Genomic DNA, 115343 nt, shown 5'->3' with positions numbered 1-115343 from the left:
TTCTTCTAACGATGCATTTTCTGGAATTATTACTTCGACTGCTTCTTTTATCCCTAAAATTTCATCTTCTTTCTCTAAATCTTTTTCAAGTAAATAGTGAATTATCGCTTTTCGATTTTCTGCTTTATTTATTGAAGTTGCTCCTTTTTCACCCAAAGAAATACTTTTAAAATCGGGTCTGATGTTGATTTTACCATTCACGTGATTAAAAATATAACTCACCCGTTTTTGTGACAAAGTATCGTTGTACCCTGAAGTTCCAACTTCGTCTGTAGAACCTGTGATGGATAAAATTTTTGAGGTTTTATTTTCAGCAATCCACTGTTGCAATTTTGCCAATTCGGTTTTGTTGAGTTCAAATTTATCAGTATCAAAATAGAACGTAACTTGTTCTTGCGAAAAGGCAAAATAGCCGAACCAGAAAAATACTATTGAAAATACAAATTTCATTTTTTTACTTTTTACGAAGTAACAACAAATATACTACATACAAAAGTATGCCAAAATTAATTTTCAATAATTTGAATTTCTACTCTGCGGTTTTCATTGCGTTCTTCTTCTGTTTTTTCTGGAATTTTATGAATTGGTTTTGTACTTCCAAAACTTTTAAAACTCAATCTATTTACTGCAATTCCTTTGTTGATGAGATAATTATAAACCGTTAACGCTCTCACTTTTGCGGTATTTTCAACATCAGTTCCTAATTGACAGCAAATATGTCCTTGAATTTCGATTTTTAGTTTTGGATTGGCGTGCATTATCGCTAATAATTCTTCCATAACGGGTTTAGATTCTGGTCTAAGAATTCCGGAACGATCATAAAAATAAAGGTTTTTTAAAATGAGTTTATCACCCACTTTAGCATTTGAAACCTGATTTAATAAATCATTTGACGCTACTTCCTCTACAACTTTTACAGGAATTTCTTCGTAATAAATTTCAACTTTACGGTTTAAAGCTAAATCGGAATTTTGTTCGAAATTTTCACCTTTACTTTCGATTTCGATTTGCTTTTGATTGGTAACTTTTTCGATAATATTTGAAACGAAATTTGCTCTGTTCAATGCCAAAGTATCATTGTATTCATTAGACGCACGATAATCGCAATACCCTATGAGTTTAGTAAATTTAACCTTTTTATTTCTAAAAAAATCATCAAAACGAGTCAATTCATTTAATTTTAATTGGTCAGCATCCGTATCAAAATATACCGTAAACTTGTTTTGCCCAAAAGAAATGGAACTCATAAATAAAAACAGAAAAAGTATTTTTTTCATTAGGTAGGTTTTAGATAACCGAAAATAGTGATTTTTAGTAGATAGTTATAGTTGTTGTAAACTTTTTTTATATTTTTGAAATACGCTACTTTTTAGCGCATATAAACAAGTTAGTAGCAAGTTTCGAATCCACCCCGATAAACATAAAATTTCAAAATGAAGTATATTTTTATAATTACATTGTCAATTGTTACAGTTTTAAGTTGTTATGCTCAAAATGACATTTCTAAAAAAAACTTAAAAAAATTATTAAAAATAGAACACGGATATGATTCTAAAGTTTGGACTATTTGTAATTCCAACTCAACAGATTCAATTAAGCTTTATAGTAACATGAATTACTTTTATCAATCAAAAAGCTGTTGTGAATTCATTCAATGGAATTTTTATAAAAAAAATAAAATAAGAGAAGAAGAAATTCAAGTTTGCAAAGAGCCAGGAAGTGGAAAAGTAACAACTGAGAAAGATTATTATTCAATAAAAATTGAGAAAGAAGATGATAATTTATACTTAGATAAGTATCATAATAAAAAACTTGTAAGTCGATATAGAGTTATAAGTATTACTGAAAAAAAACTTCCGAAACAGCCAGAAATAAAATATCAAATTATTGAATTAGTAAAAGGCCAATAAACCCGATAGCGCGGATTTCCAATCCGTGCCTACAATCATAAAAAATTAACCTCAAGCTTATACCCTTTTCCACGAATAACTACAATATTAATATTGGGGTCAAGCTCCAGTTTTTTTCTGAGTTTTGATATGAACATGTCTAAACTGCGTCCTACAATAACGCCTTCGTCTTCCCAAATCTCTTTTTGAAGTCGGCTTCTTTCTATTGTTTCATTAGGCGATGTGGCAAAAATGAGCAATAAACGCGTTTCGGTTGCTGTTAAATCAATTGTTTTTTTATTAATTTCTAATTGACGCTTTTGTACATCAAACAAAACTGAACCAAAAGTGAATTGTTTGTTAGACAAATCTTTTGGTAATTCTTTCTTATGTTTCGATTTCCAAAAAACAAATCCAACTAACATTAAAAACAATAAACCTCCTATAAAATATTTATAATTTGCTGTAAATATTCCAATTGGTTTAAATTTAATAGTAATCACATAACAGGCAATGGGTTGCTTTCTTCCAATACATGCTACAATATCATCTTTTTTGTTTTTGGAAATAGCATATCCATAAGCTACACTAGAATTGTCACAATTAATCACATTAACTACATAATCATTTACAAGATAATCTTTAGCTAGCAAACGTTGGGTAATATTCACCAGAGAATCGGTTTGAAAAGTAAATTCTTTCTCAAAACTAATTTGGTATTCATTATCAGCTATCTTCTTTATTGGAAGAACTCTCGATGTGCTATCACCAGATTGTAAAAGTATTTCATGTCCTATTCTACGCAGTAAAACTTCTCTTTTGGAAAGATCAAAATCGCTATTCGTATTTACAAAGAAAACCAATGAAATTAACACTAGTAATAACAATGCAATTACATATTTAGTTTTCCCAGAAAGGAGATTTTGCCTACTATTCATAGTGTCAATTAATTATTTACAAAGTTTACAATTTTATTTACAATCCCAATCGCTCTAACAAAAAATTATGAATGTAAATTCGTGTAATCAATTTAAAAAAATGAAACTTTATGAAAAAAACAATTTATGTTCTAATCTTATCGCTGGTTGTGATAAGTGGACTTGTATTTAGCTTTTCAACTTTTGCAAACAACTCGAAAGCAAAGACTGAAATTAAAAAAGAAAAGAAACTTGTTAAAAAAACTTTATCTAGTGCTGAAAAGAAATCTATGTTGGATCAACGAAAAAAATGGGAAGCTTCACCAGATGGAATAAAATTTAATGATTGGAAAAAATCGCCCGAAGGCAAAAAAGTACAAGCTAGCTATGAGAAAATAAAAAACGAAATAAATGCTTTTGCTGAAATGGAAGCCATTGTAACATCAGTTACTTTTCAATTTCCAACCACAAACCCATCAAGTCCAAAATGGTTAGTTGTTAAGATTAATGGCGAAGATTACATGATGCAATTTATTCCAAATGATTTTGAGAAATTTAAAAACTTGAAAGTTAACGACAAAATAATCGTAAGAAGCCGAAGCGCTGGTTTTTCAAATAATCATCCTTATTTAATTATATCGAGCGACTATATTGAACATAATAGTAAAGTGCTTTTTAAACGCGAATTTAACAAGAATGATGGTTGTTAAAGAGGAATACTCAATAAAAAAATCCCAATCTTTCGATTGGGATTTCTATTTATAATTACTTCGTAAATAACAATTCTCTGTATTTTGTTAATGTCCAAAGCTCGTCGTCTACTAACAATTCTAATTTGTCAGCGTGGTAACGAATTTCTTCGAAGTATGGTTTTACTTTATCACAGTATGCATCGGCCATTTTTTCTGTACTGGTTAAAGCGTTTGCTTTTTTACGTTCTTCGGTCATTTTTTCCACTTTCGTGTTGATGCCTTCGATGTGTTCTGAAATTTCTTTGATTAACGAAATTTGCTCTTTTGCAATTTTCTCAAAATCTTTACCAAAGATTTCTTTTAAACCTTTTACGTTTTCAATCAACACATTTTGATAACGAATAGCCGTTGGAACCACATGATTGCGTGCAATATCACCTAAAACACGACCTTCAATTTGGATTTTTTTCACGTATTCTTCCAATTCAATTTCGTAACGTGATTCAACCTCAACATGATTCATTACGCCCATTTCGCCAAACAACGCAATTGCTTTTTTAGAAACTTTTGCTTTTAACGCTTGTGGTGTAGTTTTGTGATTGCTTAAACCACGTTTTTTAGCTTCTTTTTCCCAAGCTTCGCTATAACCGTCGCCTTCAAATAAAATCGCTTTTGTACCTTTAATATATTCTCTCAATACATTAAAAATGGCTTCGTCTTTCTTTAAATCTTTTTTCTCAATTAAAGCATCTACTTCAATTTTGAAATCTTTTAATTGTTTGGCAACAATCGTATTTAAAGTCGTCATAGAAACCGCACAGTTTGCAGAAGAACCAACTGCTCTGAACTCAAATTTATTTCCTGTGAAAGCAAATGGAGATGTTCTGTTTCTATCTGTATTGTCTAATAAAACGTCTGGTAGTTTTCCTACTACGTTTAATTTTAAATCTGTTTTTTCTTCTGGCGATAATTTACCTTGAGAAACGCCTTCTAATTCAGCTAACACTTTAGTCAATTGTTGTCCGATGAAAACCGAAATAATTGCTGGTGGCGCTTCATTCGCTCCTAAACGGTGATCGTTACTTGCCGAAGCAATTGACGCTCTCAATAGTTCTTCGTTATCATGAACCGCTTTAATTGTATTGATAAAGAAAGTCAAGAACTGTAAGTTGCTCATTGGCGTTTTTCCTGGGCTTAATAAGTTGATTCCAGTATCTGTTGCTAATGACCAGTTATTGTGTTTTCCTGAACCATTTACTCCTTTGAATGGTTTTTCGTGGAATAATACTTTAAAATCGTGACGCTCTCCTACTTTTTGCATCACATCCATTAATAATGAATTGTGATCCACCGCTAAATTCGTTTCTTCGAAGATTGGTGCTAACTCAAACTGATTTGGTGCAACCTCGTTATGACGCGTTTTAACTGGAATTCCTAATAACATACATTCGTTTTCTAAATCACGCATATAGGTTAAAACTCGGGTAGGAATCGAACCAAAATAATGGTCGTCTAGTTGTTGCCCTTTTGCAGCAGTGTGACCTAACAACGTTCTTCCAGTTGCTAATAAGTCTGGTCTTGAGTTGGCTAAAGCGGTGTCAACTAAGAAATATTCTTGCTCCCAACCTAAAGTTGGTGTTACACGTTTTACATTTTTGTCGAAATATTTTGCTACATCAATCGCAGCGGCATCAATTGCATTTAAAGCTCTTAATAAAGGTGTTTTATTATCTAAAGCTTCGCCTGTGTAGGATACAAAAACTGTTGGAATACATAATGTAGTTCCGAAGATAAAAGCTGGCGATGTTGGATCCCAAGCAGTATAACCTCTTGCTTCAAAAGTATTTCTGATTCCTCCATTTGGAAAAGAAGATGCATCTGGTTCTTGTTGTACCAATTGACTTCCTCCAAATTTTTCAACTGGATCACTTCCGTCAGGAAAAGTTTCGAAGAAAGCATCGTGCTTTTCCGCAGTGGTTCCTGTTAATGGTTGGAACCAGTGCGTATAATGAGTTACTCCTTTTGATAATGCCCACTCTTTCATTCCCAATGCAATATAATCGGCAATTTTTCTATCGATTTTTACGCCATCTGCTGCTGCTTTAACCGCTTTGTAAGCTTCAGGTGTTAAAAATTGTCGCATAGCTTTGTCTCCGAAGACATTACTACCAAAAATAACTGATTTTCTGTCCAATTCTTCTACGTGAACTGGTTTTCTGTCTGTTGCTTTTCTTAAAGCTTGAAAGCGAAATGTTGACATAAGTTGTGTGTGTTAAAAGTTATACCCTTGAAAAGTTATGCAAATATATGACTTTTTTAAATATTCACACACATACCCCTATTTTTTTAGGGGTAAAATATTTTTTATTACATTTACGCTATGAAAACAACAAATTTATACATGATAATGTTAGGATGTACTCCAAAAGGACGATTTACTGAACAACATGATATTTTTTTTGGTATTGGAATGAGTTTAAAAGAATTGGTTCCAGACATGAATGCGTTTTGGCCCGAAGCAAAAGGAAGAATCCATATTGATGCGTGGCAAAAAGTGACTTTTGTGGATGGGTTTGCTATTGAAGTGGTTTCAAATAATGAAAAACTGGAACAAGAAGAACAATTATTCTTTCTGAACTTAGGCGGTTACAAAGAAGGAGAATTTGAAGAATACCATTATAAAGTATTAGTGGTTGCCAAAACGAAAGCCGAAGCAATCAAGAAAGCCAAACAAACTACTTTCTATAAACATTGCGGTTTCAAAGGTGCAACATCACACATTGATGATAAATATGGTATTGATGTTGATGATATTCACAACATTGAAGATATCCTTTCGAATAAATTCAAATCGCAATTTCGGTTGAAAATAACAAAAACCAATGCAATTTCAGAAGATGAAAAACACATAGGTTATTTAAAGATAGATAAAATATCCGTATAAAAAAGAGCTATCGGAATGGATAGCTCTTTTAGTTATTATTACATTTCTACCTTAGTTACTTTAGCCGCATCTAATTTGTAATGTTCTTTTACTGCATTATAGTCTTTAAAATCTAATTTACCAGCAGCTGATTTATTTGCAAAATAAGCAGGAATAACTACAACTCTAAATACTTGATCTAATTTATTTGCATTACTCAATCCTGGTAAATCAAATCCAAATAAACTTACTTGAGCATCATATTGTGTAAAATTACTGTCGTAACCAAAATCTAAAGTTCCATCATCAAAATAGTAGGTTTCTGGCAATAATTTCCAAACATCTCCAGCACTTCCACCACCAACTAATCGATATACTAAAACCATATCAGATGAATAAATAATATGAGGGAAATCTAAAATTTGATTGTATCCGTTTCCAGAAGTTAAATCGACATTTGAGTATTCAAAAACTTCACTAATAGTATCGTTATCATTTTCATCTCTTACCTCGTTTACTGTACAACTTTGTAGTGTTATCATCCCGATAAAAACCAACAATAAAGTAATTTTTTTCATAATCTTTAAGTTTTAAATTATTTACTTACTTATGCAATAACCAATTGTTGTGCCAAAAATTATCCAATTATATTTTTGTATCTTTGAAACTTCAAAAAAGCTTGTAAAATGGGAAGAAATAATCCAAAAAATATTAAAGCACACAACGATAAATTGCACAAAGAGCAAGCAAAAGAAAAAGCGAAAAAGAATGCTCGTGCCGAAAAATTAAAAGAAATTCAACGAAAATTCAACGAATCTAAATCGTAATTTATGTCGGGTTGCTACTGTGGAAATTCACTTTCTTTTCAAGATTGTTGTGAACCTTATATTAAAGGAATCAAAAAAGCACCAACTGCCGAAGCGTTAATGCGTTCGAGATATAGCGCTTATGCAACTGCAGCTGCTGATTATTTGATAGCAACTACTCACCTTTCAACTCGAAAATTATATAAAAAAGCCGATATTTTAGCTTGGTCGAAAAATAATAAATGGTTAAAATTAGAAGTTTTAACTTCAACTGAAACGACCGTTACTTTTAAAGCGTATTTTTTAGACGAAAATTTAAAGGCTCAAGTTCATTATGAACATTCTACTTTTAAATTTGAAAATGGAAATTGGTTTTATGTAGATGGTGAATATAACTAAAAAAGCGAAAAATAATTTTCGCTTTTTTTTTATTCTTCTGTAAACGTTTGTGCTTTTGAATACACACGCCATTTTTCGATACATTCCTGTAAATCTTGCGGAATTAGCGTATCAAAACGTAAAAATTCTTTTGTAATGGGATGTTCAAAACCCAATGTTTTCGCATGAAGCGCTTGTCTTGGCAACGTTTTGAAACAATTATCAATAAACTGTTTGTATTTTGTAAAAGTAGTTCCTTTCAAAATGGAATTACCTCCATAACGCTCGTCATTGAAAAGGGTGTGACCAATGTGTTTCATGTGCACACGAATTTGATGTGTTCTTCCTGTTTCTAATTGACAAGAAACTAAGGTTACATACCCAAATCGCTCTAAAACTTTATAATGCGTTACTGCTGGTTTTCCTTTTTCATCACTTTCATGAACTGCCATTCGCATTCGGTTGGTATCGTGTCGTCCAATGTTACCTTCAACAGTTCCTTCGTCTTCTTCGATATTTCCCCAAACTAAAGCAACATATTCTCGTTCCGAAGTTTTCTCAGCAAATTGTTTCGACAAATAAGCCATTGCATGTTCTGTCTTTGCAACTACAAGTAATCCTGTGGTGTCTTTATCAATTCTATGAACCAAACCTGGTCGTTCCGAACTATTTAATGGTAAATTCTCAAAATGATACGCTAATGCGTTTACTAAAGTTCCTGAATAATTTCCATGACCTGGATGCACAACCATTCCTGCTGGTTTATTAATCACCAACAATTGATCGTCTTCATATACAATATCCAATGGAATATTTTCAGGTGTTAGCAATTGCTCGTATGTAGGATGTGCCAATACTAAACGTACAACATCACCCGCTTTTACTTTATAATTGGATTTTACCGCAACATCATTTACTAAAATAGAACCATTTTCAGCTGCTTGTTGTATTTTATTTCGAGTAGTATTTTCAATCATGTTCATCAAAAATTTATCCACACGCAAAGCCGATTGTCCTTTACTTGCTTCAAAACGATGATGTTCGTATAACTCGTCTTCGAGTTCGTTTTCAACCTTATATTCCGTCATTTTCTTCTTTAAATTCTTCTGGTTGCACCTCTTCTACTGGAGGCAATGTATCTGCTGGTTCTTCTGAGCTAAATGTTTCTTCATCAAACACTTCTTTTCCATCACCTAAAACAAAATCTAAAGTAGAATTCTTTTTCACTTTATCTCCTGCTCTTAATCTTCTACCGTCTTGATAGATTTGTAACACCACATCTTTTGCAATATGCGGTTTATAAGTAATCTTTCCTTCTTTTAAGGTTAATGATTTTATTGTTGATGAAATTTGTCGGAATGTTTTGTCTTTGAATTCTGGAATGGTAATATCCGTAAATTCACCTGCATTTAATTTTACATAGATTTTTCGTCCGTCTTTTACCAAACTTCCTGCTTTTGGATCTTGTTCTAAAATGGTAAAAGGAGGAAAATCGGCATTAAATTCTACCGTATCCAATAAAAAAACTTCTAAATCCAGTTCGTTTAGTTTCTCTTCTGCGATTTCCAATTTCATTTTAGATAAATCAGGTACTTTAATTTCCTGACCATGATTGGTTCTAAAATCTAAAAACTGGATTACTAAAAAAGTAAAAACCACCACAATAGCTACTGCTAAAAAAGCTTGAATAAAAAAAGTTCGGCTTGTTAAAAACTTAAATAAACTCATACAAAATGATATTTTGACAAAGATATAAAATTCAAAAAGAAATAACGATGCAATTCATTTTGATTTCTTCACACATTTAAAACGGCATTTTTATAAAAATATTTCTTTGGTAAACGAATAAAAGAACGTAAAATCTCAATAAATAATGTAATTTTGTGTAGAACAATTTGAAATTTACAATGAAAAACGTAGCCATTATCATGGGAGGTTACTCTAGCGAGTACAAAATTTCGTTAACTAGCGGAAATGTAGTGTTTAACAACATTAATCGTTCAAAATTTAATCCGTATCGTATTCATATTTTCAAGGAAAAGTGGGTGTACGTAGATGAAAATGATGCCGAATTCCCAATTGATAAAAACGATTTTTCAGTAACAGTTAATGGAACAAAAATCAATTTTGATGTGGTTTTTAATGCGATTCACGGAACACCAGGCGAAGACGGTTTGATGCAAGCCTATTTTGAACTATTGAATATACCTCAAACTTCGTGTGATTATTATCAAGCAGCGTTAACGTTCAATAAACGCGATATGTTATCGGTTTTAAAACCTTACGGAATCAAAACGGCGGAATCGTACTATTTGAATTTAGGCGACGAAATTAACGTAGACACTATTTTAGCGAAAGTGAGCTTACCTTGTTTTGTAAAACCAAATAAATCAGGTTCAAGTTTCGGAATTTCAAAAGTAAAAACGGCGGCAGAATTTCTTCCAGCTATTGAAAATGCTTACAAAGAAGACGACGAAATCATCATTGAAAGTTTCTTGGACGGAACAGAAGTTTCGGTGGGTGTGATTAATTATAAAGGAACGGTTACCGTTTTACCTATTACCGAAATCGTATCTGAAAACGACTTTTTTGATTACGAGGCGAAATATTTAGGAAAATCAAAAGAGATTACACCAGCCAGAATTTCAGATGAACTGAAAGTAAAAATTGAAATGGTTGCCAAAAGAGCCTACGAAGTATTGAAAATGAAAGGTTTTTCGAGAAGTGAATTCATTATTGTTAACAATGAACCTCACATGTTAGAAATGAATACGATTCCTGGTTTAACTACTGAAAGTATTTTACCTCAACAAGCTCGTGAAGCTGGAATTTCGTTACCCGAATTATTTGAAAACGCTATTGAATTGGCTTTAAAGTAATAAAACATGAAAAAAGCAATATTTCCAGGTTCATTTGATCCAATCACAAACGGTCATTACGATATTATCAAAAGAGGCGTTTCATTATTTGATGAAGTCATTGTAGCCATTGGTGTGAATGCCGAAAAAAAATATATGTTTTCGTTAGAAGAACGCAAACGCTTTATTGAAGAAGCTTTCAAAGACGAACCAAAAGTTAGAGTGATTACTTACTCAGGTTTAACCATTGATTTGTGCAAAAAAGAAAATGCTGAATTCATTTTGAGAGGCTTAAGAAATCCGGCCGATTTTGAATTTGAAAAAGCCATTGCACACACCAATCGTATGATGTCAAAAATTGAAACGGTTTTCTTATTAACAGCAGCTCGAACATCTTTTATATCCTCAAGTATTGTGCGTGATGTGTTGCGGAATGGAGGTGATATTACGCAATTGGTTCCAAAATCGGTTATAGACAAGAAGTAAAATCTTTCGCTTTATTTATTAATGTTTACTTTTGCACTTTAAATTACCAAAGCCAAAATTTATATGCAGAAAGTATTCAATCTATTCAATTTTAAACAAAAGGTAGACTACAAAATTGAAATCTTAGCAGGCTTAACGGTTGCTATGACCATGATTCCTGAATCCTTATCCTTTGCGATTTTAGCTGGCTTTCCTCCTCTTGTTGGATTATATGGTGCTTTTATCATGGGATTAATCACGGCTGTTTTTGGCGGTCGTCCTGGATTAGTTTCTGGAGGCGCTGGTGCAACGGTAATTGTTTTAATCGCCTTGATGCAATCGCACGGATTAGAATACGTGTTTGGTGCTATAGCTTTGGCTGGTGTAATTCAAATTATTGTAGGATTATTCAAGTTAGGCAAATTCATTCGATTGGTACCACATCCTGTAATGTTTGGATTCGTAAATGGATTAGCGGTTATTATTTTCATGTCGCAATTTGAACAATTCAAACAAGTTACCAATGGAACTTCAGAATGGCTTTCGGGTTCGCCTTTGCTTACAATGAGTGCTTTAGTGGCATTAACCATTGCTATTATTCTTATTTTTCCAAAAATTACCAAAACGGTTCCAGCTTCATTAGTTGCTATTATTGTGGTATTTGCAGTTGTGGTAGGCTTTAATATCGATACCAAACAAGTAGTTGATATTGCTTCTGTTAGCGGTTCCTTACCTCCTTTTCATATTCCAGAAATTCCATTTACTTGGGAAACTTTCATGATTATTTTGCCTTATGGAGCTATTATGGCAGCTGTTGGTTTAACCGAAGGCTTGTTAACGCTGAATTTAGTAGATGAAATTACAGCTACCAAAGGAAACAGTAACCGTGAATGTTTAGCACAAGGTGGCGCCAATATTGCCAATGGTTTTTTCTACGGAATGGGTGGTTGTCCAATGATTGCGCAAACGTTAGTGAATTTATCCGCAGGTTCGCGCGCTCGTTTATCTGGAATTGTAGCGGCTTTAACCATTTTACTTATAATTTTAGTCGGAGCACCAATTATCGAATTGGTTCCAATGGCGGCTTTAACGGGCGTGATGATTATGGTTGCGATAGGAACTTTTGAATGGGCAAGTTTTAAAGCGTTTACCAAAATGCCAAAGTCGGATATTTTAGTGATGGTAATTGTTACTTTGATTACGATTTTCTTACATAATTTAGCCTTAGCTGTTTTGGTTGGCGTAATTATTTCGGCTTTGATTTTTGCTTGGGAAAGTGCAAAACGCATTCGTGCTAGAAAATTCATCGATAAAAATGGCGTAAAACATTATGAATTATTTGGCCCTCTTTTCTTTGGTTCAACCACAGCATTTGCTGAAAAATTTGATATAAACAACGATCCAAACGAAATTATAATCGATTTTGCCGAAAGTAGAATTTCAGATATGAGTGCCATTGATGCCGTAAATAAAATCACCGAACGCTATGCAAAAGTGGGTAAAAAAGTACATCTAAAACACTTAAGCCCTGATTGTATTGATTTACTAAAAAATGCCGAAGCAATAATTGATGTCAATATTTTAGAAGACCCAACGTATACAGTTGCAGTTGAGAAAGTGTAACATATTTTATCTTCCCTTGTCATCCTGAACTTGTTTCAGGATCTAAAACATTGAGAAGCTGAAACGAGTTCAGCTTGACAAAAACGCTAATTCTCAAACACAATCAACTTTTCTTTGATAATTAATTTCGAAAAGTGAAATTCGTTTTTTATCCATTCTAAAGTTTTGGGTTGGTAAATGAAAACATGGGTAAAATCATCTTTGTAATACCAATTTTCAAAAGGCTTTTGGTTGCTATAAACCTCAGTTTTGCAATATAATTTACCTTTCGGAAGTAATAAGCTTTTCAGTAGTTCAAATTCTTGATAGGGATGATGAAAATGCTCCATTACTTCGCAACAGGAAACATAATCGTATTTTTGGTTCAAAAGTGATGGTTCATCCGCGAAAAACAAATCGTAATTCTGTACTTGAAAGCCTTTATCTGTCAACATTTTAGCAATCACCGGACCCGTTCCGGAACCAAAATCCAGACCTTTAGCTTCTGGTGAAAAATCGTGTAAAACAGCATTAACAATAGGAAAAACAAACGCTTGATAGCGTTCATCAAAAATATCATTATTGTGTTTTTCATAATGCTCTTTCTCAGCTTCAGCGGTTAAAAAAGTATGTTTGGGTCTAAAGATGCCTTCGCAATTATTGCATTTATAGAACAAATGCCTTGGTTTTTCGCAAAAAAGCGTTGCAGGAGAATTACATAATGGGCAATTTAGATTCATTTTATCCTGAATTTACATCAATACATTGTCATTTCGACGCAAGGAGAAATCTCATAATTCAATCTACGTTATGTGATTCCTCCTTGCATCGGAATGACAAAAAACTAATTCATAACTTTTTTAATTAAAATAAAGCACTATTTTCTATTATTCTCTTTACGTGACGTAAATTTTGGATGGTTTTCTTCCTCCTCCTCCTCTTTCTTAATCACCTTTCTCGCCACTTCAATTTTATATTTCTTCCCTTTCATTTTTTCATCTTTGATGTTTTGCAATAACAATTTTACTTTGGGATATTTCACCGCTACAAAAGAAATAAAATCTTTGACTTCAATTAATCCAATATCATCTTTTTCCAATTTTCCTTTTTGCGAAAAGAAACCTACAATGTCAATTTTATTCAACTTATTTTTCTTTCCTCCGCTGATGTAAAGCGTTTGAAACAAAGGTGCCTTTGGTAATGATTTAGCTGCTGAAACATCTAATCTACGTTTGCCATAATCAAAATAATCGGCTTTCTTTTCGGTTTCGTGAATTAGCACATAAGCGGTTCCAGTTGCCAACATACGTGCGGTTCTTCCGTTTCTATGGGTGAATTCATCTTCTTTTGCGGGTAAATGGTAATGAATTACGTGTTTCATTTCTGGAATATCCAAACCTCTCGCCCCTAAATCGGTCGTAATTAAATACGAAACACTTCCATTTCTAAATTGAATCAAAGCACGTTCACGCTCGTCTTGATCTAATCCGCCGTGATAATACGTGGAAATAATGCCTTTTTGGGTTAACATTTCATGAATGCGTTCCACAGCTTCTCTATGGTTGCAAAATATCAATGCTGCTTCTGAATTTAAAGAACAAATCAACTGAAACAACGAATCAATTTTATCCTTCGATTTCGAAAAAACGATGCGAACATCTAAATTATCGTTCTGTTTTTGGTTCGGAATAAAATCAATTACTTTCGGATCAATTACTTTGGTATATTTTGGAATTTCTACACCTGAAGTCGCAGAAACTAAAATACGTTTATTGGCTCTGGTAATTTTTCCAATGATATAGGACATTTCCTCATGAAAACCCAATTGCAACGATTTATCAAATTCATCTAAAACATAGGTTTTGATGTTATCCGTAGCAAAACTTCCTCGGTCTAAATGATCGGCAATTCTTCCGGGTGTTCCAATTAACAACGCTGGAGGATTACTTAAATTATTGATTTCAATATCAATCGAATGGCCACCATAACACGTATTGACTTTGTAATGCGTACCCATTTTTTTCCAAACTTGTTCTATTTGCAAACCTAATTCGCGCGAAGGCACTAAAATTAAGCACTGCACACCTTTTACATCTTCTTCTAATAATTGAAAAATGGGTAATAAAAACGCTAATGTTTTCCCTGAACCTGTTGGAGAAAGTAATAACACGTTATCTTCATTCAAAATAGCACGCTGTGCTGCTTCTTGCATTTTGTTTAAACTTTGAATACCAAGATTCAATAGTACATTGTTGGAATATGGATTTTGACTCATGCGGCAAAGATAAAGCCAATTATTTAAAAATTACGAATTATAAAATTCTACCTCAAAAAGATTCTTTATTTTTGAAAATCAAATACAATTCTGCTATGCGTTTTTTAAATATAAGTTTGCTTTTTTTCTCTTTTTCAATATTCGCTCAAAACGATTTCACCACACCATTTGAACGTGGCAATGGCAATCAATCTACAACCTATGAAGAATGTATTGCGTTTTATGAAAAATTAGACGAAAGTTTTACGAACATTCAAATGATTCACAAAGGCACATCCGATAGCGGAAAACCTTTGCATTTAGTGCTTTTTTCAAGCGATGGAAAGTTTGATTTTGACGAATATTTTACTAAAAATAAAGCTGTAATTTTAATCAACAATGGAATTCATCCAGGCGAACCTGACGGAATTGATGCAACGATGATGTTGATGCGCGATTTAGCCATGGGAAAAATAAAAACAGCTAAAAACACATTTATTGCAGCTATTCCAGTGTATAATGTAGGCGGAATGTTGAATCGAAATTCGCATTCAAGAGCCAATCAAAACGGTCCAGAGGAATACGGTTTTAGAGGAAATGCTCGAAATTATGATTTGAATCGCGATTTCATTAAATCAGATACTAAAAATTCGAGAAGTTTTCAAAAGTTATTTACCGAGTTAAATCCCGATATTTTCTTAGACAATCACGTTTCTAATGGCGCGGATTATCAATATACGTTTACTTGTATTGCGACCCAACATGAACGTTTGGGAAACAAATTAGGGAATTATTTCATCAATGAATTATATCCTTCGGTGGTGAAAGACATGAACAAAAAGAAAATCGATGTGGTTCCGTATGTAAATGTGCACAGCACCACACCTGATAAAGGTTTTGAGCAATTTACCGATACACCAAGATATGCCACAGGTTACACGACATTGTTCCACACGTTAGGGTTTGTTCCTGAAACGCACATGTTGAAAATTTATAAAGAACGTGTGAAAGTTACCTATGAATTTATGGTTAGCACGATACTTTTTGCAGATACAAATTGGCAAAAAATCAAGCAAATGCGAAAAGACGCATTGAACGAATATCAAGTTGGAATGCAATACCCGTTGGATTGGGCAATTGACTCTACAAAAGTGTCATACATAGATTTTAAAGGCTATCAAGGCGATTATAAACCAAGTGCTATTTCAGGAAAAGACCGATTGTTTTACGATAAAAGCAAACCGTTTACCAAAAAAATTCCGTTTTATGGCAATTATAAGCCTACGAAATTCGTGAGTATCCCCAAAGCGTATATCATTCCACAATCGCAATGGCAAGTGTTGGATATTTTAAAATTGAACAATATCAATGCGCATCGTCTTCAAAACGACACTATTATTGAAGTAGAATCCTATAAAATTGAAAGTTATCAAACCTCAAAATCACCATACGAAGGACATTACGGACATTACAATACGAAAGTGTCCAAATCGACTCAAAAAGTGAAATTTTTTATGGGCGATTATGTGTTTTACACGAATCAACCTGGTGTGAAATATTTAGTAGAAACTTTAGAACCAGAAGCAGTGGACAGTTATTTCAATTGGAACTTCTTTGATCCTATTTTACAACAAAAAGAATATTTTTCGAGTTATGTTTTTGAAGATTTAGCCAAAGAATTCTTAGACAAAAACCCAAAAATCAAAGCCGAATTAGAACAAAAGAAACAAAACGACAAAGCTTTCGCTGAAAACGGTGCAGCACAATTGGATTGGGTGTATCGACAATCACCTTATTATGAAAAGGCACATTTGCAGTATCCGGTTTATAGAGTGAATTAAATACATGAAATCATGAAATCAAAAATTACATTTTTTACATTATTTTTTTCAATCACATTTTTTGCCCAAGAAAAAGAAGAAAAAAGCATAGAATCATATCAATTAGAATATATTAATTCAGGTAATAAGTTTCTTTCAAAATCTAAAGGATTAAATGCCCTTTATTCCTTTTATTTTGCAACAAGCTTTAACTTTGATAATGAACCAATGACTGAATATGAAAAATATGCAAGAACAAAAGTAGATTCTTTGTTACCAATCTATCAAGCAATTGAAAAAGAAAAATGGAAAGGAAAATGGAAACTAAAACAATTAAAATTCAATGACTATAATTATGAATATATAGAAATCACAGATAGTACCGTTATTTTTTACAATAAAGATAGTATTAATACTCCTTGCAGAATTGAAAAAATAAAATTTGCAAACTACGATAAATTAAATATGTTTAATTTTTATAAATGCTTAGAATTCGAGAACAATGAAATATGGGAATTTACTTTTGAAAAAGTAAAAGGAGAAAAAAGACTTATCATTTTCATAGTTAGAAATACGAGTGGAACAGGTTATTTTTTAGTAGATGACAGATCATTAATTAAAGATAGAAAAAAAAGAAAAGAAGCAATAAAACAGGAAATTAAAACATATTATGTTTTAGAAGAATAATAAAAAACTTAATTAATTTTTCAAACAACCTTCTCCGCCTCAAACAACAACTTAATATTCTCGTACGAGTTCTCTAATAAAAACTTAATATCCTTTGGATTCACCCATTCTACACGTTCAATTCCTTCATCGGCTTGGCCTTGTGGTGTGCCTTCAAATTTGGTACGCATTTCAAACCATTGCGTAATTTTTAGTTTGTAGCGACCATTGCGTTTGAAAATATGGTAGGTTCTTTGCAGTTTCTCGGTGATGGCTAATCCGGTTACGCCAGTTTCCTCTTCTACTTCTCGCATAGCGGTTTCTTCAATGGTTTCGTTTTTTTCGGTGCCGCCTTTTGGTAAATCCCATTTGCCATTTCTAAAAATAAAAAGCACATCGCCATTAGCATTAAAAACCAATCCGCCACCTGCTTTTTCAACTGGTAATTTGGCACGAAGTGTTTTCATGATTAACTTTTCATCGGGATGATATAGAAACGCTTTCTGAATTTTATGCTGAAAAATTTTAACAATCAACTTCTTGATGTCAACACTTTCCAATAAAAAAAGTTTGAAATCAGTTTCTTTTTGCACTTCATTTGTCAAAAAAAGTGGCTTATCGTTCACAAAAACTTTATACATTTGCAATATGATTTTTAATAACAACACAGCACAACAAACAGCCGAATTGCTTTTACAAATAAACGCAATTAAATTAAATTCTAAAAATCCTTTTACGTGGGCTTCAGGCTGGAAGTCACCAATTTATTGTGATAACCGCATAATCCTTTCATTTCCAGCGGTTAGAAACTATATTCGCGATGAATTTGCCAAACATATTGAAGAAAAATTTGGCAAACCCGATGTAATTGCAGGCGTTGCAACTGGCGCAATTGGCATTGGTATACTTGTTGCTGAAGCAATGGGACTGCCTTTTGTATACGTTAGACCAGAACCAAAAAAACACGGAAGACAAAATCAAGTGGAAGGTTTCTTGCAAAAAGGACAAAACGTGGTAGTCGTAGAAGATTTAATTTCAACTGGAGGAAGCAGTTTATTAGCAGTTGAAGCTTTACGAAACGAAGGAGCAAACATCAAAGGAATGGCAGCGATTTTTACGTATGGTTTTCCCGTTTCTAAAGAACGATTTGAAGCAGCCAATTTGGATGTTTTCACACTAAGTAATTACGAAAATTTATTACAAAAAGCGGTTGACAAACAATATGTTTCAGAAAATGAATTAGAAACATTAAGTGCTTGGAACGCAAATCCAGCAGAGTGGAACGTGGAAGTTTAGTTGGGAAATGGAAGTTGGGAGTTGGAAGTAAAAACTAACTTTTAAACTTGTTATTGTAACCTTTTAAACTCTTAACCTTATAAACTTTTAAACAAAAAAATATGAACTTAGAAAGTCCAAAAGTAAACGTACCAAAGTCAGCTGAATATTTATTCAATGCTTTGAACGACGTAAAAAATTTCGAGAAATTAATGCCTGAAAATATCGCTAAATTTGAAGTAATTGACGAAAATTGCTTTGAATTCGGATTAAAAGGTATGCCAGAAATTAAATTGGTGAAAAAAGGCGGCACTCCAAATTCACAAATCGTTTTAGGAGCGGCTTCAAGTAAGTTGCCTTTTACCTTAACTGGAAACTTAAACGCAATCGATGCGGATAACACAGAAGTACAATTAGATTTTGAAGGTGATTTCAACCCAATGATGGCAATGATGATCAAAGGACCAATTTCAAAATTCATTGAAACATTGGCTCAAAATATGGGAAAATTGTAATTTCCTGAATAATTTATTGAACACGAATTGCATGAATTAGCAGAAATGTTAATTAGGTAATTCGTGTTTTTTTATATTGATTCTTGTCATCCTGAACTTGTTTCAGGATCTTTTCTTATATTTTTGAGATGCTGAAACGAGTTCAGCATGACAGAAGTTTTATTTATGCAGTTTTTAACGCTTCAACCAACAAATCAATGTCTTCTTTGGTATTAAAATGACTGAATGAGATGCGTAAACTTGGTTTTTTAGCTTCTTCTGGTGATAAAAATTCGGCTAAAACGTGCGATGGTTTAATGCTTCCGCTTTGGCAAGCACTTCCGCGAGAAACGGCAATTCCTTTCATATCTAGGGTAAATAACAACATTGATGTCTTTTCTTCCGATAAAGGCAATTGGACATTCAAAAGGTTATAAAACGTATTTTCTCCGTTAATTTTCACCTCAGGAAATACTTTTTTTAATTCCGAAAAGCAATAATTTTTTAAATCGGAAATGTAATTGGTGTCTTTTTCTAAATGTTCATAAGCTAATTCTAACGCTTTTGCCATTCCTACGACTTGATGTACAGCTTCGGTCCCAGCACGCATGCCCTTTTCTTGCTCTCCTCCAAAAATCATCGGTTGTAGCATGGAATTCTTTTTCAAATACGCAAACCCGATTCCTTTTGGACCATGAAATTTATGCGCAGAAGCCACTAAAAAGTCAATTCCTAACTCTTGTACATCTAAATTTATTTTTCCGACAGATTGCACCGTATCACAATGAAAAAGCGCTTTCGCATACTTGCATAAGTCTGAAACGCGTTTGATGTCTAAAATCGTTCCTATTTCGTTATTTACATGTATAAGCGAAACCATTGTTGGTACATCTGACAATAATTTCGAAGCCAAATCTTGGTAATCGATGTTTCCGTTTGGTAAAATAGCAATGTATTCCACTTGAATTCCGAATTCCTTTGCTAAATGTACGAGGGTGTGCAACGTAGCATGATGTTCGATTTTAGTGGTGATAATGCGTTTTATTCCCAAATCTTTAACAGCACTGGTCAAAATCCAATTGCTAGCTTCGGTGGCACTTGATGTGAAAATAATTTCGGAAGCTTGTGCATTTAATAATTTAGCAATCGATTTTCGTGAAGATTCTAACAAAGTCTTGGCACTTCTCCCAAAACTATGCGTTGAAGATGGATTCCCGAAATCATTTTGAAGTACACTCAACATCGCAGTAATAACTTCTGGATGAATAGGCGTGGTTGCGGCGTTATCTAAATACACTTTTCTCATAAGGCAAAGATACAAATCATTTTATTTTGGAAGTCTTAAATTCAATTCGGTTTTAAATTAACAAACTTTAGCATTAAAATAAATTAAAACCTTTATTTTTGTTACCACAAAACCAATTAATACATGAAAAAAATCATCGTTTTATTAGCTTCGGTATTCATCTTTCAATCTTGTGACGATGGAGACTTAACGTTGGAAACATTTAATTTTAATAACGAAACCGTTCAGGAATGTAATGATTTGCTATATGTTGTAAATGATAAAGAAATTATTATTTTGGATATTCCAGCTTCAAATTTTATAAATGAAGCTACAACAGTTGGAACACCTAGAATGTATACTTTAACCTCAAGTGAACAATTGGTTTACAGATTGTATGATGGAAGTGTGAGTAGCACAACTATTTGCTCAACAATTCCTCCTGCAACACCAAGCACAGTTGAAGAATATAAAGCTCAAGCAGGTGGGCAAATTCAAATTATAACAACTGCCATACCTTCTGTTAACGAAACCACTAAAGCAACAAGTATTACTTATACACATCAAATTAAATTGATTAATGTTCAGTTTTCAAATGGTGATAAAATAATTAATTACGAAGAATTTTTATTTGGCAATTACACTTCACAAGTCAATACATTATCATTTAATTTTTCTGCAAACAATGGGACACAGTGTAATGCCAATAATCTTTATAAAAACAATAACACTCAACTGATAACTTTTGATTTTCCCGATTATTTATTACCTACCACGCCGGGCACATCATCAATTAGCCTAGATAATAACAATACAGTAACCTATAAAATGTTTAGTGGTGCAACATTAACAAATGCCGAAATTTGTTCTCCAACATCACCTAATAGTCCATTCATTATTGAAGAGGAATGGATAGCTACTGAAGGAACAATTGAAATTGTAACAACAGCTGTAACGGGATCAAATAATTTACCCGCATTGCTTTATGAAATTACTTTTACGAATATAATTTACAGAAAAGGAAACTTATCATTTACACATGACAGTTTTGATTTTGGAGAATATCTGACAAATTAATAATTGTTATACAACAAATAAAAAAACGTCATTTAAAGAATTAAATGACGTTTTTTTGTTATTTCACATTTTGCTTAATGTATACTTCAGTTGCTCCCAAACCATACTTTTGATAGTTTGCATCTTGGAACGAAATGTTGTCATAACGACCCAATAAAAAATCTAAATCGGCTTTCAAAACACCTTCACCAACACCATGAATAAACACCACTTTTGGCATTCGATTTTTGATAGCAAAATCGAGTTGTCTTTTTGCTGTTTCTATTTGTAAAGTTAAAATATCGTAATTGCTCATGCCACGTTTTGAAGAAACTAATTTTTCAATATGCAAATCAACTTCTAATACAAAATCCTCCTTGCGAGATTTCTTTTCTTTAACAAAACTGCGCTTTTTTGGAGCTTCTTTATCTTTTAAAACCGAACTTAAACTTTGAGTTGAAAAAAAACCGCTTAAAGTACTGGAATTGTTTATCTTAACTAATTCGTTGACAAAAAATGTCATCGTAAATTTATCGGTAGTTTCAATAGAAATTTCGTTATTTTTAACCGCAACTACGATGCCCGAAATGGCTTCGTCTAAAACTTCAACCTTGTCTCCTATTTCAAATTTCTGTGTCATTTTCTTCTTCGTTTTTAGATGGTATTTTCTTCATTAATCGAAATAATCCGAACATAAAAACTGCCATTGCTCCTATCATAATAAATCGATTTGGAGCTGGTTTTGACTGCTCAATCATAGCTAAAATTCCGACCGAAGCAAACAATAAAATATATAAAAATTGTTTCATGATTTTATCTTTATTTAGAGTTTCCAAAAGTAGTCTTTTTAACTTTAGTATTTGTTTCTTAACTTTTTTTTGTAAACTTGTAAATCAAATTTAACCACAAAAAGTTTATGGAAGAACGTATGTTGCCATGTATGAATAAACAACTTTTTGGAATCGAATGTCCAGGTTGTGGTACACAAAGAGCAATTGCTTTTTTACTGGAAGGTGAATTTTATGAAGCCTTCAAAATCTTCCCTGCAATTTACACATTAGTCTTTTTTTTTGCGATTCTATTGTTACATTTTATAGATCGCAAAAGAAATTATTCAAAATGGATTGCAACATTAGCAGTTATTAATGGTTTAATAATGATTATATCTTATCTAATAAAAATGCTTTAACCAATTAATTAAAACAATTATGAACAAACAAAAACTACCTAGCGAACAAGCTGTAATGATTTTAGGATTAATCTCATACATAGGTTGTTGCTGTACAAATGGATTTTTAGGATTATTTCTTTCTGGAATCGGAATTTATTTAGCTAACAAGTCTGAGAAACTATTGATAACAAATCCTGACGATTTTTTACCTGGAAATATGAAAACATGGAAAATTGTAAACATAGTAAGTTTTGCAATCAGTGCTATCTTTGTACTTATATTTATTTATTTGAAAGCAACAGGAAAAGATGTAGAATTTCAAGAACAATACATGGAAATGTTAGAAGAAATGCAAAAAGGACGATAACAAAAATCGCGATTTAAAAAACTAATGCTCAGTAATTTACTGAGCATTTTTTATTTAATAACAACTCATTAACAAATCATTCACAGCACTTTTTTTGAGTTTGGCACAGCAATTGAAAATACCTATTCAAGCAACAAGTTTTAGAAACGAGTTTTGAAATGAAGTTGCCGAACTTTTAAATTGTTGTATCATGAAAAAAATTACACTTTTAGTAGTAGCCAGTATCCTTCTGGTAGGGAACATGGCTTTAGCGTCAGAAAATCCTGTTTTTTCTGACAACACAGATAGAAGAGGTTATTACATCGATTATCGAGATGCTGAACCTATCATTTTTAAAGAACGCGGTATTGAATTTATGTTGTTTCCAAATGGAGAATTCGACTTCAACACAAGACCAGCGGTTAGACCAAGAGTCAATGGAACAAGTGGCGCTCCAAGAGGCGTTTACTATGGAACTTCAGAAAGAGGTGTTAGAGTAGAACACGACAACTATGGCAGAGTAAGACGCATAGGAAATGTATACATCAACTACGATGCATATGGTAGAGTAAAGCGTATAGGGACAATTTATATGAGTTATAACAGTTTTGCTGTAACTAAAGTGGGCAATATGCGAATTGTTTATGACAGAAGAGGTCGAATTGTAGATGTATATGGTTTTATCAATCATGCTAATAGTGGCTACTTCTACAACCCAAAAGGGGCTTATTACTCAGATGGAAACGGTGGTTATGATCATGACAATGATTATGGAGATAACGACAATGATGATGAGTATTACTATTACAAAAAAGATGGTTCTAAAGCTAAAATGTCTGATGAAGACGTAAAAGAAATCAAAAGAGAAACTTTAGAAACAAAAAAAGATAAATAATTGGTTGGTTAGTTTGTTTTTAAATCCTGTGGATTCTGGGAAGATGAAGCAGGATTTTTTATTTCAAAAATTTCTTAAAAACAGAAGCAATCACAAAATTAATATCCGAAGAAATCTTTAAATAATAACTCAATCCAACATAAAACAGGGTCACTAAAACGGATTTTAGTAGAATATTTACAAAAGGATGAAAATTGAAATCCCAATAATAAAACACCACAAAACTTAAAATTGTGATTATCAAAGCAACAACAGTATTTTTTGTAAACGGAAATAACTTCATTTTAAGCACCACAAATAGAAGCTTTGCTAAACTATATAACGTAATTGAAATTAACGTCGCTATTGCAGCGCCATTCAAGCCATAGAGCGGAATGAATATCATATTTAGAGAAACCGTCAGAAAAACAAGAAACAAGCCTAAAAATAATACCGCTTGATAATATTTTGAGTTAAAAATTATCGCATTATTATTTCCTAAAACCAAATCAAAATATTTTGAAATTCCAATCAAAAAAACCACAGCAATTCCTTCACTATATCCAGCTGGTAAAACACTATATAATTCATTGATATTAACCAGAATACCAACTAAAATTAAACCCCCAATAACTTGTAACGTAATCGAAGATTTTTTGTACAACTCATTCAGCTCGTCGTGTTTGTTATCGCTCATTAATTTAGCCGTAATTGGATAGGTAATTTGATGCATGGCACGACTTGGAACCGCAATCACAGTCGCAATAAAAATAGCAACCGAATAAAAAGCAATATTATCGATATTGATATAAAAGTTTAGCATAAATTTATCCACATCAAGTAGTAAAGTTGCCACACTTCCCGATAAAATAATGAAGAAACAATACGTTAAAACCGCTTTCGCATTGTCAGGAAAAACCAAATGGAATCGTGGCGTTTTGACTTTCATCGCATATAAAAACATAGCTAAGAGCGATAAAAAGTAAATCCCCATCAACGCAAAAACGAATTGTTGAGGCGAAATCACATCAAAATAAACTGCAAATAAGAAAATCGAAATTAGAATTCGAAGTAAAACTTCTTTCACAAAACTGCCATAAACCGATTGCAAATGTACTTTTACCCAGGCATAAAAAATTTCAAAATAGCCCATACAAAGTCCTATTACTGGAATTTGCCATACATAATTGTATACAATTGGATTTTTTTGGGACAATAATTCGGCAATTTCATGATATCCGAAATAACCAATCAAACTTACAGGAAGAATTATCAACAAAGGTAAAACCAAAACAAACGTTAGAAATTGCGATTTTTTCTCTTCCGTTTCATATTCATTGTAGAATTTCACCAACGTATTGTGCACGCCAAACGCCATCAAAGGCATCATAATATTGGCCGCCGATAAAATAAATCCGACCAAACCATAAAAGGTATCACCCAAGAATTGTCCATACATAAACAAGGTATTAATCGCACCAATTCCAAAACCAATATAGGTAATGATGGTGTTTTTAATCGATTGTTTGATGACAATTCCCATGTTTGAAGGATGAAATTAGAATTTAGAATTCAGAAGTTTGGCTAACTTTTCAGTTAACGATTTTCTGCTGTATTGTTGTAAACCAACAGGATATACTTTTAAATTATTTTGTTGAAATTGTTCAAAACAGATTAGAATTTGTGTTTTTAACGCTTCTAATTCGTCATATTTGAAGAAAGTTCCCGTATTGGTTTCTTTTATGATTTGAGCAAAATCAGCATTTTCAGGTCCGATAGCGATAATTGGTCGCTCCGAAACCATATATTCGAATAATTTCCCTGGAATAATGCATTTCGTTTCTTCTGAATCAATTTCGATAAGTAACAAAACTTGCGAACTTCGTTGTTCTATAATCGCTTCATTGTGTGGTAGATAACCTAAATGATTTACATATTTATGCAACTTAAACTCTTGTATTGCCTGAAGTACTTCGGCACTCACCGCTCCTATTAATTTTAATTGGAAATGTTTTTTGAATTCTGGATTTTCTTTGATTAGTTCTTTCAGTGCTTTCCATAAAATTCTTGGATTTCTGGCTGATAAAAACGAACCAATGTGTGCCAAAGTGAATTTTTCATCCAATGTTTTTTTATTCACTTTCTCCGTGTCATAACCATTCGTAATCACTTCAATTGGCTTTGAAGTAATGGATTCAAATTCGGTTTTTGTGGTTGGTGAAGTTACTAAAAGTTGATCACAAGTCGTCATGACTTCTTTCTCCAAATCTTTATGTTTCTTGGCTGACCACGAACTTAATTTTAATTGTTTGTGATATCCAATTGTAGTCCAAGGATCACGAAAATCGGCCAACCAAGTGATATTTAGTTCTTTTTTTAACTGTAAACCAATCAAATGTAAACTGTGCGGTGGACCAGTCGTAATTATCGTATCGATTTGGTGTTCTTGGAGGTATTCTTTCAAAAACTTAACCGAAGGTTTCACCCAAAAAACGCGTGCATCAGGAATAAAAACGTTGCCACGAATCCAAAGCATTGCTTTTTCTACAAACGATTGCTTTTTTTGATTCGGAATAATTCCAGAACTGATTTTTTTGGTTTTATTCTTTGAAAAAATTGAAGCCAATCCGTAAGGTTCAAAAATCGGTTGTCTTATAATTGTTGCTTTATCTGAAACTTCACTTAATAGTTTTTCGTCAATTAAAGGATACGTTGGGTTTTTAGGAATATAAACATGCGGTTCAATATTAAAATCAGGTAAATATTTGACAAATTTCAACCAACGTTGTACACCTGGACCTCCTGCTGGTGGCCAGTAATATGATATGATGAGTATTTTTTTGGTTGGTTGCAATGTCAAGTTCTAAAATGATATTTTGTCAAGCTGAACTCGTTTCAGCTTCTAAATTTGCTTGGAGATGCTGAAATGAATTCAGCATGAAAAGATTCTATACTTTTTTCTTTCTCTCAAAATAAACTCCAGCTCCTATTAATAAAAGCATTCCAATTGAACTGATTAATGCGATTGTACTTCCTGTTTTTACTACTTGAGGCTCAAACTTGAATTCGATAGTATGTTTTCCTGCTGGAACTTTTATACCTCGTAAAACATAATTCGTTCTAAAAATTGGCGTTTCTTTTCCATCAATTGTTGCTTTCCAACCATTTTTGTAATAATTTTCAGAAAATACTGCAAAACCTTCGTTTGAATTCTTTGAAATATATTTTAAATGATTTGGTTGATACGATTTTAATTGAATTGTTGCCGTTGAATCCTTTTTAAAATCCATATTCTTAATTGGTAAATTTTTCAAACCTATTGCTAATTTAAAATTTTCATCAATTACTGCTTCTCTCTTCGTATCTAATTTGTCTAAAGCCTTTATTTCTTCATCAGCTGATTTTACAAGTTTAACCTTTTCAACAAACCACGAATTACCATTGGCAAACGGATTGGTAACAGGAACATCTCCTTCACCTGTTGGCACAATCACGTATTTTACATTTAGCATATCTAAAACCGGATTGCTTTTTGTAAAACTTAACGTTTGAAAATCTATCGAATTCCCTAATGTATTGATGTTTTTTTCTACATTATATTCAAATAATTGATCCACTCTTCTTGGTCGAACTGCGCTATAACCCCCAACTGCTTTATGGAAATAAGAGGTTCTTCCTTGCAATCTTCCTTGAATTTCGTATACTCTGTAATTTGAAGTGTCTTTTAAAATGTGTTTATCCACATCGGTTGCCTCAAAAGGCATATCCACTTCGCGAGCACTTTTAAATTGGTTTGGATTGTTGTTTACATAGCGTTTATCGACCATAAATAAATCGGAAACCATGAAAAATCCAACCAAAATAACCGCTGTAGTTTGTGCTAATTTGTTTTGAATATACAACCACAAAACAATTGCTACTGCCAACATTAATAAACCCGAACGCATTAAATCGCTAGTATAGAAATTCATTCTATCTTCTTTTAAAGCGTTTATAAAACTGATTCCAAATGATTTATCCTGACTCTCGCTAAACATTTGCATCAATTGTTGATCAACTGGTGCTGAAAAACTAAATAATCCTTTTGCCAAAAACAATACAACCACTAATCCCAAACTCGTTGCTGCTGCTTTCCACAAACTCGTCCATTGCATTTCTTTTTCAGTAGTAAAAAACGATTGAAGTCCCATAATTGCTAACACTGGAAAACATAATTCTAAGACTACTTGAATAGATGAAACCGCACGGAATTTATCGTACAAAGGCACAAAATCAATAAAAAATCGAGTTAATACGTCGAAGTTTTTTCCCCAAGAAAGTAGTAAAGAAAGTATGGCTCCTGCTAAGAATAAATATTTTACTTTTCGTTTGTCGTGAAACAATGCTAAAACAGCTAAGAAAAACACAATTGCACCAATATAGGCTGGCGCTTCTACAATTGGTTGTTCGCCCCAATACGTTTTTCCGTAATATTGAATAGTTTGTAACGCTTCCATAGGCGAAGCGCCATAGCTTAACATAAATTCATATAACGCTGATTTTTCATCCAGTTCTTCTCCGTTTCCACCACCAAAAAGTCGTGGCGCGATTAAATTAAAACTTTCAGAAACGCCATAACTATATTCGGTAATGTATTCATACTTCATCGATGAATTCTCAGTATTTTTTGAGCCATCAGAATTAAAAGTTAATTCACTTTTACCACGAATACTATGATTTGCATATTCGGAAGTTGCCATTAAATTTGTGGCATTTGCACCAATGGCTAAAATCCCAGCAATGGCAAAAACGCCAAATATTTTTCCTAAATCTTTGAATTCTTTATTTTTAACTGCAATTACAATATAATAAACGGCAATTATTGCCAACAATAGTAACAAGTAATAGGTCATTTGGAAGTGATTTGCATTGATTTCTAATGCAGCAGCAACCATTGTAAGCAAACCTCCAACGATATATTTTCGTTGGAAAACTAATAAAACTCCCGCAACAACCATTGGCATGTAAGCAATGGCGTGCGCTTTAGCATTGTGTCCAACTCCTAAAATGATGATCAAATAAGTTGACAATCCAAAAGCTAAGGCACCGAAAAAAGCTTTCAATGGATCTACTTTTAACACCATTAATAAGACATAAAAACCAAAGAAATAAAGGAATAAGTAATCCGCTGGACGTGGAAGAAATCGCAAAGCATCGTCAAGCATTCCTATCACATCGTTTGGATATTTTGCGCCCAATTGATACGTTGGCATACCTCCAAAAGCACTATTAGTCCAAAAAGGCTCTTCACCCGTTTCTTTTCTGAAATCATTTTGCTCTTTTGCCATTCCTGTATATTGAACAATATCGGATTGGAAAATTTTATTTCCTTGCAAAACAGGATAAAAATAAATAAGCGAAACCAGAATAAATCCAATTAAAACTAATAAATGAGGATATAATGCTTTAACGTTTTTCATATGTAGTGTTCTAATAAATATAAGGTGCTAAAGTAACTAAAAAAAGGATATTGTTAAAATATCCTTTTGGGTAATGTTTGAAATACTAATTACTTGATTTCTTCATAATCTATGTATTCTCCAACTTTATTTTTCTCTTTAGGCATACTTTGACGCGACTGTGAAGTTCTATCTTGTTGTTGTTCTTGTTGTTGTCTGTATTGTTCTTGCATTTTTTGTTGCATCTTACTTACGGCTTTCTGCATTAAGATAGGTGCAAAAATTCGCATCAAAAACTTGAACAAATAATAACATAAAATTATAATTAATAAGGTTCTTAAAAAACCTGGGAAAGAAGCCAATTCCATTTGAAACAATTTTAAAATTCAAAAATACAGATATTGGTTGGTAAAACTTCAAATTTGTTTCTTAAAATTATGATAAAATAACTATTTTTGGACATAAATCATTTTCTATGAAATCACTAGTGCCCTTTTTTGTATTGATTTTAATCAGTACTTGTCAAATTTCATTTGCACAATTTACAGATGATATTAATTCCAATCGTCCAGGTCGATCAATGATGGCATTTTCTGTTGGGAAATCTGTTTTTCAAACCGAAAGCGGGTTGCATTATGTAAGCGAAGATCATAATACATTAGATTACAAAGCCAATGGATTTATGGCAGAATTTGATATTCGATGGGGATTATTTTTTGAGCAATTAGAACTTATCGCAGAATTTCAGTATCAAAATGACAGTTATACATCAGATTTAATTGATAAAAACAGAAGCGCTTTGAAAAAAACGCTTTTTGGTGCAAAATATTTAGTGTATGATCCTTTTAAAAATTATGAAGAAAAACCAAATATATACAGTTGGAAAGCCAATCATCGATTTAAATGGAGACAATTAATTCCAGCTGTAGCCGTATATGGTGGTGTAAATTTGAATTTTTCTGAAAATCCATTTAATTTTGCCCCAGTAGATATAGAAGAACCAAAAATAAGTCCAAAAGTAATGCTGATTGCTCAAAATCACTTTGGAACTCGTTGGGTTTTAGTAACAAACGTTGCGTATAACAAGATTGGATCTGACTTTTCGAGTATAGATTATATTTTAACTTTAACCCGAGGATTTAATTCAAAATGGTCTGGTTTTGTTGAAAATCAAGGATATATGGGTGATTATTATTCTGATGGGTTATTTAGAATGGGAGCTGCATATTTGTTCAATAAAGATATGCAAATTGATGCTTCTATTGGAAAAAACATTAAGAACACACCTAGTCTATTTACAGGAGGAATTGGGTTTTCATGGCGATTTACCAAAAACTACAAAGAAATCAAAATTGAAAAAGACAATGGTAGTAAAATGGATAAAAAAATGAAGAAAAAAGGTGAAAAAGAAGCTAAAAAACGCAAAGACGCAGTAGAAGAATAAGATGATAACAATTAAAGAAGCGCTTACAAAGAAAGAAATGAAAGATTACGTTATGTTTTCTTTCGAGTTGTACAAAAATAATCCTTATTGGATTCCGCCGATAATTGCAGAGGAGTTAGAAACTTTTGATAAAACTAAAAATCCAGCGCTACAAACAGCAGAAGCACATTTTTATTTGGCCTACAAAAACAATAAAATTGTAGGAAAAGTGGCTGCAATTATTAATTGGGAAGAAGTAAAATTATTGGAAAAAAGAAAAGTTCGTTTTGGATGGTTTGATGTAATTGATGACATTGAAGTAACTAAAGCGTTGTTAAATAAAGTGGAAGAATTAGGTAAAAAACATCATATGGATCATATGGAAGGTCCAATTGGTTTTTCTAATTTAGATAAAGTTGGTGTTTTAAGTGAAGGTTTTGATCAAGTGGGAAACATGATTACTTGGTACAGCTTACCTTATTACATCACACATTTTGAACAACTTGGACTAACCAAGGAAAAAGAATATTTAGAAAGTAATTTTTCATTTAGTAATATTAACCCAGAACCGTTTCAAAAGGCAAGCGCATTAATAAAAAAACGTTATGAATTGCGCAGTTTAAACTTCACGAAAACAAAAGACATTATGCCATATGTGGATAAAATGTTTGATTTGTTCAATGAAACCTATTCAAAATTGCAATCTTTTGTTCCAATAAACGATGTTCAAAAAGAGTATTTTAAAAAGAAATACATTGGTTTTATCAATCCTGAATTCATCAAATTCATATTGGATAAAGATGATAATATGATTGCTTTTGCGATTGTAATGCCTGGTTTTGCTCAAGCTCTCAAAAAAGCGAATGGCAAACTATTCCCTTTTGGATTTTATCATTTATTACAAGCACGTAAACACTCAAAAGAAGTGGTGTTTTATTTAATTGGTGTTACACCAGAATACCAAAGTAAAGGAGTAACAGCAATAGTTTTTGACGAATATTACAAAGTATGTCAAGCAAAAGGAATTGAAACTTGCATTAGGACTCCCGAATTAGAAGAAAATCATGCGATTCATAATTTGTGGAAGAATTTTAATTCAAAAATTACGAAAAGAAGAAGAACGTATCGAAAAGAATTATAAAAAAAGGGATTCAAATTGAATCCCTTTTTTTATTCTTTAAAAATGTTTTATTCTACATTTTGAACACTTGCTTCAGCAATTTTAGCATATGTTCCGCTTACTAATTTTTCACGGATAGCTTCAAAAGCAGTTAAGGTTTCATTAATATCTTCAATTGTGTGTGATGCCGTAGGAATCATTCTTAATAAGATAATACCTTTTGGAATTACTGGATATACTACAATTGAAAGGAAAATTCCATAGTTTTCACGTAAATCGTTCACCATTATCATTGCCTCAGGAATAGAACCTTCTAAATAAACTGGTGTAATACATGTATTTGTATCGCCAATATTAAATCCTTTTTCTTTTAATCCGCTTTGTAATGCGTTTACATTTTCCCATAATTTATCTTTAATTTCAGATGAATTACGCAATAACTCTAAACGTTTTAATGAACCAATAGTTTGAATCATAGGCAATGCTTTGGCAAACATTTGCGAACGTAAGTTGTATTTTAAATAGTCGATAATATCTTTATCTGCAGCAACGAAAGCTCCAATATTTGCCATTGATTTTGCAAAAGTTGAAAAATAAACATCAATTCCGTCTTGACAACCTTGCTCTTCTCCTGCTCCAGCACCAGTTTTTCCTAATGTACCAAAACCATGTGCATCATCAACTAGAAGACGGAAATTGTATTTCTTTTTCATCTCAACAACTTCTTTCAGTTTTCCTTGTTGACCACGCATACCGAAAACTCCTTCGGTAATGAATAATATTCCTCCACCTGTTTCAGTTGCTAATTTTGTAGCACGTTGCAAGTTTTTCTCCATGCTCTCGATGTCGTTGTGCTTATATGTGAAACGTTTTCCACTATGTAAACGTACACCGTCAATAATACAAGCGTGAGCATCTACATCATAAACAATCACGTCATTTCTTGTTACCAAAGCGTCAATAGTTGACATAATTCCTTGATAACCAAAGTTTAACAAATAAGCTGACTCTTTCATTACGAAAGCTGCCAATTCTTGTTCTAATTGTTCGTGATATTTTGTGTGACCACTCATCATACGAGCTCCCATTGGGTAAGCTGCTCCATATTGCATTGCTGCTTCGGTATCTGCTTTACGTACTTCTGGATGATTTGCTAATCCTAAATAATCATTCAAACTCCAGTTTAAAATATTTTTTCCTTGAAATTGCATTCTTGGACCTAATTCTCCTTCTAATTTAGGGAACACAAAATATCCTTCTGCTTGTGAAGCCCATTTTCCTAATGGACCTTTATTGTTTTGAATTCTTTCGAATAAATCTTTTACCATAATATAATAGGTGTTTAAAACTCGACAAAAGTAAAAAGAAAAATACTTTTATTATAATTTATTTTGATTAGAAAAAAAATTACTTAAAAATAGTTCATAATCGAATTATTGGTCTTACATTTGCACCGAACGACACAGAAATGTGGTTACACGTTCACCGTAAAAGTCGATCGCTCCAGATCGGCTTTTATACTTTATAGCCACTTTAAATAGATTAATCTATTCCATACTGCTCATTTAATGAAAGTAAATATTTTTTAGCATTATCATATTTTACTTTTCGTTCTTCATCATTCAAAAAACTATAATTATCAAAACCCTTTTTAAAATTTTCAAATAATTGATTTTGTAGAGTTTTGCCTTTTTCAAATGAGTTTATTTTATAGTAACTTTCTATTATTGAAGCAGCATCAAAACTAAAATATGCCATCTCATTTGGATAAATGGTAAGACATTCGTCTAGGATTGACTCTGCTTTTTTAAAATCATCTTGTGCAATATAATAATTTGCTAATCGATTATAAATCAGTCTAAAATCCATTATTAGTTGACGTTCTTCTATTGGTAAATTCATCTTGTTTTTAAAATTATACATCTTTGACATATTTTCTTCTAACTTAGATGGATTAACAAAACCTATTTGATCATCAGACATTTTTCCTTCATTAGAAACTAATTTATAAACCAACCCTTCAAATTGCAAAAAATTTGACAATCCTATGTAATTATCATAAGTGTTATTTATAGTAAAATATATAGGTCTTTTCCATTTATTTGTTGCGATTATATCTAATAACATTAAATGATTTCTATAGATTGCCTGCCCATCTATACTCCAATTTAATACAGAAGTATTGTTGTTAAATTTGAAATTGTTTGAAGAAATAGTTTTATATAAAACCGAATAACCTTCAATACTATTTGATTCATTTGATACAATTTCATCTAAGTCTTCTATAGAAATAAAATCATCTGTACTAATGTTGAAAAGCAAAAATTCACTTAATTTATCTTTTATAAATTCATCGTGTATTGATAATTTAATTCCCTCAGAATCTAAAACACGATCTTTCATCATAATTATATATCGACTATCTTGCAATAAGCTTGTATTTACAATTAAGACATCTTTACGATAATTATTTTGCACTTGATACATTAACAAAGGAAACGTATCATTGTCACCAACCGTAAATAATATGGCATTTTTTTCACATGAATCCAACATATCTTTGGCATACATTTTATAATTTTCAGTATATAAATCTATGCCTTGAATTTGTTTCATCGCAATTTGTTCATTTTGATAAATACGAAGATTCAGAAAACAACTTGCGATTTCATTATGATATTTTATTCCAATTTCGCCTGGAATAGTTTCAAATTTTGGGTTTCTTTTATACAATTCCTTGTAACTATTTATAGCTTTATTTTGGAATAACAAATAAGTCTGCAATTGCGCATTTGTCATTGCATTTTTGGATATTGGCAAATTCATATTAATTTTAGAATCTGAGAACTCAAAATTATCATTTAAAAAACCACTTGCATGATGTGAGTATGCATATCCAAGAGAATACAACTCTACATCTGTCAATTGTTTTTTATTTTCATAGGAATTTATTATATCTACATCCCATCCTACATATCCATAATATTTCAAATTATTGAATCTTGAAGACGTTGTTCTGGCTATAAAATTTTCAACAACATCTTCATCAACAATTTTGCTTGGATTAGGAGGAAAACTAATAGTATTGTATTGCTTTTTACTACTATCCCACAAAACTTCACTAATTGTATCTTTTGACTGAAAATCAATTGTTGTAAGCTTCCAACCTATTTCTCTTTTTTCTAAAAGAATTATTTTTATTTCATCAATTGCATCTACTTTATAATTCGTATACAAATAACCAACAACTTCATTATAAGTGGGAAATGAATTTTGAGAAAAACTTGAAAGTGTTATACTAAAAAGAAATATTTGTGCTATTAGTTTCATTTTATTTATCTGTATCAAAATCTACAATGTATCAATTAAAGAAGGATGTTCTTTATCAAATGTATAAATAAAAAATTAGTTTTAAAACACAACTTATTAATCATGTAATAGATCTTAAATAAAAATATATTTTCAAACAGCTCAAAAATAAAACGCATCAATACATTTCAATAAAAAAAAAGAGCTAACAAATGTTAACTCTTTTTTTACCTATTACATTGCTGTAATAATAAATTCACTTCTTCTATTCGCTTGATGTTCATCTTCAGAACATTTCGACTCGTTAGCAGGCTCGCAACCACAATCATTTACTAATTGCGATTCACCATAACCTTTACCTGATAATCTATCGGCGGTAATTCCATTTTTAACTAACCAAGCAATGGTTGATTTAGCTCTTCTATCTGATAACGCTTGATTGTATTTTGCGGTTTGACGACAATCGGTGTGTGAACGAACATCTACTTTCATAGTAGGATATTGTTTCATTACTTGAAGAATTTTTTCTAATTGTAATGCTGCATCAGGTCTAATGTTTGATTTATCTAAATCGAAATAAATAATTTTGATATCAAATGCTTTTGCTAAGTCTGAACCAATACCAACTTGTTTTACTCGTTTAGTGATAGGTAATTTTGCAGTAGTTTCTCCAGGGGTACTTCCTGTTACTACTGAAGTTTCAACTGTTTCGTAATCTTTGCTTTCGGCTCTTACAAAATATGTTTTTTCGCATTCTAATTCTTCAAATTTGTATTCTCCTTTTTCATTAGCAATCATATCACTAATTACATTCATGTCTTCATCAAATAAAGTTACTTTAGCATTGGCTAAAACTTCCTTTGTTTCCTCATCTGTAATTACTCCCGAAACGACTTGTTTACAAGTGTATGGTAACGGAATTTGCTCTACGAATTTGTAAATATCATCGTTTCCTTTTCCGCCTTCTCTGTTTGATGAGAAAAACCCGAATTTAGTTTTTGAATCGATCAAATAAGCAAAATCATCTTGCGAACTATTTACTGGTGAACCAACGTTGAATACTTTTGAAATGGTTCCGTCTTCGTAAACTTTTACAGAAAAAACGTCTAAACCACCTAAACCTAATTGTCCGTCAGAAGCAAAGAAAATTTCGTTTTCATCAGTTACAAATGGGAATGTTTCACGTGCTTCGGTATTAATTCCACCACCTAAGCTTTCTGGTGTTCCAAAAGAACCATCAGCATTAATTGCAACTTTAAAAATATCGGATTGACCAACAGTACCGGGCATATTTGATGCAAAATATAATATTTTATCATCTGGACTCAATGCTGGATGTGCACAACTGTAATCATTACTATTAAACGGTAATTCTTCAACATTTGCCCATTTGCCTTCGTCATCTTTTGTTGCTTTGTATAATTTTAACAAAGTCATTTTTGAAGCATCTGTTTTTTGTTTCCCGTTGGTGTAATTATTACGGGTAAAATACATCGTATTGCCATCTTTTGTAAACACTGCAGAAGACTCATTAAACTTAGAATTTACTTTTTTAGATAATGGTGCTGCATCTACTAAATAACCCTCAGAACTAACAGTAGCACTGTATAAATTATAGAAAGAAGCATTAGTCCATTTGTGTTTGGTGTTTGAAACCCCGCCAGTATCTCTTGCTGAAGTGAATACAAAGTTTTCTTTGTAAAAAGAGCCTCCGAAGTCAGAATATTCTGTATTGATTCCTGCATCTTCGATTTTTTGTCTTCCTGAATTTTTCTTGATTTCTGACAAATAATCTTTATTTTCTTCAAAGATTTTTGCACGATTATCTGAAGCTGTTTTTTGAGAAAATTTAGCTAAATATTCATTTGCTTTTGTATAATCTCCAATAGACTTCAATGTTTGAGCATATCTAAAATAGTATTCTGGTTCAACTTCTTGACCTAGCGCGAATAATTCACTATACCATCTATTTGCTTCTAACAAATTTGCGTTAAAATAATATGAGTTTCCTAATTTTTGAAATAAATCAACCGATTTATGTCCTTTCTCAGCAACTTTTTTATAGATTTCAATAGCATCTATATAGGCTAGTTCATCGTATTTTTTATCAGCAGAAGCTAATTTACCTTTTTGAGCAAAACCATTGGATAAACTCAAAACACATAATAATATAATTATTTTTAATTTCATAATGTATTTTTTTAGAAGAATCTTGGAGAAACTACTTTGTCATAATTTTTAAACAATTCATAGCGCAAGAAAAATTCATGTGAGCCCGAATTGTAATTCGCTAATTTTGTAACTTCCATATCATATCCATAACCAATAAACCAAGAATCTGAAACTTGAAATCCGGCTAATAAACTTGCTGCAGCATCCCAACGGTAAGCAGCTCCAAGAGTGAATTTATCGTTGAATAAGAAATTAGCAGATAAATCAACCTGTAAAGGGGCACCCTGAACCATTTTAGTTAGAAATGCTGGTTTTAATTTTACATTTTCAGACAAATCAAAAACATGGCCTCCAATTAAATAAAAATGCATTCTTTCTGAAGCAACTGAATTGGCTGTAAAAGCAGATTCACCTTTGTCAAAATGACTTGTTTCTAAGAAATTAGGAACCGATAAGCCTACATATGTTTTGTTGGAATGAAAGTAAACTCCGGCTCCAACATTTGGTGAAAACTTATTGTCTACATTATATTGTGCTAAAACATCACCTGGATTGTAAATATTCAATTTTGTAAAATCTACATTTAAAAGGTTAGCCGTAGCTTTAATACCAAACGATAATTTAAATGTTTCAGATGTCTTAACTGAATAAGAAACATCAGCAGAAATTGAATTATCATCTGAAGGGCCAATTCTGTCATTTACAATAGAAAAACCAATTCCGAAATTAGAATTATTGATTGGAGTATTTAAAGAGAACGTATTTGTTACAGGCGCTCCATCTAATCCAACCCATTGATTTCTATGCAATCCGAAAATACTTAAAACACCACGAGAACCAGCATAAGCAGGGTTGATATTAATAGTGTTGTACATATAATTTGTGAATTGCGAATCTTGTTGTGCATAAGATGATGCCGCTACAAGTGTTACAATAAATATTAAAAATCTTTTTTTCATTTTTTTTCACTTTTTATAATAGCTCAAGGGGAATTGCTTCCCCTTGAAGCTTTTATTATCTATTAATATATAAATATCCTGAACGTTCTTTGCTGTTTCCGGCACTGTTTCTGTATTTTACTACATAGAAGTAAGTTCCTACTGGTAATTCAGATGATTGGCTAATGGTTACTCTTCCTTCAGAAAGACCAACAAATGCTCTTCCTTCACTTGGATTATAACTTGAAACTTCATAAACTAAGATACCCCATCTGTTATAAATTTGAACAGTATTATCTGGATACAATTCAATGTTTCTGATTACAAACACATCATTATCTCCATCTCCGTTAGGAGTAACCAAATTGAAGATCTCTAAATCATCTGAAGAAGGTTGATGATTATTAAATTCTAAATAATCTGGAATACCATCGCCGTCTGAATCAAATGCATCATCTGGGTTACCATCACCATTTTCATCACCATTTTCAGTTTCTGTATCTAAACCATCACCATCGTCATCAATATCTCTATAATCAACATCTTCTGTACCATCAGTATCTTGAAGATCATCGCTAGGTGTTACAAATATTCCGTTTGGATCATCATAACCTGGTGTAGTATCAACATTGTCATCTAAACCATCATTGTCTGTATCCGTACCAGCCAAATCAACTCCTGTTTCATATTGATCATGAACTCCATCATTGTCTGAGTCTAAATCAAACATATCATTAGTCCCATCACCATCAGTATCAATAGGAGTTAATCCTGTATCATAAGCATCGTCAATTCCATTGTTATTTGTATCAACTCCAGAAGGAACAATATATCCAGCTGTTGTTTGAGCCTCAACGTTATCAGGAATTCCGTCTCCATCAGCATCTTGATCTAAATAGTTTGGTAAACCATCACCATCTGTATCAATATTTCCACCTTCATTGTATGCTATAATACCATCATTATCGTCATCAGCATCTAAATAATCTGGAATACCATCGCCATCTGTATCTTGTGCGTCTGATGGATCGCCATCACCGTTAGGATCTGGGTTTTCATCTGCTGTTGGAATACCATCTCCATCGTCGTCTAGATCTAAGTAGTCTGGTGTACCGTCTCCGTCTGTGTCTTGAGCATCAGATGGGTTTCCGTCTCCATTTGGATCTGGATTCTCAAATTCTGTATCTACTAAGTCTCCATCGTCGTCTACATCTAAGTAATCTGGCGTACCGTCTCCGTCTGTATCTTGAGCATCAGATGGGTTTCCGTCTCCATTTGGATCTGGATTCTCAAATTCTGTATCTACTGAATCACCGTCATCATCTACATCTAAGTAGTCTGGTGTACCGTCGCCGTCTGTATCTTGAGCATCAGATGGGTTTCCGTCTCCGTTTGGATCTGGATTCTCAAATTCTGTATCTACTAAGTCTCCATCGTCGTCTACATCTAAGTAGTCTGGTGTACCGTCGCCATCTGTGTCTTGAGCATCAGATGGGTTTCCGTCTCCGTTTGGATCTGGATTCTCAAATTCTGTGTTTACTAAGTCACCGTCATCATCTACATCTAAGTAGTCTGGTGTACCGTCTCCGTCTGTGTCTTGAGCATCAGATGGGTTTCCGTCTCCATTTGGATCTGGATTCTCAAATTCTGTATCTACTAAGTCTCCATCGTCGTCTTCATCTAAGTAGTCTGGCGTACCGTCGCCATCTGTGTCTTGAGCATCAGATGGGTTTCCGTCTCCGTTTGGATCTGGATTCTCAAATTCTGTATCTACTAAGTCTCCATCGTCGTCTACATCTAAGTAGTCTGGTGTACCGTCGCCATCTGTGTCTTGAGCATCAGATGGGTTTCCGTCTCCGTTTGGATCTGGATTCTCAAATTCTGTATCTACTAAGTCACCGTCATCATCTACATCTAAGTAGTCTGGTGTACCGTCTCCGTCTGTGTCTTGTGTAGTTCCAGTGTTAGGGTTACCATCACCATCTGCATTTGGATTCTCGAATTCTGTGTTTACACCATCGTTATCGTCATCGATGTCTAAGTAATCGTCTATTCCGTCGCCATCTGTGTCTTGTGTAGTTCCTGTGTTAGGGTTTCCATCACCATCTGCATTTGGATTCTCGAATTCTGTGTTTACGCCGTCGTTATCGTCATCGATATCTAAGTAATCGTCTATTCCGTCGCCGTCTGTGTCTTGTGTAGTTCCAGTGTTAGGGTTACCATCACCATCTGCATTTGGATTCTCGAATTCTGTGTTTACACCATCGTTATCGTCATCGATATCTAAGTAATCATCAATTCCGTCGCCATCTGTATCTTGTGTAGTTCCTGTGTTAGGGTTACCATCACCATCTGCATTTGGATTCTCGAATTCTGTGTTTACACCATCGTTATCGTCATCGATGTCTAAGTAATCGTCTATTCCGTCGCCATCTGTGTCTTGTGTAGTTCCTGTGTTAGGGTTACCATCACCATCTGCATTTGGATTCTCGAATTCTGTGTTTACACCATCGTTATCGTCATCGATGTCTAAGTAATCGTCTATTCCGTCGCCATCTGTGTCTTGTGTAGTTCCAGTGTTAGGGTTACCATCACCATCTGCATTTGGATTCTCGAATTCTGTGTTTACGCCGTCGTTATCGTCATCGATGTCTAAGTAATCGTCTATTCCGTCGCCGTCTGTGTCTTGTGTAGTTCCAGTGTTAGGGTTTCCATCACCATCTGCATTTGGATTCTCGAATTCTGTGTTTACACCATCGTTATCGTCATCGATATCTAAGTAATCGTCTATTCCGTCGCCATCTGTATCTTGTGTAGTTCCTGTGTTAGGGTTACCATCACCATCTGCATTTGGATTCTCGAATTCTGTGTTTACGCCGTCGTTATCGTCATCGATATCTAAGTAATCGTCTATTCCGTCGCCATCTGTATCTTGTGTAGTTCCTGTGTTAGGGTTACCATCACCATCTGCATTTGGATTCTCGAATTCTGTGTTTACGCCGTCGTTATCGTCATCGATATCTAAGTAATCGTCTATTCCGTCGACATCTGTATCTTGTGTAGTTCCTGTGTTAGGGTTACCATCACCATCTGCATTTGGATTCTCGAATTCTGTGTTTACGCCGTCGTTATCGTCATCGATATCTTGGAAATCATGAACTCCGTCGGCATCAGAATCTTGAGGAGTATAATCTGGACCTGCTCCATCAACACCACCTTCTACAGCATCTGGCATACCATTAACTCCAACTGGACCATCAACTATACCATCATTATTTACATCAGATTCTCCATGACCAGCTTCAAAAACATCATTTACGCCATCTCCATCTGCATCTAAATCAAAACTATCAATTACTCCATCTCCGTCTGTATCTAGAATAGGATTTCCATTTTGTTCTTCAATATCTGTAATACCATCATTATCATCATCAATATCAACTATATCATCAATTCCATCACCATCATTATCAGGTAGAACTACTACTGTTATGAAAGCATTATCACAATTCGTTGGGTTTAAGTTTTCACAAATTTGGTATTCTACGGTATAAGTGCCCGCTGGTGTACCCGCTGGAACACTTAAATCACCATTCGCAGCAATAGTTACTCCTGTTAATCCACCATCAGCTAATATTGTGATGGTGATTTCCGTATCTATTACTGCTACACCGTTTAACGTGTCATTTGTCGTTACATCGCCTGCAACACCACCAAGAGTTTCATTTATAGAAACTGAACTAAAATCATCGTTATTGGCAACAATTGGAGCTGCATCTACAACTACTGTTGCAAAAGCTGTATCACAATTCGTTGGGTTTAAGTTTTCGCAGATTTGGTATTCTACAGTGTAGCTCCCTGCTGGGGTGCCCGCTGGAACACTTATGTTTCCATTGGTTGCAATTGCTACGCCTGTTAAGCCTCCATCAGCTAATACTGTGATGGTGATTTCGGTATCTATTACTGCTACGCTGTTTAACGTGTCATTTGTTGTTAGATCACCCGCAACTCCTCCAGTATATCCATTTACAGTAGATAAATCGGCTGGGGTAGCATCGTTATTGGCAACAATTGGAGCTGCATCTACAACTACTGTTGCAAAAGCTGTATCACAATTCGTTGGGTTTAAGTTTTCGCAAATTTGGTATTCTACAGTGTAGCTCCCTGCTGGGGTGCCCGCTGGAACACTTATGTTTCCATTGGTGGCAATTGCTACGCCTGTTAAGCCTCCATCAGCTAATACTGTGATGGTGATTTCGGTATCAACTACTGCTACGCCGTTTAACGTGTCATTCGTTGTTAGGTCACCTGCAACTCCTCCAGTATATCCATTTACAGTAGATAAATCGGCTGGGGTAGCATCGTTATTGGCAACAATTGGAGCTGCATCTACAACGACTGTTGCAAAAGCTGTATCACAATTCGTTGGGTTTAAGTTTTCGCAAATTTGGTATTCTACAGTGTAGCTCCCTGCTGGGGTGCCCGCTGGAACACTTATGTTTCCATTGGTTGCAATTGCTACACCTGTTAAGCCTCCATCAGCTAATATTGTGATGGTGATTTCCGTATCTATTACTGCTACGCTGTTTAACGTGTCATTCGTTGTTACATCCCCTGCAACTCCTCCAGTATATCCATTTACAGTAGATAAATCGGCTGGGGTAGCATCGTTATTGGCAACAATTGGAGCTGCATCTACAACTACTGTTGCAAAAGCTGTATCACAATTCGTTGGGTTTAAGTTTTCGCAGATTTGGTATTCTACAGTGTAGCTCCCTGCTGGGGTGCCCGCTGGAACACTTATGTTTCCATTGGTGGCAATTGCTACGCCTGTTAAGCCTCCATCAGCTAGTACTGTGATGGTGATTTCCGTATCTATTACTGCTACGCCGTTTAACGTATCATTTGTTGTTACATCGCCTGCAACTCCTCCAGTATATCCATTTACAGTAGATAAATCGGCTGGGGTAGCATCGTCATTGGCAACAATTGGAGCTGCATCTACAACTACTGTTGCAAAAGCTGTATCACAATTCGTTGGGTTTAAGTTTTCACAAATTTGGTATTCTACGGTATAATTGCCCGCTGGTGTACCCGCTGGAACACTTATGTTTCCATTGGTTGCAATTGCTACGCCTGTTAAGCCTCCATTGTTTACTACTGTGATGGTGATTTCCGTATCTATTACTGCTACGCCGTTTAACGTGTCATTTGTTGTTAGGTCACCTGCAACTCCTCCAGTATATCCATTTACAGTAGATAAATCGGCTGGGGTAGCATCGTTATTGGCAACAATTGGAGCTGCATCTACAACTACTGTTGCAAAAGCTGTATCACAATTCGTTGGGTTTAAGTTTTCGCAGATTTGGTATTCTACAGTGTAGCTCCCTGCTGGGGTGCCTGCTGGAACACTTATGTTTCCATTGGTTGCAATTGCTACACCTGTTAAGCCTCCATTGTTTACTACTGTGATGGTGATTTCCGTATCTATTACTGCTACGCCGTTTAACGTGTCATTTGTTGTTAGATCACCTGCAACTCCTCCAGTATATCCATTTACAGTAGATAAATCGGCTGGGGTAGCATCGTTATTGGCTACAATTGGAGCTGCATCTACAACTACTGTTGCAAAAGCTGTATCACAATTCGTTGGGTTTAAGTTTTCACAAATTTGGTATTCTACAGTATAGCTCCCTGCTGGGGTACCCGCTGGAACACTTATGTTTCCATTGGTTGCAATTGCTACGCCTGTTAAGCCTCCATTGTTTACTACTGTGATGGTGATTTCCGTATCTATTACTGCTACGCCGTTTAACGTGTCATTTGTTGTTAGGTCACCTGCAACTCCTCCAGTATATCCATTTACAGTAGATAAATCGGCTGGGGTAGCATCGTTATTGGCAACAATTGGAGCTGCATCTACAACTACTGTTGCAAAAGCTGTATCACAATTCGTTGGGTTTAAGTTTTCACAAATTTGGTATTCTACAGTGTAGCTCCCTGCTGGGGTGCCTGCTGGAACACTTATGTTTCCATTGGTTGCAATTGCTACGCCTGTTAAGCCTCCATTGTTTACTACTGTGATGGTGATTTCCGTATCTATTACTGCTACGCCGTTTAACGTATCATTTGTTGTTAGGTCACCTGCAACTCCTCCAGTATATCCATTTACAGTAGATAAATCGGCTGGGGTAGCATCGTTATTGGCAACAATTGGAGCTGCATCTACAACTACTGTTGCAAAAGCTGTATCACAATTCGTTGGGTTTAAGTTTTCACAAATTTGGTATTCTACAGTGTAGCTCCCTGCTGGGGTGCCTGCTGGAACACTTATGTTTCCATTGGTTGCAATTGCTACGCCTGTTAAGCCTCCATTGTTTACTACTGTGATGGTGATTTCCGTATCTATTACTGCTACGCCGTTTAACGTATCATTTGTTGTTAGATCACCTGCAACTCCTCCAGTATATCCATTTACAGTAGATAAATCGGCTGGGGTAGCATCGTTATTGGCAACAATTGGAGCTGCATCTACAACTACTGTTGCAAAAGCTGTATCACAATTCGTTGGGTTTAAGTTTTCACAAATTTGGTATTCTACAGTGTAGCTCCCTGCTGGGGTGCCTGCTGGAACACTTATGTTTCCATTGGTTGCAATTGCTACGCCTGTTAAGCCTCCATCAGCTAGTACTGTGATGGTGATTTCCGTATCTATTACTGCTACGCCGTTTAACGTGTCATTTGTTGTTAGGTCACCTGCAACTCCTCCAGTATATCCATTTACAGTAGATAAATCGGCTGGGGTAGCATCGTTATTGGCAACAATTGGAGCTGCATCTACAACTACTGTTGCAAAAGCTGTATCACAATTCGTTGGGTTTAAATTTTCGCAAATTTGGTATTCTACAGTATAGCTCCCTGCTGGGGTGCCCGCTGGAACACTTATGTTTCCATTGGTTGCAATTGCTACGCCTGTTAAGCCTCCATCAGCTAGTACTGTGATGGTGATTTCCGTATCTATTACTGCTACGCCGTTTAACGTGTCATTTGTTGTTAGATCACCCGCAACTCCTCCAGTATATCCATTTACAGTAGATAAATCGGCTGGGGTAGCATCGTTATTGGCAACAATTGGAGCTGCATCTACAACTACTGTTGCAAAAGCTGTATCACAATTCGTTGGGTTTAAGTTTTCACAAATTTGGTATTCTAGAGTGTAGCTCCCTGCTGGGGTGCCTGCTGGAACACTTATGTTTCCATTGGTTGCAATTGCTACGCCTGTTAAGCCTCCATCAGCTAGTACTGTGATGGTGATTTCCGTATCTATTACTGCTACGCCGTTTAACGTATCATTTGTTGTTAGGTCACCTGCAACTCCTCCAGTATATCCATTTACAGTAGATAAATCGGCTGGGGTAGCATCGTTATTGGCAACAATTGGAGCTGCATCTACAACTACTGTTGCAAAAGCTGTATCACAATTCGTTGGGTTTAAGTTTTCGCAGATTTGGTATTCTACAGTGTAGCTCCCTGCTGGGGTGCCTGCTGGAACACTTATGTTTCCATTGGTTGCAATTGCTACGCCTGTTAAGCCTCCATCAGCTAATACTGTGATGGTGATTTCCGTATCTATTACTGCTACGCCGTTTAACGTGTCATTCGTTGTTACATCCCCTGCAACTCCTCCAGTATATCCATTTACAGTAGATAAATCGGCTGGGGTAGCATCGTTATTAGCAACAATTGGAGCTGCATCTACAACTACTGTTGCAAAAGCTGTATCACAATTCGTTGGGTTTAAATTTTCGCAGATTTGGTATTCTACAGTGTAGCTCCCTGCTGGGGTGCCTGCTGGAACACTTATGTTTCCATTGGTTGCAATTGCTACGCCTGTTAAGCCTCCATTGTTTACTACTGTGATGGTGATTTCCGTATCTATTACTGCTACGCCGTTTAACGTGTCATTTGTTGTTAGATCACCTGCAACTCCTCCAGTATATCCATTTACAGTAGATAAATCGGCTGGGGTAGCATCGTCATTGGCAACAATTGGAGCTGCATCTACAACTACTGTTGCAAAAGCTGTATCACAATTCGTTGGGTTTAAGTTTTCACAAATTTGGTATTCTACAGTGTAGCTCCCTGCTGGGGTGCCTGCTGGAACACTTATGTTTCCATTGGTTGCAATTGCTACGCCTGTTAAGCCTCCATTGTTTACTACTGTGATGGTGATTTCCGTATCTATTACTGCTACGCCGTTTAACGTGTCATTTGTTGTTAGGTCACCTGCAACTCCTCCAGTATATCCATTTACAGTAGATAAATCGGCTGGGGTAGCATCGTTATTGGCAACAATAACATTAGTAACAGTTAAATTTGCTGATAAAGATTGAACATTTGCACAAATATAATTTGTTTCAGAAATAATAACCCTGTAATCATAACCATTCATAGATGCTAATACGCCTGTTAGATTTAAGGTATTAGTGGTTGCCCCTCCATAAATCCCTCCATTAATTACATTATTCCAAGTTGAACCATTATTAGTGCTTTCTTGCCACTGATAGTTAGTAATACCTGAACCACCTGAATTCACAATACTAAAAGTTGCATTTAAACCATGTATTGTTATTTGATTTGTAGGTTGAGTATTAATTGTACTTACTGAACCTGATGAAACAACATTTGCAAATGAACCTATGTAAGAAGCTGCAACAACAGTTCCGTTTGGATTTACAGCTGGAACACCAATACCATAAACTCCACCATCACCACCGTCAGCAGTTAAAGAAGCATAATATTCATTTGAATCTGAACAACCATCATCATCAGAATCTAAATCTAAGTGATTTGGAATTGAATCTCCATCTAAACTTGATTCATATACATCAGGAACACCATCACTATCTGCATCAGTGTAATTTGTTACAGAACCATCTGCATTAGCTATATAAGTAGGATGTGCACCAGAATTATCAGTTACATCTAAAAAATTTGGTAATCCATCTCCATCATGATCTCCATTAGGATCATTTCCTCCCGCTTCAACCGAATCTAATATTCCATCATTATCATCATCTAAATCTAAATCATCTGTTACGCCATCACCATCTGAGTCGTTTAAACAAACAGCATATAAAGGTGTAGCAATGGTAAAGTTGTTATAATTAATATCAAATTCTTTTATGAAGCCATTATTAGCATAACAGTCAAATTCAATTTGATTCAAATCATTAAACTCATACATAACCCTACTAGTAGTTCCTCCTGTTTCATTAACTGTTCCAGTAGCATTTAAATCTGGTGGGGTATTATCAACTACCAAATTTGTAGGAATTGCCGTTGCAGTAAAACGTATTCCAGAACCACAATTAGTAGCCAAAGACTCATTATTTGCACCATCAATATCATTTATTACGAACCTGTAATCGTTTACAGGTATAGTTGTAACACCATCGGCTAACAAAAATGATATTCTAAATCTAGTCAAATTGTTTGGAATTCCAGCAGTAAAGCCTGAATTATGCTCATAGGTAAAATTATCACCTGTTCTGTAAATCCTTACATTACCACCGCCGCTTATTTGCTGAACTCGAACTCTTGCTAAAGTGGGAAGAGTTGGTGATGTTGCTGAAAACAAACAATTATTTGTATTGTTTCCTGATATTACTCCTGTAATAGCAACATTTTCATAATTTTGAGAAAAAACATTTACAGTTGAAAAAAAAACAAATAACACCAATAAAAATCTTGTGTGCTTTCTACAACTGTTTTTTACACTAAAAAAATCAATAGGGAATGATTCCATTATAGTTTAAATTTTAATTATTTTACAATAAATATTTTATTACCATTTGTTATAAATTAGTAACAGTCGGCAAAACTATTAAGTTTTTTTTAAGATATTTGTTGTGAAGTTCTGTATTTTTTGTAGAATAAAGACTACAAATGGATTACAACGGATAAATATGTATTTTATCGATTTTTATTTATGAAAAAACTTATTTTTTTCTTTTTTTTACAATTTGCATTCTCACAAGAAGACTATGATAGTAAATGGTTTTCTGCAGATACAGAACACTTACCTCAAAATTCTGTAAAAAGTATTACACCAGATAAATATGGTTTTATTTGGATGACAACCGAAAATGGCTTAGTAAGGTTTGATGGGATTAATTTTAAAGTTTTTAACAGTAACAACTTTAATTTTAAGGCAAACAGGATGTACTTTATTAAAGGAAATATAAAAAAAGACTCCTTATTTACAGAAACTGAAAACGGCACCGATATTATTCTTATAAACAAAAGAAAACCTTCAATATCCAAATCAAAATATTCTAATAAATATAACTACCTGAACTATCATCAAAATGATTTTATTGCAGAAGAAAATCTTGAAAATAAGTTAATAGTAAACAATAATGACTTTTATCTTATCAAAAAAGACACTATCACTTTTATATCAGACAAAAAAACAGAAAAAAGAAGTCTATTTTATAATTTTAAAAATAATGAAAGTGCCTATTTATTAAATGATGCGTTGTTTATAATAGATCAAAATGGAAATTACAGTTGTTTTAATTTTAAAAAATTAAGTTTTCAAAAAATTAAGTTACCCACAAACTCTACACTACATTATAATTCTCTTACGCAACAATTATTTGCCATAAACAATACTGAAATAGTACAAATTATTAATCACAATAATAAACTATTAACTATCAGTATTTTGAAATTTAAGGCACAATTAGATTACAAAATAACTGCAATGTATTATGATAGTAAAAATCAATTTTTATACATAGGAACTCCTAATAGAGGGCTAAAAATTATAACTTTACATAAATTCAAAAGCATTTCAAACCCTGATTATATTGAAAAAAATTACTATGCCAATATAAAATTAGACCAAAAACATTTTCTTACTTCAAATGGAGAAATTTTCAGTGCTAATAATTTTATAAAAAACATTCAAGCATTAAAAGCTAAAACGACAAGTATATTATTTCAATTGATAAAAATAATAACATATGGATTAAAAACGGGAGGTCTTTATATGTGTATTTTAAAAATAAAAACTACACAAACTGTAAGGAATTCTATTTTGACAACGAAATAGGATCTGTTTTTTGCGACTCTAATAATAGAATTTGGATTGGTTTTAAAGAAACTTATTCTAAAAATCCAAAAATATTAGTAATTGATGGAAATACCTTAACCAACATTAGTTCAAGGTTTAACTTACCGATTACAAGTGTTGTTTTTTTTACAGAAGATAAAAATAAAAATATTTTAATGGCCTCAAAAAAGGGACTAGCTATTTATAATTCTAAAACAAATAAATTTCAATTTTACCTAAAAGATAATGACTTTAGAAGTATATTTATTTGTTCAGATAACAAAATTTGGTTGTGTTCCTACAGCAATGGAATTTCACTATTTGAAGCTGGAAAATTTACAATACTACCTGTAGATAAACGAAAATACCTAAGAACCGCACACTGTATTATTGAGGATAAAAACAAACATTTTTGGATCAGTTCAAATAAAGGACTTTTCGAAGTTTCAAAAAACAATTTAATTGAACATACGAAAAACCCGTCAGTTCCTGTATATTATCATCATTATACTATGGAAAATGGTTTCAAAACAAATGAATTCAATGGAGGTTGTCAACCATGTGCAACAAAACTAAATGATAAAAGATTTATTTTTCCTAGTATAAATGGTATTATTTCATTCAATCCAAATAAATCGAAAGCTATTATTCCACACATTAACTTTTTTATTGAAGAAGCAAAATTAGAAGATAAATCCATTTTTTTTAAAGACACCATATATTTAGAAAGAGAAAACACATTAACCGAAATATTTATTGACATTCCTTTTTTTGGGAACAATAATAATCTAATATTAGAACAACGAATTTCTAAAACCGGTAAAGAAAATTGGCTACCCATTTCAGAAAAAAGAAATATTATTTTAACTGCGCTTTCTCCAGGAATTCATACATTAGAAATTAGAAAACTGAATGGCTTTGACACTAAATTTTCTACAAAAAAAATCACACTAATTGTTGATTATTATTTCTATGAAACCGTTTGGTTTAAAACTTTAATACTAGTATTACTTCTATCCTCGATATACTTATTCATTTGGATTCGATATAGAATTTTGAGATTACAAAACGAAACTTTAGAAAAAACAATCAACATTAGAACTAAAGAATTAAAAGAAAATATTAAAAACTTAAAAGCTGCAGAATTAAATCTAAAAAATAAAATAAATCAACAGAAAAAGTTAATTGGCACAATAAGCCATGATATCAAATCACCTTTGAAATTTCTTAATATTGGAATCAATAATTTAGAAAAAAAATCGAAAGATTTAGAAAATACCGAAATTCAAAAAATAAGTACAACATTAAATAATTCATCTAAGGCGCTTCTAAATTTTATTGACAACTTAATTGAATATTCAAAAATTGTTTTGGATAACTCTATAAACAAAGATAATTTTATAGATTCTGACAAAATATCTAATGATATAATTAACCTATATAAGAACATTGCTTCCTCTAAAAACACAACAATAAGTTACAAAAATCTAAGCTCAAAAAAAATATTAATCAACGAGAAAACATCCAAAATAATAATTAGTAATCTGTTAGATAACGCCATTAAAAACACAGAGAATGGATCTATTGAAGTAAATATTGATTTAAAATCCAATAAGATTTTTTTGAAAATAATAGATACTGGTAAAGGGTTTTCTGATGAGCAAATAGACTATTATACTTCACTTTTTAATAATTATGAAAACTCTAAATTCAATTTTCAAAATAATGGTTTAGGCTTGTATCTAGTAATTGAATTGGTTAATCTATTAAATGGAGATTTTAAAATCATAAAAAACAAACCAAAAGGAACAATTATAGAAATTGTAGTTGATTCAAAAATAATTAATTATTAAAAATTGCAACTAACTCAATTACATTAGAAATATTGAGTTTTTCAAAAATTCTATTTTTGTAAGTACTCACTGTAGACATTTTTAAACTTAATTCATTAGATATTTCTAAATTACCATAACCCTGTATCATAAGGTTTGCGACTTCGTTTTCTCTTGAAGAAAGTTTGTCTTTTATTTCAATAAAAGACATATCATTTGCTCTTGAAAGTAAATCATTTGAAATACAATTTCCACTATTTAACACTTCAATTACTGCGTCAATAAATTTTTGCTCGTCTTCTAGCTTAGATACAAATCCGTTAACTCCAGCTTTGATGTATTTAATTTTAACTTCGTCTTCTTCGTGCGCAGAAAAAATCAAAATCTTTTGATCCGGATTGATGGTTCTTATTTTTGTAATCATCATCGTTTTCAAACCATCTGGAAGATTTATGTCTAAAATAACCAAATCTATTGCATAATTACTTACAAAGTACAAACATTTTTCAAAACAATCCGTTTCATAAAAAAATGGATTATCTACTTTATCTGATAGCAATATTTCAATTCCTGCTCTAACTATAGAATGATCATCTACTATTAAAATATTTTGTGTCATACAAATAATTTTGTGCTAATCTAACAAATTTGAAAATATATTTGCAATATATTTGAAATAAAAAATTTAATCTAGAATGAAACTCGTATTCGCATCCAACAACAAAAATAAAATTCAGGAAATCCAAGCTTTAGTTCCAAATACTATTCAAATTGTAAGTTTGGATGACATTGGATGTACAGAAGATATTCCAGAAACTGCTAACACAATTGAAGGAAATGCCATTTTAAAAGCTAATTACGTTACCGAGAAGTATGGATACGATTGTTTTGCTGACGATACTGGTTTAGAAGTTAATGCTTTGAATGGTGCTCCAGGAGTTTATTCAGCGCGATATGCAGGCGAACAAAAAGATGCGAATGACAATATGGATAAACTTTTAACACAATTACAAAATAAATCGAATCGAAAAGCCAATTTTAAAACGGTGATGGCATTGAATCTCAATGGCAAACAAAATTTATTTACCGGAATTATCAACGGAAAAATCATCGAAGAAAAAATCGGAACAAACGGTTTTGGTTACGACCCTATTTTTGTCGCTGACGGATATGACAAAACTTTTGCCGAATTAAGCCTGAAAGAAAAGTCAACCATAAGTCACAGAGGAATTGCGGTAAAAGAACTTATTCTTTTTTTACAAAAACTGTCCCAATAGGTAAACTCCAGTTATATTTAAACGCTATTAATCTAATTGTTATGATAAAAATAGCCACAATTAATGATATAACATTATCCTGAACGTTTAATTCTTGCAAAAGAAAAAACAGAATTCCTCCCGCAATACAAAGTGTGGCATAAATTTCTTTTCGAAATAAAACTGGAATTTCATTACATAAAATATCGCGAATCACACCTCCAAAAGTAGCCGTTATGGTTCCTAAAATTATACAAATCACTGGGCTTAAACCATATTCTAACCCTTTTTCCAAACCAATTAACGTAAAAACACCTAGTCCAATTGTATCAAATAAAAACATAGAAATTCGCAAACGCTCTAAATAACGATTGAAAATTATAGAAAGTAAAAAACCAACTGTAATAATATAAACATAATTTATATCTAACATCCACCCCACTGGCGTTCTTCCAATCAAGATGTCACGAACGGTTCCACCTCCCAATGCCGTTACAAAAGCAATACAATACACCCCAAACAAGTCTAATTTCTTGTAAATAGCAGTTAATGCTCCTGAAATAGCAAATACTAATGTTCCTATAATGTCTAGCAGCTCAAACATATTTCTTATTTTGATACAAAAATACCTTACTTTCTAATTTTTTCATTGCAATTTTAACAATAAAACATTTTTTATAAAATAATCAAAAAACCATAAAATCATAACAAATTGAAAATCAACAACTAACAAATTAGTTTATGTGATTTATAAAGCGTACCTTTGCACCCAATTTAAAATATTTTATGAATAAATTTGAACAATTAGGATTGAATGAGTCGCTACTGCTGGCGATCAAAGATCTAGGATTTGAGAATCCGTCAGAAGTACAAGAAAAAGCGATTCCAGTACTATTGGAACAAAACACAGATTTAGTTGCCCTAGCGCAAACAGGTACAGGGAAAACCGCAGCTTTTGGTTTCCCGCTAATTCAAAAAATTGATGCTGAGAATAGAAATACACAAGCATTAATTTTATCGCCAACACGTGAGTTATGCTTACAAATCACCAACGAGATTAAATTATACTCAAAGTACATAAAGGGGTTACATACAGTGGCTGTTTATGGTGGTGCAAGCATTACAGAACAAGCTAGAGAAGTTAAACGTGGTGCACAAATTATTGTGGCTACACCAGGTAGAATGCAAGACATGATTAACAGAGGTCTTGTGAACATTAAAAACATCGATTTTTGTATCTTAGATGAGGCAGATGAGATGTTAAATATGGGATTCTACGAAGACATTTGTTCCATTTTATCGGACACACCAGACGAGAAAAACACATGGTTATTCTCTGCAACTATGCCTGCTGAAGTAGCGCGTATTGCAAAACAATTCATGTCAACTCCAGTAGAAATTACTGTAGGAAGCAAAAACTCTGGTTCGGCAACTGTATCACACGAATACTATTGTGTGAATGCACGTGACCGTTACGAAGCTTTAAAACGTTTAGCAGATGCAAACCCAGATATTTTCTCGGTTGTATTTTGTAGAACGAAAAGAGACACACAAGCTGTTGCTGAAAAACTAATTGAAGATGGTTACAACGCAGCGGCATTACACGGAGATTTATCGCAAGCACAACGTGATGGCGTAATGAAATCGTTTAGAGGGCGTCAAATTCAAATGCTAGTTGCAACAGATGTTGCTGCTCGTGGAATTGATGTTGATAATATTACACACGTTGTAAATTATCAATTACCAGACGAAATTGAAACTTATAATCACCGTTCAGGAAGAACGGGTAGAGCTGGAAAATTAGGAACTTCTATCGTAATCATTACAAAAAGTGAATTGCGTAAAATTTCTTCAATTGAAAGAATCATCCAACAAAAATTCCAAGAAAAAACAATTCCATCTGGAATTGAAATCTGCGAAATTCAGTTATTACACTTAGCCACTAAAATTAAAGATACAGAAGTTGATCACGAAATTGACAACTACTTACCTGCAATCAATGAAGTGTTAGATGGATTATCTAAAGAAGAATTAATCAAAAAAATGGTTTCTGTTGAGTTTAATAGATTTATTAACTATTACAAAACCAAACGTGATTTATCTGGCGAAAGAGGAAATGATAGAGAAAGAAGTGCTGAACCAAGAGAAATTAGAGCGGGTGATCCTGTTCGTTATTTCATCAACATAGGCGCAAGAGATGATTTCGATTGGATGCAATTGAAAGACTTTATCAAAGAAACTTTAGATTTAGGCAGAGATGACGTATTTAAAGTAGATGTAAAAGAAGGTTTCTCTTTCTTTAATACAGACGGTGAACACACTGAAAAAGTAATGGAAGTGTTAAACGGTTATGATATGAATGGCAGAAGAATCAACGTTGAAATTTCTAAAAATGATGGTGGCGGTAGACGTGACCATAATGGAAGAAGTTCTGGCGGAGGTTTTGGTGGTGGAAGACGCGAAGGTGGCTTTAACCGCGAAAGAAGTGGTTCTGCTCCAAGAAGAGAAGGTGGTAGTAGAGAAGGCGGATTCCGTAGCGATAGAAACAGTTCAGCTCCAAAAAGAGAAGGCGGTTTTAGAGGCGAAAGAAGTAGTTCTGCTCCAAGAAGAGAAGGTGGATTTTCAGACAGAGCTCCTAGACGCTCAGAAAGCACCGGAGACACTGCAAGACCAAGAAGACCAAGAAGAACTTAACATTTTTCGTTAATTTTCTTATAAAATTATAGAAAACTACAAAATATCAGCTTTAGATTCGTATTTTTGAATCAATAAATAAAGAATGAGATATTTTGTAGTTTTTCTTTTTTTACTAGTATCAAACTTTGCTAATTCGCAAAATGATACACTTGTAAAATTAATTAAAGGAACCGTGATTCATAACGAAACGCGATTACCTATGGGAAATGTACATGTAATTAATGCAACAAGAGTTTTAGGAACCGTAACCACTCCTAGCGGTTTATTTGAAATTGCAGCACAAGTCAATGACACTCTTTTATTTAGTTTTTTAGGATTTGAAACTGTAAAAGTTAAAGTAACTAATGACTGGATTAAAGAAAATCCAACCAAAATCTACCTAAGTGAAAAATCTTATGTTTTAGATGAAGTAACAGTTTACAAATACAACTTAACGGGATATGTCCAAGTAGACACCGAATTAATTCCAGTAGCTTCAGATAATTACCGCTATAATATTACAGGTTTACAAGCCGGTTATGAAGTAGGAGACAAATCTCCGGGAGCGGTCTCTAAAGTCTTAGGCTCAATATTTAATCCTGCCGATTTTCTCTATAACGTTTTTGGCAAACGTCCAAAAGAAATGAAAAAAATAAAAGAAATGAAAAAAGACGACACCGTTAGAAATCTTTTAGCAACAAAATTTGACAGAGAAACATTAGCTGCTTTATTAGAAATCAATAAAGACGATATTCCGTTAATCTTGGAAAATTGTAATTACTCTGAATACTTCATAAAAACTGCAAACGACTTACAAATCATGGACGCAATAAGTTCCTGCTATGAGGAGTATAAAGTTTTGAAAAAAAGCAAATAAAATAAAGGTTTCTTATCCTTTTTAAACTATTTGATAATCGGATTGATTTTTTAGTCAATTCAAAAAAAAATAGAATGAAAGCAACACAATTATATAAAGATTTTTTCGAAAGTGAAAAATCAGGCGGTTTAGTTCTTATTGCATTTACCTTAATTTCATTAGCAATTGCTAACTCAGCTTTTGGTAGTTCATATTTACATTTCTGGGAAAATTCGTTTGCTGGACATAGCATTGAACATTGGATAAACGATGGATTGATGACTATTTTCTTTTTATTGATTGGTTTAGAACTTGAAAGAGAAATCTACCAAGGCGAATTATCCAATATAAAAGATGCGCTACTTCCAATTTTTGGTGCTATCGGCGGAATGATTATCCCTGCCACAATTTTTTTACTCTTTAACTTTGGAACCGAAACACAATCTGGAGCCGGAATTCCGATGGCAACAGATATTGCTTTTGCATTGGGAATTTTATCATTATTAGGAAATAGAGTACCAACGTCATTAAAAATTTTCTTAACAGCATTAGCCGTAATTGACGATTTAGGCGCTATAATGATTATTGCAATTTTCTATACAAAAGCATTATTTTGGTCAAACCTTATAATTGCATTAGCTATTTTTGCTTTTTTATTAGTTCTTAATCGTTTGAAAATTAGAAACTTAATTCCTTATTTAATTGGAGGTGTTCTTATGTGGTATTTTATGCTTCATTCTGGAGTTCACGCTACGATTACTGGTGTTTTATTGGCTTTTGCAATCCCTTTTGGAAATGGAGGAGAAAAATCTACTTCCTATATACTACAACATTTTTTACACAAACCAGTTGCTTTTATTATTTTACCAATCTTTGCATTAGCAAACACAGCCATTGTAATTGGATCTGATTTTACTACAATTATTACACAAAATTATAGCATAGGAATTGCGCTTGGACTTATTATTGGTAAGCCTTTGGGAATTATTACCATCTTATTTATAGCAATTAAACTTGGCTGGTGTAAACTTCCAAATGAATTAAATTGGAAGTCAATTCTTGGTGTGGGATTTTTAGCAGGAATTGGTTTTACAATGTCGATTTTCATAACGCTTTTGGCTTTTGAGAAGGAAACAATTATTAATAATGCAAAATTCATTATTCTGTTAACCTCATTAATTGCTGGTTTAATTGGATTTATCAGTTTAAAACTTACATTATCAAGAGAAATTATTGATGAAGAAAATTAATAATTTTCAGTATTTTCATAAAATTTATTTTCAATAAATTCGATATCTTTAATAGACTTTCTTGTCCAATCTAAACGTTTCTCAATTACCTCATCATCCGTTAATTTCCAATTTATATCCGATTGACGCAAACGATTCGTTACATCTTGAATGATAATCGCTGCAGAAACCGAAATATTCAAACTTTCTGTATAACCCACCATCGGTATTTTTAAAAAGCCATCGGCTTGTTGCATTACTTCTTCCGATAAACCATCACGTTCAGTTCCAAAAAACAATGCAGAAGGCTTGGAAATATCAAACTCATGCAACAAACAAGAGTCGTTGTGTGGTGTCGTAGCAATAATTTGATAGCCTTTACTTTTTAAATTTGAAATACATTCAGAAATCGTATTAAAACGATGAATATCAACCCATTTTTCGGCTCCCATTGCTATTTCTTTATCGATACTTTTTCCGAATTTTTGTTCAATTACGTTTAACTCCTGAATTCCAAAAACTTCACAACTACGCATTACCGCACTAGTGTTATGCAATTGAAAAACATCTTCAATTGCTACAGTAAAATGTTTGGTTCTGTTTTTTAGTACTCTCAAAAAACCTGCTTTTCTATTTTCTGAGATAAATCCTTCCAAATATGCTAATAAGTCTTTTACATTATTTTCCATGAAACAAAAATAATACTACTTTTTTTATTATTTTAGTAAAAAATTAAATTGCATGACACAAGAAGAATTAATCCCCTTATTATTAAAAAAAGACGATAGGTCTTTTACCCTGCTCTATGACAATTATTCCAAAAGCTTGTATGGCGTAATTTTTACCCTAATTAAAGATCGTGAAGAAGCAGAAGATGTTCTTCAGGAAGTTTTTATTAAAATATGGAAAAACATAGACTCTTACAACGATTCTAAAGGACGTTTGTACACATGGATGTTAAACATAGCACGCAATACTTCAATAGATAAATTGCGTTCTAAAGGTTTTAACAACAATCTAAAAAACTTATCTGCTGATAATTTCGTACATATACTTGACGATAACTCAAAAACCATCAATCAAATAGATGCGATAGGCATAAAGGAGTTTATAAAGAAATTAAAACCAAAGTGTATTCAAATTATCGATTTGTTGTTTTTTAAAGGGTATACACAGCAAGAAACATCAGACGAGTTAGAAATTCCTTTAGGTACAGTAAAAACTCAGAACAGAAATTGTATGAACGAATTAAGACTATTAATCAATGAATAGTAGAGAATATATAGAATCAGGTATATTAGAGTTATACGTATTTGGAAAACTTTCCGATGAAGAAATTGCGGAAGTCAACCAAATGGCAAATCAATATCCTGAAGTAAAAGAAGAAATTACAGCTATCGAAAAAGCCGTAATTAACCTATCGTATGGTATTGCACCACATTTATCAGCCACTAATTTTGAAAAAATCAGAAATCAGCTGTTAGAAAAACAAAAGGTTATTCAAATGAAACCTAAAAATGCTGTAACACAATACATGGGTTGGATTGCCGCTGCTGTATTTGTTTTAGGAATGGGAATTCAGTTTTATAAACTAAATGAATCAAATAGCTCAATTGATGCTTTATCTTTAGAAAAAAGCAATCTTCAAGAATCTGTTGTTGATTTAGAATTAAAAAAGAAAGAATCTGAAGCTGTTTTAGCCGTTTTAAGAGATACAAGTAATGTTGCCGTAGCTTTGGCAGGACAGCAAGTAGCTCCAAACGCATATGCAAAAGCATATTACAACAAAAACACAAAAGAAGTCTATATCGATGCTTCTGGTCTACCAACTCCTCCTGAAGGCATGGTATATCAAGTATGGGCATTAAAGTTAGAACCTGTTTTAACGCCTACAAGTATTGGATTGCTTGATTCGTATGCTACAAGTACTACAAAAGTAATTAAAGTAGAAAATGCAAATGAAGCACAAGCCTTCGGAATTACATTGGAACCAGCTGGCGGAAGTGCCGGCCCTACAATGGAACAGCTGTATACTTTAGGAAAAGTATAATACTCAAATGCGTCTTTTTTAAGACGCATTTGTTTTTTAAAATTGCAAAAGAAAAGAAAAATGAAAAAAATTGTAGTACTAACAGGAGCTGGAATTAGTGCAGAAAGCGGAATCAAAACATTCCGTGATGCTGATGGATTATGGGAAGGCCATGATATTATGGAAGTTGCTTCACCCATTGGTTGGAAAAAAAATGCCGAATTAGTACTGGATTTTTACAACAAAAGAAGAGCCCAACTCTTAACTGTACGTCCAAATAAAGCGCACGAAATATTGGCTGAATTAGAAGAACATTTTGACATTCATATTATTACCCAAAACGTTGACGATTTACACGAAAGAGCCGGAAGTAACAAAGTGATTCATCTGCATGGCGAATTATTAAAAGTAAGAAGTATTACAAATGAAAACTTTATTTTAGATTGGAAACACGATTTAAATTTAGGTGATTTTGATTTGGAAGGCAATCAGCTACGTCCGCATATCGTTTGGTTTGGCGAAGATGTTCCTATGATTGAAAACGCCATCGATATTGTAGAAACAGCTGATGTTTTTATTATTATCGGGACTTCATTACAAGTATATCCTGCAGCTGGATTAATGAATTATGTAGATGAAAAAGTTCTGGTATATTACATCGACCCAAAACCAGCTACCATTTACGATTTGCCAAACGAATTAAAAATTTTACCTTTAACAGCCGTTGAAGGAATGAAAATTGTAAAAGAGGAATTGGTAAATTCTATCCAAAAAACTTCTGACTTCTAACTTCTAACTTCTAACTTCTTATTATATTTGCATTTCTTTAAACAACACACAACAAAATGCAATTAACAGAATTAAACGCTATTTCGCCAATTGATGGTCGTTATAGAAGCAAAACTATTTCTTTATCTCCTTATTTTTCTGAAGAAGCCTTAATCAGATACCGAGTTTTGGTAGAGGTTGAATATTTTATTGCTTTGCGCGAAGCTGATTTACCTCAATTAGCCAAAATTGACAAATCGATTTACGATTCTTTGAGAGCCATTTACAAGAATTTTTCAACCGAAGATGCACTTTGGATTAAAGAAACTGAGAAAACAACGAATCACGATGTAAAAGCGGTGGAATATTTCATCAAATCGAAATTTGATGGTTTAGGATTACAAGAATATAAAGAGTTTATCCATTTCGGGTTGACTTCCCAAGATATTAACAATACAGCAATTCCACTTTCCACCAAAGAAGCCTTTGAAAATGTATATTTACCAGGTTTAGTAAGCGTAATTGCAAAATTAAAAGAATTAGCTATGGAATGGAAGGACATTCCAATGTTAGCTAGAACCCACGGACAACCAGCCTCTCCTACGCGCTTAGGAAAAGAAATTTTAGTTTTTGTAGAACGTTTAGAAGAGCAAATGCGTTTGTTATTCAACGTACCTTTTGCAGCTAAATTTGGTGGTGCAACTGGAAATTATAACGCACACAAAGTCGCCTATCCAAACACCGATTGGAGAAAATTTGGAAGTGATTTCGTAGAAAACAGTTTGGGATTACACCATTCATTTCCAACGACACAAATTGAACATTATGACCATTTTGCAGCATTTTTTGATGCTTTAAAACGTATCAATACCATTTTAATCGACTTGGACAGAGATATTTGGACGTATGTTTCTATGGATTATTTCAAACAAAAAATCAAAGCAGGAGAAATTGGTTCTTCGGCAATGCCACATAAAGTAAATCCAATTGATTTTGAAAATTCGGAAGGAAATTTAGGAATTGCAAATGCAATTTTCGAACATTTATCAGCAAAATTACCACTTTCAAGATTACAACGCGATTTAACAGACAGTACGGTTTTGCGCAATATTGGTGTACCAATGGGACACACTTTAATCGCTTTTGAAGCTACTTTGAAAGGCTTAAATAAATTATTATTGAACGAAGAAAAATTCGCAGAAGATTTAGAGAAAAATTGGGCGGTTGTTGCAGAGGCAATTCAAACAATTTTACGTCGTGAAGGCTATCCAAATCCATATGAAGCTCTAAAAGACTTAACCAGAACAAATACTGTAATTAACAAAGAAGCCATTCATAATTTCATTGGAACTTTAAAAGTTTCTGAAGAAGTGAGAACGGAATTAATGCAAATTACACCAAGTAATTATTTGGGGATTTAATTCCTTTTAAATATGCCAAAACCTATCAGTATAAAATTAATCTCCATTAGTTTACTGATAGGTTTTTTCTTTTATTCTTGTTCATCTTCCAAAATCACCACTACAAATTCAAAAGCAGGTGTCGTCATTACCTTTGACGATTACTTTGTAAACGAATGGAAAGAAGCAGATGCTCAACTCGCAAAATACAATTGGAAAGCCACATTTTGCGTAAGTAATTTTGAAAAAATCTCTATTTCAGATATCGCAAATTTAAAAGAACTTCAAACCAAAGGTCACGAAATTGCTGGTCACGGATTTCGTCATCTCAATGCAAAAGAATTCGCTAAGAAAAACAACAAACAGCAATACTTAATAGTCGAAATTTTTCCATTGATCGAAGCATTTAAAAAAGAAGGCATCGAAATTAAATCGTTTGCTTATCCTTTTGGAGCCAAAACACAAACGTTAGACTACGAATTACAAAAACATTTCGATATCATAAGAGGTACAGCAAAAGGTGGCAAAAAAGTAGCCGATAACGCTAATTTCTACAACGGAACTCGACTTGCAAACGGAATTGGAATTGATAGCAATTACGAGCATTTTAGTTTAAACTACTTAACTAAAGTTTTAAATTACGCTAAAAAGCACAATAAAATAGTTGTTTTCTACGGACACAAACCAGTTGATAAAGCTACAAATGAGTATGAAGTAAATCTGAAAACATTAGAAATGATTTGTCAATTTGTGGTTTCAAACCAAATGAAATTTTACACACTTCAAGAACTAAATTCGTTAAAAAAACAATAAAATTAAGCACACATAGAATTGAAATTTTGAAAACTGAACGCTTTTCACTATTTTAGTAAAAATTCAAATGTATGCCAATATTTCTAACTGCTTCTACAGTTCATTTACCCAATTTAATTAGCGATTTAGGACTAATTTTAGTCACTGCGGCCATTGCAGTACTTATTTTTAGACTATTAAAACAACCATTAGTTTTAGGCTATTTGGTCGCTGGTTTTTTAGCTGGAAGCGAGTTTGATTTTTTTCCAACCGTCAAAGACATGAATAGTGTCACCGTTTGGGCAGAAATTGGTGTAATATTCCTTTTATTTAGTTTAGGTCTTGAGTTTAGTTTCAAAAAACTAATGAAAGTCGGCGGAACGGCTTCCATAACAGCGTTGACCCAAATTATCACTATGGTAGCTTTGGGGTATTTCGTAGGACAATTAATGGATTGGGGCAAAATGAATAGTTTATTTTTAGGCGTAATTTTATCCATTTCTTCCACTACAATTATCCTAAAAACCTTTGACGAATTAGGTGTAAAAACGCAAAAATTCGCAGGAAATGTAATTGGTGCGTTAATTGTACAAGACATTTTAGCCATTTTAATGATGGTTTTATTGTCTACCGTTGCGGTAAGTCAGCAATTTTCTGGAAGTGAATTGTTTCAATCCGTTTTAAAATTAATTTTCTTTTTAACCATATGGTTTGTAGCCGGAATTTTCTTTATTCCAACATTGCTTAAAAAAGCCAAACACCTTTTAACCGATGAAATGTTGCTTATTGTTTCATTGGCATTGTGCTTATTAATGGTGCTTTTTGCAGCAAATGTGGGCTTCTCTCCTGCTCTTGGGGCGTTTATTATGGGTTCAATTATTGCCGAAACTACACAAGCCGAACACATTGAACATTTGGTGAAACCCGTAAAAGATTTATTTGGCGCGGTTTTCTTCGTATCAGTCGGCATGTTGATTGATCCTGAAATGTTGATGAAATACGCGTTTCCAGTTGGAATTCTAACTTTAGTGGTTCTTCTTGGGCAATCGCTTTCTTCAACAATCGGTGCTTTACTTTCGGGACAACCGCTGAAACAATCGATACAAACCGGAATGAGTTTGTCGCAAATTGGAGAGTTTTCCTTTATCATTGCAACTTTAGGCATGACCTTAAATGTAACGAGCGATTTCTTATATCCAATTGTCGTAGCCGTTTCAGCGATTACTACTTTTACAACGCCTTTCATGGTCAAATTTTCAACGCCTTTATCTATTTATTTAGAAAAAAAACTACCCAGACGCTGGGTCAAAAAAATAGAACGTTACAGCGCCAATACAGAGGCTATTAAGTCAGTAAGTTCATGGCAAATCTTATTAAAAGCGTATTTAACTCAGGTAATTATTCATTCTATAATTATTGTGGCAATTATTTTACTTTCGTCAAAATATATCTTGCCTTTGGTTGAAGATTCACGTTTTGGAAATGCCATTGCGGCTTTAATTACGGTGGTTATTTTATCCCCTTTTTTATGGGCATTGTCGTTGCGAAGAGTTGCAGTAGAACAAGTCCAAGAACTAATGCAAGTGAGAAAATACCAAGGGCCAATTATTGTTTTAGTATTCTCTAGAATTGCCTTAACCTTATTCTATTTCGGATTTGTATTGAATGAATTTTTCTCTCCAATAATTGCATTGATAGCCTTGGTAATTGGAATTGCATTATATATTTTATTTCCAAAACGATTGCATGCATTTTATAATAAAATTGAAAGTCATTTTATAACAAATTTTAACGATAGAGAAATTACAAAGCAAAGTAAACGTCAGAATGTACTATCACCTTGGGATGGTCACATGGCAGAATTTACGATTGCACCTGCATCTAATTTAGCTGGTAAATCATTAAAATCATTAAAAATTAGAGAGCAATTTGGTATTAACATTGCCTCTATTAAACGTGGAGATATCACAATTAATATTCCCATTAGAACCGAACGCTTATTTCCGGGTGACGAAATCAATGTAATTGGCACTGATGAACAAGTAAAACTATTCAAAAACTATTTGAACAAAAACGAAATCGACGAACCAGAAAATGTAGCAAAAGAAGATATTATCCTGCAACAATTAGAGCTAAAAAACCGAGTATGCATCGGAAAAAGCATCCGAGATTCGCAAATTAGAGAAAAAACGCACGGCATCATCGTAGGTATCGAACGCAACGGAAAACGTATTCTAAACCCAGAATCGCATTTGATTTTAGAATCCGATGATATTTTGTGGATTGCAGGTGACAGGAAAAAGATTAATGAGTTTTTGAAGGGGTAATTCTTTAGTGTTCAGTTAGCAGTCACAGTGTTCAGTTATCCACAATTTTGTCTTTCCGAAGGAATCTCTTGATGTTTTTTTTGGCATGAAAATTGGCTTTAATTAAGATATCAAAACAAAATCTATGAGTAAATTTTTTCTTTTTGTATCATTTTTGTTTTCTATTTCAATTTTTTCTCAACAAGAAGTTGGAATCGACTTTGAAAAGTTAAATTCAAAAGTTACCGTTTTAATTAATAACCACAGAAAATCGCTAAAACTAAAAGAACTTACTAAAGATACTTTTCTTCAGAAAGCAGCTAAAGACCATAGTATTTACTTACAAAAAGTAGGTCTTTTATCTCATGAACAAAAAGATTTAAAAAAGAAAAATCCTAGTGACCGGGTAAAATTTTATGGTGGAACTAAATTCAGTGGAATTGGAGAAAACATCTTATTTACAGCTATTAAAGAAGAAAAATATACCGATAAAGAGTTGTATAAATTAGCACAATCCATTTTCAATCAATGGAAAAATTCCCCACCACACTACAAAAACATAATTAATAAAGATTTTGATGCAGCTGATTTAGGATTTTTTATTGATGTAAAAAGAAATAGGATTTATGCCACTCATGTATTTGGAATAAAAGGAGTTGAAATACCAAATCAACTGTCTGTAAATGCATTTGGATTAGAAGAAAAGAATAAAAAATGTAAAACAATTGGATTTGGAACAAAATTACATATTGGAAATAGTATTGAAATAGAAGGCGAAAATGTAAATCTTTATTATCATGACAAACAGAAATTTGAATTGATATTTTCTGAACCAAAAGATGGAATTGCAATTGATTTTGTAGAAAAAGAACAAATGAATTGCAACAAACCAAACAATTTTGATGTTTCCCCAATTTACGATGGCGTTATGTCAAAACCTATTTACAGAGAAGAATTATTAAAAAATAATACAGCTCAAAATGAATACAAGCTAATCACTAAAGTTGGAAAAGTTCCAAGTCATCTTATCGGTAAGGACATTGTTGCTAATGTAATTTTGATTTTTGATAATTGTGCTTGCGAATATGTTGTTCCTTTACAAATAAAATCAAAAAACATTGATTTATTTCCTATAGAACCAATCATTGAAGAGACAAATGATACAAATTTGAGTAATAAAGGCATTATATTCACTGATGAAATTTTATTTGAATTTGATAAAAACAAAATCAAATCAAAAAATGAATTCTACTTTAAAACTTTTAATAAAATCCATTCTACGCAAATTTATAGTTATAGTTCTGTAGAAGGAAATGAAATTTCTAATAAAAAATTACATAACGATAGAGCAATTGCAATTGAAAAATTTGCTAGAGATTCATTAAATATAAAAACGAAACCTTCATTAGTTATTGCAGAAGAGAATTGGGGAAAATGCTACATACAATTAGCCATGGAAAACATGGAATATTTAGCAAGTAAACCAAAAAATGAAATTAGAAATTACATCAATTTAAAAAATGAAAAATTTGAATCGTATTTGAATGACCAAAGAGTATCAAAATTAGTTGTGAATTATTATGGAGAAATTAATAAAGATTCGTTGTCAAATGAAGACTATTTAAACTCTTTATATGACTTAAATCTAAGAACTTCAATTTTTGACAAGGATTATAAAAAGGCAAATTTAGCACTTTCTAAACTTTACACTTTGGAATACAGTTCATGTATTTTTGATGAGATGGTTTTTAATGAAATTAAAACAAATCCAAAATTAGTTCAAAATGCAACCGCTGTAATCTGTAAAAATTTTGAAAATAACTACTTTAAAACCACACAATTTCTTAAAATTTGGTTGAATAAATTTGATTCTTTACCAAAAAACGCTCAGTTAAATTTACTAATTCTTTATTGTCGAATCAATAGTGAATTATTTGAAAAATGGGATGTAAACATTTCTAAACTTACAAATGTGAGTAAGCCAATAGCATTAGAAAGTAAGTTCATTACATTTAAAGAAAATAAAAAACTTCAATCAAATTTTGATTACATTTTACTTTATTACAGCAGTCATATTAATGATTATAAAAATATAGATCATTATTTTGATAGAGTTTATACGAGTTTTAAGGCAAATATTAAAACAAAAGAAGACAGAATTAATTTAGCCTTATTTGTAAATCATTGGAGTGCTTTTAGCTATAGTATTTCTTTGCTTAAATCAGAAATGAATAAACCAACATTTTCAAAAGAAGAAGCGTTATTATTAGCGCAAACTGTAACACTACTCTTTGAAGAAAACGATTTAAAAACCAATCAACAAATTTTAAATAAAGTTTATCAACTAAACAAAAAAGAGTGGTGTAAATGGCAAAAAGACAACTTCAATCTTTTGAGAAATGACCAAATTAAATCAGATTTCTGTAAAAAATGCAATAATCTGTAACTAAATAAAGTTATTATGAACTAATCTCCAACTACATGAAAACCCAAATCACTTTACTTCTACTCCTACTTTCCTCTTTAAGCTTCAGTCAAAATCAAAACAAAATTGATGTTGAAAAACTGAAAAAAAAAGTATATCAATTGGTAAACGAAGAACGTTCTAATAACGACAGAAAAGTACTTGGTTTGGATGCTCATTTAAGAGAAGCGGCAGATGATCATGCCAAGTACATTGCAAAAACGCAAACGTTATCTCACGAACAAACCGATGCAAAAAAGAAAAACCCTAAAGATCGTGTCTATTTTTATCGTGGAAATTCATTTGTTTTAGTGGGTGAAAATCTATTATTCACAGGAATTAAAAATCAAACTTATTCCGAGGAAGATTTAGATATTTTAGCCTTAAAAATGTTTAATATGTGGAAAAAATCTCCAAATCATTACAAAAATATTTCTGAGACAAAATATAATTTTACAGCAATCGGTTTCAGTATCGATTGGGAAAATAAGAAAATTTATGCAGTACAATTGTTTGGTGCAAAGTAGTATATGCTGTCACTCTGAACTTGTTTCAGAATCTTTTTCTTCAAAATAGTAGTACAAGAGAAACTGAAACAAGTTCAGTTTAACAAGATAACATTATGAAAACTAAAAACCTGATAGCTTTTCAACTATCAGGTTTCTATTTTTACTGATTACTGAGACTGATTACTGAGAACTCAAAAAACTATCTCGAATAATTCGGAGCTTCTTTTGTAATCGTTACATTGTGTGGGTGACTTTCGCCAATACCACTTGCTGTAATTCTAATGAAACGGCCGTTTTCTTGTAAGGTTGGAATATCTTTTGCACCACAATACCCCATTCCGGCTCTTAAGCCACCGATGAATTGTTGCATACTTTCGTTTAATTCTCCTTTATAAGGTACACGACCTACAATTCCTTCTGGAACTAATTTCTTAACATCGTCTTCTACATCTTGGAAATAACGGTCTTTAGAACCTTCTTGCATCGCTTCAACAGAACCCATTCCACGGTATGATTTGAATTTTCTTCCTTCAAAAATAATCGTTTCGCCTGGCGATTCTTTTGTTCCTGCTAAAAGTGAACCTAACATCACACAATCAGCTCCCGCAGCAATCGCTTTTGGAATATCTCCTGTATAACGAATTCCACCATCTGCAATAACTGGAACTCCTGTTCCTTTTAAAGCCGCAGCAACTTCTAAAACTGCTGAAAATTGTGGAAAGCCAACACCTGCAACAACTCTAGTTGTACAAATAGAACCTGGACCAATTCCTACTTTCACCGCATCAGCTCCGTTTTGAGCCAAATATAATGCTGCTTCTGGAGTAGCTATGTTTCCAACTACAACATCTAAATCTGGAAATTTTGCTTTCACAGCTTTTAACACATCTACCACACCTTTTGTATGTCCGTGAGCGGTATCAATAATTACAGCATCAACACCAGCAGTCACTAAAGCCGTTGCTCTATCTACTGCATCAGCTGTTACACCTAAAGCGGCAGCCACACGTAAACGACCAAACCTATCTTTATTAGCAATTGGTTTTTGTGTTAATTTGGTAATATCTCTAAAGGTAATTAAACCTACTAATTTATTGTTGTTATCAACTACAGGCAATTTTTCAATTTTATTTTCTTGAAGAATTCCTTCAGCCTCTTGCAAAGTAGTGCCTTGAGCTGCCGTCACTAAATTTTCGGAAGTCATCACTTCTAAAATAGAACGAGTATTTATTTTTTCGAAACGTAAATCTCTATTGGTAACTATTCCTTTTAAAATTCCGTTTTCATCTACTACTGGAATTCCGCCAATACTAAATTCTTTCATTGCCATCTTCGCATCACCCACAGTTGCCGTTAATGGTAATGTAACTGGATCGATAATCATACCGCTTTCCGCACGTTTTACTTTCTTTACTTTCGCCGCTTGTTGCTCAATCGTCATGTTTTTGTGCAACACGCCAATTCCACCTTCTTGAGCCATAGCAATTGCCATAGAACTTTCGGTAACCGTATCCATTGCAGCGGAAACGATAGGAACATTCAAAGTAATATTTCTCGAAAACTTCGATTGAATACTAACTTCGCGTGGTAAAATTTCTGAATAATTTGGAATAAGCAAAACATCGTCGTAAGTAAGACCTTCGCCAACGATTTTAGTTGTGTGTGCTTTCATGGTGCAATTTGTAGTTGTTGTTAAATTGCGTGCAAATATAGTAAATCTTAAGCAAATAATCTATTTCTTTTAAGAATAAATTATGTAACTTGCATAAATAATAATCCATCTACAATGAGCGATTCTAAAAAAACAAGTGCTGGTTTAACCGATTTAGAAGTTTTAGAATCCGCAAAAATTCACGGCAAAAACTCCGTTGAACACGCTAAAAAAAACCATTTCTTGATTTCGTTAGTAGACATTATTAAAGAACCCATGTTTATTTTATTGTTTACCGCAACGAGTATTTATTTCATAACTGGTGATTATGGTGATGGCATTTTTATGGCCATTGCGATTGTTTTTGTAATTGCAATTTCTGTTTTTCAAGAATCCAGAAGTCGGAATGCAATTGAAGCTTTAAAAAAATTATCGCAACCCAAATGCAAAGTCATTCGAAACAGTACAATCATCGAAATTCCAACAGAAGAAATCGTAATTGGCGATTGTGTTCAGCTGGAAGAAGGCGCATTTATTCCCGCAGACGGAATTATTCTTTCATCCAACGATTTTTCAGTGAACGAATCCATTTTAACTGGCGAATCTTTATCTATTTTTAAATCAAATGAATCCGAAAACAAACAAGTATTTCAAGGTACGATTGTAGCTTCGGGTTTAGCAATTTGCGAAATAACTGCAATTGGAAATAAAACACAATTAGGAAAAATTGGGGCCAGTTTGAATGCAATCGAAGAAGAAAAAACGCCTTTGCAGATTCAAATCAACAATTTCGTAACCAAAATGTCCATAATTGGTTTGGTGATTTTCGGAATCGTTTGGGGTATTAATTATTACAACTCTAGAGAATTATTAGATAGTTTATTGAAAGCATTAACCTTAGCAATGAGCGTTATTCCTGAGGAAATTCCAGTAGCATTTACCACTTTTATGGCTTTAGGTGCTTGGCGTTTGATGAAAATGGGCATCATTACCAAACAAACCAAAACCGTTGAAACCTTAGGAAGTGCGACCGTAATTTGCACTGATAAAACTGGAACCATTACCGAAAACAAAATGAGTTTGGCCGAGTTGTATCTTTTTGATTCTGATACGATTATTGATACGAAAGAAAAATTAACAACAGAAGCCGAAGAAGTCTTGAATTACGCTATGTGGTCAAGCGAACCCATTCCGTTTGATGCGATGGAAATTGCGATTCACGAAGCGTATTCCAAGTTTGAAAGCGAAGACGAAAGACCTCTTTTTAAAATGGTTCACGAATACCCGTTAAGCGGAAAACCTCCTATGATGACGCATATTTTCGAAAACAAATCGGGTAAAAAAATCATCGCTGCAAAAGGAGCGCCTGAAGCGTTAATCGAAGTAAGCCATTTGAGTGAAGTTGAAAAAAATCAGATTTTGATTGCTATGAAGACAATGACTAGCAAAGGTTTCAGGGTTTTAGGTGTTGGAGTTTCTGACTTTTCAGGAACGGATTATCCTGAAAGCCAACAAGAATTAAAATTCAACTTTAAAGGTTTGGTTGCTTTTTATGATCCACCAAAACACAATATTCAAGCAGTTTTTGAAACGTTTTACAAAGCGGGAATTCAAGTGAAAATCGTAACAGGAGATAATGCTGAAACTACTTCAACCATCGCAAAACAAGTCGGATTTAAAAACGCTGATAAAGTCTTAAACGGCGACGAATTAATGGCAATGGATGAAGCGACTTTGAAAGAAAAAGTAATGGAAACGGCTATTTTTACCAGAATGTTTCCAGAAGCGAAGCTTAAAATCATTCAAGCTTTAAAATCAAATAACCAAATCGTAGCCATGACAGGTGATGGTGTAAATGACGGACCTGCTTTAAAATCGGCACATATAGGCATTGCAATGGGTAAAAAAGGAACTGAAATCGCCAAACAAGCCGCTAATTTAATTCTCGTAGACGACAATTTTGAAAAAATGACGGATGCCATCGCTATGGGAAGAAAAATCTACATCAACCTCAAAAAAGCAATTCAATATATTATTTCGATTCATATTCCGATTATTTTAATTGTATTTATTCCATTGGCTTTAGGTTGGATCTATCCGAATATTTTTACGCCAGTTCATATTATTTTCTTGGAAATTATTATGGGTCCAACATGTTCTATCATTTACGAAAATGAACCTATGGAAGACAATCTGATGCTACAAAAACCAAGACCGCTAACTACTACTTTTTTCAACTTAAAAGAAGTGCTTATTAGCATCATTCAAGGCTTAGTAATTACATTAGGATTGCTATTTATTTATCAATATGCAATTGGAGAACACCTATCCGAAAACGGAACTAGAACTTTGATTTTCTTAACATTAATCACTTCTAATATAGTATTAACGTTGACGAATCGTTCGTTTTATTATTCGATTTTTAAAACGATTCAATACAAAAATAATTTAGTAGGATTGATTATTGGAATTACCATTTTAATGACTGGATTGCTATTGTTCATTCCTGCATTTTCAAAATTCTTCTTGTTTGAAATGGTAAGTGGTTCCCAAATAGGAATATGTGTTTTAGTGGGAAGTATTTCAGTGCTTTGGGTAGAAATTTATAAATTTTTTAAGCGAAGAACATCCAATTAATGAAACTCGCCAAATAATTTAGTTGCTTCGTTATACGCACTTTCAAAACTCATTGGACTAGTATTCGTATTTTCTCTTTTAGTAGTGAAATATGACAATAATTTTTCTGTAGGCATATTTCCAGTTAAATCATCTTTTGCCATTGGACAGCCACCAAAACCTTGAATGGCACCATCATAACGACGACAACCTGCATTGTAAGCCGCATCAATTTTTTCAAACCATTTGTCTGGTGTGGTATGTAAATGTGCTCCAAATTCAATGTTTGGGTATTTCGGAATCAAATTAGAAAACAAATAATCAATAACTTCTGGAGTCGAACTTCCAACGGTATCGGAAAGCGATAGAATTTTCACACCCATATTCGCCAATTTTTCAGTCCATTCGCCAACAATTTCAACATTCCATGCGTCGCCATACGGATTTCCAAAACCCATTGAAATGTAGGTAACCACTTCTTTATTCGATTTATCCGCAATTTCTAAAATCTCATGTAATGTCACCAGACTTTCAGCAATAGTTTTATGCGTATTTCGCATTTGAAAGTTTTCTGAAATCGAAAATGGAAATCCTAAATATTGAATTTCATTATGAATTGAAGCATTCAAAGCACCTTGTGTATTGGCAATAATCGCTAATAATTTGCTATTTGTTGCCGATAAATCCAATTGTGCCAGCACCTCAACGGTATCTTGCATTTGCGGAATAGCTTTTGGCGAAACAAAACTTCCAAAATCAAGAGTATCAAAACCTACACGCAATAACGATTGAATGTATTTTACCTTTTTTTCTGTAGGAATAAAAGGTTTAATGCCTTGCATAGCATCGCGTGGACACTCGATAATTTTGATTGGATTCATAGCTTCAAAGATAATAAAGTATTCTATTTTACGAAATCGTTTTTTTACATTCTTAACAATTGAAGTATTACACTTTTTGGTAATAATACGAAATATTACACTTTTAGGTAATAATTTAAAATATTACACTTTTAGGTAATAATTTTGCTTTTATAAAAATATTTGAGTACATTTGAGTTATGATTGTGATACTTACAGCAGATATAATCAACTCAAGAAAGCTTTCTTCCAAGAAATGGATAGATGATTTAAAAGCTTTATTACTCACTTTTGGGAAATCTCCAAATGATTGGGAAATTTATCGTGGTGATGAATTTCAGATGGAAATTAAAAATCCAGAAGATGCGTTATTCATAGCGTTTCAAATTAAAGCTTTTTTCAAATCCATTAATTTAGATGTACGAATGAGTTTAGGATTTGGAGACAAAACATATAAAACGAGAAAAATAACAGAAAGCAACGGAACAGCCTTTATTCGCTCAGGTGAAACATTTGAAACCTTAAAAAAGCAGAAACTAAATTTAGTATTAAATACAGGCAATACAGCATTTGATGAAGAGTTGAATTTAATGCTTAAATTAAGCTTGTCATTCATGGACAATTGGTTGCAGCAGTCGGCAGAATTTGTTTTAATTGCCATTCAAAACCCTACGCTTTCACAAGAAGAAATAGGTGTAAAACTAGGCATTAATCAAGCAGCAGTGAGCAGACGACAAAAACGTTCTAATTTTGAATTGATGATGCAAGTGGAACACTATTTTAGAAAAAAAGTTAAAACTCTTGAAGTATGATTGTACTCGTAAAATTACTTTTAGCACATTTAATTGGCGATTTTTTGTTGCAACCAACCGATTGGGTTTTAGATAAAGAAGCTAAAAGCATAAAAGTATTTACTTGTATTTTCATGTGCTTCTTCACGGTATTTTAGCTTTTGCTCTCGTATTTGAAAAAAGTTTCCTTTGGTTTGCACTACTTTTAGCAGTTCTTCATGGTGTAATAGATTATATGAAATTGCAATTTCAAACTAAAAAAACCAAACGATTTTGGTTTCTTTTGGATCAATTTTTACACGCAATAACCATTGTGGGAATCGCATTTTTTTACACAAATACTACAATAAATTTTAGCTTTTTTGGAAATAATTTCTGGATAGTCTTAACTGGAATTGTTTTATTAACAAAACCTACTTCAATAATCATTCGAAATATCATTTCCATTTGGACACCAGAAAAAAAAGCAAAAGACAATTCGCTTGAAAATGCTGGAAATTATATTGGAATTTTAGAACGCTTATTCATTTTCTGCTTCATTTTGACCCATCATTTTGAAGCTATTGGATTTTTATTGGCTGCAAAGTCAATTTTTAGATTTGGTGATTTAAAAGCCGCAAAAGACCGAAAACTAACCGAATATGTACTTATTGGAACCCTGTTAAGTTTCGGAATTGCGTTACTAATAGGATTACTCGTTCAATTAGCTATTTTCTAAAATCTTTTCATTAATCGCTTTTACTAAAGCTGGTCCTTCATAAATAAATCCTGTATAAAGTTGCACTAAACTTGCACCAGCATTCAACTTTTCAATCGCATCTTCAGCGGTATGAATTCCTCCTACTCCAATAATTGGGAACGACTTATTACTTTTTTCCGAAAGAAAACGAATTACTTCTGTAGAACGTTTGGTTAATGGTTTTCCAGATAAACCGCCCATTTCTGATTTGTTTTCCGATTGTAAACCTTCGCGAGAAATCGTAGTATTCGTAGCAATTACGCCAGCAATTTTAGTTTCGTTTACAATATCAATGATATCTAAAAGTTGTTCATCTGTTAAATCGGGAGCGATTTTTAGTAAAATTGGCTTTTGTTTTGGTTTTGCATTGTTCTTATCTTGAAGTGTTTGCAATAATTCTGTCAAAGGCTTTTTATCTTGCAATTCACGAAGATTTGGTGTGTTTGGCGAACTCACATTGACCACAAAATAATCTACATACGGAAACAAAGCTTCAAAACAGATTTCGTAATCTTTCACTGCTTCTTCGTTTGGCGTAACTTTATTTTTTCCGATGTTTCCACCAATTAAAACGCCTTTATTATTTTTCAAACGTTCTACCGCATCTTTAACACCGCCATTATTGAAGCCCATTCGGTTGATAATCGCATTATCTTCTTTTAAGCGGAACAAACGTTTCTTTGGATTTCCTTCTTGTCCAACAGGCGTTAAAGTACCAATTTCAATAAATCCGAAACCGAAATTTGACAACTCTTGATATAACTTTGCATCTTTATCAAACCCAGCTGCTAAACCAACCGGATTTTTGAATTTAATTCCGAAAACTTCTCGCTCTAAACGGGCATCTTTTACTTCGTAAAGCGATTGAAATAAGCTTGAAAAACCTGGAATTTTATTCAGAAAACGAATGAATGAAAAGGTAAAATAATGCACTTTTTCTGGATCGAAACAGAAAAGTAACGGACGAATAAATAGTTTGTACATAATGTGTTGTGTTGTGATGCAAAAGTAAGAAAATGGAATCCCAAAAAAAAGTATTGTGCTATTTTGTAACAATAAAAGATTTGGTGCGTATAATTAGTGAAGTTAAAAGTAAAAAGTAGAAAGATTAAAAACTCTAAATTCTAAATTAATAATGGCTCAAACTCCTTCTAACATGTTACCACTGGGCACAATTGCTCCTGATTTTAATTTGAAAGATACTAATTCAAATGAATTTAAAACTTTTGAAGCGTGCAAAGGTGAAAAAGGAACGGTTGTCCTATTCATTTGCAATCATTGTCCGTTTGTACTTCATGTAATGGAAGAAGTGCTAAAAGTGGTGAACGATTATCGTGTGCAAGGCATTGGTTTTGTAGCAATTTCAAGCAACGATGTAATAAAATATCCTCAAGATGCACCAGAATTAATGACAGAATTTGCCTTTGAAAACGGATTTGAATTCCCATATTTATATGACGAAACACAAGAAGTAGCCAAAGCCTACGATGCCGCTTGTACTCCCGATTTTTATCTTTTCGACAATCAAAATAAATTGGTTTATAGAGGCCAATTAGATGATAGCCGACCAGCAAATGGTATTCCATTAAGTGGTTCCGATTTAAGAAGCGCTATTGATGGTGTGGTTACAAATCGACTAATTAATCCTGAGCAGAAACCGAGTATTGGGTGTAATATTAAGTGGAAATAATTTATTAATCCAAAAGCTTTGATTACCTTTGTCAAACTATAATTTTTAGTCTTGAAAAATACATTTTTACATACATTTTCAATAGATAATACATTCTACAATAAGGTATTATTCTTTTCACACAGCAAGGCCTTCATCAATTAGGCCTCCGTCTTTCTATGCATATTCTTCAGGCGGAGGATTTTCTTTTACAAAACTACATTCAATAACATTTCAGAAATAACTTCTGGAATCATTTTTTTATCTAAAACCTAAAAAACATGTCACAAAAAAAACTTTTTGGGAAGCTAAACGCGCGCCATATTATTTGGTTAATCACACTTTCTTTTTTTATAGGAACCCTTTTCTTGGTCTTTTATTATAAAGTACATTCCGTCTTTTTAAGTGCGCCATTTATCGCATTGTTTCTCGTATTAATTGATAGTACACAAACAAAACATTCTGTTCGAAAAAATTACCCATTAGTAGGTAGATTACGTTATTTATTTGAATCGGTTCGACCTGAATTTCGTCAATACTTTTTTGAAGGTGAATTAGATGGAAAACCATTTAATAGAAGACAACGCTCTATTGTGTATCAAAGAGCGAAAAACGAAAAGCAAACCATTTCCTTTGGAATGCAAGACGACCCAAACCGCATTGGATATGAATGGGCGGCACATTCAGTATATCCGAAAAAAGCGGATGAGAAAAAATTTAGAACACTAATTGGTGGCTCAAAATGTTTACAACCCTACAATGCTAGTATTTATAATATCAGCGCTATGAGTTATGGTGCCTTGAGTAAAACTGCTATTACTTCTTTAAATGAAGGAGCTAAACTTGGAAATTTTGCACATAATACAGGTGAAGGCGGAATTAGTGATTACCACTTAATGGGAGGCGATTTGATTTGGCAAATTGGAACAGGATATTTTGGATGTAGAGATGAAAAGGGAAATTTTTCGAGTGAATTATTTGCTCAAAAAGCCAATTATGAAGAAGTAAAGATGATTGAATTAAAATTATCTCAAGGTGCAAAACCGGGTCATGGCGGATTACTTCCAGCAGAAAAAAACACGCCTGAAATAGCAAAAATCAGAAATATCAAACCTTTTACAACCGTTCATTCTCCATCTGGACATACTGCTTTTTCAAATGCTACCGAATTATTGTATTTTATTGGACGATTACGTGAACTTTCCAACTTTAAACCTGTTGGTTTTAAAATTTGTATTGGTCGAAAAGATGAATTTATTGCTATTGTAAAAGCGATGTTACATACTAAAATTTATCCCGATTTCATCACTATAGATGGTGCTGAAGGCGGAACAGGTGCTGCACCTCTTGAATTTATCGATTATATGGGAATGGCGCTATCAGATGCGATTGTATTTGTAAACCAAACCTTAAAAGAATATGGTCTGCGTGACGAAATTAAAATTTTAGCTTCTGGAAAAATCATTTCGGCTTTTGATATTGCAAAAACACTGGCTTTAGGAGCTGATGCTTGTTACAGTGCGCGTGGAATGATGTTTGCTCTTGGATGCATTCAAGCCTTACAATGCGATAGCGGAAAATGTCCCGTAGGAATTGCGACGCAGGATAAATCGTTATACAAAGGATTAAATGTAACCGATAAAAGAGTCAGAGTAGCTAATTTTCATAAAAACACCTTAAAAGCCTTTGGTGAATTTATTGGAGCATGCGGATTTGAAGATCCAAAAGAAATAACACCTGACTTCTTATATAAAAGAGTTGAACACAATTCAAATCAAAATTTTACGGAGATATATTATCCCGAGAAGGAAAACAATAATATGCAATACATAAATTTAAACTGAACAATATGAAACCAATACCAACATTCACATTGAGTGATTATAAACTGTTGAAAAAAATCACAAAAGCGAATCTTTCAGCTACAAGTGCCAGAGAAATAAAATTACTAAATGAAGAATTAGACCGTGGAACTGTAATTGAAGATTCAGTAATTGAAAATAGTTTTATTCGAATTAATTCTGAAGTAATAATTGAAGATATGGGCACAAAAAAACAAATGAAATTTCAAATTGTTTTACCGTCTCAGGTCAATATAAAAGAAAGTAAATATTCAGTTCTTGTTCCTTTAAGCGTTGCTATCATTGGTTTTAAAGCCAACGATCAAGTAGATTGGGAATTACCCGCTGGAAACAAAACATTAAAAGTTATTGCTGTAAACAACTGCAACTAATCCATAAACACCTTCTATTGAGGTGTTTTTTTTTATTTTCGTTCAACAATCACTTCAATCGGATTATTACTTCTTGGACCGAAGCTTCTGGCTTGGCGTTCGTTTTCACTCGAACACAAAATGTACATATTAAAAGCTTGTAATTGCACCAATTGTTCTTTGTATTTTCCTTTTGTATCTTCAATTTTAATGTAAAATTCTTCCGCGGGAAAGGTATTTGTTACTGAAAGTAAATAAGTATCACCAGCATACGGGAAAAACCATTTCTCAGCTTCGTTTGGCTTGCTGATAAGATGATTTTTAGTAAAAACCAAAGGTTTATTGCCGTATTTCCAACTGTATTTATTGTTTTCGTTGATGATTTCTGCTCCTTTTTCGTTGACTAACGTAATTTTTAAATCGGCAATGTTATCTGATTTTCCTTCTTCATGTGCTTTTACGACTAAATAAGAGGTAAAATCAAAGCCACAATGCGGCACTTGACCAAAGGAGAGCAAAGAGAATAGTAAAAAGAAAAAAGATAATTTAGATTTCATAGCTATTAATTGGTTGTAAAAATACAAAAACAATACCAAAAAAATATCCGCCAAATGACGGATACTTTTACTATTTTGTTAGATAAGCATAAATTTTTTCTCTTTCTTCATCTGAAATTTCAGCTTTTTTCTGCATACTTAACATAATTGGCTTCCATTGCTCTGCATTAAAATCTTTAGGACTATATAAATCGTGACACTTAGAACAATTGTTTAAAAATAATGTTTTTCCCTCAACTAATTCAGGACTCATAGGTATTTCTGGTGGTGGAAGTTTATCTTCAGATGGAAGTTGAATTTTTGGCGAACAAGCTAAAGTTAAAATAAAAACGGAAGCAATCGCAATTAATTTAGTTTTCATGTTAGTTAGTTTAATCTTGTAAATATAAAAAAATCCTGCAATGTGCAGGATTTTAAACTTTATTTCTACTTTTCAAATTCTTTCAAAGTACTAATAATTATAGAAACACAATCTCTCAATTGCTCTTCTGTCATTACTAGAGGTGGTGCAAAACGAATGATGTTTCCGTGTGTTGGTTTTGCTAATAATCCGTTTGCTGCTAAACGAACACAAATATTCCAAGCCGTATCGCTTTCTTCAGTATCGTTAATTACAACGGCATTCAATAATCCTTTTCCTCTAACTAATGTTGCGATGTTAGAAGTTTCAATAAATTTACCTAATTCATCTCGGAAAATTTTCCCTAATTTTCTTGCGTTTTGAGATAAACTTTCCTCAGAAACTACTTCCAAAGCAGCCATGGCAACAGCAGCAGCAACTGGATTTCCTCCAAAAGTTGAACCATGTTGTCCTGGCTTTATCACATTCATAATACTATTATTTGCTAAAACCGCCGAAACTGGATAAGCACCTCCAGATAACGCTTTTCCTAAAATTAAAATATCAGGTTGCGTATAAGTTGCTTGTTTTTCACATTTTGATTCGCATGTACAATTACCACAAACCGCTAATAATGAACCTGTTCTTGCAATTCCTGTTTGCACTTCATCAGCAATAAACAAAACATTATTAGCTGCACAAATTGCTTTTGCTTTTTTAAGATAATCTGTTGTAGGTTTATAAACGCCCGCTTCACCTTGAATTGGTTCTACCAGGAATCCTGCAATATTTTTTGATGAGTTAACGGCTCTTTCTAACGCTTCAATGTCATCATAAGGTATACTTATAAATCCTGCGGTATAAGGACCAAAATTTTTACGCGCATTTTCATCATTTGAGAATGAGATAATCGTTGTAGTTCTTCCGTGGAAATTGCCATCACAAACGATAATTTGTGCTTCATTTTCATGTATCCCTTTTTTCTCGTATGCCCATTTTCTACACAATTTTAATGCTGTTTCTACTGCTTCAGCACCTGTGTTCATTGGTAATACTTTATCAAATCCAAAATAGTCGGTTACAAACTGTTCATAAACGCCTAATTTATCATTATAAAATGCTCTTGATGTTAAAGTTAGTGTTTGAGCTTGTGCTACCATTGCTCCTACAATTTTAGGATGGCAATGCCCTTGATTTACTGCAGAATATGCCGAAAGAAAATCATAATATTTTTTCCCTTCTACATCCCAAACATAAACTCCTTCTCCTCTACTCAAAACTACTGGTAGTGGATGATAATTGTGTGCACCGTATTTGTCTTCTAATGCAATTGCTTCAGCCGAATTCATTTTTTCTAAAACTGACATAAATGTTTTTTTTATTGATTGTTACATCGCAATTCCTACTTGTTGGTGAGAAATCAACCTTAACATTACAAAAATATAAATAAAGTCCATCAATTGTACTAATAATTTAAAAAAAAATATTTATAATTTATTATAAATTAAGAAATGTGATTTCATACCTTTGCAAAAAATTTAAAAAATGAAAAAATACTCTCTAACTATTTTATTTACTTTTATTTACTATTTTTCATTGGCTCAAGTGGGAATAGGAACAACTTCACCGAGTGCACAACTTGATGTTACTTCTACCACTCAAGGTATTTTAATTCCAAGAGTTGATTTAACTTCACTAACCATCCAAGCGCCAGTAATAAACCCAAAAGGAGGTGCATTAGCCGTAAGTACAATGGTATTTCATAATGGTACAAATGGAATAACTGCCGGTTATTATTATTGGGATGGTGCAAAATGGCAAGGAATTGGAAAAGCAGATGAAAATAGAGGGCTTCAATTTTACGCTTTTTCAGGAAATGGAGCTTCTCCTAATATTGACAAATCAAACTTTAATTTAACCATTGTTAATTCAGGACTTTGGACAGGCTTACTTAATGATGCTTGTAGAAGTTCTATTCGTACAGGAGACAATTACACCATTCTATTTACGGGTACGCTTGTAGTTGAAACTGCAGGAAATTTTCAACTTCAATCAACCTCAGATGATGGTTCAAGAGTGGTAATCGATGGGATACCTGTTTTGAATAGATGGATTGATCAAGGGCCTGCTTCTTTTAATGGCAGTACAATTTATTTAGCAAAAGGAAGACACAAAATAGAATTTTGGTATTATGAAAATAGTGGTTCAGAAACAATGCAATTCAATTGGTTGCAAAATGCAAATGGAACTACTGGTATCGTTAATGCAAGCTCTTTCGTAATTGAATAATTACTTCAATTCTTGAAACATATTTAATAAAGTGGTTACTGTATTCCAATTTCTTACAGTAGCCACTACATTTAATTTTTTCTCAATATATTTTTGATCCAATCTAGTTTTTCCAGCGCCAACAGCATATTTGATGTAAATTCTGCTTTTATCTATTGCAGCTTCATCTGGTTTAAACTGACTTATTTTTAAATCATTAATAGCGCTTCCTTGCATTTCTTTAGAAAGAAAAGCTACATACAATTTCTTAGTATCACAGTCTTTTTCTTTTAAAAACTGATTATTTTTTAAACAGGCTTCTAAATCCTCTTTAGCTATTACTACAACAGGAACTTCGTGTCCAAACTCTTTGAAAATTTCTTGCTTGATTTTAAACCCTACACTTGCACTATTTTCTTCGTCAGCATCAATAAAAACATTCCCCGATTGAATGTAAGTTTGCACATTCTGAAATCCAGCATTTTCTAAAACGGTTTTCAAAGCGTCCATTTTTATCATGTTGTGACCAGAAACATTAATTCCGCGTAATAAGGCTAAGTGGGTTTTCATTTTTTTTAAATTTGCTATAAAAGTAAAATATATTATCAAATCCACCCAACAATTCTTATTTTTGCTCCATGGGAAAAAAGAAAACAGACAAAATCGTATTCGAAAACGTAAAAATCCTTGATGCAGGTGCAAAAGGTGTATCGGTAGCAAAAGCTCCTGATGGCAAAGTAATATTTCTTCCAAATGTAGTGCCCGGAGATGTGGTAGACGTACAAACAATGAAGAAAAGAAAAGCCTACTACGAAGGTAAAGCTATAAAAATCCACGAATTTTCAGAACATAGAATTGACCCTGTTTGTGACCATTTTGGTGCTTGTGGCGGTTGTAAATGGCAAAACATGAAATACAGCCAACAATTGTTCTATAAAAATCAGGAAGTATATAACAATTTAAAGCGTATTGGCAAAATTGAATTGCCTGATTTTGAACCAATTTTAGGTTCGGAAAAACAATTTTTCTACAGAAATAAGATGGAATTTGGTTTCTCGAATGCCCGTTGGATGACTGATGCTGAAATTCAATCCGGAACAGAATTTGAGAACAAAAATGCATTAGGATTTCATATTCCAAGAATGTGGGATAAGATTTTAGATATCGAAAAATGTCATCTACAAGAAGACCCATCTAACGAAATCCGTAACGAAATCAAACGATTTGCAAACGAAAACAACCTAACATTCTTCAATGCAAGAGTTGTTGAAGGTTTGTTGCGAACGTTGATGATTCGTACAGCTTCAACGGGAGAACTTATGGTGTTAATTCAGTTTTTTGAAAATGATAAAAACGGAATCGAATTAATGATGAATTTCTTGGCAGAACGTTTTCCTCAAATTACGTCGTTACAATATGTTATCAACCAAAAACTGAATGATACATTGTATGACCAAGAGATTATTTTATTTAAAGGGCGTGATTATATCTTGGAAGAAATGGAAGGTTTGCATTTTAGTATTAATGCAAAATCATTCTATCAAACCAATTCGGATCAAGCGTATGAATTATACAAAATCACTAGAGAATTTGCAGGTTTAACTGGAAATGAAACTGTTTACGATTTATATACTGGTACAGGAACTATTGCGCAATTTGTATCCAAAAAAGCAAAGAAAGTAATTGGTGTTGAAGCTGTTCCAGAAGCGATTATTGATGCAAAAGCAAATGCAACACGCAATAACATTACCAATTGTGAGTTTTATGTGGGTGATATGAAGAATGTTTTCAACGATGAATTCATCAATCAACACGGACAACCAGATGTTATTATTACCGATCCACCGAGAGATGGAATGCATAAAGATGTAGTAGAAATGTTATTGAAAACGGGTGTACCAAAAATTGTATACGTAAGTTGTAATTCGGCTACACAAGCACGAGATTTAGCCTTAATGGACGAAAAATACAGAGTAGTTCGAGTGCGCCCTGTAGATATGTTTCCACAAACGCATCATGTCGAAAACGTTGTGCTTTTGGAATTAAAATAAAAAATTATGAATTATAAATTATTCCTATTTATTCTTTTAACTTTATCGTTTTCAAGTTGCGAAAAAGATGACATTTGCGTTGATGGAAATTCAGATACACCATTCATGGTGATTGAGTTCTATGATGCGGATAATCCTAACGTTTTGAAAAATGTAACCAATTTAGGCGTTGGAGAACCTACTTTTGATGCTCGTTTTTCGTTTACAGCAGTGAGTAAAATTGAAGTGCCTTTACGAACAAACGCTACAACAACCACTTTAAATTTTATTGAGAATGGTGGTGATTTAATCGACTTTACAGATGATAATCCTGATGCTATTACATTTAATTATGCCACTAGCGAAATCTATATTTCAAGAGCTTGTGGATACAAAGCCATATTTCAATTAAATGCAACAGATCCAGTTGTTTTTATTCCTGACACGGATAGTTGGATTCAAAATATTGTAGTTACTCAACCTAATATCGAAAACGAAAATGAAGTACATGTTAAGATTTATTTTTAGTATCGCTTTACTGTGTTTTTCGATAACTGGAAACGCACAAAAAAAAGACACCACAAAAGTGGTTTATCCAGAACGGTATGGTTTACGTGTTGGAGTTGATTTGCACCGATTAACAAAATCGCTTTATGATGACAATTACAAAGGATTAGAAGTTGTTGCAGACTATCGACTGACTCGAAAATTTTACCTTGCAGGAGAATTGGGTAATGAAGAAAAAACGGTTGACGACGATCGATTAAACTTTACGACAAAAGGAACCTATTTTAAAGTTGGTTTCGACTACAATTCTTTTGAAAACTGGTTGGACATGGAAAACATGATTTATGTAGGAATGCGTTATGGAGTAAGTAGTTTTAGTCAAACTTTAAATTCGTACAAAATTTATGATCCTACTAATTATTATGGTGAATCTATAATAACTTCTGGTGAAAAATTCAGTGGATTAAATGCCAGTTGGGTTGAAGTTATCGGTGGTGTAAAAGCTGAATTATTTGATAATTTATATTTAGGTTTTTCGTTGCGACTGAACTATTTGGTTTCGAATAAAAAACCTGAAAACTTTGATAATTTATATATTCCAGGCTTTAACCGCACCTACGACGGAAAATTTGGTGCTGGTTTGAATTATACGATAAGTTATTTTATTCCAATTTATAAAAAGAATAAAGAAGTTAAAAAATAAATAAAAAGGTTCGCATTAGCGAACCTTTTTATTTATCTCCTACTTTTGAAAAAATCTTCTAAATTTTCACAACCCGATAATTCTTTTGCATATTGAGGGTAAACTTTATCAACTCGTTTTGAAGAAGAATAGGTTTGGTGTTCAGCATAATCCATCATTCTTAGACAAAGCGCTTTAAACTTGTTTGTTTTAGCATTTTGATAAGCTAAATCATAATATTGTAGTGCCTTTTTATTGGCACGATATTCATATTCATCAATGTAAGATTCGTTCATGTATTCATTTGTTCCATAACCCCAATATGTATAACTTTGAAATCGTCTGAGCATCCATGAATGACCGTATTGCGACATATTATGATAGCAATTCGCAATTATAAAATAATAGTAATCTTTATTTTTGGTTTGTGGATTATTGGCGATTTTTAAATATTTTATTAAATGTTCGGTAATCGTTAACTTGTTTACATTAAACTTTTCTCTTGGTTTAATAAATTCTCCTGTATTTTTAAAGGTAAAAAATGGATTTTGGTCAAAAGCATAATATTCGTTATAATTACCGCGCTCCCATGGATTGTAATTATCTTCCCAATATTTTTTATCCATCGATTTAAAAATTGCTAAAGCATTTCCTAATTTATCTTCTCGTATGTACTTTGTTCCTAACAAATCTAATATTTGCAACTGATCTCTAAGTAAGACACTATAAATTTCTCGTTCAAAATCACTCTTCATTGGTTTTTTAAGACGATTTGCGATTTTTTGTAAATCATTTGCCGAATACACAAAATCTAAATAATCAAAATACGTGTAAAACTCATTCAAATTTCCTGAAGTAACCGAACGATTACCTTGCCATTCAACTTCATTTGAAATTTGGTCTAAAGAAGCCATCAAAGCCATTCCGTCTTGAATATTTCCTTTAAACTCTAATTCTCTTCCCAAAGCAAATAAAAATCTACTATCACTTTTGTTTTTTAGAATAATTGAGTGAATTTCGGGTTGGATAATTGCTTTTCCAAACTCTTGATTTGCCGTAATTACCAATGCTTTTATCAACTGAACTTGCCCGAAAACAGCTTCTTCTTTAGAAAATTGCTTTTCAAATTGACGAATAGATTGTAAACAAGAAGCAAAATCACGAGACATAAATTCAACCTGAATTTTAGCCGCTTTCCATAACATTGGATTTTCTGTTTTATTCAAATCAATTGATTGTAGAAACTGCAACACTTCTTTGGCATACAAACGATCATTTTCGGAACGCATTCGTAAAGTTTGTGTTGTCGTATTTTCTTTCCAAAAATTAGTTGACGGATTATAATTGGTATAATATGGCGTATAAATCCAATCTTCTAACTTATTAATTTCTCGCAATAACAGAAAACTTAAGATTTTTGAATTGGGTTGATTTTTGTGAATTTTTTTTAAATAATCTAAATTTCTATCCAATCGTTGTACCGATGCATACGCATACAAATTAGCAATTTCTGTTTTAGTTTTAGCAAAGGACAAAGCTTCTTCAAGCTTAAAATTATCATGATGAAAATAATAACTCGCATAAAATTTTTCAGGACAATTAGCCATCAAATTAGCAGCATCCATCATAAACGATTTGTCGTCTTTTGCAAAAGAATAAAAAAACAAACTCCAATAGTATAAATAATCTTTTTGGCTATCAGTGTAATTTGTAGTGAATATCTTTTTAATCAATTCAACATCATTTGCATAAAATGCCAAACGTATGGTCAAAAAGGCATATTTTCTTTTAAAATACTCATTTTTTTGCTCGTTTGTTATACGTACTAACTTGTTTAAAAAAGTCTTTCTATTTGTATTAATACTTAACTGATTTCTTTCCCAAGGATCTTCAACATTTAAACTATTTACAACCTCACATTCTTTCGCCATTTTTAAATAAGCAATAGCATCTGTTTTTTTATTCGCATACAAATAACGAATAAATTCATTTGTACTGTTAGAATGAATATCAGTTACTTTTAATTTGTAATTGAACTCTTGAATCGCATAAATTGGTACTTTCTTATTCGTATAGTTGTGCCAATCTAAAATATTTGCTTCTATACTTTCGGTGCTATATTCGAAATTAAAACCCCACAAACTTGCATTGTAATTAAACGGACTATAACTTGTATAGTTAAATAAATGTGGTTGCAACAAACAATATCGAACATCTTCACCATAAGGCGAATAACCACAAGCGCTAACCTTACTAAAACTACTTAGTAAAAGAACTATAAAAACCAGAAATTTCGGCATGGCTGTAGCGATTAAAAGTTTTGTTATCTAAACTAAAAAATACAATTGTAGTTGTGTCATCTAAAGCAACATTTTGCTTGATAACAGCAATGGTTTCCTCTATTGTTTGTTTGGTAATTTCTTCACACTTAATTTGGTCACCTACTCTTAAATAGATTCTTTCATCAGAATAGATTACCGTATCTTTTGTTACTTCAAACCACAAAGGCTTCGTTTGTTTGGCAAAACCTAAAACTTCTTTGGAATTTAAATCAACCAAACCACTAAACTGATTGTTTTGATAAATATGCGACCAATTAAAAATAGGCAATGCAATATCTAAATGCACTGGATAATCTCGGTGTTTGTCTAAATATTTTTCTAATTCGGAAACCTCTAAAATCGAATTCTTATCTTTTTCAGACAATGGTTTTATCAAATTATAACACATTAAAGTTGCTTTATCTACAGGCGGAACACCCATAATATCAGGATATTTATACGGATACAAACGTAAGGTGCAACTGATTTCTTTTTGAGACAATTGTTTTATTTTTTTTAGTAAATAAAAATACTTGTCTTTAGTGCTTTTTGTCCAATCGCAATCAATTTGAATTTCTTTAAAATTTCCATTATCAATATTGCTAAAACGTTCTTTACTATATTTATCTATTAAAAAAACAATATTATCTGCTAATTTATCTAAAGTTGCATTGGTGTTGTATTGAAAAATTTCGTTCTTAATAAAAATTGTTGGAACGACTAAAATACTATCTTCGGCATGAAAATCATACGGGCCAAAATTGGTTTTATCAAAAGGAAAATTCCCCATAGCTTCACTGTAATCTACTTCAAAATATTTCACATAGAGCTTCCTTACTTTAACGTTTTTCAAACTAGATTTAATGTCTTCATTAAAATAACCATTACTGCTCCATGTATAAAAAGCACGATCCACGTTTTTGACTTTGTTGTCTCGTGTACAAGAAATTAGGAAAAGCGATGACACGATTCCTAAAAGAAGTAGTTTCATAAAATAAAAAGGATTAAGTGAATTTGTATGTGTAAATGTAATCAAAAAGCATGCCTGGTTTTATGAAAATTTTAATAAGACTAAATTATTTATTGAAAACAAAATAAACCCTTTTTTCTTTAAAAAAAATTAAAATTCAGCACCATTGTTTTATATAACTATTTCAAAAAATAATATAAGACATCGTGCGTTTTATAAGTATAAATTTGCTAAAAAGTAACCTATGAAAAACGCCTTAAAAATAGTGATTTTGGTAATTAGTCTTCTTTCAATTTCTTGTAAAGAAGAAAAGAAAGAGCGGACAACCATTACCAAACCCGAAATAAAAAGAAACGCACCTAAAGAAATAGCCTACACGTTTCAGAAAAGCGAAGAATGGTTAAAAAGTGAAGGCACAAATACAAAAGCACTCGACTTGGTTTTAGCGATAAATCGTGTGGATGCCGTGAATTTAAAAAAATTAGATTCGATTTTAGTGCCAACGGATTTTTCGGGTGATTTAGAGTATTATATGCCTTTTCCGCTAGAAGTTGCCGTTTTAAACGATGTGAATAAGATAATTTTATTTTCTTATGCTACACAAGCATTTGCGACATACGAATATGGTATTTTAACACACTCTGGTCCATCAAGTATGGGAAGAGCAAAAGACAAAACACCCACAGGCTTGTTTTTTACCAATTGGAAAGCCGAAGAAACCATAAGTACGTTTAACGATGAATGGAAACTAAAATGGAATTTTAACATTGAAAACAAACTGGGAATTGGCTTTCACGAATATGAATTACCGGGCTATCCAGCTTCACATTCTTGTTTGCGATTGTTAGAAAAAGATGCTAAAATGTTATACGAATTTGCCGATCAATGGGAATTAGAAAATGCCGAAAAAGTAAGACTAAAAGGAACTCCAGTAATTGTTTTTGGAAGTTATGATTTTAAAAACCCGAAAATTTGGAATACGTTACCACAAGATGCTAAAGCTTTATCCATCTCTGAAGTTGAATTAGAAACTACACTTTCTCCTTTTTTGCCCTCCATTTTAAAAGAACAAACAAAAAGAGAGAAGAAGTAATTTTTGAATACATAAAGTTTAATTAGGTTCACGAAAGTGAGCCTTTTTTATTGAAAAGCAATATTGATTTTATAAAGGTTTTTACTACTTTTGAAAAGAAAAATAATATTTTACTACAAATTAAATTTATGAAATTAAAGATTCTTTTATTAATCTTTTTATCAATATCAATCACCTCCTGCTTATTAAAACCAATACAGTCTGAATTTAGTTTACAAAGAACATTTTCTGACCCTGTTATTATTGGAGAATTTGATAATGGAAAAATTTTAGTTTATAATGGTGCTGGATTTAATAATAAGATAGACAATTCATCAAATTTAAATGTGTGGATAAACAATAAACCTTTAGGACAACTTATGTCAAATGAATTTGCAGTAATTTATTTATTACCTGGAAAATATGAATTCAAGTTAATTCACAAAGACCTGAAAAACTTCACATCTACTCATACAGTTGAAATAGATAAAGATACCAAAGTAATTTGCGTAAAACCTACAATAACCTCAAACAAATTAGAAATAACAAATGTTATACCTAATAACTTTCACTTGTTTAGAAATATAATTAGACAAAAATAATTACATTGACATTCACAAAAGTGAGCTTTTTTGTTGAAAGCAATATTAATTTTGTAAAGGTTTTTACTATTTTAAAAGAAAAATAATATTTAACTGCAACTAAAAGAGATTAGTTTAACACATACCTCACACTCTACAATACAAACAATAAAACCAACAATAATGAGATATTTAAGAATTACAGGAGTTAGAATTCTGTTGAGCTTTTTTTTAGGCAATATGGCAATTGCCTTGTTGTTTGAAAACCCGCGTTATAACTTTCCCAAAATTCTATTACATTTATTGTTTATGGGATTAGCCTACTATGGATTAACACTTTATGTGAATAACAAGAAAAAAAAATCATAAAAAAATCCCGAGTTAACCCGGGATTTTTTTGTTTATGGTAATAAAATATTATTTCAAACCAGCTAAACTTTGCTCAATCATGGCGATTTTTGCTAAAGCGTCGGCTTCTTTTTTACGTTCGTTTGCAATTACTTGCTCAGGTGCGCCAGCCACGAATTTTTCATTCGAAAGTTTGCCTTGCACCGAGCGTAAAAACCCTTTCGTATAATTTAACTCTTCGGTTAATTTAGCTACTTCGGCTTCTACATCAATATTTCCTGTAATTGGAATAAAATATTCGTTTGATTTTACACGATATGATAATGCGCCGTCCACTTTATCAGCAACATAAACCAAATCCACAACATTACCTAATTTCAGGATTACTGAATCGAAATGGGTTGATGCTTTTTCGTTATTCATCACACGCAACTCAATAACATCTCTAAACGGAATGTTTTTATCTTTACGAATGGTTCGAATTCCTGAAATTACTTCGGTAGCAAAATCAAAATCAGCAATTAATTTTTCATCAAATGCTTTTGCTGTTGGCCACTCACCTACTATCAACGCTTGCTCTGGAGTTCTTTCAGCAATATGGTGCCAAATTTCCTCCGTTAAAAACGGCATAAACGGGTGTAACAATTTCAAGTTATTTTCTAACATTTCAATTGCTTTGTCAAACGTAGCGCGGTCAATTGGTTGTTGGTAGCCTGGTTTAATCATTTCTAAGAACCACGAACAAAAATCGTCCCAAACCAATTTATAAATCGCCATTAACGCATCTGATAATCTGTATTTATCAAAATTATCTTCAATTTCGGCTAACGTTTGTTGCAATTTCGCTTCATACCATTCAATGGCTACTTTTGAGGATTCAGGTTGTGCAATATCAGCCACTTCCCAACCTTTGATTAGTTTGAAAGCATTCCAAATTTTGTTAGAGAAACCTTTTCCTTGATTGCATAATTCTTCGTCGAATAAAATGTCATTTCCAGCCGAAGCACTCAATAATAATCCCACACGAACACCATCAGCTCCAAATTTTTCAATTAGTCCAAGTGGCTCAGGCGAATTTCCTAATGATTTTGACATCTTACGACCTTGTTTATCGCGCACTAATCCGGTTAAATATACATTTGAAAATGGTTTTTCGCCTGCATATTCATACCCTGCAATAATCATACGCGCCACCCAGAAAAATAGAATATCTGGACCCGTAACTAAATCATTTGTTGGATAATAGTATTTAAAATCTTCGCTTTCTGGATTTAAAACACCACCAAAAACAGCCATTGGCCATAACCATGAAGAAAACCAAGTATCTAATGCGTCAGCGTCCTGACGTAAGTCAGCAGTGGTCAGTGTTGAGTTGGCAGTTTTTTCTTTCGCAAGCTCAAGCGCTTTTTCTATGTTTTCAGCTACTACGAAATCTTCTTTTCCATCACCAAAATAGTACGCTGGAATTTGTTGTCCCCACCACAATTGACGTGAAATATTCCAATCGCGAATATTGTTTAACCAATGTGCGTATGTATTGTTAAAACGGCTTGGATATAATTTAATTTCGTCTGATTCTAAAACCGCTTTGATAGCAGGTTTTACTAATTCTTCCATGCTTAAGAACCATTGATCTGATAATCTTGGTTCGATTACTGCTTTGGTTCTTTCAGAAGTTCCCACTTTATTTAAATGGGTTTCTGTTTTTGCTAAAGCGCCGATAGTTTCAAGCTCTTTCGCAATTTCTTCACGAACTACAAATCTGTCTTTTCCTTGATAATGCAATCCAAAAGAATTCAAAGAAGCGTCTTCGTTGAAAATATCGATGATTTCTAAATTGTGCTTATCGCCTAAAGTTTTATCGTTTGTATCGTGAGCAGGCGTTACTTTTAAACAACCTGTACCAAATTCTACATCAACATATTCGTCTTCAATAATTGGAATAACTCTACCACAAATTGGAATGATTGCTTTTTTGCCTTTTAAATGCGTAAAACGTTCGTCATTTGGATTGATGCAAATAGCAGTGTCACCAAAAATAGTTTCTGGACGCGTAGTTGCCACAGTTAAGAAATCTGCTGAACCTTCAATTTTATAATTGATGAAATATAATTTTCCTTGACGTTCTTCAAAGATTACTTCTTCGTCAGATAACGTAGTTTTTGCTTCTGGATCCCAGTTTACCATTCGGTAACCACGATAAATCAAACCTTTGTTGTATAAATCTACAAACGAATGAATTACTGAAGCCGACATATCATCATCCATCGTGAATTTTGTACGACTCCAATCGCAAGAACAACCTAATTGTTTTAATTGCTCTAAGATGGTTCCACCGTATTTATCAGTCCATTCCCAAGCATGTTTTAGGAATTCTTCACGCGTTAAATCGTTTTTATTGATGCCTTCTTCTTTTAATTTAGCCACTACTTTAGCTTCGGTAGCAATTGAGGCATGGTCAGTTCCTGGCACCCAGCAAGCGTTGAAACCTTTTAAACGCGCACGACGAATTAATACATCTTGAATCGTATTATTCAACATGTGCCCCATGTGTAAAACTCCAGTAACGTTTGGAGGCGGAATTACAATGGTATACGGCGTTCTGTGGTCGGGCTTGGATGTAAAATAATCATTTTTCATCCAATAGTCGTACCACTTTTGTTCTACTTCTTTAGCGTTGAATTGTGCAGGAATCATTATATTTTTTTCTTGTTTAATTGTTGAATCGTTGAACAGTTTGACTGTTCGTTTTAACATTCCCAAACTTACTTTGGTATGTTTTTTGTAATACTAATTGCAAAAGTAACTATATCACGAAAATAAAAAAAATGTTAGGAGTAGTTTGTTGGTTGCTTTTATTTAATTAATTTTACAACAACCTATTAATTTATAAGATGATGAAAAAATTACTTGTTTATTTAACTGTTTTAGTTGGAATGGTATCATTTGCTCAAACTGGCCCAAAGATTGAGTTTAAAGAAGAAACCATTAACTATGGAGAAGTGGAAAAAGGAAAAGATAATGGAATTCGAATATTTGAATTTACCAATACTGGAGATGAACCACTTTTAATTAAAAATGCAAAATCGAGTTGTGGTTGTACCGTTCCTGAATGGCCAAAAGAAGCAATTGCTCCTGGAGGAAAAGGACAAATAAAAGTCCAATACAATATGAATCCAGGTCCGATTAGTAAAACAATCACCATAGAAACAAATGCTGTAAATAAAACGAATGGTATGATTCCGTTGCGCATCAAAGGTACTGTTGTGGTCAAAGAAGAGATGAGTCCTCTAGTAAAGAAAAAAACATTCCCAAATTCATAAACAAAAAGTCCCAATGCATGTTGGGACTTTTTTTATAGTACTTTTTCAAGGTTGAATTCATAATCAATTTTTGCTCCGTTACGTTCAACCGTTAATTTTATTTGTTTACCATTTTCAGATTGAAAAAGATTTGTAATATTTTGTATCGTCAAATACTGCGAGGCTCTATTATTAATTTTTACAATTTTGTCACCTTTTTGAATGCCAGCTTTTGCTGCGGGAGAGTTTTCTCTCACCATATAAATTTCAAAAATGGGCTTAAGTTCATATTTATAGTTAAATCTTAAATTTGAATTTTCAAAAATAAATTCATTTGCATTTATTGAAGCGTTTGGTGGATTATCTCTAATTTCTTCTTTTACCCATTGAGAACCTGCATGTTGCACTTCAATACCTGACATATTATATTCAAAAGGCAAATCGAAGAGCGTATTTTTCTTAAAATAAAAAGTTTGATTTTCATAATCTAAGAACCAGTTAAACCTTTTTGTAATTTCACCTCCCAAAGATCCATTCCTTGTTTTGTGCATTTTCATGTCTTCAAAAAAACTAATCTCAGGATAAGAAACCAAAACATTTTGCAAGACTAAATTTTCTAAAAACACCTCATCAACACGCGATCTTTTTCCTGATATATCGCCTGTTAAACCTCTTCCTAAAAAATCAATAAAATAGTTTGAGTTACATTGTATCGTATCATTTTCAAAAAGCCATAAACCATCTCCAAGCCCAGTATCAAAAAGTAAATTAAGTGAGTGGTTATAATTGTTGATTTTTGTTTTCAACAAAATATAAGGACGGTTTTTGTTAATTTCAACTTTTGCGCTATTGTACTTCCGTTTAATTTTTTTTAATGTACTATCAGTCGTTCTATGAATAATTATTTTTTTTGTTTGGTAGTTAATTTCTACTAAATTGTCTCTAAAAAAAGAACTTCCTAATATACCGTTAATGGTAATACCTAATTTATTTACAATACTAATATCTTGATTTGTAGCAAAAACAACTTCAAAATCATTTGTTTTGTATTCTTTAATAGTTAGCGTGTTTTTTTTTGAAAGATAGCCTTCAATTGACTCACTATTTCCAGCACCGGCAATCCTAATTTTATTTACATTATTCATAACCAACGAATCATTATCGGAAACGCTAAAAATAATGTTATTGGATGCACCAGTATCTAAAATCATTTTTAAAGGTGTTCCATTAAAGTTTACATCAATTATTATTAAATTGTGTGTTAACTCAAATGGTATTTTGATTTTATTTTTACTTTTTATCCAATTATTTTGTGAATGGACAAGCCCACAAGAAAATATTATAATTATAAAAAAGAAGTGTTTTATCATAAGAAAATATATTCTTAAAAGTAAGATATTTTTTAATTCGAAATTCGTTTTTAACATTTTTTAATTGTTGAAATTGATATTATCACAAAAAAAAATCGCAATTTTGCAATTCTTTAAAAAAAACATTATGCCAAAAGTTTCCGTGAAAGGGCAACAAATGCCAGAATCTCCAATTAGAAAATTGGTTCCATATGCAGAAATTGCTAAGAAAAAAGGACATAAAGTATATCATTTAAATATTGGACAACCTGATATCAAAACTCCTGAAGTTGCCTTACAAGCTGTAAAAAATGCAAATATTACTGTTTTAGAGTACAGTCATTCTGCAGGTTTTGAGAGCTATAGAAATAAACTTTCTCAATATTACAAAAATCAAGGTTTACCAATAGAAACCCAAGATATTATCATAACAACAGGTGGTTCAGAAGCTTTACTTTTTGCAATGGGAAGCACAATGGATACCGATGATGAAATTATTATTCCTGAACCATTTTATGCCAATTATAACGGATTTTCAACGGCTTCTGGTGTAAAGGTGGTTCCTGTTATATCAGGAATTGAAACAGGATTTGCATTGCCTCCTATTGAAGCTTTTGAAAAATTAATTACTCCAAAAACAAAAGCTATTTTGATATGTAATCCTGGTAATCCAACAGGTTATTTGTATTCAAAAGACGAAATTTTAAAATTAGCAGAAATCGTAAAAAAACACGATTTGTTCTTAATAGCTGACGAAGTTTATAGAGAATTTATATATGATGGTGATGAACATTTTTCTGTGATGAATGTTCTTGGATTAGAAGAGCATGCAATCATGATTGATTCTGTTTCTAAGCGCTATAGTATGTGTGGAGCACGAATTGGATGCATTGTATCAAAAAACAAAGAAGTAATGGCAACAGCTATGAAATTTGCACAAGCCCGTTTGAGTCCACCAACTTATGCACAAATTGCCAGTGAAGCTGCTTTAGAAACCCCTCAAAGTTATTTTGATGATGTAATTTCTGAATATAAAGAACGTAGAGATACATTAATTACTGAATTACAAAAATTGAAGGTATTACTGTAGCTACTCCAAAAGGTGCTTTTTATTGCATTGCAAAATTACCTATTGATAATGCCGATACATTTGCACAATGGCTTTTAGAATCTTATGATTTTAATGGAGAAACTGTAATGGTAGCTCCAGCTGCAGGTTTTTATTCAACGCCAAATGTTGGCTTAGATGAAGTTCGTATTGCCTATGTTTTAAAGAAAGACGATTTGATTAAATCTGTTCAAATTTTAAAAGAAGCAATTGCAGTTTACAATGCAAAATAAAATAATATAGCTTATAAAAAATTAAAAATCCCTAAATTACTTTAGGGATTTTTTTTGTGAGAAATTTAAATTTGATAGCTATTCATTTAGAAAAATATCAAAATCTTCATCTTGACGAATCCCATTTGAAGCTATAGTAGTAAAAAATGCATATTCTCTAAAAATCATAGACTGAAACAAAATATAAAAAATTGTATTGAAAATCCAAATATCAATATATGGATCTTCGATGAGCACCAATTCAAGATTTCCGTACAAGAAAATTGAAATGCTGCATAACAAATACAAAACTAATCCAATTGAAAAATTATAATAAAAATGCACTTTATCTAACTCTTTATAAATAAAATACAACGCATAAAATACCAAAATTAATGAGGTAGCAATTATTTCATAGTGATTAAATTTCCAAAACAAACTTGTATCGTTAGCATACATGTAGGCCAAAATAAAAATCTGAGAAATATAAACAACAACAATTGCCTTCTTAAAAAATTTACTTTCAAAAAGAGTATAATATAAATAACTTAAAAAAGTAAATTGAAAAATAAAATAAAAATGAGATATAAAAAAGTTTGAATTTGGCTTTAAAATTCCAATAACATGACAAGCCGTTTCAATCAAACAAAGTGATGCTAAATAAATCAAGAAAACTTTTGAAACATACTTGCGGATTTCTTTCTTTCGTAAAAACAAAAAAGTATTAAAAAATAAAAATAATAACCCCAAGAGGCTTATTCCGAAAAAAAGTAAATGTTTGCTCTCCATACCATTATGTTTTTAACTTTTTCTTTCTTGCTGCTGGAAATAAAACGTTATTTAAAATCAAACGATACCCTGGCGAATTTGGATGCAAATCTAAAACAGTTGGAGCATCACCTACTCTATGTTGATAATCTTCTGGATCGTGACCTCCATAAAAAGTAAACATTCCTTTTCCTTTAGTTCCATGAATGTAGCGGGCTTCTCCATTGATTTTACATTCGCCCATCACTAAAATATTTGACTTTACTTTTTCTGCTGCAAAAGCAGTTGTTTGCCCCATAAACCCTTTTACTAATTGTGTGTGATTTTGACATAACATTGTAGGAATTGGATCCCATTTTGCAGAATATTCCATTAATGTAAAATAATCTTTATCCATTGAAAACAAACCTTTTCCGTGTTCTTCTGTGGTATCAATATCAGAAAATTCATATACCATAGGTTGACGTTCCAATTTATAATCTTTGAACGCAAAAGTGCTAGAATAATCTATTTGCGCTTGATAATTTGCATCAGAATCATCACCATCAAACATTGGCTCACAAATATCTACACCTTCTGCAGAAAGTGCAATATCAAAGCTATCTGTTGCAGAGCACATGGCAAACATGAATCCTCCACCAATAACAAAATCTCTTATTTTTTTGGCTACGGCTAATTTCTCTTCAGAAACTTTATTGTAACCTAATTTCTTTGCTAATGCTTCAGCATCTGCCTTTTGTTGGATGTACCAAGGTGTATTTCTGTAATTTCCAAAGAACTTCCCATATTGACCGGTAAAATCTTCGTGATGTAAGTGCAACCAATCATATAATAATAGTTGATCAGATAATACTTCCTCATCATAAATTTCGGTATATGGAATTTCGGCATAGGTTAAAACCATCGTTACAGCATCATCCCAAGGTTGTTTTCCTTTTGGTGTATACACTGCAATTTTAGGCGCTTTTTCTAAAACTACCGTTTCCATATTTTGTGATGGGGCGCTTATTTCTTCTAAAATTGAATTTGTTGAAGCATCCGAAAGCAATTCAAAAGTTACGCCACGAACTTGACATTCTTTTCTAATTTCGGGTGCGTCGGGAAGCAAAAAGGAACCACCTCTATAATTTAGCAACCAACTTACTTTATAACTTTTGTCTAAAGCCCAATATGTAATTCCATATGCTTTCAAATGATTTTGCTGTCCTTCAGCTTCCATTGGAATTAACACAAAAGCAGCCTTACTTGAGAAAGATATCAGTAAAATAAGGGCTAAACAACAATATTTAAGTTTTGCTTTCATTGAATTGGATTAAAATTTGGTCTAATTTAAAACATTTCTTCTGAAATCTATTTTTTGAAATGTTAAAATGGTACCCCCGTAAAAATACCTGGTTGACCCCGTAAAAATACCTGATTTTAAAATCAGGTATTTTTACGCTTACACAGCATTATTTTTTGAGGTAGTTTTGTCATGTATCAATAAATCTAAAAAAAATGAATACAACTAAAAGCAATTCTTCGTTATTAAATTCAAGAGAAATGAAATTACTAAAAAAAATTGGCTACGTAGTTCTTGTGGTAACTATACTTGTGTATTTTGTTTTAGTATTTCAATTTTGTAGAAGCTACTAAATCAAGAAGTTTTTATGAATTATTATATTCGTCGAGTTTTACAATTTTATTTTGAATAGCGAATATTACTAATCCTGCAACATTTTTTGATTGCGTTTTTAATAGTAGATTATTTCTGTGCCCATCAACAGTTCTGGTACTAAGACACATCATGTCTGCAATCTCTGTGGAGCTGTATTGCTTACAAATTAGTTCTAGGATTTCTTTTTCTCGAAGCGTTAGAAAATCTTCATCTAATACTGTTCTAGAGCTTCCACTTGACAAAACATCTTGATGAATAACTTCCATCACACTATCACTATAGTAAAATCCTTTCTTTGCCACTTCATTAATAGTTTTTAACATATCGTATGGAGTTGAACTTTTAACTAAATAAGAAGCTGCGCCAACATTAATCATATTGGCTATAAAAGACTTTGTATTGTAGCTTGTTAAAGCTATAATTCTGATTTGAGGAAAATTTTTATGGATAATTTTTGTTGCTTCAACCCCATTAGTTAATGGCATTTTTAAATCCATCATAATAATATCGGGTAAATTTTCATGAGTAGATTCGTTGAGTTTATCAATTAATTCTTTTCCATTTGAAGCTTCAAAAAGAATTTCGATGTTTTCTTCTCTATTCAATAAAAAAAAGATTCCTTTTCGGAATAACTCTTCATCGTCCGCTAGAAAGATTTTTATTTTTTCGCTCATTTATTTAAAATTAAATATAATTTTAACACCTCCATTAGGCTTTGAATCAATAGAATATTTTCCTCCAATAAAGCTAATTCTACTTTCTATATTTCTCATTCCCAAACCTTTTTGATTATCGGTGTTATTTAAATCAAAACCTAATCCGTTGTCTGTATAAATACAAACTTTTTGGTCTTCTAATTTAATAAATTGGATTGAAATATCAGTTGCATTTCCGTGTTTAATCGAATTATTTAGTAACTCTTGTAAAATTCTAAAAACATGTAAATGTTTATCAATATTTGAACTATCAAAATTAATAGTATTTTCAAAAACAACTTTAACTTTTTTTGTACTATTATATTCCTCTACAAGTTCTTCGATACCAGCATTTAAACCAAATTTTTCCAAAACAGGAGGCAATAAATTATGCGCAATTCTTCTAGAACTTTCTAAAGCATTTTGTGTAAAGGTGATAATATTATTGGTGATTTCTTCAATTTCATCATTCGTCAAATTTGGTGTTTTGAGCAAATGGCTATTTATTGAAACTACATTCAGCTTAGAGCTAATATCATCGTGCAAGTCTTGAGCAATGCGTTGTCGTTCTTCTTCTTGGGTTACAATTACAGACTTTAGTAATTGCTTTTGGTGTTCAATTTCTAACTTTTTTTTATCAACTTCTATTTGCACAATTTTTTTTCTAGAGAAGTAAAAAAACAAAACCAAAATCAAAAACATAGAAATAAAAGCCAATAGTATAAAAAAGACGGCTTTGATTAATTCTGTATTTTCTAAGCTAATTGAGTTCATATTTCTTAAAATAAATGACTTTCCATTGTATAAAGAAAAAGCTAAATTTTATAAATTGTAGAACAATGTTAATATCTATTATAAAATCATTAAACGATCGGATTTGAAACGTATTATTCAATTCATATAATAAAAAAATGAATGTACTACAAAACAAGTATAATAAAATACCAATATTGGCATACTGAAAGGCTTTTGTCTCATTTAAATTATTATATAAATGCATAACACCATAGATTATGATAGGAATTGTTGTAAGATAGGTTTCTAATAAACTATATTCAAAAAACATCCTTGGAATAAATAAATATCTTGACAAAAGAAATATAGGCAATACTATTAAGAGCGAATATAAAAGATATAATTGTTGCTTCGTTTTTAAAAGCGTTGCATAAAAATAACTTAACATTACGAATTGAAATAATTCATAAAAATGAGAAGTAAAAATATTATATATACCAAACCATTTCCATAATTTTGAGGAAATAAAATCTATTAAAAGTACCCCAAACAAATAAATAGTAAAAATTTTATAGGCTTTTCCATTTCTGAAAAAACCTATAAAATACAACAAGCATAATAATGCTGATGTTAAATATAAATATTTAGAATCAAGCAAAATTATGGATTATATAATGGACTACTAGTATCACAACAAGAAGGACAAGGTTGTGTAAAATCATAAATTAAATGTTCTTCATCAATTAAATCTTTCCCTGATGAATCAACACCTACTAACATTAATTTTTGAGTACCCGTTTCATCCACACCCATATATGCTCTAACATCAACAACACCTTCTGCTGCTAATAGTTCTGTTAGGGCTTCACCTGGAATTAAATGACCTTTTGCTAAATCTTTTGGGGGGTTGTTTCTCCAAGACAATGCCCATGTTTGAGCTTCTTCAAGTGAAATTGTAAAATCTGGCATAATTTGTTATTTTTTTAAATTGTTTAATTAAAAGTAAGAAAAATATTGTTTAAACAAAAAAAAACAGACCAAATGGTCTGTTTTGTCGTTGAACGTTAAAATGGAACATCGGAATCGTCGTCTTCCATAGAATTCATATTACTTCCAAAGGCTTCATTAGGCGTTGGTAGGTTTGGCGTAATGAATGGATTACTATCATCTAAATTCATTTTTGAAGGTAATGAATCAAAAGGCGAACTAAAATCATCTAAGTTTTCAAATTTTCCTAAATTACCAACGAATTTTAAACGAATTTCATCTAAACCTCCATTTCTGTGTTTTGCCACTATAAATTCGGCCTGACCTTGTGTTGGTGTACGTTCTTCATCATCCCATTCATCAATTTTATAATATTCTGGTCGGTATATAAACGATACGATATCGGCATCTTGCTCAATCGCCCCCGATTCACGAAGATCGGAAAGCAAAGGTCTTTTGCTTGAACCACGTGTTTCTACAGCACGTGATAACTGAGAAAGTGCAATTACCGGAACATTTAATTCTTTTGCTAATGCTTTTAAGTTACGGGAAATGGTTGAAATTTCTTGCTCACGGTTTCCACCACCTTTTCCATTTCCACCAGCTGTCATTAATTGTAAATAATCAACAACAATCATTTTAATACCATATTGTGATGAAAGTCTACGGGCTTTTGCACGTAAATCAAAAATGGATAATGATGGTGTGTCATCAATATATAAAGGTGCTTTTTCCAGATTTTTTACTTTTATCGAAAGTTGCTCCCACTCGTGTTTTTCTAATTTTCCTGTACGAAGTTTTTCAGAGGACAAACCCGTTTCAGATGAAATCAAACGTGTAATTAGCTGAACTGAGGACATCTCTAAAGAGAACAAAGCTACGGGATGACCATAATCTACAGCCATATTTCGCGCCATAGAAAGCACAAAAGCAGTTTTACCCATACCTGGACGAGCTGCAATAATAATTAAATCTGAAGGCTGCCAACCTGAAGTCAATTTGTCTAAGTTATGGAAGCCAGTTGCAATTCCACTCAGACCTTCTTTTCCTGCAATTTCTTCAATACGCTTTTTAGCCTGAATAACTAAACTTTGTGCGGTTTCAGAACTACGTTTGATGTTTCCTTGTGTTACTTCGTATAATTTTGATTCGGCTTTGTCTAATAAATCAAATACATCCGTGGATTCATCATAGGATTCTTCGATAATTTCACTTGAAATCTTAATTAAACTTCGTTGAATAAATTTTTGAAGAATGATACGTGAGTGAAACTCAATATGAGCCGAAGATGATATCTTTTGGGTTAACTGAATCAAGTAAAAATCACCACCTGAAAGTTCTAATTTTCCACTTTTCTTTAATTGAGCAGAAACGGTTAATAAGTCAATGGGTTGTGTTTCGTTAAACAATTGTACAATTGCCTCAAAAATATGCTTGTGTGCCTCTTTATAAAAGGCATCTGGCTGCAAAATATCAATCACCTCATCTACCCCTTTTTTATCAATCATCATGGCGCCAAGTACAGCTTCTTCAAGGTCTAACGCTTGAGGAGGTAGTTTTCCTTTTTCCAAATTGATAATGGTAGTTTTATCTACTTTTATCGGGTTCATATTTCTGATATTTTCCATAGTGCTAAGGTAACCTTTTTTTATAAAATTCTAATTTGAGTTCTCAATACTCGACTGTTAATAACTATATTTTATTGTTAATAAGCCAAAAAAAATCCGAAACTTTGAGGCTTCGGATTTTTTACTATTTTGAAAACAAACGCTATTCTTTAAATTCGCCCATTTTACTATATTTATCCATTCGCTGTAATACTAAATCTTTTGTTGATAAATCTTTTAATTCATTATAAGCTTTAGTAATATATTGTTCTACTGTTTTAAAAGTAGTTTCTTTATCATAATGTGCTCCCCCAAGAGGTTCTGGAATAATATCATCGATTAACTTTTGCTTTTTCATGTCATAAGACGTTAATTTTAAAGCTTCAGCTGCTTGTTCTTTGTATTCCCAGCTTCTCCATAAAATAGAAGAACATGATTCTGGTGAAATTACAGAATACCAAGTATTTTCTAACATATATACTCTATCACCAACACCAATTCCTAATGCTCCACCCGATGCACCTTCACCAATAATTACCGAAATAATAGGTGTTTTTAAACGTGCCATTTCGAAAATATTTCTTGCAATTGCTTCTCCTTGACCTCTTTCTTCCGCTTCTAATCCAGGATAAGCTCCAGGCGTATCAATCAAAGTTAGCACAGGAATATTGAATTTTTCTGCCATTTTCATTAAACGCAATGCTTTTCGATATCCTTCAGGATTTGCCATACCAAAATTTCTGTATTGGCGCATTTTTGTATTCACTCCTTTTTGCTGTCCAATAATCATGAACGATTGTCCATCTATTTGACCTAGACCACCAATCATGGCCTTATCATCTTTGAAATTTCTGTCGCCAAAAAGTTCTAAAAAAGTTCCTTTAGTTAAATTTGTAATATGTTCTAAAGTGTATGGACGGTTTGGGTGTCTTGAAAGTTGAACACGTTGCCAAGCAGAAAGGTTTTTGTATATTTTTTTCTTGGTTTCTTCTAATTTTTTTTCAATTTGCTTGCAGGTGTTTGACACATCTACATCGGACTCTTGACCTATAATTTGGCATTTATCTAATTGGTCTTCAAGCTCTTTAATTGGTAATTCAAAATCTAAATATTCCATAATCGGTTTATTTGGGTTTGTGTTTGTTGTTACAAAGATAAAATTTTCATTGAACTTTATAAACTTATCTTTAATTTGTTGGTAACTTTTTACGACTTTTTACAATTCCATTTGCAATAACAGTCGCTAAAATTATGATTGCACCTATATAAAACATAGGCGACATTTTTTCGTTTTCTGGAAAAATTAGAAGCACTAAAATGATACCATAAATAGGTTCTAAATTGATGGTTAACATAACTGTAAATGGGCTCAAAAACTTCATTACTTTGACGGAGGCCGAAAAAGCATAAGCCGTGCAAATTGAAGACAATAAAAACAACCACAACAAATCATTTGACGAAAGTGCAAAGAATGCAGGAGTGAAACTATCCGCAAAAAACAAGTAAATGCTTAAGAATAAAAAGCCACTGGACAATTCATATACAGAAATCACATTTGGACTATATTCTTTAGCGTATTTTCCATTGATTACCGAAAAAAGTGCCGATAAGAACGCTGAAGTTACAGCCAAATATATTCCGGTGGTATATTGAGTTTCTACTTTAAAAATAATACCTAATCCAAAAATAACAATTAAACCGAAAAGTACTTCGTACCAAATGATTTTGCGTTTGTAAAAAATAGGTTCTAAAATGGATGCAAAAAAGGCTCCAGTTGACAAACACGCTAGTGTTATAGATACATTTGAAACTTTAATAGCTTGATAAAATGTGAGCCAATGCAACGCAATAATAATTCCGGAAACAATAAAACCCACTAAAACATTGAAAGGCACTTTAATTCTTTCTTTGTTAATCAGTACAACAAAGGTCATAATTACCGATGCAAACAGCATACGATACCAAACCAAATCCAAGGCTTCAAGCGAAATTAGTTTGCCTAAGACCGCCGTAAATCCCCAAATAAATACAATTACATGAAGATGTAAATAGCTTTTTAAATTATCGTTTTGCATTGCGAAGTAAGTAATAAGCTAATATTCCGAATACAAAATTAGGCAACCACACCGCAATAAAAGGCGGAATACTAGATTTTTCAGCCAAAGTTCCAAATACTTTATCAAAAAAGATGAATACAAATGCGATTACAATTCCAATGGCTAAGTTAATCCCCATTCCTCCTCTTCTTTTCATGGAAGAAACTGCAACAGCAATAATTGTTAAGATAAAAGCAGAAATAGGTAAACTAAATTTTTTATAGAAAACCACTAAATAGGTATTGATATTTCCGTTTCCTCTGGCTCTTTCTTTATTAATAAAGGTATTTAATTGACCAATTGTCATTGTTTCTGCTACATAAATTACAGGTGTTAAATCATCAGGCTCAAAATTATAAGCAACATCGATTTTATCTTTGGACAGAATTTGGTCATTCATGGGTCCAACTATTCTTTTGTTATAATTATATAAGGTATATTTTTTTGTTTTTTCATCATAACGAATTCGGTTTGCATTCACTTTTTCGATCAAAAGATTATCCTTAAAGCGTTCGTAAGTGAAATTAAAACCCGTTTGAGACAAATAATTATAATTACTCACATAAATGTTTTCTTCTACCTTACCTTCTTTTTTGATTTGTCTAAAAACATCACTTGTTTCTCTAGTTTTAGAATTATTTTTTAAATTTTCATATCTAAAATCATTAAAGCCTTTACTTGCTTTTGGCACTAAAAAAAATCCCATTAATAAAGCAAAAATCGAAACAATTACTGCACCATAAATAAACGGTCTAAGAAATCTAGTAAACGAAATTCCAGAACTCAAAATGGCAATAATTTCGGTATTATTGGCTAATTTTGAAGTGAACCAAATAATAGATAAAAACAGAAAAATAGGAAATAATAGATTGGCAAAATACACGGTAAAATCCCCATAATACACCAAGATATCGGCTAACGGAATTTTCTTTTCGATCATTTTGTTTACTTTTTCCGAAACGTCAATCGTAATTCCAATAGGAATAAACATGATCAACATCACCGAAAAGGTAACTAAGTAGCGTTTTAATATGTATTTATCTATTATTTTCATCCTAAAATTTAGAATTTAAAATTTAGAATTTAGAAAAATGAATGTTTTTACAATCGATTACTTTCTAAATTCTAAATTCTGATTTCTGACTTTATAATCGTTGACTCATTTGAACCACCATTTTATCTTTCCATGCTCTAAATGTTCCGGCAATAATTTGTCTTCTTGCTTCGCGCACTAACCACATGTAAAAACCTAAGTTATGAATGGTTGCAATTTGTTTTCCTAAAAATTCATCTGCAGCAAATAAGTGTCTAAGATACGCTTTCGAATATTCGGTATCTACCCAAGTGTGCCCCATTTCGTCAATTGGCGAAAAATCGGCTTCCCACTTTTTGTTTTTCATATTCATGGTGCCGTGAGCAGTGAACAACATTCCATTTCTGGCGTTACGCGTTGGCATCACACAATCAAACATATCAATTCCTAAGGCAATGTTTTCTAAAATATTGATTGGCGTTCCCACACCCATTAAATACCTTGGTTTGTCTTCTGGAAGAATTGCAGTAACAATTTCGGTCATTGCGTACATTTCTTCAGCTGGTTCTCCTACTGAAAGTCCGCCAATAGCATTACCTTGAGCGCCTGCATTTGCAATATATTCAGCCGATTGTTCTCTCAAATCTTTATAAGTACTTCCTTGAACAATTGGAAAAAACGTTTGTTCGTAACCGTATTTAAATGGTAATTTTTCTAAATGATTGATACATCTATCCAACCAACGGTGTGTCATATGCATTGAACGTTTTGCATAACGATAATCACAAGGATAAGGCGTACATTCGTCAAAAGCCATGATAATATCAGCACCAATAGTACGTTGAATTTCCATTACATTTTCTGGTGAAAAGAAATGATACGAACCGTCAATGTGCGATTTGAATTTAACCCCTTCTTCTTTAATTTTTCTATTTGAAGAAAGTGAATACACTTGATAGCCACCAGAATCGGTTAAGATATTTCTGTCCCAATTCATAAATTTATGCAAACCTCCAGCGGCTTCTAAAATTTTAGTTTGAGGTCTTAAATATAAATGATAGGTGTTTCCTAAAATAATATCGGGATTAATATCTTCTCTAAGCTCTCGTTGGTGTACTCCTTTTACAGAAGCAACCGTTCCTACGGGCATAAAAATTGGGGTTTCAATAACACCATGATCGGTTGTTATTTTTCCAGCTCTGGCTTTACTATTTGGGTCTTTGGTAATTAAATCAAACTTCATATTGTGCTTTTACGAACGGCAAAGATAAATTAATTTAGAATTCAGAATTTAGAATTTAGAATTATTTGTGAAAAACAAATGGAAAATTCCAATTCTGAAATTCCAAATTCCAACTTACTGCTCCTCACTTCCTTCTCCCTGCTTCCAGCTTCCATCACAAATCACAAATCAATTCTTAATAACTTCTAATAAAATGATTTGTACCACCAAAAAAATAAAATTACTTTTGCATCAATTAACACATATACTTTTATAATGTCTAACACGCAACAACTACAAGATTTTACAACACAAGTTCGAAGAGATATTCTTCGTATGGTTCATGCCGTAAATTCAGGTCACCCAGGAGGTTCTTTGGGATGTGCTGAGTTTTTGGTTACCCTGTACCAAGATGTCATGAAACGTAATGAAGGTTTTGATATGAACGGAATTGGCGAAGATTTATTCTTCTTGTCTAACGGACATATTTCTCCTGTTTTTTATAGTGTTCTAGCTAGAAGCGGCTATTTTCCAGTAGCTGAATTGGCAACCTTTAGAAAATTAAATTCAAGATTACAAGGGCATCCAACTACGCACGAAGGATTACCAGGAATCCGAATGGCCTCAGGTTCATTAGGACAAGGAATGTCGGTTGCAATTGGTGCAGCGCAAGCTAAAAAACTAAACAACGACAACCATTTGGTTTTTGCGCTTTTAGGTGATGGTGAATTACAAGAAGGTCAAAACTGGGAAGCCATTATGTATGCTTCGGCAAAAAAAGTAGATAATTTAATTGCAACTATTGATTTAAACGGAAAACAAATTGACGGAACTACTGATGAAGTTTTGGCAATGGGAAGCATTAAAGCGAAGTTTGAAGCATTTGATTGGATCGTATTAGAAATTGAAGCAGGTAATAACATTGATGCTATCAAAGCTGGTTTAGCTGAAGCAAAATCAAAATCAGGTAACGGAAAACCCGTTTGTATTTTATTACATACCGAAATGGGTAATGGAGTAGATTTTATGATGCACACACACGCTTGGCACGGAAAAGCGCCAAATGATGAGCAATTAGGAAACGCATTAGCACAAAATGTTGAAACTTTAGGAGATTATTAATCATATGAACCTTTTTAAAGTAACATTTATTATATTCTCTTTCTTCTTTGGACAAAATCTATTTTCACAAAAATATTCATTTAAAATTCAAGGACAATATTCCCATTACGAAAATGAAAATTCAGAAAAAGCGGATAGTAAAATAGTTTTTTTATGTAATAATGAGGATGATACAACAATGAAGTTTTTTGTTGTTAATGATACTGTTAAAAACATTTCTATTTTCGATAAAAAATCAAGTAAAGTGTTTTTTTCTGAAGGTGGATTTATTTTAGACAATAAAACGAATCTCAATTACAAATTATCAAATTGTAAATTTGATGCAAGAGAATTATTTTATGAAGAGAAAACGAATAAAAATGTAACGGTTTCTACAGATGCAATTGGTGAAGAAAACATCATAAACATTAGAGAAACCAAAAAGAGGAAAACCATATACGATTTATATATAAAAACAGTTAAAAACTCAAAATACATAAACACTCAAAATTTCACTATTGGGATGATTACACATCATAGAATATGGGACATATATAAAATTAATAGTGAAGTTATTTTAGAAAGTTACTATCTAAAGGACAATATCAAAACTGATATTTATAAATTAGATAATATTGAAGACGTTAATTTTGAGATTACATTAAAATAATCTCTACTAAAGAAAATAATATTATGAAAAAATATACCAACACAGGCAGTAAAGATACCCGTTCGGGCTTTGGAGCTGGAATGACCGAATTAGGTCAGAAAAACGAAAACGTTGTGGCACTTTGTGCGGATTTAATTGGTTCATTAAAATTTGATGATTTCAAGAAAAACCACCCAGAGCGTTTCTTCCAAATTGGAATTGCAGAAGCGAATATGATTGGAATTGCAGCTGGATTAACCATTGGTGGAAAAATTCCTTTTACAGGAACTTTCGCTAACTTTTCTACAGGAAGAGTGTATGACCAAATCCGTCAATCAGTAGCGTATTCCGATAAAAATGTAAAAATTTGTGCTTCACACGCCGGATTAACTTTAGGAGAAGATGGTGCAACACACCAAATTTTAGAGGACATCGGGTTGATGAAAATGTTACCTGGAATGACAGTAATCAATACTTGCGATTACAACCAAACCAAAGCGGCTACTTTAGCGTTAGCTGATCATCACGGACCTGCTTATTTGCGTTTTGGACGCCCAGTGGTGCCTAACTTCATGCCAGCTGACGAACCATTCGTAATTGGAAAAGCCATTGTGTTAAATGAAGGAACAGATGTTACGATTATTGCCACTGGACATTTAGTATGGGAAGCATTAATAGCAGCGGAAGCGTTAGAAGCAAAAGGTATTTCTGCAGAAGTAATCAACATTCACACAATTAAACCATTAGACGAAGAAGCAATTCTAAAATCGGTAAAGAAAACAGGTTGTGTAGTTACAGCTGAAGAGCATAACATTATTGGTGGTTTAGGCGAAAGTGTTTCTAGAACCTTAGTGCAAAATAATTTAGTACCACAAGAATTTGTAGCCGTTAACGACAGCTTCGGAGAGAGTGGAACACCAGACCAATTAATGGAAAAATACGGTTTAAACAGCGCAGCCATTATTGAAAAAGCAGCGAAAGTAATTTCAAGAAAGTAATCGTTTTACTTATATAACACAGAACCTGATGCTTGTTTTTAGCATCAGGTTTTTTTTTATCGCAATCTTTTGTACTTTAAGTTTTGTTTGAGCTCCATTTTAATTGCTATTGCCTTCTATTTTTTTATTGAACCTGATAAATATAATCGTTTCTTCAGATACTTTTTTCAATTGCTGTACAGCAATTTGATAATTTCCCTAGGGGAATAAATCATTTTCCCTAGAGAAACCACTTCATTTCCCTAGGGAAATGATTTTACTTTCCTTAGCAACTAAAAATTAAGTTATAGATGAAGAATAAAAAACACTATTTTACCAGAAGTTTAGAGGGAGTATTAAATTAGCTTCAATTAACAAACCTGTTACGCTACCTTAACTTCGTCACAGTTATGCAACTTACTTGTTAAAAAGTAGAGCGGATTTATGATACATTCAAAAATTATTAGGGCATTCGAGTATAAAAACCGCGACAATTTATACGCATTTAACCAAAACTACTGTAGACAAAATTCAGAGTCCATTGGATTGTATGGTTGATATAACTAGTACGACAAAACTGGAAGATTAATTTCAAAAATTAAAAAAGTTGTATATATTTGATGATATTTACTAGTTAACTGCAATTCTAAAAAACGCCTGGGAATCATGAGAAAATCAACATTAATATTACTAATGATTTTATTTCAACTGAAAGCCAATTCTCAAGAAATTGATAGTTTAAATGTTTATTCTAATGCGTTAAAAATTCATATTTCACATAAAATAGAATTCTACAAGAATAATCCTAAGTTAAAATTTTCTGATGAACTATATTTAGAAGAAAATGAATTTACAACAAATAAAATACCGAAAGTTATTTTGGGCAAAAAAATAACTATTGTTAATAAAGAGGATATTTATAATTTAACAAAATCAAATAAACTTGTATCAATTATTTCAATTAGACCAGCAACATGGAAAAATGGAAGTCTTAGAATTATGGTAATTGATCTTTTTGCAATTAAAAGTAGAAAAAAAGTCGCCTACACTAAAGTTGGAGGAAGTGAGTTTGAAATTAAAGATTTTACTTTAAATGAACTAAATAGAATACATGGAAATTATGATTAAGAACTGCAGTTAACACGTGTTTCACGCTATTGCTGGGCTTGCGCTTGCTATTTAGTCTTCGTGGAAAATAATCTGGTGGCTACAATTCTATCTTTCAAATTAATTTTGTAGGTTTGTTTGGTTCGTGCTTGCAGCAGCAACAGACGCAAAGCACGGGAACGTTAGCGGTCAGGCTAAACAGACATCCTACAAAAATTAAAATTACTTTGACAGACATATGAGTTTTCTAAAAAATATCTTCGGAAAGAAAGACGAACCAATCAAAAGCTATTTTGACTTTTGGACTTGGTTCCAAAAAAATGAAAAAGACTTTTATAATGTTGTTAAGAGCAGACAAAACATTGAGAAAGGATTTTTTGACAAATTATCACCTAAACTCGGAGAACTAAAAGACGGCTATTTCTATTTAACGGGAATGTTTGACGACAACACAGTTGAATTAGTTTTGACGGCAGACGGAAATACAAAGAACATTGTATTTATTGAAGAACTTGTTGCTTCTGCCCCAAATATTAATGGTTGGAAGTTTACTGCATTAAAGCCAGCATTGAATATTGAAGATGTTTCTATTGAAATGGCAGGATTAAAGTTCAACTCGGAGAATTTATATTTTTATTCTAACGACCTGCCAAATTATCCAGACGAAATTGATGTTTGTATTACTCACAATGATATGAATGACGATAATAGACAGCAAATAATAAATGGGACTTACATTTTTTTAGATAATTACTTAGGAGAACTTGATTTTGTAAATAACATTGACAATTTACAAGTAATAGCAAAAAGCGAAGCCAAAAAAGAACTTGTGCCTATTGCTAAACTTAAAGATTTTTTAACTTGGCGACAAAAGGAATTTGTAGAAAAATATGACGGTGTGAGATATGACACTGAAAATGACGAATATTCAATAATGGAAGCCAAGTTAGAAAGTGGCAATATGTTGCTTGCTGTTATCAATACAAACTTATTGGAATGGGACAGACAAGCATCACACCCTTGGCTTGCAGTTATGACATTAAAATATGATGGAAGCAAAAACAATGGAATGCCCAATAACGCTGATTACGAACTTTTGGGAACTATTGAAGATGAAATTATGCTTTCCTTAAAAGACAAAGATGGAAATTTAAATATTGGCAGACAGACAGCCAATAATGAAAGAGATATTTATTTTGCTTGCAACGATTTTAGAAAAGTATCAAAAACGTTTAATGAAACACAAAAAAAATATGGTGACAAATTTGAAATAGAATATGATATTTACAAAGACAAATATTGGCAGACATTTGAAAGATTTAAGCAACACTAAAGAAGCCCAGCCACCAACATCGGTTTGGCAATATGGCGGCTGAAGTGCTTCTTTGAAACACTTGTGCAATATTCAACATTAGGAATTCTATTGAACTTTTTTGCTTATAATCCGTCACATCGCCAAGCCGAAAAACTTTATGCCCAATTTTAAAAAATATGAATTCAAAATACAAACTTAGTTCTATTCTCCTTATTCTAATAGTTAACTTTCTTTCTGGAATTTTATTTTGGCTATTATTTACAAAAGCTGATGCTAGTCCCCTTACAAAGGAATTTTGGAATGGAGAAAGTTCTAAAATAGCAGGAATTACAATATTGTTAATAGAGACTGTAGCGTTATATCTACTTTTACAAGTAAAACAAATAATAGTTGAAAAAGATAAAATTATATTTAAAAGTCTAATATTTCCATTTATAAAAAAAGAAAAATTATTTTCATATTATGATTATTCAAAAATTGTTCAACAGCAAACGAATAATGGAAGATACGAAGCGTTATGGCTAATTAGAAATGAAAAGTTAGAGGACGAAATATCGAGTTTTCATTATTCAAATTATACAAAATTAAAATCAGAAATTAAAGTCAAGCATACTGGAAAATTGGAAATCAATGACTTTAAGCAATTATTTTGCAAAATGGGAATGAGAATATAAAAACTACCGCTAACAGCCTTTTCCTTCTTCGTCAACAATCCAAATTTCCCTACGCAAAAATCCTCTACTGAATGCAATGTTTTGTTATATTTGTGATGGCTTGGTATTCGCTCAACACCAATGAAAACAAACCTTATAACGCTAATAGAAACTTTAAAACAAACACAGTAAAACAAATACTATGAAAAAAACATTCACTGTTTCCTTAATTATTTTAAATACATTTTTATCATTTGGACAAGATGTAAAAACAAAAAAAAAGAGAGAAAACACACAAGAAGGAACAGCCATTTTTTATGTTTTAGCCGGTAACGATTCAATCAAACATGGTGATTATCAAATCAAAGCTTACACCGGAAGTCGAGTATTATTAAAAGGCACTTATAATAATAATAAAAAAGTGGGATTGTGGACAGAACAATATTACGGGAAACACTTTAAAGGTCCTAAAGCGACTGGATATTATGACAATGACATAAAAAAAGGAGACTGGACATACTATAATTATGATGGTGACACAGTTCTTATTTATAACTGGACAGAGAATAAGGTTGTTTTTTCAAAACTGTGTGGGTCAGATTTAAAAGAACATTCAGTTTTTGAAGATGGTAAAGAGAGTAAAACAAAGCTTGACTGTTTGCCAACTTGTACAACAGGTGGTGAATATTTTGTATATGAATTTAGTAGAGAGATTGCAGAACATGCCGAACTTTTCAAGAAAGATAGTAATGGTATATATCAATTAAAAACTAAAATTAGCATTACCATTGACAAAAACTCATCAGTTTCAGACATATCGTATTCAACAGAGGAAAATATTGAACTTAAAGAAATTATTAAGAAGTTTATTAATTCATATAAATGGATACCTGGCAATAAAGATGGACATAACGTAACATCAAAATTTGAATTTTCAATTAACTTATCAAGTCATTTTTAATAATAAAGAAAAGCAACCGTTAACCGCAGTTCGGTAATATAGCGAGGTTTGTGTTTAAGCTTATTTTTTGATGTTCAATGATAAAACAATATTGAAAATCAAACCATTTTAGAAGCCGTTAAAAGTTATCTTAAAAAACGCTCATTTCATAACTCATAAAAAAATCCCGATTTCAATTGAAATCGGGATTTTCTATTTTATATCGTATGTTTTTTAATGACATGTCGCATCCAAATGCTTTCTTATTCTAGCAGGAGTGGTATAATCATTCAAACAGTTAGGAATTCCTCTTGTATCATCATACGGCGTTAAAGGATCATCTACTGCTGCTCCATTAAACGGATAATAATAGTATGTAGTTACATCGTTAGGAGGTGTTCCTGTTGTAATAGAATGTCTAATTTCAAACTTGGTTAAAAAACCATCGCCATCGTCATCAATATCTAAATAATCTGGAATACCATCCGCATCAGTATCTAGCGCTTCTTCATTAAAATCTGGACCATATTCATATTTGGACAAAATTTTATCTAAATCATGATCTCGGTAGCGTTGATTGTACAATTTAAAATTAAAAATCAATGGAGAATAAGCTGAAATATTTCCAGTTGCCGTATTAAAATATCCTAAACCTGAAGGTAAAAACATAACCCCTGCTCCATAATTATCAAAAGCAACAGTTCCATCTGGATTTGAAGTATACGTACCTGTTTTAAACTCTGGAATAATCTCTCCCCAACCTCTAATTACATCTTCTAAAGCAAACCAAACAGGTGTGTCTGATTGATCAAATACACTCTGAGTATAAGTATCTACTCCATCTGTAGTGGTTTTAGCAAATGTATTTCCTTTATACGAAACAAAAGAAGAGTCAACACGGGTAGGACTTTCTCCCACACCTTCTCTTAATTTTAAATAGTAAATTTTGTATGAAATATCATGAATTGTACGTTCTACAAAATTTAATTCTGGCATATCCGCAATAGGTTGCTGTGTTCCTCCAGCTGGAATTTGAGTAAATGTTGTATTATAGTCTGCGTCAACTGTTACATAATGTGTATCTAAAAACGCTTCAATTTTTGCTAAATCTTCTGGATAAACTTCTGCATAGGGTCTTGCTGGTGGTGCTGTAACATCATCCGTCTGTTGACATGAAAAAATGCTTGTTACAACAACAATACTCAAAACTATTTTAAAAAGGCTTTTCATTATTATAAAATTTATAGGGCGCAAGATACAATTTTCATTTATTTTTGTAGAAATATTAACACGGATTTTTGATAAATTATGAGGATTGATAAATTTTTATGGTGCATTCGTTATTACAAAACCCGAAGTATCGCTACAGAAGCTGCAAAAAAAGGACATATTACGGTTAACGGACAAGTTGCTAAACCTTCGAGAGAGGTATTTCCTTCGGATAAAATTACACTTCGAAAAGACCAAATAAACTATAAACTAACGGTTTTGGATATTCCTCTAAATCGATTGGGAGCCAAATTAGTGGATATGTATCGCAAAGATGAAACACCAAAAGAAGCTTTTGAACATTTAGAATTACTAAAACTTTCTAAAGAACATTATAGAGCCAACGGAACCGGAAGGCCTACCAAAAAAGAACGCCGAGAAATTGACGATTACATTTGGGATAACGATGAACCTGAAACAACGGAAGAATGAATTACTGGGAAGAACGCTATCAAAAAGGAGAAACAGGTTGGGATGTTGGCACAATTTCAACCCCTTTAAAAGAATATATTGACCAATTAACCGATAAAAACATCAAAATTTTAATTCCTGGTGCTGGAAATGGCTACGAATTTGATTATTTGATTACCAATGGATTTAAAAATGTTTTTGTGGTTGATATTGCAGCTTCACCTTTAAAAAATATTGCCGAAAGAAATCCAGAATTTGCCTCAAATCTAATTCATAGCGACTTTTTTGCACTGAACGATAAATTTGATTTGGTTTTAGAGCAAACCTTTTTTTGTGCCATTCCACCAACAATGAGAAGTGATTATGCAACAAAAATGCATGAAATTTTACATCCGAAAGGAAAAATTGCGGGTCTATTATTTGATTTTCCACTTACAGCAGAAGGTCCGCCATTTGGAGGTTCAACCGATGAATACTTGGCGTTATTTTCAAATAATTTCACCATTAAAGCATTAGAAAAAGCACATAA

General features: G+C 32.6%; 101 protein-coding genes and 2 pseudogenes (2 of these 103 cut by a window edge). 56 read left to right on the top strand and 47 right to left on the bottom strand.

The features are described 5' to 3' along the window. Both OLM52_RS02180 and OLM52_RS02175 read right to left on the bottom strand, forming a co-directional pair. Positions 1-450, bottom strand: the 5' portion of a protein-coding gene (locus OLM52_RS02180) for an OmpA family protein (protein ID WP_264549513.1). Its footprint begins 366 nt before the window's first position; only the first 450 of its 816 coding nucleotides appear in the window; the start codon lies at positions 448-450; its stop codon lies off the left edge, out of view. Positions 451-506: 56 nt separating this feature from the next. Continuing rightward, positions 507-1277, bottom strand: a complete 771-nt coding sequence (locus OLM52_RS02175) for an OmpA family protein (RefSeq protein WP_264549512.1) — start codon at positions 1275-1277, stop codon at positions 507-509. Positions 1278-1433: 156 nt separating this feature from the next. On the opposite strand from OLM52_RS02175, the gene OLM52_RS02170 reads away from it, so the two are divergent. Continuing rightward, positions 1434-1910 (top strand): hypothetical protein, encoded by a 477-nt coding sequence (locus OLM52_RS02170; protein WP_264549511.1) that lies wholly within the window; start codon positions 1434-1436, stop codon positions 1908-1910. Positions 1911-1945: 35 nt separating this feature from the next. Here the strand turns inward: OLM52_RS02170 and OLM52_RS02165 are convergent, their stop codons facing one another. Continuing rightward, positions 1946-2827 (bottom strand): winged helix-turn-helix domain-containing protein, encoded by an 882-nt coding sequence (locus OLM52_RS02165; RefSeq protein WP_264549510.1) that lies wholly within the window; start codon positions 2825-2827, stop codon positions 1946-1948. 110 nt (positions 2828-2937) lie between these two features. Here OLM52_RS02165 and OLM52_RS02160 point away from each other — a divergent pair, with 110 nt between their 5' ends. Next, positions 2938-3516, top strand: coding sequence for a hypothetical protein (locus OLM52_RS02160; RefSeq protein ID WP_264549509.1), 579 nt, complete (start codon positions 2938-2940; stop codon positions 3514-3516). A gap of 55 nt (positions 3517-3571) precedes the next feature. Here OLM52_RS02160 and OLM52_RS02155 read toward each other — a convergent pair whose 3' ends face one another. Further along, positions 3572-5758, bottom strand: coding sequence for a glutamine synthetase III (locus tag OLM52_RS02155; protein WP_264549508.1), 2187 nt, complete (start codon positions 5756-5758; stop codon positions 3572-3574). A gap of 120 nt (positions 5759-5878) precedes the next feature. Here OLM52_RS02155 and OLM52_RS02150 point away from each other — a divergent pair, with 120 nt between their 5' ends. Beyond that, positions 5879-6442: a DUF1543 domain-containing protein gene (locus OLM52_RS02150; RefSeq protein ID WP_264549507.1), complete on the top strand. Its 564-nt coding sequence runs from the start codon at positions 5879-5881 to the stop codon at positions 6440-6442. Between the two features lie 38 nt (positions 6443-6480). Here OLM52_RS02150 and OLM52_RS02145 read toward each other — a convergent pair whose 3' ends face one another. Next, positions 6481-6999, bottom strand: coding sequence for a hypothetical protein (locus tag OLM52_RS02145; RefSeq protein WP_264549506.1), 519 nt, complete (start codon positions 6997-6999; stop codon positions 6481-6483). A gap of 108 nt (positions 7000-7107) precedes the next feature. Here OLM52_RS02145 and OLM52_RS02140 point away from each other — a divergent pair, with 108 nt between their 5' ends. Further along, positions 7108-7248 (top strand): hypothetical protein, encoded by a 141-nt coding sequence (locus OLM52_RS02140; RefSeq protein ID WP_264369600.1) that lies wholly within the window; start codon positions 7108-7110, stop codon positions 7246-7248. A 3-nt stretch (positions 7249-7251) separates the two neighbouring features. Beyond that, positions 7252-7626, top strand: coding sequence for a YchJ family protein (locus OLM52_RS02135; RefSeq protein WP_264549505.1), 375 nt, complete (start codon positions 7252-7254; stop codon positions 7624-7626). A 29-nt stretch (positions 7627-7655) separates the two neighbouring features. Here the strand turns inward: OLM52_RS02135 and OLM52_RS02130 are convergent, their stop codons facing one another. Together OLM52_RS02130 and OLM52_RS02125 are read right to left on the bottom strand one after the other, a co-directional pair. Next, a complete protein-coding gene (locus tag OLM52_RS02130) occupies positions 7656-8693 on the bottom strand; it encodes an RluA family pseudouridine synthase (RefSeq protein WP_264549504.1) in 1038 nt (345 codons plus the stop codon). Continuing rightward, complete coding sequence (locus OLM52_RS02125) at positions 8680-9333, bottom strand: PASTA domain-containing protein (protein ID WP_264549503.1); 654 nt, start codon at positions 9331-9333, stop codon at positions 8680-8682. The genes OLM52_RS02130 and OLM52_RS02125 overlap by 14 nt, the downstream gene beginning before the upstream one ends. Before the next feature lie 179 nt (positions 9334-9512). On the opposite strand from OLM52_RS02125, the gene OLM52_RS02120 reads away from it, so the two are divergent. The 3 genes from OLM52_RS02120 to OLM52_RS02110 all read left to right on the top strand — a co-directional run bounded on the left by OLM52_RS02120 (position 9513) and on the right by OLM52_RS02110 (position 12551). After that, positions 9513-10484, top strand: a complete 972-nt coding sequence (locus OLM52_RS02120) for a D-alanine--D-alanine ligase (RefSeq protein WP_264549502.1) — start codon at positions 9513-9515, stop codon at positions 10482-10484. 6 nt (positions 10485-10490) lie between these two features. Next, on the top strand, positions 10491-10949 hold the full coding sequence (gene coaD / locus OLM52_RS02115; RefSeq protein ID WP_264549501.1) for a pantetheine-phosphate adenylyltransferase: 459 nt from the start codon (positions 10491-10493) through the stop codon (positions 10947-10949). A gap of 63 nt (positions 10950-11012) precedes the next feature. After that, complete coding sequence (locus OLM52_RS02110; protein WP_264549500.1) at positions 11013-12551, top strand: SulP family inorganic anion transporter; 1539 nt, start codon at positions 11013-11015, stop codon at positions 12549-12551. Between the two features lie 86 nt (positions 12552-12637). On the opposite strand, the gene OLM52_RS02105 is transcribed toward OLM52_RS02110, so the two are convergent. Together OLM52_RS02105 and OLM52_RS02100 are read right to left on the bottom strand one after the other, a co-directional pair. Beyond that, positions 12638-13270, bottom strand: a complete 633-nt coding sequence (locus tag OLM52_RS02105; protein ID WP_264549499.1) for a class I SAM-dependent methyltransferase — start codon at positions 13268-13270, stop codon at positions 12638-12640. A 137-nt stretch (positions 13271-13407) separates the two neighbouring features. Further along, positions 13408-14805, bottom strand: coding sequence for a DEAD/DEAH box helicase (locus tag OLM52_RS02100; RefSeq protein ID WP_264549498.1), 1398 nt, complete (start codon positions 14803-14805; stop codon positions 13408-13410). A gap of 95 nt (positions 14806-14900) precedes the next feature. On the opposite strand from OLM52_RS02100, the gene OLM52_RS02095 reads away from it, so the two are divergent. Both OLM52_RS02095 and OLM52_RS02090 read left to right on the top strand, forming a co-directional pair. Continuing rightward, the gene (locus tag OLM52_RS02095; protein WP_264550511.1) at positions 14901-16625 is read left to right on the top strand and encodes a M14 family zinc carboxypeptidase; all 1725 of its coding nucleotides are present in this window, start codon (positions 14901-14903) and stop codon (positions 16623-16625) included. 12 nt (positions 16626-16637) lie between these two features. Further along, positions 16638-17291, top strand: coding sequence for a hypothetical protein (locus OLM52_RS02090; RefSeq protein WP_264549497.1), 654 nt, complete (start codon positions 16638-16640; stop codon positions 17289-17291). A gap of 20 nt (positions 17292-17311) precedes the next feature. Here the strand turns inward: OLM52_RS02090 and OLM52_RS02085 are convergent, their stop codons facing one another. Then, positions 17312-17911, bottom strand: a complete 600-nt coding sequence (locus OLM52_RS02085; protein WP_264549496.1) for an NUDIX hydrolase — start codon at positions 17909-17911, stop codon at positions 17312-17314. Positions 17912-17918: 7 nt separating this feature from the next. Here OLM52_RS02085 and pyrE point away from each other — a divergent pair, with 7 nt between their 5' ends. Continuing rightward, positions 17919-18566 (top strand): orotate phosphoribosyltransferase, encoded by a 648-nt coding sequence (gene pyrE / locus OLM52_RS02080; RefSeq protein ID WP_133606230.1) that lies wholly within the window; start codon positions 17919-17921, stop codon positions 18564-18566. Between the two features lie 101 nt (positions 18567-18667). Continuing rightward, the gene (locus OLM52_RS02075; protein WP_264549495.1) at positions 18668-19060 is read left to right on the top strand and encodes an SRPBCC family protein; all 393 of its coding nucleotides are present in this window, start codon (positions 18668-18670) and stop codon (positions 19058-19060) included. A 163-nt stretch (positions 19061-19223) separates the two neighbouring features. Here the strand turns inward: OLM52_RS02075 and OLM52_RS02070 are convergent, their stop codons facing one another. After that, positions 19224-20345: a cysteine desulfurase family protein gene (locus tag OLM52_RS02070; RefSeq protein WP_264549494.1), complete on the bottom strand. Its 1122-nt coding sequence runs from the start codon at positions 20343-20345 to the stop codon at positions 19224-19226. 123 nt (positions 20346-20468) lie between these two features. Between OLM52_RS02070 and OLM52_RS02065 the strand changes: the two genes are divergently transcribed. After that, positions 20469-21401: a hypothetical protein gene (locus tag OLM52_RS02065; protein ID WP_264549493.1), complete on the top strand. Its 933-nt coding sequence runs from the start codon at positions 20469-20471 to the stop codon at positions 21399-21401. A 58-nt stretch (positions 21402-21459) separates the two neighbouring features. Here the strand turns inward: OLM52_RS02065 and OLM52_RS02060 are convergent, their stop codons facing one another. Both OLM52_RS02060 and OLM52_RS02055 read right to left on the bottom strand, forming a co-directional pair. Then, entirely contained in the window at positions 21460-22020 is a 561-nt protein-coding gene (locus tag OLM52_RS02060) for a Smr/MutS family protein (RefSeq protein WP_264549492.1), read from the bottom strand. Beyond that, the gene (locus OLM52_RS02055; RefSeq protein ID WP_264549491.1) at positions 22004-22189 is read right to left on the bottom strand and encodes a hypothetical protein; all 186 of its coding nucleotides are present in this window, start codon (positions 22187-22189) and stop codon (positions 22004-22006) included. Before OLM52_RS02055 ends, OLM52_RS02060 begins: the two co-directional genes overlap by 17 nt. 107 nt (positions 22190-22296) lie before the next feature. On the opposite strand from OLM52_RS02055, the gene OLM52_RS02050 reads away from it, so the two are divergent. The 3 genes from OLM52_RS02050 to OLM52_RS02040 all read left to right on the top strand — a co-directional run bounded on the left by OLM52_RS02050 (position 22297) and on the right by OLM52_RS02040 (position 23792). Then, positions 22297-22569: a DUF2752 domain-containing protein gene (locus OLM52_RS02050; protein WP_264549490.1), complete on the top strand. Its 273-nt coding sequence runs from the start codon at positions 22297-22299 to the stop codon at positions 22567-22569. 19 nt (positions 22570-22588) lie between these two features. Further along, positions 22589-22918, top strand: coding sequence for a CCC motif membrane protein (locus OLM52_RS02045; RefSeq protein ID WP_264549489.1), 330 nt, complete (start codon positions 22589-22591; stop codon positions 22916-22918). A gap of 190 nt (positions 22919-23108) precedes the next feature. Then, positions 23109-23792: a hypothetical protein gene (locus OLM52_RS02040; RefSeq protein WP_264549488.1), complete on the top strand. Its 684-nt coding sequence runs from the start codon at positions 23109-23111 to the stop codon at positions 23790-23792. Between the two features lie 58 nt (positions 23793-23850). Here the strand turns inward: OLM52_RS02040 and OLM52_RS02035 are convergent, their stop codons facing one another. From OLM52_RS02035 to OLM52_RS02020, 4 genes are all read right to left on the bottom strand, one after another. Beyond that, a complete protein-coding gene (locus OLM52_RS02035) occupies positions 23851-25314 on the bottom strand; it encodes an oligosaccharide flippase family protein (protein WP_264549487.1) in 1464 nt (487 codons plus the stop codon). Between the two features lie 15 nt (positions 25315-25329). Then, positions 25330-26625 carry a glycosyltransferase family 4 protein gene (locus OLM52_RS02030; RefSeq protein WP_264550510.1) on the bottom strand — a complete coding sequence of 432 codons (1296 nt, stop codon included), beginning with the start codon at positions 26623-26625 and terminating at the stop codon, positions 25330-25332. Positions 26626-26719: 94 nt separating this feature from the next. Beyond that, positions 26720-29230, bottom strand: a complete 2511-nt coding sequence (locus tag OLM52_RS02025) for a YfhO family protein (RefSeq protein WP_264549486.1) — start codon at positions 29228-29230, stop codon at positions 26720-26722. Positions 29231-29319: 89 nt separating this feature from the next. Next, the gene (locus OLM52_RS02020; protein ID WP_264549485.1) at positions 29320-29577 is read right to left on the bottom strand and encodes a DUF4834 family protein; all 258 of its coding nucleotides are present in this window, start codon (positions 29575-29577) and stop codon (positions 29320-29322) included. A 107-nt stretch (positions 29578-29684) separates the two neighbouring features. Between OLM52_RS02020 and OLM52_RS02015 the strand changes: the two genes are divergently transcribed. Together OLM52_RS02015 and OLM52_RS02010 are read left to right on the top strand one after the other, a co-directional pair. Then, entirely contained in the window at positions 29685-30653 is a 969-nt protein-coding gene (locus OLM52_RS02015; protein ID WP_264549484.1) for a transporter, read from the top strand. A gap of 1 nt (position 30654) precedes the next feature. Beyond that, positions 30655-31773: a GTP cyclohydrolase gene (locus OLM52_RS02010; protein ID WP_264549483.1), complete on the top strand. Its 1119-nt coding sequence runs from the start codon at positions 30655-30657 to the stop codon at positions 31771-31773. A gap of 47 nt (positions 31774-31820) precedes the next feature. Here OLM52_RS02010 and OLM52_RS02005 read toward each other — a convergent pair whose 3' ends face one another. The 5 genes from OLM52_RS02005 to OLM52_RS01985 all read right to left on the bottom strand — a co-directional run bounded on the left by OLM52_RS02005 (position 31821) and on the right by OLM52_RS01985 (position 47979). After that, positions 31821-33080 carry an aminotransferase class I/II-fold pyridoxal phosphate-dependent enzyme gene (locus OLM52_RS02005; protein WP_264549482.1) on the bottom strand — a complete coding sequence of 420 codons (1260 nt, stop codon included), beginning with the start codon at positions 33078-33080 and terminating at the stop codon, positions 31821-31823. A gap of 214 nt (positions 33081-33294) precedes the next feature. Next, positions 33295-35082 carry a tetratricopeptide repeat protein gene (locus OLM52_RS02000; RefSeq protein WP_264549481.1) on the bottom strand — a complete coding sequence of 596 codons (1788 nt, stop codon included), beginning with the start codon at positions 35080-35082 and terminating at the stop codon, positions 33295-33297. Positions 35083-35295: 213 nt separating this feature from the next. After that, positions 35296-37251 (bottom strand): OmpA family protein, encoded by a 1956-nt coding sequence (locus OLM52_RS01995; protein ID WP_264549480.1) that lies wholly within the window; start codon positions 37249-37251, stop codon positions 35296-35298. Positions 37252-37262: 11 nt separating this feature from the next. Next, a complete protein-coding gene (locus OLM52_RS01990; RefSeq protein ID WP_264549479.1) occupies positions 37263-38192 on the bottom strand; it encodes a type IX secretion system membrane protein PorP/SprF in 930 nt (309 codons plus the stop codon). Positions 38193-38247: 55 nt separating this feature from the next. After that, positions 38248-47979 (bottom strand): gliding motility-associated C-terminal domain-containing protein, encoded by a 9732-nt coding sequence (locus OLM52_RS01985; RefSeq protein WP_264549478.1) that lies wholly within the window; start codon positions 47977-47979, stop codon positions 38248-38250. 183 nt (positions 47980-48162) lie between these two features. Between OLM52_RS01985 and OLM52_RS01980 the strand changes: the two genes are divergently transcribed. Continuing rightward, positions 48163-49290 carry a two-component regulator propeller domain-containing protein gene (locus OLM52_RS01980; RefSeq protein ID WP_413614419.1) on the top strand — a complete coding sequence of 376 codons (1128 nt, stop codon included), beginning with the start codon at positions 48163-48165 and terminating at the stop codon, positions 49288-49290. A 176-nt stretch (positions 49291-49466) separates the two neighbouring features. Further along, entirely contained in the window at positions 49467-51143 is a 1677-nt protein-coding gene (locus tag OLM52_RS01975) for a sensor histidine kinase (protein ID WP_264549476.1), read from the top strand. Here the strand turns inward: OLM52_RS01975 and OLM52_RS01970 are convergent. Then, positions 51133-51741 carry a response regulator transcription factor gene (locus OLM52_RS01970; protein WP_264549475.1) on the bottom strand — a complete coding sequence of 203 codons (609 nt, stop codon included), beginning with the start codon at positions 51739-51741 and terminating at the stop codon, positions 51133-51135. The two genes, OLM52_RS01975 and OLM52_RS01970, sit on opposite strands and share 11 nt — an antisense overlap. A gap of 76 nt (positions 51742-51817) precedes the next feature. Between OLM52_RS01970 and OLM52_RS01965 the strand changes: the two genes are divergently transcribed. Then, positions 51818-52399 carry a non-canonical purine NTP diphosphatase gene (locus OLM52_RS01965; RefSeq protein WP_264549474.1) on the top strand — a complete coding sequence of 194 codons (582 nt, stop codon included), beginning with the start codon at positions 51818-51820 and terminating at the stop codon, positions 52397-52399. Here the strand turns inward: OLM52_RS01965 and OLM52_RS01960 are convergent. Then, positions 52368-52982, bottom strand: coding sequence for a trimeric intracellular cation channel family protein (locus tag OLM52_RS01960; RefSeq protein ID WP_264549473.1), 615 nt, complete (start codon positions 52980-52982; stop codon positions 52368-52370). The two genes, OLM52_RS01965 and OLM52_RS01960, sit on opposite strands and share 32 nt — an antisense overlap. A gap of 182 nt (positions 52983-53164) precedes the next feature. On the opposite strand from OLM52_RS01960, the gene OLM52_RS01955 reads away from it, so the two are divergent. The 3 genes from OLM52_RS01955 to nhaA all read left to right on the top strand — a co-directional run bounded on the left by OLM52_RS01955 (position 53165) and on the right by nhaA (position 57160). Beyond that, positions 53165-55072 carry a DEAD/DEAH box helicase gene (locus tag OLM52_RS01955; protein ID WP_264549472.1) on the top strand — a complete coding sequence of 636 codons (1908 nt, stop codon included), beginning with the start codon at positions 53165-53167 and terminating at the stop codon, positions 55070-55072. An 85-nt stretch (positions 55073-55157) separates the two neighbouring features. Continuing rightward, entirely contained in the window at positions 55158-55931 is a 774-nt protein-coding gene (locus tag OLM52_RS01950) for a carboxypeptidase-like regulatory domain-containing protein (protein ID WP_264549471.1), read from the top strand. Between the two features lie 74 nt (positions 55932-56005). After that, positions 56006-57160 (top strand): Na+/H+ antiporter NhaA, encoded by a 1155-nt coding sequence (gene nhaA, locus OLM52_RS01945; protein ID WP_264549470.1) that lies wholly within the window; start codon positions 56006-56008, stop codon positions 57158-57160. Here the strand turns inward: nhaA and OLM52_RS01940 are convergent. Beyond that, positions 57157-57828: a TrmH family RNA methyltransferase gene (locus OLM52_RS01940; protein ID WP_264549469.1), complete on the bottom strand. Its 672-nt coding sequence runs from the start codon at positions 57826-57828 to the stop codon at positions 57157-57159. The two genes, nhaA and OLM52_RS01940, sit on opposite strands and share 4 nt — an antisense overlap. A 52-nt stretch (positions 57829-57880) precedes the next feature. Between OLM52_RS01940 and OLM52_RS01935 the strand changes: the two genes are divergently transcribed. From OLM52_RS01935 to OLM52_RS01900, 8 genes are all read left to right on the top strand, one after another. Further along, positions 57881-58411 carry an RNA polymerase sigma factor gene (locus OLM52_RS01935; RefSeq protein WP_264549468.1) on the top strand — a complete coding sequence of 177 codons (531 nt, stop codon included), beginning with the start codon at positions 57881-57883 and terminating at the stop codon, positions 58409-58411. Next, positions 58404-59189 carry an anti-sigma factor domain-containing protein gene (locus OLM52_RS01930; protein WP_264549467.1) on the top strand — a complete coding sequence of 262 codons (786 nt, stop codon included), beginning with the start codon at positions 58404-58406 and terminating at the stop codon, positions 59187-59189. Before OLM52_RS01935 ends, OLM52_RS01930 begins: the two co-directional genes overlap by 8 nt. Before the next feature lie 60 nt (positions 59190-59249). Further along, on the top strand, positions 59250-59957 hold the full coding sequence (locus tag OLM52_RS01925; protein WP_264549466.1) for an SIR2 family NAD-dependent protein deacylase: 708 nt from the start codon (positions 59250-59252) through the stop codon (positions 59955-59957). Between the two features lie 56 nt (positions 59958-60013). Continuing rightward, the gene (gene purB, locus OLM52_RS01920; RefSeq protein ID WP_264549465.1) at positions 60014-61357 is read left to right on the top strand and encodes an adenylosuccinate lyase; all 1344 of its coding nucleotides are present in this window, start codon (positions 60014-60016) and stop codon (positions 61355-61357) included. A 12-nt stretch (positions 61358-61369) separates the two neighbouring features. After that, positions 61370-62149, top strand: coding sequence for a polysaccharide deacetylase family protein (locus tag OLM52_RS01915; protein ID WP_264549464.1), 780 nt, complete (start codon positions 61370-61372; stop codon positions 62147-62149). A gap of 71 nt (positions 62150-62220) precedes the next feature. Further along, complete coding sequence (locus OLM52_RS01910) at positions 62221-64455, top strand: cation:proton antiporter (protein WP_264549463.1); 2235 nt, start codon at positions 62221-62223, stop codon at positions 64453-64455. Positions 64456-64579: 124 nt separating this feature from the next. Beyond that, positions 64580-66880, top strand: a complete 2301-nt coding sequence (locus OLM52_RS01905) for a CAP domain-containing protein (RefSeq protein WP_264549462.1) — start codon at positions 64580-64582, stop codon at positions 66878-66880. Between the two features lie 35 nt (positions 66881-66915). Beyond that, the gene (locus OLM52_RS01900; RefSeq protein WP_264549461.1) at positions 66916-67425 is read left to right on the top strand and encodes a CAP domain-containing protein; all 510 of its coding nucleotides are present in this window, start codon (positions 66916-66918) and stop codon (positions 67423-67425) included. A gap of 181 nt (positions 67426-67606) precedes the next feature. On the opposite strand, the gene guaB is transcribed toward OLM52_RS01900, so the two are convergent. Beyond that, positions 67607-69079: an IMP dehydrogenase gene (gene guaB, locus OLM52_RS01895; RefSeq protein WP_264549460.1), complete on the bottom strand. Its 1473-nt coding sequence runs from the start codon at positions 69077-69079 to the stop codon at positions 67607-67609. A gap of 114 nt (positions 69080-69193) precedes the next feature. On the opposite strand from guaB, the gene OLM52_RS01890 reads away from it, so the two are divergent. After that, entirely contained in the window at positions 69194-71695 is a 2502-nt protein-coding gene (locus tag OLM52_RS01890) for a cation-translocating P-type ATPase (RefSeq protein ID WP_264549459.1), read from the top strand. Here OLM52_RS01890 and OLM52_RS01885 read toward each other — a convergent pair. Further along, the gene (locus tag OLM52_RS01885; RefSeq protein WP_264549458.1) at positions 71692-72555 is read right to left on the bottom strand and encodes a hydroxymethylglutaryl-CoA lyase; all 864 of its coding nucleotides are present in this window, start codon (positions 72553-72555) and stop codon (positions 71692-71694) included. The two genes, OLM52_RS01890 and OLM52_RS01885, sit on opposite strands and share 4 nt — an antisense overlap. A gap of 179 nt (positions 72556-72734) precedes the next feature. Here OLM52_RS01885 and OLM52_RS01880 point away from each other — a divergent pair, with 179 nt between their 5' ends. Both OLM52_RS01880 and OLM52_RS01875 read left to right on the top strand, forming a co-directional pair. Beyond that, entirely contained in the window at positions 72735-73346 is a 612-nt protein-coding gene (locus OLM52_RS01880; protein WP_264549457.1) for a SatD family protein, read from the top strand. After that, a pseudogene (locus OLM52_RS01875) lies at positions 73343-74043 on the top strand (DUF3307 domain-containing protein). Before OLM52_RS01880 ends, OLM52_RS01875 begins: the two are co-directional and overlap by 4 nt. Here the strand turns inward: OLM52_RS01875 and OLM52_RS01870 are convergent. Beyond that, on the bottom strand, positions 74029-75048 hold the full coding sequence (locus OLM52_RS01870) for a quinone-dependent dihydroorotate dehydrogenase (protein WP_264549456.1): 1020 nt from the start codon (positions 75046-75048) through the stop codon (positions 74029-74031). The pseudogene OLM52_RS01875 and the gene OLM52_RS01870 sit on opposite strands and share 15 nt — an antisense overlap. Positions 75049-75199: 151 nt before the next feature. Between OLM52_RS01870 and OLM52_RS01865 the strand changes: the two genes are divergently transcribed. From OLM52_RS01865 to OLM52_RS01855, 3 genes are all read left to right on the top strand, one after another. Then, a complete protein-coding gene (locus tag OLM52_RS01865) occupies positions 75200-75754 on the top strand; it encodes a thioredoxin family protein (protein ID WP_264549455.1) in 555 nt (184 codons plus the stop codon). Positions 75755-76014: 260 nt separating this feature from the next. Then, positions 76015-77577, top strand: coding sequence for an FMN-binding glutamate synthase family protein (locus OLM52_RS01860; RefSeq protein ID WP_264549454.1), 1563 nt, complete (start codon positions 76015-76017; stop codon positions 77575-77577). A gap of 5 nt (positions 77578-77582) precedes the next feature. Beyond that, complete coding sequence (locus OLM52_RS01855; protein ID WP_264549453.1) at positions 77583-77966, top strand: GreA/GreB family elongation factor; 384 nt, start codon at positions 77583-77585, stop codon at positions 77964-77966. A gap of 32 nt (positions 77967-77998) precedes the next feature. Here the strand turns inward: OLM52_RS01855 and OLM52_RS01850 are convergent, their stop codons facing one another. The 3 genes from OLM52_RS01850 to rocD all read right to left on the bottom strand — a co-directional run bounded on the left by OLM52_RS01850 (position 77999) and on the right by rocD (position 80209). Then, positions 77999-78502 carry a hypothetical protein gene (locus tag OLM52_RS01850; protein ID WP_264549452.1) on the bottom strand — a complete coding sequence of 168 codons (504 nt, stop codon included), beginning with the start codon at positions 78500-78502 and terminating at the stop codon, positions 77999-78001. Positions 78503-78572: 70 nt separating this feature from the next. Further along, positions 78573-78863, bottom strand: coding sequence for a c-type cytochrome (locus tag OLM52_RS01845; RefSeq protein WP_264549451.1), 291 nt, complete (start codon positions 78861-78863; stop codon positions 78573-78575). Positions 78864-78928: 65 nt separating this feature from the next. Beyond that, on the bottom strand, positions 78929-80209 hold the full coding sequence (rocD, locus tag OLM52_RS01840) for an ornithine--oxo-acid transaminase (protein WP_264549450.1): 1281 nt from the start codon (positions 80207-80209) through the stop codon (positions 78929-78931). A 178-nt stretch (positions 80210-80387) separates the two neighbouring features. Between rocD and OLM52_RS01835 the strand changes: the two genes are divergently transcribed. Next, positions 80388-81131 (top strand): PA14 domain-containing protein, encoded by a 744-nt coding sequence (locus tag OLM52_RS01835; protein WP_264549449.1) that lies wholly within the window; start codon positions 80388-80390, stop codon positions 81129-81131. Here OLM52_RS01835 and OLM52_RS01830 read toward each other — a convergent pair whose 3' ends face one another. Continuing rightward, complete coding sequence (locus OLM52_RS01830) at positions 81132-81680, bottom strand: DUF1697 domain-containing protein (RefSeq protein ID WP_264549448.1); 549 nt, start codon at positions 81678-81680, stop codon at positions 81132-81134. A gap of 68 nt (positions 81681-81748) precedes the next feature. Here OLM52_RS01830 and rlmD point away from each other — a divergent pair, with 68 nt between their 5' ends. The 3 genes from rlmD to OLM52_RS01815 are packed head-to-tail and all read left to right on the top strand — an operon-like array spanning position 81749 to position 84350. Then, a complete protein-coding gene (gene rlmD / locus OLM52_RS01825; protein WP_264549447.1) occupies positions 81749-83161 on the top strand; it encodes a 23S rRNA (uracil(1939)-C(5))-methyltransferase RlmD in 1413 nt (470 codons plus the stop codon). Positions 83162-83167: 6 nt separating this feature from the next. After that, complete coding sequence (locus tag OLM52_RS01820; protein ID WP_264549446.1) at positions 83168-83668, top strand: DUF6452 family protein; 501 nt, start codon at positions 83168-83170, stop codon at positions 83666-83668. Next, positions 83649-84350, top strand: a complete 702-nt coding sequence (locus OLM52_RS01815; RefSeq protein ID WP_264549445.1) for a DUF6048 family protein — start codon at positions 83649-83651, stop codon at positions 84348-84350. Before OLM52_RS01820 ends, OLM52_RS01815 begins: the two co-directional genes overlap by 20 nt. 32 nt (positions 84351-84382) lie before the next feature. Here OLM52_RS01815 and OLM52_RS01810 read toward each other — a convergent pair whose 3' ends face one another. Next, a complete protein-coding gene (locus OLM52_RS01810) occupies positions 84383-86629 on the bottom strand; it encodes a hypothetical protein (protein WP_264549444.1) in 2247 nt (748 codons plus the stop codon). Then, complete coding sequence (locus tag OLM52_RS01805) at positions 86589-87641, bottom strand: hypothetical protein (protein ID WP_264549443.1); 1053 nt, start codon at positions 87639-87641, stop codon at positions 86589-86591. Before OLM52_RS01805 ends, OLM52_RS01810 begins: the two co-directional genes overlap by 41 nt. Before the next feature lie 223 nt (positions 87642-87864). On the opposite strand from OLM52_RS01805, the gene OLM52_RS01800 reads away from it, so the two are divergent. The 3 genes from OLM52_RS01800 (at position 87865) to OLM52_RS01790 (ending at position 89642) form a co-directional block, all read left to right on the top strand. Continuing rightward, positions 87865-88713 (top strand): L,D-transpeptidase, encoded by an 849-nt coding sequence (locus tag OLM52_RS01800; protein ID WP_264549442.1) that lies wholly within the window; start codon positions 87865-87867, stop codon positions 88711-88713. A gap of 128 nt (positions 88714-88841) precedes the next feature. Then, positions 88842-89294 (top strand): DUF2846 domain-containing protein, encoded by a 453-nt coding sequence (locus OLM52_RS01795; RefSeq protein ID WP_264549441.1) that lies wholly within the window; start codon positions 88842-88844, stop codon positions 89292-89294. 162 nt (positions 89295-89456) lie between these two features. Next, positions 89457-89642, top strand: coding sequence for a hypothetical protein (locus OLM52_RS01790; protein WP_264549440.1), 186 nt, complete (start codon positions 89457-89459; stop codon positions 89640-89642). 48 nt (positions 89643-89690) lie between these two features. On the opposite strand, the gene OLM52_RS01785 is transcribed toward OLM52_RS01790, so the two are convergent. Further along, positions 89691-92321 carry a valine--tRNA ligase gene (locus OLM52_RS01785; protein ID WP_264550509.1) on the bottom strand — a complete coding sequence of 877 codons (2631 nt, stop codon included), beginning with the start codon at positions 92319-92321 and terminating at the stop codon, positions 89691-89693. Positions 92322-92518: 197 nt separating this feature from the next. Between OLM52_RS01785 and OLM52_RS01780 the strand changes: the two genes are divergently transcribed. Then, complete coding sequence (locus tag OLM52_RS01780; protein ID WP_264549439.1) at positions 92519-92944, top strand: DUF1573 domain-containing protein; 426 nt, start codon at positions 92519-92521, stop codon at positions 92942-92944. A gap of 32 nt (positions 92945-92976) precedes the next feature. Here OLM52_RS01780 and OLM52_RS01775 read toward each other — a convergent pair whose 3' ends face one another. Next, positions 92977-94293, bottom strand: coding sequence for a PDZ domain-containing protein (locus OLM52_RS01775; RefSeq protein ID WP_264549438.1), 1317 nt, complete (start codon positions 94291-94293; stop codon positions 92977-92979). A 127-nt stretch (positions 94294-94420) separates the two neighbouring features. Between OLM52_RS01775 and OLM52_RS01770 the strand changes: the two are divergent. After that, positions 94421-95613: pseudogene (locus OLM52_RS01770) on the top strand (pyridoxal phosphate-dependent aminotransferase). Between the two features lie 78 nt (positions 95614-95691). Here the strand turns inward: OLM52_RS01770 and OLM52_RS01765 are convergent. The 10 genes from OLM52_RS01765 to tgt form a co-directional block, all read right to left on the bottom strand. Beyond that, positions 95692-96261 (bottom strand): hypothetical protein, encoded by a 570-nt coding sequence (locus tag OLM52_RS01765; protein WP_264549437.1) that lies wholly within the window; start codon positions 96259-96261, stop codon positions 95692-95694. 124 nt (positions 96262-96385) lie between these two features. Further along, positions 96386-97663, bottom strand: a complete 1278-nt coding sequence (locus OLM52_RS01760) for an asparagine synthetase B (RefSeq protein ID WP_264549436.1) — start codon at positions 97661-97663, stop codon at positions 96386-96388. A 344-nt stretch (positions 97664-98007) separates the two neighbouring features. Next, the gene (locus tag OLM52_RS01755) at positions 98008-98691 is read right to left on the bottom strand and encodes a response regulator transcription factor (RefSeq protein ID WP_264549435.1); all 684 of its coding nucleotides are present in this window, start codon (positions 98689-98691) and stop codon (positions 98008-98010) included. Next, entirely contained in the window at positions 98692-99486 is a 795-nt protein-coding gene (locus OLM52_RS01750) for a sensor histidine kinase (RefSeq protein WP_264549434.1), read from the bottom strand. 621 nt (positions 99487-100107) lie between these two features. Beyond that, a complete protein-coding gene (locus OLM52_RS01745) occupies positions 100108-100416 on the bottom strand; it encodes a hypothetical protein (protein ID WP_264549433.1) in 309 nt (102 codons plus the stop codon). A 95-nt stretch (positions 100417-100511) separates the two neighbouring features. Beyond that, positions 100512-102062, bottom strand: a complete 1551-nt coding sequence (gene dnaB / locus OLM52_RS01740; protein ID WP_264549432.1) for a replicative DNA helicase — start codon at positions 102060-102062, stop codon at positions 100512-100514. Between the two features lie 142 nt (positions 102063-102204). Beyond that, on the bottom strand, positions 102205-103158 hold the full coding sequence (locus tag OLM52_RS01735) for an acetyl-CoA carboxylase carboxyltransferase subunit alpha (RefSeq protein WP_264549431.1): 954 nt from the start codon (positions 103156-103158) through the stop codon (positions 102205-102207). 70 nt (positions 103159-103228) lie between these two features. Continuing rightward, on the bottom strand, positions 103229-104116 hold the full coding sequence (locus OLM52_RS01730) for a DMT family transporter (protein ID WP_264549430.1): 888 nt from the start codon (positions 104114-104116) through the stop codon (positions 103229-103231). Beyond that, positions 104103-105191, bottom strand: a complete 1089-nt coding sequence (locus OLM52_RS01725) for an LptF/LptG family permease (RefSeq protein ID WP_264549429.1) — start codon at positions 105189-105191, stop codon at positions 104103-104105. The genes OLM52_RS01730 and OLM52_RS01725 overlap by 14 nt, the downstream gene beginning before the upstream one ends. Positions 105192-105282: 91 nt before the next feature. Continuing rightward, positions 105283-106413 (bottom strand): tRNA guanosine(34) transglycosylase Tgt, encoded by a 1131-nt coding sequence (tgt, locus tag OLM52_RS01720; RefSeq protein WP_264549428.1) that lies wholly within the window; start codon positions 106411-106413, stop codon positions 105283-105285. A 255-nt stretch (positions 106414-106668) separates the two neighbouring features. Here tgt and OLM52_RS01715 point away from each other — a divergent pair, with 255 nt between their 5' ends. The 7 genes from OLM52_RS01715 (at position 106669) to OLM52_RS01685 (ending at position 113155) form a co-directional block, all read left to right on the top strand. Then, positions 106669-107514, top strand: a complete 846-nt coding sequence (locus tag OLM52_RS01715) for a transketolase (RefSeq protein WP_264549427.1) — start codon at positions 106669-106671, stop codon at positions 107512-107514. A 4-nt stretch (positions 107515-107518) separates the two neighbouring features. Next, entirely contained in the window at positions 107519-108163 is a 645-nt protein-coding gene (locus OLM52_RS01710; RefSeq protein WP_264549426.1) for a hypothetical protein, read from the top strand. A 23-nt stretch (positions 108164-108186) separates the two neighbouring features. Next, complete coding sequence (locus OLM52_RS01705; protein ID WP_264549425.1) at positions 108187-109140, top strand: transketolase family protein; 954 nt, start codon at positions 108187-108189, stop codon at positions 109138-109140. A 645-nt stretch (positions 109141-109785) separates the two neighbouring features. Next, positions 109786-110247 (top strand): hypothetical protein, encoded by a 462-nt coding sequence (locus OLM52_RS01700; RefSeq protein WP_264549424.1) that lies wholly within the window; start codon positions 109786-109788, stop codon positions 110245-110247. Between the two features lie 217 nt (positions 110248-110464). Then, entirely contained in the window at positions 110465-111559 is a 1095-nt protein-coding gene (locus OLM52_RS01695; protein WP_264549423.1) for a DUF695 domain-containing protein, read from the top strand. Between the two features lie 158 nt (positions 111560-111717). Beyond that, on the top strand, positions 111718-112215 hold the full coding sequence (locus OLM52_RS01690) for a hypothetical protein (protein WP_264549422.1): 498 nt from the start codon (positions 111718-111720) through the stop codon (positions 112213-112215). A 181-nt stretch (positions 112216-112396) separates the two neighbouring features. Then, positions 112397-113155, top strand: coding sequence for a hypothetical protein (locus tag OLM52_RS01685; RefSeq protein ID WP_264549421.1), 759 nt, complete (start codon positions 112397-112399; stop codon positions 113153-113155). A 213-nt stretch (positions 113156-113368) separates the two neighbouring features. Here the strand turns inward: OLM52_RS01685 and OLM52_RS01680 are convergent, their stop codons facing one another. After that, positions 113369-114364: an FKBP-type peptidyl-prolyl cis-trans isomerase gene (locus tag OLM52_RS01680; RefSeq protein WP_264549420.1), complete on the bottom strand. Its 996-nt coding sequence runs from the start codon at positions 114362-114364 to the stop codon at positions 113369-113371. A gap of 78 nt (positions 114365-114442) precedes the next feature. Between OLM52_RS01680 and OLM52_RS01675 the strand changes: the two genes are divergently transcribed. Together OLM52_RS01675 and OLM52_RS01670 are read left to right on the top strand one after the other, a co-directional pair. Next, positions 114443-114835 carry an RNA-binding S4 domain-containing protein gene (locus OLM52_RS01675; RefSeq protein WP_264549419.1) on the top strand — a complete coding sequence of 131 codons (393 nt, stop codon included), beginning with the start codon at positions 114443-114445 and terminating at the stop codon, positions 114833-114835. Beyond that, positions 114832-115343, top strand: partial view of a TPMT family class I SAM-dependent methyltransferase gene (locus OLM52_RS01670; RefSeq protein WP_264549418.1) — the 5' portion only. 55 nt of this gene lie beyond the right edge of the window; only the first 512 of its 567 coding nucleotides appear in the window; its start codon is at positions 114832-114834; its stop codon lies off the right edge, out of view. The genes OLM52_RS01675 and OLM52_RS01670 overlap by 4 nt, the downstream gene beginning before the upstream one ends.

Source organism: Flavobacterium sp. N2820 (assembly GCF_025947285.1).
In the GTDB taxonomy this organism is placed as follows: domain Bacteria; phylum Bacteroidota; class Bacteroidia; order Flavobacteriales; family Flavobacteriaceae; genus Flavobacterium.
The sequence above is the reverse complement of the archived record's forward strand: the minus strand, read 5'-3'. Positions and strand labels throughout refer to the sequence as shown.

Bases quoted from the DNA above. Each gene is read 5' to 3' on its own strand.
- OLM52_RS02175 (WP_264549512.1), bottom strand. From the start codon at position 1,277: ATGAAAAAAATACTTTTTCTGTTTTTATTTATGAGTTCCATTTCTTTT.
- OLM52_RS02170 (WP_264549511.1), top strand. From the start codon at position 1,434: ATGAAGTATATTTTTATAATTACATTGTCAATTGTTACAGTTTTAAGT.
- OLM52_RS02165 (WP_264549510.1), bottom strand. From the start codon at position 2,827: ATGAATAGTAGGCAAAATCTCCTTTCTGGGAAAACTAAATATGTAATT.
- OLM52_RS02160 (WP_264549509.1), top strand. From the start codon at position 2,938: ATGAAAAAAACAATTTATGTTCTAATCTTATCGCTGGTTGTGATAAGT.
- OLM52_RS02155 (WP_264549508.1), bottom strand. From the start codon at position 5,758: ATGTCAACATTTCGCTTTCAAGCTTTAAGAAAAGCAACAGACAGAAAA.
- OLM52_RS02150 (WP_264549507.1), top strand. From the start codon at position 5,879: ATGAAAACAACAAATTTATACATGATAATGTTAGGATGTACTCCAAAA.
- OLM52_RS02145 (WP_264549506.1), bottom strand. From the start codon at position 6,999: ATGAAAAAAATTACTTTATTGTTGGTTTTTATCGGGATGATAACACTA.
- OLM52_RS02140 (WP_264369600.1), top strand. From the start codon at position 7,108: ATGGGAAGAAATAATCCAAAAAATATTAAAGCACACAACGATAAATTG.
- OLM52_RS02135 (WP_264549505.1), top strand. From the start codon at position 7,252: ATGTCGGGTTGCTACTGTGGAAATTCACTTTCTTTTCAAGATTGTTGT.
- OLM52_RS02130 (WP_264549504.1), bottom strand. From the start codon at position 8,693: ATGACGGAATATAAGGTTGAAAACGAACTCGAAGACGAGTTATACGAA.
- OLM52_RS02125 (WP_264549503.1), bottom strand. From the start codon at position 9,333: ATGAGTTTATTTAAGTTTTTAACAAGCCGAACTTTTTTTATTCAAGCT.
- OLM52_RS02120 (WP_264549502.1), top strand. From the start codon at position 9,513: ATGAAAAACGTAGCCATTATCATGGGAGGTTACTCTAGCGAGTACAAA.
- coaD (WP_264549501.1), top strand. From the start codon at position 10,491: ATGAAAAAAGCAATATTTCCAGGTTCATTTGATCCAATCACAAACGGT.
- OLM52_RS02110 (WP_264549500.1), top strand. From the start codon at position 11,013: ATGCAGAAAGTATTCAATCTATTCAATTTTAAACAAAAGGTAGACTAC.
- OLM52_RS02105 (WP_264549499.1), bottom strand. From the start codon at position 13,270: ATGAATCTAAATTGCCCATTATGTAATTCTCCTGCAACGCTTTTTTGC.
- OLM52_RS02100 (WP_264549498.1), bottom strand. From the start codon at position 14,805: ATGAGTCAAAATCCATATTCCAACAATGTACTATTGAATCTTGGTATT.
- OLM52_RS02095 (WP_264550511.1), top strand. From the start codon at position 14,901: ATGCGTTTTTTAAATATAAGTTTGCTTTTTTTCTCTTTTTCAATATTC.
- OLM52_RS02090 (WP_264549497.1), top strand. From the start codon at position 16,638: ATGAAATCAAAAATTACATTTTTTACATTATTTTTTTCAATCACATTT.
- OLM52_RS02085 (WP_264549496.1), bottom strand. From the start codon at position 17,911: ATGTATAAAGTTTTTGTGAACGATAAGCCACTTTTTTTGACAAATGAA.
- pyrE (WP_133606230.1), top strand. From the start codon at position 17,919: ATGATTTTTAATAACAACACAGCACAACAAACAGCCGAATTGCTTTTA.
- OLM52_RS02075 (WP_264549495.1), top strand. From the start codon at position 18,668: ATGAACTTAGAAAGTCCAAAAGTAAACGTACCAAAGTCAGCTGAATAT.
- OLM52_RS02070 (WP_264549494.1), bottom strand. From the start codon at position 20,345: ATGAGAAAAGTGTATTTAGATAACGCCGCAACCACGCCTATTCATCCA.
- OLM52_RS02065 (WP_264549493.1), top strand. From the start codon at position 20,469: ATGAAAAAAATCATCGTTTTATTAGCTTCGGTATTCATCTTTCAATCT.
- OLM52_RS02060 (WP_264549492.1), bottom strand. From the start codon at position 22,020: ATGACACAGAAATTTGAAATAGGAGACAAGGTTGAAGTTTTAGACGAA.
- OLM52_RS02055 (WP_264549491.1), bottom strand. From the start codon at position 22,189: ATGAAACAATTTTTATATATTTTATTGTTTGCTTCGGTCGGAATTTTA.
- OLM52_RS02050 (WP_264549490.1), top strand. From the start codon at position 22,297: ATGGAAGAACGTATGTTGCCATGTATGAATAAACAACTTTTTGGAATC.
- OLM52_RS02045 (WP_264549489.1), top strand. From the start codon at position 22,589: ATGAACAAACAAAAACTACCTAGCGAACAAGCTGTAATGATTTTAGGA.
- OLM52_RS02040 (WP_264549488.1), top strand. From the start codon at position 23,109: ATGAAAAAAATTACACTTTTAGTAGTAGCCAGTATCCTTCTGGTAGGG.
- OLM52_RS02035 (WP_264549487.1), bottom strand. From the start codon at position 25,314: ATGGGAATTGTCATCAAACAATCGATTAAAAACACCATCATTACCTAT.
- OLM52_RS02025 (WP_264549486.1), bottom strand. From the start codon at position 29,230: ATGAAAAACGTTAAAGCATTATATCCTCATTTATTAGTTTTAATTGGA.
- OLM52_RS02020 (WP_264549485.1), bottom strand. From the start codon at position 29,577: ATGGAATTGGCTTCTTTCCCAGGTTTTTTAAGAACCTTATTAATTATA.
- OLM52_RS02015 (WP_264549484.1), top strand. From the start codon at position 29,685: ATGAAATCACTAGTGCCCTTTTTTGTATTGATTTTAATCAGTACTTGT.
- OLM52_RS02010 (WP_264549483.1), top strand. From the start codon at position 30,655: ATGATAACAATTAAAGAAGCGCTTACAAAGAAAGAAATGAAAGATTAC.
- OLM52_RS02005 (WP_264549482.1), bottom strand. From the start codon at position 33,080: ATGGTAAAAGATTTATTCGAAAGAATTCAAAACAATAAAGGTCCATTA.
- OLM52_RS02000 (WP_264549481.1), bottom strand. From the start codon at position 35,082: ATGAAACTAATAGCACAAATATTTCTTTTTAGTATAACACTTTCAAGT.
- OLM52_RS01995 (WP_264549480.1), bottom strand. From the start codon at position 37,251: ATGAAATTAAAAATAATTATATTATTATGTGTTTTGAGTTTATCCAAT.
- OLM52_RS01990 (WP_264549479.1), bottom strand. From the start codon at position 38,192: ATGAAAAAAAGATTTTTAATATTTATTGTAACACTTGTAGCGGCATCA.
- OLM52_RS01985 (WP_264549478.1), bottom strand. From the start codon at position 47,979: ATGGAATCATTCCCTATTGATTTTTTTAGTGTAAAAAACAGTTGTAGA.
- OLM52_RS01980 (WP_413614419.1), top strand. From the start codon at position 48,163: ATGAAAAAACTTATTTTTTTCTTTTTTTTACAATTTGCATTCTCACAA.
- OLM52_RS01975 (WP_264549476.1), top strand. From the start codon at position 49,467: ATGGCCTCAAAAAAGGGACTAGCTATTTATAATTCTAAAACAAATAAA.
- OLM52_RS01970 (WP_264549475.1), bottom strand. From the start codon at position 51,741: ATGACACAAAATATTTTAATAGTAGATGATCATTCTATAGTTAGAGCA.
- OLM52_RS01965 (WP_264549474.1), top strand. From the start codon at position 51,818: ATGAAACTCGTATTCGCATCCAACAACAAAAATAAAATTCAGGAAATC.
- OLM52_RS01960 (WP_264549473.1), bottom strand. From the start codon at position 52,982: ATGTTTGAGCTGCTAGACATTATAGGAACATTAGTATTTGCTATTTCA.
- OLM52_RS01955 (WP_264549472.1), top strand. From the start codon at position 53,165: ATGAATAAATTTGAACAATTAGGATTGAATGAGTCGCTACTGCTGGCG.
- OLM52_RS01950 (WP_264549471.1), top strand. From the start codon at position 55,158: ATGAGATATTTTGTAGTTTTTCTTTTTTTACTAGTATCAAACTTTGCT.
- nhaA (WP_264549470.1), top strand. From the start codon at position 56,006: ATGAAAGCAACACAATTATATAAAGATTTTTTCGAAAGTGAAAAATCA.
- OLM52_RS01940 (WP_264549469.1), bottom strand. From the start codon at position 57,828: ATGGAAAATAATGTAAAAGACTTATTAGCATATTTGGAAGGATTTATC.
- OLM52_RS01935 (WP_264549468.1), top strand. From the start codon at position 57,881: ATGACACAAGAAGAATTAATCCCCTTATTATTAAAAAAAGACGATAGG.
- OLM52_RS01930 (WP_264549467.1), top strand. From the start codon at position 58,404: ATGAATAGTAGAGAATATATAGAATCAGGTATATTAGAGTTATACGTA.
- OLM52_RS01925 (WP_264549466.1), top strand. From the start codon at position 59,250: ATGAAAAAAATTGTAGTACTAACAGGAGCTGGAATTAGTGCAGAAAGC.
- purB (WP_264549465.1), top strand. From the start codon at position 60,014: ATGCAATTAACAGAATTAAACGCTATTTCGCCAATTGATGGTCGTTAT.
- OLM52_RS01915 (WP_264549464.1), top strand. From the start codon at position 61,370: ATGCCAAAACCTATCAGTATAAAATTAATCTCCATTAGTTTACTGATA.
- OLM52_RS01910 (WP_264549463.1), top strand. From the start codon at position 62,221: ATGCCAATATTTCTAACTGCTTCTACAGTTCATTTACCCAATTTAATT.
- OLM52_RS01905 (WP_264549462.1), top strand. From the start codon at position 64,580: ATGAGTAAATTTTTTCTTTTTGTATCATTTTTGTTTTCTATTTCAATT.
- OLM52_RS01900 (WP_264549461.1), top strand. From the start codon at position 66,916: ATGAAAACCCAAATCACTTTACTTCTACTCCTACTTTCCTCTTTAAGC.
- guaB (WP_264549460.1), bottom strand. From the start codon at position 69,079: ATGAAAGCACACACAACTAAAATCGTTGGCGAAGGTCTTACTTACGAC.
- OLM52_RS01890 (WP_264549459.1), top strand. From the start codon at position 69,194: ATGAGCGATTCTAAAAAAACAAGTGCTGGTTTAACCGATTTAGAAGTT.
- OLM52_RS01885 (WP_264549458.1), bottom strand. From the start codon at position 72,555: ATGAATCCAATCAAAATTATCGAGTGTCCACGCGATGCTATGCAAGGC.
- OLM52_RS01880 (WP_264549457.1), top strand. From the start codon at position 72,735: ATGATTGTGATACTTACAGCAGATATAATCAACTCAAGAAAGCTTTCT.
- OLM52_RS01870 (WP_264549456.1), bottom strand. From the start codon at position 75,048: ATGTACAAACTATTTATTCGTCCGTTACTTTTCTGTTTCGATCCAGAA.
- OLM52_RS01865 (WP_264549455.1), top strand. From the start codon at position 75,200: ATGGCTCAAACTCCTTCTAACATGTTACCACTGGGCACAATTGCTCCT.
- OLM52_RS01860 (WP_264549454.1), top strand. From the start codon at position 76,015: ATGTCACAAAAAAAACTTTTTGGGAAGCTAAACGCGCGCCATATTATT.
- OLM52_RS01855 (WP_264549453.1), top strand. From the start codon at position 77,583: ATGAAACCAATACCAACATTCACATTGAGTGATTATAAACTGTTGAAA.
- OLM52_RS01850 (WP_264549452.1), bottom strand. From the start codon at position 78,502: ATGAAATCTAAATTATCTTTTTTCTTTTTACTATTCTCTTTGCTCTCC.
- OLM52_RS01845 (WP_264549451.1), bottom strand. From the start codon at position 78,863: ATGAAAACTAAATTAATTGCGATTGCTTCCGTTTTTATTTTAACTTTA.
- rocD (WP_264549450.1), bottom strand. From the start codon at position 80,209: ATGTCAGTTTTAGAAAAAATGAATTCGGCTGAAGCAATTGCATTAGAA.
- OLM52_RS01835 (WP_264549449.1), top strand. From the start codon at position 80,388: ATGAAAAAATACTCTCTAACTATTTTATTTACTTTTATTTACTATTTT.
- OLM52_RS01830 (WP_264549448.1), bottom strand. From the start codon at position 81,680: ATGAAAACCCACTTAGCCTTATTACGCGGAATTAATGTTTCTGGTCAC.
- rlmD (WP_264549447.1), top strand. From the start codon at position 81,749: ATGGGAAAAAAGAAAACAGACAAAATCGTATTCGAAAACGTAAAAATC.
- OLM52_RS01820 (WP_264549446.1), top strand. From the start codon at position 83,168: ATGAATTATAAATTATTCCTATTTATTCTTTTAACTTTATCGTTTTCA.
- OLM52_RS01815 (WP_264549445.1), top strand. From the start codon at position 83,649: ATGTTAAGATTTATTTTTAGTATCGCTTTACTGTGTTTTTCGATAACT.
- OLM52_RS01810 (WP_264549444.1), bottom strand. From the start codon at position 86,629: ATGCCGAAATTTCTGGTTTTTATAGTTCTTTTACTAAGTAGTTTTAGT.
- OLM52_RS01805 (WP_264549443.1), bottom strand. From the start codon at position 87,641: ATGAAACTACTTCTTTTAGGAATCGTGTCATCGCTTTTCCTAATTTCT.
- OLM52_RS01800 (WP_264549442.1), top strand. From the start codon at position 87,865: ATGAAAAACGCCTTAAAAATAGTGATTTTGGTAATTAGTCTTCTTTCA.
- OLM52_RS01795 (WP_264549441.1), top strand. From the start codon at position 88,842: ATGAAATTAAAGATTCTTTTATTAATCTTTTTATCAATATCAATCACC.
- OLM52_RS01790 (WP_264549440.1), top strand. From the start codon at position 89,457: ATGAGATATTTAAGAATTACAGGAGTTAGAATTCTGTTGAGCTTTTTT.
- OLM52_RS01780 (WP_264549439.1), top strand. From the start codon at position 92,519: ATGAAAAAATTACTTGTTTATTTAACTGTTTTAGTTGGAATGGTATCA.
- OLM52_RS01775 (WP_264549438.1), bottom strand. From the start codon at position 94,293: ATGATAAAACACTTCTTTTTTATAATTATAATATTTTCTTGTGGGCTT.
- OLM52_RS01760 (WP_264549436.1), bottom strand. From the start codon at position 97,663: ATGAAAGCAAAACTTAAATATTGTTGTTTAGCCCTTATTTTACTGATA.
- OLM52_RS01755 (WP_264549435.1), bottom strand. From the start codon at position 98,691: ATGAGCGAAAAAATAAAAATCTTTCTAGCGGACGATGAAGAGTTATTC.
- OLM52_RS01750 (WP_264549434.1), bottom strand. From the start codon at position 99,486: ATGAACTCAATTAGCTTAGAAAATACAGAATTAATCAAAGCCGTCTTT.
- OLM52_RS01745 (WP_264549433.1), bottom strand. From the start codon at position 100,416: ATGCCAGATTTTACAATTTCACTTGAAGAAGCTCAAACATGGGCATTG.
- dnaB (WP_264549432.1), bottom strand. From the start codon at position 102,062: ATGGAAAATATCAGAAATATGAACCCGATAAAAGTAGATAAAACTACC.
- OLM52_RS01735 (WP_264549431.1), bottom strand. From the start codon at position 103,158: ATGGAATATTTAGATTTTGAATTACCAATTAAAGAGCTTGAAGACCAA.
- OLM52_RS01730 (WP_264549430.1), bottom strand. From the start codon at position 104,116: ATGCAAAACGATAATTTAAAAAGCTATTTACATCTTCATGTAATTGTA.
- OLM52_RS01725 (WP_264549429.1), bottom strand. From the start codon at position 105,191: ATGAAAATAATAGATAAATACATATTAAAACGCTACTTAGTTACCTTT.
- tgt (WP_264549428.1), bottom strand. From the start codon at position 106,413: ATGAAGTTTGATTTAATTACCAAAGACCCAAATAGTAAAGCCAGAGCT.
- OLM52_RS01715 (WP_264549427.1), top strand. From the start codon at position 106,669: ATGTCTAACACGCAACAACTACAAGATTTTACAACACAAGTTCGAAGA.
- OLM52_RS01710 (WP_264549426.1), top strand. From the start codon at position 107,519: ATGAACCTTTTTAAAGTAACATTTATTATATTCTCTTTCTTCTTTGGA.
- OLM52_RS01705 (WP_264549425.1), top strand. From the start codon at position 108,187: ATGAAAAAATATACCAACACAGGCAGTAAAGATACCCGTTCGGGCTTT.
- OLM52_RS01700 (WP_264549424.1), top strand. From the start codon at position 109,786: ATGAGAAAATCAACATTAATATTACTAATGATTTTATTTCAACTGAAA.
- OLM52_RS01695 (WP_264549423.1), top strand. From the start codon at position 110,465: ATGAGTTTTCTAAAAAATATCTTCGGAAAGAAAGACGAACCAATCAAA.
- OLM52_RS01690 (WP_264549422.1), top strand. From the start codon at position 111,718: ATGAATTCAAAATACAAACTTAGTTCTATTCTCCTTATTCTAATAGTT.
- OLM52_RS01685 (WP_264549421.1), top strand. From the start codon at position 112,397: ATGAAAAAAACATTCACTGTTTCCTTAATTATTTTAAATACATTTTTA.
- OLM52_RS01680 (WP_264549420.1), bottom strand. From the start codon at position 114,364: ATGAAAAGCCTTTTTAAAATAGTTTTGAGTATTGTTGTTGTAACAAGC.
- OLM52_RS01675 (WP_264549419.1), top strand. From the start codon at position 114,443: ATGAGGATTGATAAATTTTTATGGTGCATTCGTTATTACAAAACCCGA.